The following is a 113,823-nucleotide window of genomic DNA, read 5'->3' as shown; positions in this document are numbered from 1 at the left end:
TGGCACCATCAATGTTGACGCCGACATACAGCGCCAGACGCCGACTGCGCGACATGGTGATGGAAAAGTGCGTGTAATCGAGACGATCCCCCGTGTTCTTCAAAGGATAGACATCAGGCGCAAGCTCCTCGTCGGCAGTCGGCCAGGGCACGATGAAATCACCGAGGAAGTTCTCGGCATAGCCGGTGCGTTTTTTCAAGTCGCTTGCTGGTGTGGTGCGTCCTGCGGCCAGCGCCTGTGGTTCGAGTAAGGGTGTAGTCGACATCAGTGGTTTGAGGTCGGCAAGGCGGGGCCGGTAGGCGAGATCGATGGCGAACTTCTTGTCAGGCACAGTACTTGCTCCTGTGGGGATTGAATGTCTTTAGTTCACCATAGACGCGTTACAGAGCGGCGTCAGGCCGGGCGTTCGACATGATCGACTGACGATTCGGCAAAATCGGTTAAATAGGCTTAAGTATCTGGCAACGTGCGTCGATAAGCTGTAGATAAGAGCAATCCGCAGCTCGCGTTATTTCATTGACCGGAGGGCTACAGGATGTCGATAAAACTACGTCTGTTCTTGCTGATAGGCACCAGTGTGCTGACCGTCATGATCATCAGCCTGGTCAACTACCTGGGTAATACGCGCATGGAGGCGGCGATGCTCGACAGTGAAGTCAGCATGGCTGCGCTGGGCAATCACCTGCAAGCCGACATGATGCACGACGCGCTGCGCGCCGATGTGCTGTCAGCGATGCTGTTTGGTCTGGGCAGGAGCAACAGTTCGCGTGATGAAGTGCAGGCATCCCTCAAAGAGCATGCCGCACTGTTTCGCAAGGTCGTGAGCGATAACCTGCAACTGCCGCTCACCGAAGCCATCAAGGCAGAGCTGAGCAGGATCAAGCCGAGCCTCGACGCCTATATCAGCGCAGGCGAGCGGATTGTCGGGCTGGCCATCGACAGTCCGGACCGCGCGCAGCAAGAGCTGGGCACATTTTCCAGTGCCTTCACGCAACTGGAGGGGCAGATGTCGAGCTTGAGTGACCTGATCGAGGAAAACTCCAAAGCCAGCGGCGAACGCACCCGTCAGACCACGCGAAGTGCCAATGTCACCTTGGCGGTCGTGCTTTCGATCAGTATTTTGCTGCTGCTGATCCAGGGGCATTGGGTGACGCGCAGCATCATTATCCCGCTCGCGTCCGCCAGCCGTATTGCCGACAGTATTGCCCATGGCAACCTGCGCGAACCCATCGCCGAGTCAGGTGGCCGTGACGAAGCCAGCATGCTGATTCGCAGCCTGGCGATCATGCAGCGTGACCTGCGCAGCATGATCGAGGTGGTGCGCAGCAATGCCAATGACGTCAGTGGCATGAGCCGTCAGCTCAGCAGTGGTTGCCATGAGGTGGCCGACAGCAGCCGGCAGCAGAGTTCGGCAGCCGGCACCATGTCGGCGGCGACCAGCGAGATGACCGCAAGCATTGAAGAAATCACCCGGCATGCCGGGCAGGCCCTGGAAATGGCCAGTCAGGCCGAATCCCTGGCCAAGAACGGCGGCCGGGTGATTCATCAGGTGGTCAGTGACATGGACAGCATTGCCCGCTCGGCGCAGCAGTCGGCTCAGGTGATCCGCACGCTGGACAAGGATTCGGAAGGAATCTTCAATATTATTCAGGTCATCAAGGGCATTGCCGACCAGACCAACCTGCTGGCGCTCAACGCGGCCATCGAGGCTGCCCGTGCTGGCGAGCAGGGCCGTGGTTTTGCCGTGGTGGCCGACGAAGTGCGCAGCCTGGCCGGACGCACCAGTGCTTCCACTCAGGAAATCACCACCATGGTTGCGCGCATTCAGCAGAGCACCCGCGAAGCGGTTACCAGCATGGAAGCCGGTGTGGCTCAGGTTGACAAGGGCATGGCGGTGACCGCCGAAGTGGAACGTGCGATCAGCGATATCCTGGATGCCACGCTGAGCACCACGCAACTGGTCAACGACATCACCCGCACCATTGGCGAGCAAAGCCTGGCCAGTAATGAAATCGCCCATCAGGTTGAAATGATTGCCAGCATGTCCGAGGGCAATAGCCGGGTTATCGGCCAGACCGCCAGTACTACTGATGAACTGTCGGTAATGGCCGGGCAGCTTTCACAATCGGTCGATCGCTTTCAGCTGTGATATCAAATCGCCTCACTCTGCAGTACTCTGCGGCGCGAAAAGCGCCGTGAGCTGCGTGGCCGAAATTTTTCCGCCTCTGCTGAAGGCGAACGCATTAAAGCTTTGGTAGCGAGAGACGTTAACCATCGCACCAGAACCACCCTTGTACCCAGGAGCAGCAAAATGCAGACGTTAAAGGCTTTGTACGAGTCAGTTGAAAAGCAGTTTTTCAACACGCTGACCAAGAAGCTATCAAGCCTTTTCCTGCTGGTCCTGGTCAGCGCCTTGCTGTATTGGGTAGCGTTGAACATTCGTTCCGACATCATGCTGCAATTGCGCGGCACGCAAACGGACCCCGCCGCGCTGGGCGTGATTCAGAGTCAGCTGGATCTGCTGAGCAATGCGATTCTGCTGAGCACGCTGTTCACGCTGGTCATGGTCAGCTTCATGGTCTGGTATTTCCGCCACCTGATCGTGCGTCCGGTGATGTCCATGACTCGCGCGCTCGAAGAAGTCGCCAGTGGCGAAGGTGATCTGTCGAGGGATCTGCCGCTGCTCACCCATGACGAGATCCGCGGGCTGGCCAGTACCTGCAATCTCTTTCTGGCCAAACAGCGCGAGATCATCAGCAGCATTCAGGGGCTGACTGTGCAGATCGCCGTCGAGTCGGCGCGTTCGCTGAAGAACATCAGTGATTCCAGCGACAGCGCGACCGATCAGGCCCGCTTCGCCAGAGAAGTGATGGACCAGAGCAATAGGGCAGTGGGCAGCATTGAGGATGTCTCGCAGCAGACTCAGGGCATTTCCAGCACCACCGCGCAGAACCTGAGCATGGCGCGCGACTCTTACGCCGAATTGCTGGAAGTGACTGGAAACATCAGCCAGATATCCAGCAGCCTGAATGAGTTCGGCGGGCTGGTCTCCGGCTTGAATGAACGTTCATCAAGCATCAAGTCGATTGTCGGGCTGATTCAGCAGATTTCTTCGCAAACCAACCTGCTGGCGCTCAATGCGGCCATCGAAGCGGCGCGGGCGGGGGAGAGTGGTCGAGGTTTTGCGGTGGTGGCTGACGAGGTGCGCACGCTGGCGCAAAACGTCAGTAAAGCCACTGACGACATCTCGCGCAACATCGACGCCATGCTTCAGGAAGTCAGCTCCACACACGAACAGACCATCCAGATCAGCCACAGCGCCCGCGAAACCCAGCTGGTGGTAGAGCGTGCGTCCGGCCATTTCGAAAGCATGATCGGCGATTTCGAGTCGACCAACGACAAGCTCGCCGACATCGCTGCGCACATTCAGCAGTTCGCCTCTACAAACACAGGGATCAATGAGCGGGTAACGCGGATCTATTCCGATAGCCAGGCCATCGACCAGCGCATGCAGCACTCCGCGACGGCCACCCGGGATCTGTCCAGTGTGGCCGAGCAGGTGCAGGCGCTGTTGGGGCGATTTGTGCTTGGGCATGGCGAACTGGATGCGGCGATCACTCGCGCTAGCCAGTGCCGTGACATTCTGCAAGCACGCCTGGTCGAGCTGCATAAACAGGGCGTCAATCTGTTCGATCAGAGTTACAAGCTGATTCCGGGCACAGACCCCAAACAATACACCACCGGTTACACCGAGCGTTTTGCGCAAGTCTGCCAGGAAGAATGCGACAAGCTGACCAAGGGCACACGCGGCGGCAAGGTCACCTTCATCGTCGACAGCAAGGGCTATTGCCCGGTCAATAACAGCTGGGTATCGCAAAAACCTACCGGCAATCGTGAAGTCGATCTGCCGGTGTGCCGCAACAAACGTATGTTCTCCGACCCGATTGGTCTGCGCGCCGCAGGCAACAAACAGCGTTTTCTGTTGCAGACTTATTTGCGCGATACCGGCGAGATCATGACCGAAATCGATGTGCCGTTCTTTTTCGAGGGGCGCCACTGGGGCAACTTGCGGATGGGCTTCGACGCAGCGCTGCTGTTGGGTAAATAAGCGAGGGCGCGACGTGCGCGCCCGGTGTTCGATGCTGACCCACAGTGACATCGCTCAATGTGTTTCATGCACTGACGGCAGGCGTGTTCAGGCTGGCCTGACCCGAAAGGACTGAACGTTTGCGCCAATAAAAGCTCCATTTTCAAGCGGCGCTGATTTCCAGAACGCCACCGGAGGTGTGACTTTGAACATTCAAGACCTGACCAAGCATGTAAAGGATCAAACGGTTCGTGAACTCGATCTGATCTCCATGGAAGGCGGTTCCTACGTGCTGCACGCAAAGCTCGACGGCAAGTCTGTGCCGGTGGAAGATTCGAGCGGGAAAACCCTTCACGTTGCCTCGGTGGAAGAAGCGCGCAAGGTGCTGTCTTCGGTGTCTGACGTAAAGTTGTTCATGACCCAGGCCGTGGCGCATGACGAAATGGTCGGTCTGGACGATGTCCGGGCACAGTCTTCGCGGCACGAGATACCCTTGCGCTCCAGCCTGTGATTGCCGATCAGGCGTTGTTGCGCCTGACCGCAACGCACTTGATTTCGAGCAACAATCCGGGGTGCGCCAGTTCGGCCACGCCGATGCATGTCCAGGCACATTGGCCTCGCGGGAAAATGCGGTTTTTCACGTCACGAAACACCGCCATGTGCTCGCTCATGGCGACGTGATAAGTGGTCATGTCGACGATATCGTCGAAGGTGCAGCCGCCCTCGGCCAGCACAGTGCGCAGATTTTCCCAGCAGGCGATGAATTGCGCCTCGGGGTTGAGGATGACCTCCATATCCCGCGTACGCCCCACCTGGCCCGCGCAGTACAGGGTATCCCCAACCCTGACCGCAGGCGCATAGCCTGCACGGTCCATGATCGACTGCATGGTGGGCGGAATGATGAGCTCTCGGTCTGACATGTTGTAACACCTGTTCGTAACGCTTGAATGTGCAATGGCTGATCTGGCTATCGCCGTTGCGGCCTACGCCTTGGCGGCCGGTCTGGCAGCACGCCGCGGCTTTTTCGCCGCAGTGTCCGCTGTGGCGGTGGAGGTCTTGGCGACGCGCTTTGTGGTCTTGCGTTTTTTCTTCCAGGGCGGCGCAACGCCTGCCGGGCTGGCCGGCCCGCTGATGCTCATACGCATGCCGACGCAACGGCTGACCTGTTTGCTCATCCACGCCGCCTGTTTGGCAACGAACTCTTCGAGGCTCATTTCGCCGCTCTGGACCATGTCCAGCGCCTGCTCCCAGATGGCGGTGGTGCCCGGGTCAGCGATGGCACGCGGCACCGCGTCGATCAGGCTGAAGGCTGCCGGTGCTGCGCACAGCGATTTACCCTGCTTGGTCAGGTAGCCACGGTCCAGCAGGCCTTGAATGATCCCGGCGCGGGTGGCTTCGGTGCCGATGCCGGTGGTGTCCTTGAGCTTCTGTTTGAGCAGCGGGTCTTCCACCAGTTTGGCGACGTTCTTCATCGCCTTGATCAGGTCTCCCTCGGTGAACGGTTTCGGCGGCTGGGTCCAGAGGTCCTTGAGGATGACCTCGGCGATTGCACACTCGCAGCCCTGAAACAATGCCGGCAACGGCTGCGGTGCAGGCGCTTCACGACCCTTGGCCGGGGCCAGCGCTTCGGGCATCGCACGCTTCCAGCCAGGCTCGACAATCTGCTTGCCCACCGCACGCAGCGCGTGGCCCGCACAGTCGAAGTCAGCCTGGGTGCGGTCGTATTCATGGTTGGGCAGAAACTGAGCCAGGTAACGCGCCCTGATCAAGGTATACACCGCTCGCGGTTTACCGGTCAGACGCTCTACGCCGCGCACCGCCGCGGTGGGAATGATGCCGTGGTGGGCCGTCACTTTGCTGTCATTCCAGGCGCGTGACCGACGTTGTGGGTCGAGGTGCGGGGAAAGGCCTGCCAGTGCAGGGTCGGCCTTGCACAGTGCCGCGATGATGCCTGCGGCTTCACCGTGCTGACTGTTCGGCAGGTACCCGCAATCGCTGCGCGGGTAGGTAATGACTTTGTGGGTTTCATACAGGGACTGGGCGATGTCGAGGGTTTCCTGCGCGCCGAGCCCGAGCTTCTTCGAACAGATTTCCTGCAGGGTGCCCAGGTCGAACGGCAAGGGCGCGGCTTCGCGAATGCGCTCGGTGCGCAGCTTGACCAGTCGTGCGCTGGCAGCGGCGCGCATGTCGTGCGCAGCCTGTTGCGCCAGCGCCTGGTTCAGGCAGCGGTCCTGATCGTCGCAGGCATCCGAGGGTGCGCGCCACTGGGCAATGAAGGCCTGATTGTCATGCAGCAGCCTGACGTCAATCGCCCAGTAGGGCGCCGGGACGAAGTTGGCGATGCTGCGATCACGGTCCACGACCAGTCGCAGGGTCGGGGTTTGTACACGGCCCACTGGCAACACGCCCTGATAACCGGATTGTCGACCCAGCAGGGTGAACAGACGGCTCATGTTCATGCCGATCAGCCAGTCGGCGCGTGATCGTCCCAGTGCCGAGTGATACAGGCTGAACGTATCGGCACCGGGCTTGAGCGCCGCCAGCGCCTTGCGGATCGAGGCGTCATCCAGTGCCGACAGCCACAGACGCTGAATCGGCCCGCGATAGCGACAGTGCTCGATCAGTTCGCGGGCGATCATTTCGCCCTCACGGTCGGCGTCGGTGGCGATCACCAGTTCCCGGGCTTCACCCAGCAGCCGTTTGACTGCCTTGAACTGGCTGGCGGTTCTGGGCTTGACCAGCATCTTCCATTTTTCCGGCACGATGGGCAGGTCTTCCAGCACCCAGCGTTTGTAACGTGCATCGTAGGCGTCGGGCGGGGCGGTTTCCAGCAGGTGGCCGATGCACCAGGTCACCGTCGCATTGGCACCCACCCAGCAGCCGTCGCCACGCCGGTTTGCGCCGAGCGCAGCCGCAATGTCTTTGGCCTGGGAAGGTTTTTCGCAGAGAAACAGCCGCATGACTACCGTCGTCGATTACCGGTGCAAGGGCTGCAAGGATGAACGTTGAATGCGTAGCGGGCAAGTTTTATCTGTATGGATATACAGATAAATGCACTGTGCGGCCTCAGCAATGGACCGCTCGACGCCATGCCCGCATGCGCGGTTCAGCCTGTAGAGTTGCCGGTGGCTCAGCTCAACAATTCGGAAAACGCCTTGTCGGCTTCCAGCACCGCTGGCAACCCGGCAAACAGCGCGTCCAGATCGATGCCTTCCATCAGCGGCCCGCCTGACGCCTGTTGCGCCTGAGGTGTCGCGCCGCCGTGGGCCTCCAGCGCGTCCGAAATGGTGATGGCCTGGGCGACGATCCTCGGTAAAGACGCGTCCTTCGGTGCGTTCAGCGGAGTCGCCTGATAGGCGATTGCGTCGCGAATGACCTGGGGCAGATGCCAGCGACGGGCCAGTTCTGCGCCGACTTCCGGGTAGCTGAAACCCAGTTGCAGGGTTTCGCTGGCTGCACGCCCTGGCGTCCCGGCTTTGGCGGCGTTGTTCAGGCGCTCGGCGACATCGGGCGCGCCGGTCTGGATCAGCAACTCACCGATGTTATGCATGACCCCGCAGGTAAAGGCGATTTCAGGGTCGGCACCGGTCTGTTTCGCCAGCATCCGGCAGATCCCTGCCACCTGAAAGCTTTTCAGCCAGAACCCCTTGAGATCAAAACTCGGCCCGGCCTTGAATGCACCGGTCACTGCCGAGGCCATTACCAGCGTGCGCAGTGTATTGAAACCCAGGCGCATGGCCGCGTCTTCGATGCTCGAGGATTCCCTCGAACCACGAAAGCGCGCCGAGTTGGCCAAGCGCAATACCTTGGCCGCAATCACCGGGTCTTTTTCTATATTGCGGGCAATGCTTTCCAGGTTGGAAGCGGGATTGTCAAATTGCAGCATCAAGTCCTGAGCCACTTTGGGAATACTCGGGAGGCTATGCAAACCGTCAAAAAGTTGCTCGATACTTGGCATGGCGAGGCCATCCTGTGCAGGGCGGGGGATGATTTCAACCATAGCCAGTTTTTCCTGTTCTGCACGCTTGAGTGTCGATTGTGGGAAGGACGTCTCGACCTGCGACGAAAAAAATAATCAAGGACTCGCGGATTGCGCCGATATGGCGATACAAGCGTCTCTGTAAGGTTTCGATACTCGGATCTGCCTGGTGATTGACGCCGCGGCAGGTGTATCGGCTCCGGTTGCTGAACGGCCTGTGGGTTGTAACGTGAAATAGACGGCACCGTTGTGAAGTTTGATTGGCGATCCAGAGATCGTCCTTATTGGTTTTTTGCCGTGGAAGTATCCGCTATGAAGAGTCTGGGGTTCAGCAAGAAAATCCTTCTTGCCGCTGCATTGATTGTGGTTGTTGCGTTCAGCGTGTTCATTGTCGTCAATGACTATCGCCAGCGTCAGTCACTCAAATCCAGCGTCAAGTCCGAGTTGCAACAACTGGGTACGCTCACCACGCAGAATATTCAGACCTGGCTGGAAAGCCGCATGCAATTGCTGCAGTCGATGTCGCAGCAAATCGCCGCGGATGGCAAGGAACTGCCACAGTTGCAGCGCGCCATTGGCCTGCCTGCCTACACCGACAGTTTTCAGCTGAGCTACTTTGGCAGCACCGACGGCGTGATGTTCTCGGTGCCGTCCGCCAATCGCCCCGCTGACTACGACCCGCGTGCGCGTGGCTGGTACAAGGCGGCACAGAATGCGCCCGGCACCATTGTGACCGAACCCTACATCGCGGCATCTTCCGGCAAGCTGGTCATGACCATGGCCACACCGGTCAAGTTCCAGAATCAGTTCGTGGGCGTGGCCGGTGCCGATATCGCTCTGGACAACGTCACCAAGATCATCAACTCGCTGAACTTCGATGGCCATGGCTATGCATTTCTGGTCAGTGCCGACGGCAAAATCCTGGTGCACCCGGACAGCAAACTGGTGCTCAAGAACATCAGTGAAGCCTACCCGACCAATACGCCGAAAATTACCACCGGTGTGACCGAAATCGACTCCGGTAAAAAGCCGGAAATCATTTCTTTCACGCCTGTTCAAGGTGTTTCGACGGCCAACTGGTACGTGGCACTGGTACTCGAGCAGGATTCCGCCTACGCCATGTTGGCCGAGTTCCGTGCCTCGGCCATCACGGCCATGGTGGTAGTGGTGGTGGTGATCATCCTGCTGCTGGGTCTGTTGATTCGCGTGTTGATGCAGCCCTTGCATCAGATGGGCCGTGCGATGCGTGATATCGCTGACGGCGAGGGCGATCTGACCAAGCGTCTGGCCATCACTTCGCAGGATGAGTTCGGTGAACTGGCCGAGTCGTTCAACCGTTTCGTCGAGCGTATTCACACCTCGATCCGTGAAGTGGCCTCGACTGCCGCGCAATTGGGCGAGGTTGCCACTCGGGTGGTCAAGGTCTCCAACGCGTCCATGAGCAACTCGGACCAGCAGTCCAACCGTACCGAAAGCGTGGCGGCGGCGATCAACGAATTGGGCGCCGCAGCCCAGGAAATCGCCCAGAATGCGGCGCGCACCTCGCAGCAGTCGAGCGATGCGAGCGGCTTGGCCACCGACGGTCAGAATGTCGTGCAGCAGACCATCAAGGCGATGAACGAGCTGTCCGGGAAGATCAGCGAGTCGTGCGTGAACATCGAAAGCCTGAATGGCAAGACCGCCAACATCGGGCAGATTCTCGAAGTAATCACCAGCATTTCCCAGCAGACCAACCTGCTGGCGCTCAACGCAGCCATCGAAGCGGCGCGTGCCGGTGAAGCAGGGCGCGGGTTCGCGGTAGTGGCCGACGAAGTACGCAACCTGGCGCACCGCACTCAGGATTCTGCCCAGCAAGTGCAGACCATGATTGAAGAACTGCAGGTAGGCGCGCGCGACGCAGTGACCAACATGACCGAAAGCCAGCGTCAGAGCGAGGACAGCGTCGGCATCGCCAACCTGGCCGGCGAGCGTCTGAGCAGCGTGACCCGCCGTATCGAAGAGATCAACGGTATGAACCAGTCGGTCGCGGCGGCAACCGAGGAGCAGACCTCGGTGGTCGAGTCGATCAATGTCGACATCACCCATATCAACACCCTCAACCAGTTGGGCGTCGACAACCTGCGCCAGACCCTGGATGCCTGCAACTCGCTGGAAGAGCAGGCTGCGCGTCTGCAGCAACTGGTGGGCAGCTTCCGGATCTGATCCGGCTGCATCTGCGCCGCTCTGCCGTAACGGGAGCGGCTGCCTGGTCGCCGTTCGTTCTCACGCTCCTGCGTGGCAATGCAGCGGATGACGGTCACCGCTGTCCGTTGCCACACGATTGGCGACAAACTGTTATCACTTGGTCACTCGCGGTTCATGAGGCTGCAACAACACAGGTTCAGTTTGGTTGACAACCAAATGCGACCTGTCCCGGGTCGTGCACAGACCGAGAAGCCTCATGAACGAAGCCATTCATGTACAAGGCCTGAACAAGACCTTTTCCCACAAAAGCGCGCTCATTGACCTTGCGTTGTCTATACAACCCGGTGAGATGGTCGCGCTGATTGGCGCTTCCGGTTCGGGCAAGTCAACGCTGCTTCGGCATCTCGCCGGCCTGGCGTGCTGCGATCGCAGCAATGGTGGTCAGGTTCAGGTGCTTGGGCGCGAGGTTCAGTCCTCCGGCCGCCTCAACAGCCAGGTGCGACGTCTGCGCGCCGACATCGGTTATATCTTCCAGCAATTCAATCTGGTCAATCGCCTCAGCGTGCTGGACAACGTCCTGCTCGGTTGTCTGGGGCGCATGCCGCGCTGGCGCGGCAGTCTGGCGCTGTTCAATAGCGAGGAAAAACAGCGTGCAATGGCCGCGCTGGAAAGGGTCGGGCTGGCGGACCTTGCCGCGCAACGGGCTTCGACCCTGTCCGGCGGTCAGCAGCAGCGGGTGGCGATAGCCCGGGCCTTGACCCAGCGCGCCGAAGTGATCCTCGCCGACGAACCGATTGCCTCGCTGGACCCGGAATCGGCCCGCCGCGTCATGGAAATCCTCGCCGACATCAACCGCCGCGACGGCAAGACGGTCGTGGTGACCCTGCACCAGGTCGATTATGCCGTGCGCTATTGCCCGCGTGCGGTGGCTCTCAAGTCGGGGCGCATCCATTTTGATGGTATGGCGCAGGACCTCAGCAAACAGTTTCTCAACGACCTCTACGGTGCAGACGCGGACGCGAGTCTGATGATCACCGAGCGAAGCCGGCGCGTGCGGCAAAAAGCCAGCCTGACGCTGGCCAAGGTCTGACGTCCTTTCAACATCCCCCACCTGACATTTTCCGGAGAGCCTGCATGTTCAAGCGTATCGGTCGTCTTCTCGCCTCTGCCGCCTTGCTGACTGCCTGCGCGTTGGGCACGGTCCAGGCCGCAGAAGAAAAAGCCATCAATTTCGGCATCATGTCCACCGAGTCTTCTCAAAACCTGAAAAGTATCTGGCAGCCGTTTCTCGATGACATGAGCCGCAAGACCGGTCTGAAGGTCAATGCCACCTTCGCCTCGGACTACGCCGGCCTGATTCAGGGCATGCGCTTCAACAAGGTGGACGTGGCCTGGCTGGGCAACAAGGCGGCGATGGAAGCGGTGGACCGCTCCAACGGCGAGATCTTTGCCCAGACCTCCGCCGCCAACGGTGACGCGGGCTATTGGAGCCTGCTGATCGTGCGCAAGGACAGCCCGATCAATAACGTCGAAGACATGCTCAAGAACGCCAAGAGCCTGACCTTCGGCAACGGTGACCCGAACTCCACTTCGGGCTATCTGGTGCCAGGTTATTACGTGTTTGCGAAAAACCATGTCGATGCGTCCACCGCCTTCAAGCGCACCTTGAACTCCAGTCATGAAGTCAACGCCCTCAGTGTTGCCAAGGGGCAGCTGGACGTTGCGACCTTCAATACCGAAAGCTGGGATCGCCTGGCCGTGACTCAGCCCGACAAGGTCGAGCAACTCAAGGTGATCTGGAAATCGCCGCTGATCCCGGCCGACCCGATTGTCTGGAGCAAGGCGCTGTCGGACCAGGACAAGGCAAAGATTCGTGAATTCTTCACCAGTTACGGCAATACCGATGAAGAGAAAACCGTGCTGAAGAACATGCAGATGGGCAAGTTTCTCAAGTCCAGCGACGACCAGTTGTTGCCCATTCGCCAACTCGAACTGTTCAAGCAGCGCACCGAAGTGGTGGCCAGCACCACGCTGGACGAGCAGGAGAAAGCCGCCCGCCTCAAGGATATCGATGCCAGCCTGAGCAAATTGCAGGAGCGCATCACCGAGCTGAACCAGAAAACCGCAGGCAGCTCCGCAGGTTGAGCCAGCCGTTCACGATCAGGAGTTCGTCATGACCACTCATGTTGCCTACACCCAGGTTGCGGGCAAACCCAACTGGTCCCGTTATCTGGGCTGGGGCCTGTTGCTCGCCGCACTGGCCTGGGCCTGGCACGGCGCAGAAATGAACCCGATGGCACTGGTTCGCGACTCGTCGAACATGGCCACATTCGCCGCCGATTTCTTCCCGCCGGACTTCCGTGAGTGGCGCAGTTACCTCAAGGAAATGCTGGTGACTATCCAGATTGCTCTGTGGGGCACGGCGCTGGCGATTGTCTGCTCGATACCGCTGGGCATTCTGTGCGCCGAGAACATCACGCCGTGGTGGATTCACCTGCCGCTGCGGCGCTGCATGGACGCTTTTCGTTCGATCAACGAGATGGTCTTCGCGATGCTGTTCGTGGTCGCCGTCGGGCTGGGGCCGTTCGCCGGGGTGCTGGCGCTGTGGATCAGCACCACCGGGGTCCTCGCCAAACTGTTCGCCGAGGCTGTCGAAGCCATAGAGCCCGGACCGGTCGAAGGGGTGCGCGCCACCGGTGCCAGCGCCTTGCAGGAAGTCATCTACGGGGTCATCCCGCAGGTCATGCCGCTGTGGATCTCCTATGCTCTATACCGGTTCGAATCCAATGTGCGCTCGGCGACTGTGGTCGGGATGGTCGGCGCAGGGGGCATCGGGGTTATCCTCTGGGAAAACATTCGCGCCTTTGCGTTCGTCCAGACCAGCGCCGTGCTGCTGGTGATCATCGTTGTGGTAAGCGTGATCGACATTGTGTCGCAGCGTCTGCGCAAGCAATTCATCTGACAGAAGAGGGGTGTTCAATGAACACTTTTTTTAACCATGCAGTTGTCTAGACAAGTTAGCCCGATCTACCACGAGCTCGCCAACATCTTGCGTGAAGAGCTGACCACCTATCAGCCCGGCGATTTCCTGCCCGCCGAATTCCAGCTGGCCGAGCGCTTCAGCGTCAACCGCCACACCATTCGCCGCGCGGTCGATGAACTGGTACGTGAGGGCAGCGTGTTGCGACGTCAGGGCAAAGGCACTCAAGTGCTGGAGCGTCCGCTGATTTATCCGATGCAGGCTGACAGCGCCTACAGCAAATCCTGGTCGGCGCAGGGCCTGGGCGTGGAAGCGATCCTGCTGCGTCGTCAGGAATGTCAGGCCAGCCGTGAAGATGCCCAGCATCTGGGAGTGGACGAGCACGCGCCGCTGATCGAACTGCAGACACTGCGCAAACTGGACGGCCAGGCGGTCAGCCTGATCTTCCACCGCTACAGCGCCCGTTACAGCGATTTGCTGGCCGATTACCGCGGCGGCTCGGTGCGCCAGTACCTTGCTGAGCGCGAGTTGCCGTTGAGCCGTGCGCAGAGCCTGATCGGCGCACGCCTGCCGTCCCGCGAAGAGGCCGCGTGGTTGCTGATGCCCCGACACATGCCGGCGCTGACCGTACTGACGGTTTCCTGTGACCCGGCGGGGCAGCCGGTGGAGCTTTCCCGCTCGGTCAGCCGCGCCGATCGCTTCCAGTATCAAGTGGCGACTCCTTTCAAGACGACCTGACACCGAGGTGTTCCATGCAAGCAACTCCCGAAACAACGGCGCGTCAGCACTGGATGGGCGTACTGGCCCGCGCTCATGCCGATCAGCCGAGCCGCGAGCAGTTGAACCGCCACGAAGCGGCGCTACGCGACACCGATTACCAGATGATCCGCGCCCCGGAAATCGGCATGACCCTGGTGCGCGGCCGTATGGGCGGCACTGGTTCAGCTTTCAACCTCGGCGAAATGAGCGTGACGCGCTGTGTGGTGCGTCTGGCCGATGGGCGCACCGGCTACAGCTATCTGGCTGGACGCGATAAGCGCCACGCTGAACTGGCGGCTTTGGCCGACGCGCATTTGCAGGGCGCGCAGCAGGCCTGGTGGCTGTCCGAACTGATCGAGCCGCTGGCGCGTGCGCAAGCCGAGCGTCGGGCGCGCAAGGACGCCGAGGCCGCTGCCACCAAAGTCGAATTCTTTACCCTGGTCCGAGGAGAAGACTGATGAATGCCGTCCTTTTGCAACCTGCCTTCACCGATCCGGTACTGGATGCCCAGCGCAGTTTTCGTGTCGCCCTCAAGGCGTTGTCCGGGCCGGGCGTGATCCAGACCTTGCCCAGCGCGCACCAGCCGCCGGCCTTGCAGGGGCTGGACAGTGCAACCCACGCCTTGTGCCTGGCGTTGCTGGACCTGGACACGCCAGTGTGGCTGGCGCCGGCATTCGATACCCCGGCGATTCGCGCGAACATTGCCTTTCATTGCGGCAGCCCGATTGTCACTGAGCGGCACGCAGCGCGCTTCGCGTTGCTCGATGCATCGACTGCCCTGCAACTGCACGATTTCGATACCGGCAATGACCGCTACCCGGATCAGTCCTGCACCTTGCTGATCCAGCTGCCTGACCTGGAAGGCGGGCGGATGCTTGCCTGGAGCGGTCCGGGCATCGAGCGACACCAATCGGTGGCCCTGCCGCTGGATGAAGGTTTCTGGGCCGCACGTGAAGCACGTAATGTCTTCCCTTGCGGTCTGGATGTGTTCTTTGTCTCGGGCAATCGACTGCTCGGCTTGCCACGCAGCACTCGCGTGCAGGAGTGTGCCTGATGTACGTCGCAGTCAAGGGTGGCGAACAGGCCATCGATAACGCTCACCGCCTGCTGGCCAGCAGGCGTCGTGGCGACACCGGCATTGCCGAACTCGACGTCGAGCAGATTCGTCAGCAACTGCCGCTGGCGGTAGCACGGGTCATGAGCGAAGGCTCGCTGTACGACCCGCAGCTGGCTGCGCTGGCGATCAAGCAGTCGGCGGGCGACCTGATCGAAGCGATCTTCCTGCTGCGCGCCTATCGCACCACGCTGACGCGCTTTTGCGCCAGCATGCCCATCGACACCTCGAACATGCAGCTCAACCGTCGCCTGTCGGCCACGTTCAAGGACCTCCCCGGCGGCCAATTGCTCGGGCCGACCTTCGACTATACCCACCGCCTGCTGGATTTCACCTTGCTGGCCGAAGGCGAGCACCCGGGCCCGGAAGTCACCCCGCACGCCACGCTGGAGCCCTGTCCGCGAGTGCTCGGATTGCTGGCCAAGGAAGGGCTGATGAAGCCCGAAGTCGACGACGGTGAGCGGGTGGCGGACATCACCCGCGAGCCGCTGGAGTATCCGTCCAGTCGTGCCCAGCGCCTGCAGGCACTGGCGCGTGGTGATGAGGGGTTTCTGCTGGCGCTGGGTTATTCGACCCAGCGCGGTTATGGCCGCAATCACCCGTTCGCCGGGGAAATCCGTATCGGTGAGGTGGAAGTCTGGATCGAACCTGAAGAACTGGGTTTCCCGATCGTGATTGGCGACATCGAAGTCACCGAATGCGAGATGGTCAATCAGTTCGTCGGCTCGGCCAGCGAACCCGCGCAGTTTACCCGGGGTTACGGCCTGGCGTTCGGTAACGCGGAGCGCAAGGCGATGGGTATGGCACTTGTGGACCGGTCGCTACGCGCCGAGGAATTCAACGAAGAAGTGCGCTCACCGGCACAGCAGGAAGAGTTCGTCCTGGCGCACTGCGACAACGTTGAAGCGGCGGGTTTCGTCTCGCACCTCAAGCTGCCGCATTACGTCGACTTCCAGTCCGAGCTGGAGCTGATCCGCAAGCTGCGCAAGTCTGCACCGAAACCGGGGAGCGACCAATGACTCATGCACCGATCAACACCACACAAAGGCCTGCACGGGATGAGGCCTACAACTTCGCTTATCTGGACGAGCAGACCAAACGCATGATTCGTCGCGCCTTGCTCAAGGCGGTGGCGATCCCCGGTTACCAGGTGCCGTTTGGCGGGCGCGAAATGCCGCTGCCGTATGGCTGGGGCACCGGCGGGATGCAACTGACCGCGGCAATCCTGGGCGCCGATGATGTGCTCAAGGTCATCGACCAGGGCGCTGACGACACCACCAACGCGGTTTCGATCAGGCGTTTCTTTGCCCGCACGGCCGGCATCGCCACCACCGAGCGCACGCCCGAGGCGACGGTCATCCAGACCCGTCACCGGATCCCGGAAACACCGCTGCACGCCGATCAGATCATGGTCTATCAGGTGCCGATTCCCGAGCCGCTGCGTTTCATCGAGCCCTCGGAAACCGAGACCCGGACCATGCACGCGCTGGATGATTACGGCGTCATGCACGTCAAACTCTACGAGGACATCGCCACCTTCGGCCATATCGCCACCAGTTACGCCTACCCGGTGATGGTCGATGAGCGCTATGTGATGGACCCGTCGCCGATTCCCAAATTCGATAACCCCAAGCTGCACATGAGCCCGGCATTGATGCTCTTCGGTGCGGGGCGCGAAAAGCGTCTGTACGCCGTGCCACCGTATACGCAGGTGGTGAGCCTGGACTTTGAAGATCACCCGTTCGAGGTGCAGCGCTGGGAGCAGTGCTGTGCGATCTGCGGCAGCCATGATTCCTTTCTCGACGAGCTGATTCTCGACGATGCCGGGACGCAGAGCTTTGTCTGTTCCGACACCGATTACTGCGCCCAGCGCGTCAAACAGCAGGAGAACGACCGATGATCAGTGCACGTTCATTGGACGCGGCGGGCGAGCGCCTTCCCGAGGCTGTGCAGCCGCTGCTCAAAGTACGCGGCCTGACCCGTCTGTACGGTGTGCAGAAGGGCTGTCAGGACGTCAGTTTCGATCTGTACCCCGGCGAGGTGTTGGGCATCGTCGGCGAGTCCGGCTCGGGGAAATCCACGCTGCTCTCGCTGTTGAGCGGACGTTGCCCGCCGGATCGCGGCAGCATCGACTATCGCAGCAAGGAGGGCGACTGGTTCGACCTGTACAGCGCCAGTGAGGCGCAGCGGCGCACCTTGCTGCGCACCGAGTGGGGCTTTGTCGAACAGAATCCGCGTGATGGCCTGCGCATGGGCGTGTCGGCTGGTGCCAATATCGGCGAGCGTCTGATGGCGCAGGGGGTACGCAATTATCAGCAGTTGCGCGGTGCCGCGCTGGACTGGCTGACCCAGGTGGAGATCGATCCGCAGCGCATCGACGATCTGCCGCGGACCTTTTCCGGCGGCATGCAACAGCGCCTGCAAATCGCCCGCAATCTGGTCTCCAGCCCGAGACTGGTGTTCATGGACGAACCCACCGGCGGGCTCGACGTGTCGGTGCAGGCCCGCTTGCTCGATCTGTTGCGCGGGCTGGTGCGCGAACTGGATCTGGCCGTGGTCATCGTCACCCATGATCTGGCAGTCGCGCGGCTGCTGGCTGACCGGCTGATGGTCATGCGTCGCTCGGAAGTGGTCGAAAGCGGCCTGACCGACCAGATTCTCGATGACCCGCAGCACCCGTATTCGCAACTGCTGGTGTCCTCGGTATTGCAGCCATGAGCCGCACTGTCCGAACAGCCTGTACAGAAGAGGTGAGCCCGATGACAACCTTGATCGAGGTCCGTGACCTGTCGAAAACCTTCACCCTGCATCAGCACAACGGCGTGGTCCTCAATGTGCTGCGCGGCTTGAATTTCTCGGTGCGCGCTGGCGAATGCCTGGTGCTCAGCGGGCACTCCGGCGCGGGCAAAAGCACGCTGCTGCGCACCCTGTACGGCAATTACCTGCCTGCCGCCGGCAGCATTCGCGTGCAGCATGAAGGCGAGTGGACCGAACTGGTCGGCGCAACCCCGCGCCAGGTGCTTGAGGTACGACGCAAAACGCTTGGCTACGTCAGCCAGTTCTTGCGCGTGATTCCGCGTGTGTCCAGCCTGGACGTGGTCATGGAGCCTGCCCTGGCGCGCGGCTGGTCCCGTGAGCAGGCGCAGGAGCGCGCGCAACTGCTGCTGGGGCGGCTGAATATTCCGCAGCGCCTGTGGCCGTTGGCGCCCAGTACGTTTTCCGGTGGCGAACAGCAGCGTATCAACATCGCGCGCGCATTCATGGTGCCATGGCCGGTGCTGTTGCTCGACGAACCGACTGCGTCGCTGGACGACGCCAACCGCCGGGTGGTGCTGGAACTGGTCGACGAGGCCAAACAGGCCGGTGCCGCCCTGATCGGTATTTTCCATGATCGCGACGCCCGCGAGGCAGTCGCCAATCGTCAACTCGACATGACCCCGGTGGACCTTACCGCCAAGGAGTTGCTGCAATGCTGAACGAACAGGTTTTCAGTAACGCCCGCGTGGTGACGGCCGAGCAGGTATTCACCGGCACTGTGGTGGTCCGTGACGGCCTGATTGCCGAGGTCGAGAGTGGATGCAGCCAGTTGAGTCAGGCCCAGGACATGCAGGGCGATTACCTGCTGCCGGGGCTGGTGGAATTGCACACCGACAACCTCGAAAAGCACCTGTCGCCGCGTCCGGGTGTCGACTGGCCGTCGATGTCGGCGGTGATCAGCCACGATGCGCAAATCGTCGCGGCAGGCATCACCACGGTGTTCGACGCGCTGTCGATCGGCGACATCAACCCCAAAGGCAAGCGCATGCAGCAATTGCCCGCCATGCTGCAGGCGATTGCAGACGCCAATGCGGCAGGCCTGACCCGCGCCGAGCACGTGCTGCACTTGCGCTGTGAGGTCAGTCACCCGGATACCTTGAGCGTGTTTCGCGATCTGGTGGACCAGCCACTGGTGCAACTGGTCTCGGTGATGGACCACGCGCCCGGCCAGCGCCAGTTTGCCCTGGAGTCCAAGTACCGCGAGTACTACATGGGCAAGTACCACATGAATAACGAGGAAATGGACCGCTTCATCGTTGAACAGGTGGCCAACTCCAACGAGTACGCCGACCGCTACCGGCGTGCGATCGTCGAACTGTGCCTGGCGCGCGGCCTGTCGATTGCCAGTCACGACGATGCAACCATGGCGCATGTCGAGGAGTCGGCGGGTTTCGGCATGAACATCGCTGAGTTCCCGACCACGCTCGAAGCGGCCCGTGGCTGTCGGCAACTGGGCATGAGCGTGTTGATGGGCGCACCGAACATCGTGCGCGGCGGCTCGCACTCCGGTAACGTGGCGGCAGCATCGCTGGCCCGTGACGGGTTGCTGGATATTCTGTCCAGCGATTACTACCCGGCCAGCCTGTTGCAGTCTGCATTCATGCTCGCCGCTCAGGACAACGCATGTGATCTGCCGCAGGCGGTCAACATGGTCAGCCGCACGCCGGCCGTGGCTGCCGGGTTGGCGGATCGTGGTGAAATACGTGTGGGGCTGCGCGCTGATCTGATCCAGGCGCGTGATCATGCTGGCCTGCCGGTTATCGACAAGGTCTGGCGACAAGGCAAGAGGGTGTTTTGATGGTTGGCAGGTTGATCTATCTCATCGGGCCGTCCGGATCAGGCAAGGACAGCCTGCTGGACGCTGCCCGGGATACCCTGGCGCAACGTGATTGCCGGATCGTTCGGCGGGTGATCACCCGTTCCGCCGAAGCGGTGGGCGAGGCGGCTCAGGCGGTGACCGTCGAGCAGTTCGAGCAGATGCGCGAGCGAGGCGCGTTTGCCTTGAGCTGGCAGGCCAATGGTCTGCACTACGGCATTCCCGTCGAGATCGATCAGTGGCTGCTGGAAGGCCATGACGTCCTGATCAACGGCTCCCGGGCGCATCTGCAAAAGGCGCAGGCGCGCTATCCCACGCTGCTGGCGGTGTTGCTGACGGTCAATCAGGAGGTATTGCGCAAGCGCCTGCTGGCACGTAACCGGGAAAGCCTCGCAGAAATCGAGGAGCGCCTTGCGCGCAACTCGCGCTTTGCCGGAGATTTGCTGGCGAGCAATCCGCAGGTCTTCCCGCTGGATAATTCCGCTGATCTGCAACACACCGTTGCCACGCTGCTCGGCTTGCTCGACAAGCGTCACGCATGCGCCTGACCCTGCTGGGCACCGGTGATGCCCGACAGGTGCCGGTCTACGGTTGTCAGTGCGTGGCGTGTGCTGCCGCGCGTGCCGACCATGATCTGCGCCGCTTGCCGTGCAGCGCGCTGATCGAATGCGCCGACCAGCGCTGGTTGATCGACAGCGGCCTGACCGACCTCACCGAGCGTTTTCCGCCGCGTAGCCTGAGCGGGATTCTGCAGACGCACTACCACGCCGACCATGCGCAGGGGCTGTTGCACCTGCGCTGGGGCCAGGGGCTGGTGATTCCGGTCCACGGCCCGGCGGATCCGGAAGGCTTGGCCGATCTCTACAAACACCCCGGCATTCTGGATTTCAGCCAGCCATTCGCCGCATTCGAACGCCGTGCACTGGGCGCGCTGCAGGTCACCGCGCTGCCACTGGCGCACTCAAAGCCTACGTTCGGCTACCTGTTCGAAGGTGATGGGCAACGTTTTGCCTACCTGACCGACACCGTCGGCTTGCCCGACGACACCCGCGAGTATCTGCAAAGTGCGCCGCTGGACCTGCTGGTGCTCGACTGCTCCATGCCTCCACAGCCTCAGCCGCCGCGTAATCACAATGACCTGACGTTGGCGCTAGAAACCATCGATTGGCTACGACCGGGCAGGGCGGTGCTGACGCATGTCGGCCATACGCTGGATGCGTGGTTGATGGGGCGAGCGGGGCAACTGCCTGATCAAGTGTTCGTCGGTCAGGACGGGATGACCCTGTAGAACGCTGGCGCGAAAATTCTGTTCGCTGATCGCCCGCAATCCTGGGCGCCAGACGCATCACGGCTTTGACTCGCTCTGTCAGTAACCTGAATCTGCCTGATGTCGCTCGGCCATGATCCTTTTCCATACCGGGCAGGCTGCGACAATTTGTCTTAATGAACCGTTTAGTACATTCTGCGCGCCTGTGAAAATCCGACAGGTTTGAAAAATGACAAATGCGCAAAATACAGGGGCAGCCGGCAGGTTCCTGCTGCCTGGACTGGGTGGGGTGATCGCCTTGATCGGACTCGGGCTGGCAGGTGGCGGTGGCTATCTGGTAGCGCTTGGCGGGAGCTGGTTCTTCCTGCTGATGGGCCTGGCGATGCTGGTCAGTGGTGTACTGATCGCCGCCCGCAAGCCCAAAGGTGCCTTGCTGTATGGCATTGCCCTGATACTGACCGCCATCTGGGCTGTCTGGGATGCAGGCCTGCATTACTGGCCGCTGGTTTCCCGAGTATTGACCTTCGCCGTCATCGGCCTGGTGGTGGCACTGATCTATCCGACACTGGTTCGCGCCTCGGGTGCTCAGGCAGGGCGCGGTGCCTATGGCCTGGCCGGTCTGTTGGCCATTGGTGTTGTGGCGACCATCGGTTATATGTTCGTCCCGAGCCATGTGGTCAGCGCCGCCAGCGTGCCTGATGTGGTTCCGGTGGCTCCGGGCTCCGAGCAGAAGGATTGGGCGCACTGGGGCAACACTCCGGCAGGCAACCGTTTTGCCGCTCTGGATCAGATCAACAAAGGCAACGTCGACAAGCTGCAGGTCGCCTGGACCTTTCATACCGGTGACATCCCGCAAAGTACCGGGGCCGGCGCAGAGGACCAGAACACCCCGCTGCAGATCGGCGACACGGTTTACACCTGCACCGCTTACGGCAAGGTCTTCGCACTCGATGCAGATACCGGCACACAGCGCTGGAAGTTCGATCCTCAGGGCAGTGCGCCCAACTGGCAGCGTTGCCGAGGCCTTGGGTACTTCGCTGCACCTGTCGCCGAAGCAGCGACAGCCAATGCGCCGGCACCATCAGTCTCAGGCGCATGCGTCGCGCGCGTGTTCCTGCCGACCGGCGACGCGCGTCTGATCGCACTCGACGCCAAGACCGGCGAGACCTGCAAGGACTTCGGCAATCAAGGCGTGGTCGACCTGAAAACCGATATGGGCGAGGTCAAGGAGGGCTACTACCAGCAAACCTCGACGCCACTGGTAGCGGGTAATGTGGTGGTTGTCGGTGGTCGTGTTGCCGACAACTTCTCTACCGGTGAGCCTCCGGGCGTAGTACGCGCCTACGACGTGCACACGGGTGAGTTGGTCTGGGCGTGGGATCCGGGTAACCCGAATACCACCAAACGTCCGCCCGCAGGCGAAACCTATACCCGTGGCACGCCGAACGTCTGGTCGGCCATGTCCTACGATGACAAGCTTGGCCTGATCTACTTGCCGACCGGTAACGCAACACCCGACTTCTTCGGCGGGACGCGTACCGAGCAGGATGACAAGTGGTCCTCGTCAGTCGTGGCGGTCGATGTCAAGACCGGCCAGGTGCGCTGGAACTTCCAGATGACTCACCACGATCTGTGGGACTTCGACATCCCGGCGCAGCCGTTGCTGTATGACATTCCAGACGGCAAGGGCGGTACCCAGCCGGCATTGGCACAAGTTACCAAGCAGGGCGAAATCTTCCTGCTCAACCGCGAAACCGGCGTGCCGATCTCGCGGGTCGAGGAACGCCCTGTGCCGCAAGGTAACGTGCCGGGCGAGCGCTATTCGCCGACCCAGCCGTTCTCGGTGGACATGCCTTCGATCGGCAACCAGACCCTGAAAGAGTCGGACATGTGGGGCGCCACGGCATTCGATCAGTTGATGTGCCGGATCGCCTTCAAAGGCATGCGTCACGAGGGTGTCTACACGCCACCTGGGCTAGACCCGGCGTTGCAGTTCCCGGGTTCGCTGGGTGGCATGAACTGGGGCAGTGTCTCGGTTGACCCGACCAACAGCTACATGTTCGTCAATGACATGCGCCTGGGCCTGGCCAACTACATGATCCCGCGCGACAAGATCGCCGCCGGTGCCAGCGGTATCGAAATGGGTGTTGTGCCACAGACCGGTACTCCTTTCGGGGCCATGCGTCAGCGTTTCCTGTCTGCCGTCGGCATTCCCTGCCAGGCACCGCCGTTCGGCACCATGTCGGCGATTGACCTGAAAACCAAGAAACTGATGTGGCAGGTTCCGGTCGGCACCGTGAAGGACACAGGCCCGATGGGCATTCGCATGGGCCTGCCGATTCCGATCGGTATGCCGACGCTGGGTGCCTCGTTGTCCACCCAGTCGGGCTTGCTGTTCTTCGCCGGTACGCAGGATTTCTACCTGCGCGCTTTCGACAGCGGCAACGGCAATGAAATCTGGAAGGCACGTCTGCCAGTCGGCAGCCAATCCGGCCCGATGACCTATGTATCGCCCAAGACCGGCAGGCAGTACATTCTGCTCACTGCCGGCGGTGCCCGCCAATCGCCGGATCGTGGCGATTACGTGATTGCCTACGCGTTGCCCAAGTAACGCATATCACCTCTGAGGGGCAGATGCTGCCCCTCAGCCTTTTTTACATCGCCCCAATCTCCGGCTTGCCCGTTCTCGACCCGCCATAAATCGGCGGATGCGTGACGATGTGGGTCAGGTCGACCGCCGAGGCCAGCAGTTTTTGCAGGTCGGGACGCGGACGTGACAGGCGTAGATCATTCAGCGTTGCCTGCTCGATCGCGTCAGCGCAGGCCAGCAGTTTCGCATCGCCACGAAATCCGCCGATCACCTGCAGACCGAACGGCATACCGTTGTGGTCGGTGCCGCAGGGCAGGGACAGCGCCGGGTTGGTGGTCAGGGTGATGGTGTAACACAGCGCCAGCCAGCGGTAGTAATTGTCCAGGGGCACGCCGTTGACTTCGCGCAGGTACAGCTCGCTCCAGGGGAAGGGCGAGACTGGCGTGGTGGGCGCGAGGATCAGGTCGTAGTGTTCGAATTGTTTCTGAAAGCCGCGAAAGATCCGGCTTTGCTCGCCATGCGCCTTGACGCAGTCCTGCAGCGACATCGCGGCACCCATGTCGAAATTGGCGCGGGTGTTGGGCCCCAGTGCATCAGGATCGCGGTCGTGAGCGTCCTGCAGCCCGGCGACGAAGGCTTCGGCACGCAGGACGTCGAAGGTGCGATGGGCGCTGGTCAGATTCAGGTCGATGGCTTCGCAGGACTTGAACAGCGATTTCAGGGCGCTGATCTTTTCCCGAAAGACGGCACGGATCCTGTCATCCACAGCACACGCGCCGAAGTCTTCGCTGTAGCCGACACGCAGCTGGCTGAGGTCGATCGGGCGCGGTGCAAACTCGTCAGCGGCGATGGCATAACTCAATGGGTCGGACTGCCCCAGCCCGGCGCTGGCGCGCAGTTGCAGCAGGGTATCGGCAACATTGCGGCCCATGGGGCCTACCACTGAAATCGGTGTCCAGCCGAGCTTTTTGCGTTCGCTCGGCACCAGCCCTGGTGAAGGACGCAGGCCGACGATACCGCACAGCGCCGCGGGAATACGCAGCGAACCGCCGGTGTCCGAGCCGCTGCACAACGGCACCATGTCGACGGCCAGTGCGGCGGCGGATCCACCCGAGGAACCGCCGGCATTCAGTTCAGGATTGAACGGGTTACCGGTCGCGCCCCACACCACATTGCGGGTATTGGCGCCTGCGCCCAGCTCCGGAACATTGGTCTTGCCGACCATGATTGCCCCGGCTGCACGCAGGCGCGCGACGAACAGGTTGTCCTGCGCGGGAATGTTGTCGCGAAACAGTTGCGAGCCGTAGGTGGTGAGTACCCCGGCGGTTTCTTCCAGGTCCTTGATGCCGATTGGCAGGCCATGCAGCAGCCCCAGCGGTTCGCCTTGCATGACGGCATGTTCGGCCAGCAGTGCCTCGTCGCGGGCGCGCTCGAAACAGGTCGCGGCGAACGCGTTGATCTTCGGGTTCAGGCTTTCAATCCGCTCGATACAGGCGTCCAGCAACTCCACCGGAGAGAGCTGTTTGTTGCCGATCAGCGCACGCAGTTCGGTGGCGGATTTACCGAGCAGCTCGGACGATTTTTGCATGGAGTGTTCCTCACTGGACTTATGTATAACGCTGGGTGCGGAGCATGGCTACGATACTGGCCCGAATGTTCATCGTTCCGCATGCTCCGTGGGGGAATGCATTTCGTGACGCTCTGCGTCACACATCCCCCAGCGCCAGAATCGTCGCGACCAGCGTCTGGCCTCTGGGCACCAAGGTGTTCAGTTCCAGGTACTCGCGGTCGGTGTGGACCTTGCCGCCCACCGGGCCAAGGCCGCACAGGGTCGGGATCCCCAGGCTGGCGGTAAAACCCGAGTCGGCGCAGCCTCCGGTGAATTCGCCTTCCACGCTGAAACCCAGTTCCTGCGCGAGGCCCTTATAAATACTCAGCAACTCGTTACTGTGCCGGGCTTCCATCGGCAGGAAGGTGGTGGCTTCCAGCAGTCTGGCTGAAGTGCCGGGCAGTTCCTCTTCGGCGACGATCGCCTGCACGGCGGCAAGTATTTCCGCCCATTGGCGAAGCTCGACAAAACGCACATCGAGCTTCGCCGTGGCGCTGGGCGCTACCGTATTGCTGGAGGTACCGCCGGAGATCAGCCCGACATTGGTGGTGATGCCCGCTGGGTAATCAGTCAACGCATGCAACTTGATTACCTTGTGCGCCAGCGCCTGGATGGCACTGGCGCCGTCGGCATGATTGACTCCCGAATGCGCTGCGCGGCCGCTGACTTCGATGATCAGCGTGGCACCGCCTTTGCGCGCGCTGACCACATTGCCGCTGGCGCGTCCCGGTTCGGGGTTGAGCACCGCGCGCGCCTGGCGGGCGTAGTGTTCGATGTGACTGCGAGCGCTGGCGGAGCCGATTTCCTCGTCGCCGGTGTACAGAATCTGCACCGGGAACGGCAGCGGACCTGCGCGCTTCAATGCCTTCAGCGCAAAGCAGTTGAGCACCAGTCCGCCTTTCATGTCGGCCACGCCAGGGCCGTAGGCTAGTTCACTGTCTTTTGTGTAGCCGCGTGTTGTAGTGGTGCCCTTGGGGAATACGGTGTCGCGATGACCCAGCAGCAACACTGGTTTGCCGGGTCCGCCGGGCAATTCAGCCAGCAACACATCGCCGAAACCCTCGACCGGGATACGCTCGACGCTGATTCCGTCAGCCTGCAATTGTGCGCAGAGCAGCTCACCGACTGCGTCGACGCCGACCTTGTCGTAGCTGTTGGAATCGGTATCGACCAGGCGCTGCAGCAGCGCTTCCATCGCCTCATATTGCTCGGCCAGCCACGCGGTGGCGTGCAGTTGTGCCTCATTCATTCACTCAGCTCCTGTGCCCGCTGCTCCCGGGTCAGTCGTGCGCCGTCCGTGCCCAGGTCCCAGAACAGTCCGGCCATGATTTGCAGGCTCTCCTTGACCACCGGAGCCAGCAAGTGCTCATCAGGTGCATGCTGCGAGCACGCCGGATATGAGTGTGGCACCCAGACCGTCGGCAGGCCCAGCACTTCAGCGAACACGTCGTTGGGCAGCGAACCGCCCAGATTGGGCAGTAGCGCGGGTTTCTTGCCGGTGGTGGCGGCCAGCGAATCCAGCGCCCAGCCAACCCACGGGCTGTCCGGCGACAGGCGCGTGGCGTGCATCACGTCCATACGCGTCTGCCTGACCTCGACACGATCGAAGCCGTGGGCATCGAGGTGCGCGCGCACCGCGGGGATGAACGCGTTGTAATCGCTGTCGACAACAAAGCGAATGTGACACAACGCGTGAGCCTTGCCGGGAATGGCGTGTACCGGGGCGTCCGGGTTGCCGGTCTTGAAAGCGAGCACGTCGAGGGTGTTCCAGCCGAAGACTTTTTCGCTGAGCGACAGCGCCGGGTTGCCCCAGTCGGCGTCGATGTCCGGATCGCCGGGGCCGCCGCCGACCTCGATATCCGCTAACGCGGCCTTCACAGCGTCGGGAATGGCTTTGGGCATCAGCCCCGCGACTTTCACCCGGCCATGTTCATCGACCATGCTGGCGATGGCATTGGCCAGAATGATGCCCGGGTTGGCCAGCAGGCCGCCCCAGTTTCCGGAATGGTGCGCACCTTCGCGCAGGTTTACCGTCAGCTCGAAGTTGAACACCCCGCGCGAGCCGAGAAACAGGGTAGGGCGTGCCGCTGCGAGGCGCGGGCCATCGGAGGCGATGAAGATGTCGGCGGCGAGCTCTTCGGCGTGCGCCTGGCAGAACGCGCTCAGGCCGGGGGAGCCATCTTCCTCGCCCATTTCCAGAAGCAGTTTGACGTTGAAACCCAGCTTGCCGTCGCGAGCCTTGAGGGTCTGCTCCAGTGCCGTCAGGTTGATCAGGTGCTGGCCCTTGTTGTCGGCGGTGCCGCGCCCGTACCAGCGCTCGCCACGCTCAATCACCTGCCACGGCGACAGGCCGGTCTGCCACTGCGCGTCATAGCCGCGAACCACGTCGCCGTGGCCGTAACTGAGCAGCGTCGGCAGTTCAGCGGCTTCGATGCGCGTGGCGATCATCAGCGGGCCGCGTCCGGCGACCGGGTTGTCATGCACGGTAACGCTGAAACCCAGGCGCTCGACATGCGGGGTGATGAACTCATGAAGATAACGATACAGCTCGGGCAGGCTCTCGGCCTCCTGGCTTTGGGTCGGGTAGGCAACGCTTTTGCCGAGCAGGGCGAAAAACGCGCCGTTGTCGAACTGTTCAGTGACGTTTTCGATGGCGTGCGAACGGCTACTCATGAGGGCATCTGCTCCAGAGGTTTCGAGGTGTCGTGCAGGTGGCAGCGAACGGTTCCGCCTTCCATGCGGCCAATGGCCGGGGCTTTTTCCTTGCACGCCGGCATGCACGCCGGGCAGCGCGGATGAAAGGCGCAGCCGGACGGCGGCGACATGGGATTGGGAAAGGTGCCGTGCAAACCCAGATCGGGAATGCCCAGATGCGGGTCCGGGGTCAGCACCGAGTCCAGCAATGCCTGGGTGTAGGGATGGCCGGGCCGGGCGAACAATGATTCGCGGCTGCGCTCTTCGACGATCCGCCCCAGGTACATGACCGCCACGCGGTCGGCCAGATGTTCGATGACGGCCAGGTTGTGGCTGATCAGCAGGTAAGTCAGGCCGAATTCCTGTTTGAGCTCCTGCAACAGATTGAGAATCTGCGCCTGCACTGAAACGTCCAGCGCCGAAGTCGGCTCGTCGCAGATCAGCACATCCGGACGCATCACCAGCGCCCGGGCAATTGCCACACGCTGGCGCTGGCCACCGGAAAGCTGGCTCGGGTAACTGTCGATCACGCGTTTGGGCAAGCCGACCACGTCCATCATCGCTTCGGCGCGCTGGCGACGTTCGGCCGCGGTGCCGATGCCATGCACGATCAGCGGCAGCGTGACGATCTCGCGCAGGGTCTTGCGTGGGTTGAGTGACGAGTAGGGGTCCTGAAAGATCGGCTGAATGCGCCGCGCCATCTCCTTGCGGTCGGTGCCGGCGAGGTGCTTGCCGTTGACCAGTACGTCGCCGCTGCTGGGCGCAAGCAGCCCCAGCAGCATCTTCGCCAGGGTACTTTTACCGCAGCCCGATTCGCCGACCAGCCCGAGTGTTTCGCCACGCATCAGGCGCAACGACACACCATCGACGGCTTTGAGCGTGGCATCGGGTTTGAAAAAACCACGACTGATGCTGAATTCGCGGCGTATATCGCACAGTTCCAGCGCGATGTCTTTCTTCACGCTGGCAGTCGGAACCTGTTTCACGGCGGTATTCATGACGGTACGCCCTCACGGTGAAACAAAGGTTCGGCGCCCGCTGCGGCAAACAGACAGCGAGTCATGTGGTTGTGGCTATTGATCGGCGGGACGTCGTCGGCACAGGCCGGGATCGCCTGCGGGCAGCGATTGCGAAATGCGCAGCCGTGTTGCTCGCCCACCAGGCTGGGCACCAGCCCTGGAATCGACCCCAGCGGCTGGCCCGGCCGAGTGCGTCCGGGGATCGGTATGCTCGCCAGCAAGCCGCGGGTATAGGGGTGTTGCGGGTTCTCGAACAACTCGATGGCCGGGGCGGTCTCGACGATCTGTCCGGCATACATCACCGCGACCCGGTCGGCGATACGTGCCACCAGCCCCAGGTCGTGGGTGATGAAGATCACGGCCAGACCCAGCTCTTTCTGAATATCGCGGATCAGGCGCAGGATCTGCGCCTGAATGGTCACGTCCAGCGCAGTGGTCGGTTCGTCGGCGATGATCACGTCCGGTTCGCACATCAGGGCCATGGCGATGATCACCCGCTGGCGCAGGCCGCCCGACAGTTGATGCGGATACTGGCGCAAGCGCTCGCCCGCGTTGCTGATCCCGACTTTCTCGAGCATTTGCGCGGCGCGCTGCAGGGCCTCCTTGCGCGACACCTTGCGGTGTCGGGTGAGCACTTCGCTGAGCTGATCGCCAATGCTGTAGGCCGGGTTCAGCGAGGTCATGGGCTCCTGAAAGATCATCGCCAGGCGGTTGCCGCGCAGGTCGCACATCTGCCGCTCGCTCTGGGTCAGCATGTCGATGCCGTCCAGGCTCAGTGTCGTTGCGGTACGCCGGGCCTTGCGCGGCAGCAGGTCCATGAGCGCCAGCGAAGTCAGGGATTTGCCGCAGCCGGACTCGCCGACGATGCACAGCATTTCGCCGCGCTCGACCTGAAAGTCCAGGCCGCGCACTGCGTGCAGCGTGTCCTGCCCGAGAGGAATCTCGACACGCAGGTTTTCAACATGCAAAAGCGCCATGTGCGTATCTCCTCTGTCAGTTGCGCCCGTCGGGCAGGATCAGGTCGCGCAGGCCGTCACCGACCAGATTGATGCCCAGCACCAGCACCATCAGGGCGACGCCGGGAATGGCGATGACCCAAGGGGAAAAGAACATGTACGGTTTGCCCTCGGCGATCATCAGCCCCCATGAAGGAATGGGCGGCTGCACGCCGACTCCGAGAAACGACAGGGCCGACTCGAGGAGGATCGCGTGAGCCATTTCCAGCGTAGCGACGACGATCAGCGCACCGACCAGATTGGGCAGGATTTCGCTGGCCAGAATGCGCAGCGTCGAGCAACCCAGAGCCTGGGCCGAGGCGACGTATTCAGCGTCGCGAATCTGCTGCACGGCAGCGCGCACCACCACGGCAAAGCGGTCCCAGAGCAGGCAGCCAAGCAGTACGATCACCACTTTCAGCGAGCCACCGATCAGCGACGCGGAGGCCAGCGCGATCATCACCACCGGCATCGCCAGGCGGGTGGTAATCAGGTAGCTGATCAGTGCATCGGTCTTGCCGCCGAAGTAGCCGGCCAGCAGGCCCATGATGGTGCCGATGATTCCGGAGATCAGCGCGGCCGATAAGCCGATAAACAGCGAGATGCGTGCGCCGTAGAGCAGGCGTGACAGGTAATCGCGGCCCAGTTTGTCGGTGCCCAGCACGTAGTCCCAGGTGCCGTTGGCCATCCACACCGGGGGTTTCATGCGCAGCATCACGTCCTGTGCATAAGGGTCGTAGGGGGCCAGCCAGGGCGCGAACAGAGCGCCGAGCATGATGATCAGCAGCAGTACCGCGCCGATGGCGAAGCCGCGATGCGCGAAGCTGCTGCGCAACGTGCGCCAGACGCTGCGCGCCGGAGGCTGGTAATCGTTGATCAGCAGCGGCGATGAGGTAGTTGTGCTCATGGGGCCTCCTATTTCACGCGGATGCGCGGGTCGAGCAGTGCGTTGAGCACGTCGGCCAGCAGGGTGAGGACGATGTAGATCACTGCGATCAACAGCACGACCGCCTGCACCACCGGGAAATCGTCACGGGCAATCGCATCCCAGGCCAGCTGGCCAATGCCCTGCAGCGAGAAAACCGTTTCGATGACCACCGAACCGCCGAGCATGAAGCCGAATTCCACGGCGGCGAGGGCCACCACCGGAATCAGCGCGTTGCGCAACGCATGCTTGAACAGCACGGTGGCAGGGCGCAGGCCCTTGGCCCGCGCGGTGCGGATGTAATCGGAATTGAGCACGTCGAGCATGCCCGCACGGGTCAGGCGCATGATCGCCGGCGTGGCGTAATAACCGAGGGCGATGGCCGGCATCACGAAGTGCGCCCAGGTCGAATTCCCGGACACCGGCAGCCATTTCAGGGTGACCGAAAACACCACGATCAGCATCAGCGCGAACCAGAAACTCGGCATGGCCTGACCCAGTACTGCGATGCTCAGTGCCAGGCGATCAATCCACGTGTCGCGTTTCACCGCGGCCAGCACACCCAGCGGAATGGCGATCAGCAGCGCAATACTCAGGGCCATCGCTCCCAGTCCGAGGGTGATCGACAGTCGCGAGGCGATCAGGTTGTAGACCGACTCCTGAAAGAAGAACGAGTCGCCCAAATCGAGGCGCACCACGTCGGCCAGCCATTCGAAATACTGCGTCACCAAGGGCTTGTTGAGGCCGTACTGCACGCGGATCTGTTCGATCTGCTCGCTGCTGGCTTCCGGCCCGCCGATGGCAGTGGCCAGATCGCCGGACAGGTGCAGCAGGGAAAAGCTGATCACCGACACGGTAATCGCTACGCACAGGGCAATGCCCAGGCGGCGCAAGAGAAATCCGAACATGGCAAGTGACCTTGTGTTCAGGGAATGACGGGGTGGCTGACCCAACTGCAAGGCGCGTCATGCGCCTCACAGCCCGGTTCGCCGACTGGCCTGGGCAAGCGCTTATTTCCAGCTCGACAGCACGAAGCGCGGCAGCTCGTCCGGGTAAGGCTTGAAGTTCAGGTCCGAGACGTAGGCGTAGTTCATCGAGTAGTTGAACAGCGGCGCCCAGTAGGCCTGCTCGCTGATGCGCTGCAACGCCTTGCGGTAGTTGTCCTTGCGCACCTGCGGGTCCAGCGCGTTGTCGGCGGTCTGCAGCCAGCCCTGGACTTGCGGGTCCTTGATGTTGTCGTCGGGGTTGCCCTTGAACCAGGTGCCGGCCGAAGCCGAGGTGTCGAGGATCGAGAACGAGCCCCACGCCTGGAACGACATCGGTACCTTGCCGCCGCGCTGCTGATCACGCAGGGCGGCGTACTTCAGGTAGCGCAGCTTGGCGTTGATGCCCACGGCGCGCAGGTTGCCGATGATGGCTTCCACGTAGTCGCGGTCGCGATAAGCGAAGATTTCGGTTTCAAAGCCGTTCGGGTAGCCGGCTTCGGCGAGCAGCGCCTTGGCCTTTGCCGGGTCGTAGTTGTAGACCGTGGCGGCGGTGGTGTCACAACCGAACTGGCCAGGGTAGCAGGCGACTTGCAACGGCTTGCTTTCGCCGCCGACCAGTTGCGAAGCCAGGCCGTCCCGATTGATCGCGTAGTTGATCGCCTGACGTACTTTCAGGTGCTTCATCGGCGAATCGGCGCTGGAGGTGCCGCGCGCGTCGAGAATCAGAAAACCAATGCGCATGGTCGCACCGCTGGTGACCACCAGATTGGGCATGGCCTTGAGGTTTTCCGCCTGATCCGGTGCAACCCGCCAGGTCCAGTCGACGCCACCGGTCATCAGCTCGGCCAGACGCGTTTCGGCATCGGCGATCACCCGGAAGTTGATGTGCCCGATCTTTGGCTGACCCTGCGGGCTGTCCTTGAAGTAGTCCGGGTTCTTGTCCATCTTCACGCCTTCGCCGGTGGCGATGGCCGTCACCTTGTAAGGCCCGGTGCCGACCGGTTTACGGCTGAAGCCTGCCAGCCCGACTTCTTCGAAGTATTTTTTCGGGAACATCGGTACGGCGTTGGAGAGGTATTCCAGCGCAGGCGGGAAGGGCTTTTTCAGGTGCAGACGAACGCTGTAATCACCCAGTTTTTCCGCGCTCTTGATCCAGTCGACGTTTTGTACCGTGACCACCTTGGACTCGGGAGACACCACATAATTGAGGGTGAACACCACGTCATCTGCGGTAAACGGGTCGCCGTTGTGAAACTTCACGCCCTGGCGCAGCTGGAAGTCGATGGTCGTATCGTCGACCTGTTTCCAGCTGGTGGCGAGCATCGGTTGGTACTCGCCATTGTCCGGGTTGCGATAGACCAGGTTGTCCCAGATCAGGCGACCGAGGATCACGCCTTCGCGCAAGTCGTTGTGATAGGGGCTGATGTTTTCCGGTTCGCTGTCGGAGGCGTAGACCAGTGTGTCGTCAGCCTTGCCGGCCAGGACGGAGAAACTGCTGAACAGGCTCAATAGCGCGATGCTGCGAGCGAAACCCTTGATTCCCATGCCGTCGTCTCCAAAAGGCAAAGTGGATGTATCAAAGGGCAGTGGGTCGCAAATGCGAGAAGGAGGAAGCAACGAGGTCGCAGTGTTCTTTTGATTGGGTTGTTTTGATGAATTGCGCCTCGACACGACTCTAGGCAAAGCGTATCAATGCCACAAGCACAATATTTCGAACCTTTCATTGCTGAAAAGGCAACGCAGGAGCATTGATGCAACTCTACGGCGTACAGTCCACGGCCTTGCGCTACTTCCTCGAAGTGGCGCGGTGCGGATCGATCAGCGAAGCCTCGATCCGCCTCAATGTCGCGTCTTCGGCGGTCAGTCGGCAGATCAGCAAACTCGAGCGAGAGCTGGATGCGGTGCTCTTCGAGCGTCAGGCGCGCGGCATGATGCTCAGCGAGGCGGGCGTTCGCCTGGCGGCCTATGCGCGCAAATCACAGCTTGAGGCCGAGCAGGTGGTGCTGGAAATCACCGAGCTGCAAGGCTTGCAGCGTGGGCATGTACGCATCGCCTGCTCCGAGGGCTTTGCCCTGGATTTTCTGCCGCAGTGCATTGCGCGGTTTCGGCGGCAGTACCAGGGCATCCATTTCTCGATGGAGGTCTGTGCCCCGGCGCAGGCCACCGAACGGGTGCGCTCGGGCGATGCAGACCTGTGCCTGACCTTCAGCCTGACGCCGCAGAACGAGATCAAGGTCGAGCACATCCACAGCGGCGCGATTTGCGCAGTGGTCAGTCATAACCATCCGCTGGCCGCCCGCAAGGAGGTTACGCTGGCTGAGCTGCAGCCTTACGCCATCGCCCTGACCAATACCGACACGACCTTGCGCCAGTTGTTCGATATCTGCTGCGGCGTGCAGGGCCTGCTGTTCGATCCGGTGCTGACCAGCAATTACATCGGCGCCTTGCTGCGGTTTGTTCGGGAGGAGGGCGGGATCAGCCTCTCCAGCGAGATGACACTCGACAAACGCGCCCATGAAAAACAGCTCAAATCGCTGCCGATCAGTGACGATGGTATGAAGGCACGGCGTATCGAGTTGCAAAGCATGGCCGGGCGCAACCTTCCCGCGGCAGTCGCCGCCTTCCGGGATTTTCTGATCGAGGAGCTGGCAAAGACCTGAGCCGCTGGCGGTATTGCGGGAGCGCTGTGTGGAGTGAGTAACCTTTGGTTGATGAAGTTCGCAAGCATGATGTTATAGTGTAACGAATTTATGGCCGTGCACTGCACGGCTGTGAACCGCCAACATCAGGCTTCGCCCGCGTGGTGAAGTTCGCCAACGAGACGAACGACGCACATGAACAAACCTCTCCCGGATGTTGCCCTGACGGAAATTTCCCCGGCGCTGGTGTCACTCGACTGGGTCGGCATGCAAGGTGTGGAAGTGCCGATCAGACTGGCTGAAGCGAGCATTCGTCATCCTGTCCACGCGCATGTCGATCTGCAGGTCGATCTGACCGACCCGAGCGTCAAGGGCATCCACATGTCGCGACTGTATCGGCTGCTCGACGGCTATGCCGAACGGCAGATCGTCAGCCCCGATACGCTGTCTGCCTTGCTGGAAGCCATGGTCGAGAGCCACCTCGACTGTCACTCCAGCCACGCCCGACTCAAGCTGAGCTTCAATCTGCTGTGTCGTCGCCCGGCGTTGATTACCGAAGGGCTCAGCGGCTGGAAATCCTACCCCGTGACCCTCGATGCCACTTGGCATGCCGGTCGGTTGTGTCTCGACAGTTCGGTGGATGTCACCTACTCGTCCACCTGTCCGTGCTCGGCTGCATTGTCTCGCCAATTGCTGGAAGAGGCATTCGCGGCGCGCTTCGGCAGGCAGTCGTTTGTCGATCCGATGCAGGTCGCCGCCTGGTTGCGCGAGAACGCATCGTTCGCCACGCCGCACAGCCAGCGCAGCGTTGCGACGGTGCAGGTGCGGGTGGCGGAGCAGGCGACCGAACTGGGCCTGATGACGCTTATCGACCTTGTCGAACAGGCGTTGGGCACCCCGGTACAAACCGCGGTCAAGCGGGCCGACGAACAGGCTTTCGCGCGGCTCAACGGCCAGAACCTGATGTACGTCGAAGACGCTGCGCGCAAGGTCCAGCAAGCACTCGAAGGCCGCTATGCAGCTTCCAGCGTCAGTGTTCGTCACTTCGAAAGCCTGCACCCGCACGATGCCGCTGCCCAGACTTCCAACTACCTGTCCTGAGGTTTCATTCCGTGATCCGTAAAAATCCTTCCGGCCATCTGCCGGTCATTGCCGAGTCCGCCTACATCGATAAAACCGCGATCATCTGCGGCAAGGTGATCATCAAGGACAACGTGTTTGTCGGGCCCTACGCTGTGATCCGCGCCGACGAGGTCGATGCCACCGGAGACATGGAACCGATCGTCATCGGTGCCAATTCCAACATTCAGGATGGCGTGGTGATCCACTCGAAATCAGGTGCTGCTGTCACCATCGGCGAGTTCACCTCGATCGCCCACCGCTCCATCGTGCACGGACCTTGCATGGTCGGAGATCGCGTGTTCATCGGTTTCAATAGCGTGTTGTTCAATTGCCAGGTCGGCAACGGCAGCGTGGTCAGGCACAACTCGGTGGTCGACGGTCGCGATTTGCCGGAGCACTTCTACGTGCCGTCCACCACCCGGATCGGGCCGGGCACTGACCTTTCGCAATTTCCACCGGTGAGCATTTCGGCTTCGGAATTTTCCGAAGATGTGGCGCACACCAATATTGATCTGGTGCGCGGCTACAAGGCGCTTCAGAACGAGTTTTGAAGCGCTGCGCGCCAGCGGCAAGCGGCAAGTTATAAGCTGCAAGCTAGAGGCTAAAAGCTTGAAGCTTTCCACTTGCAGCTTTCCACTTGCAGCTTGCAGCTTGCAGCTTGCAGCTACAAGCCATTAGCCCCCCATCACGGACCTTGGACTTTTCATGACAACAGCTGTTCACTCAACCCGGGCACCCGCATCACGGCTGCGCTCGATCGATGCTCTGCGCGGGCTGATCATTCTCTTCATGTTGCTGGACCATGTCCGCGAAACGTTCTTCATGCACCACCAGGTCATCGACCCGATGGACGTCGCCACCACCGCGCCCGAGCTGTTTTTCAGCCGGACGCTGGCGCATTTGTGTGCGCCACTGTTCGTCCTGCTGACCGGGCTTTCGGCGTTCCTCTATGGCGAGAAACACCAGGGCAAAAGCGACGTTGCGGCGTTCCTGCTCAAGCGCGGTCTGTTTCTGATTGCGCTGGAGTTCACCCTGGTGAGCTTTGCCTGGACCTTCCAGTTCCCGCCGACCATCATCTACCTGCAAGTGATCTGGGCCATCGGCCTGAGCATGGTCGCGCTGTCGTTGATGGTGTTTCTGCCGCGCTGGGCGCTGGTGGTCATCGGTGTGGTGATCATTGCCGGGCATAACCTGCTGGACACCGTGCATTTCGGTGTCGAGTCGGCCATGCACGTGCCGTGGGCGATCCTGCACGACCGTGGCTGGATCGAGGCTTCCGATAGCCTGCGCTTGCGCACCTCGTATCCGTTGTTGCCGTGGATCGGCATCATCGCACTGGGCTACGCCGCAGGCCCCTGGTTCTCAAGCAGCTACGACGCGGCGAAACGCCGTGCGAACCTGTGGAAGTGTGGGGCAGGGGCGCTGCTGGGCTTCGTGGTCCTGCGCCTGATCAACGGCTACGGCGAAAAGCCGTGGAGCGTCGGCGATACCGGCGTACAGACGGTCATGAGCTTCTTCAACATCACCAAATACCCGCCGTCGCTGCTGTTCATCTGTCTGACGCTGGGGATTGGTCTGCTGATCCTCATCGCCTTCGAACGCGGTCAGGAAAAAAGCGCGTTGCGGCCGCTGGTGGTGCTCGGTTCGGCGCCGATGTTTTTCTACCTGCTGCACCTTTACGTGCTGAAAATTCTGTACCTGATTGCCTTGGCGATCTGGGGCACCAATCAGGGCACGTACTTCGGTTTCGACCACATTTGGGGCGTCTGGCTGACCTCGGTGGTACTGGCCGTGCTGCTGTTCCCGGCGGTGCGCTGGTTCGCCGCGCTCAAGGCCCGTCGTCGGGATATCAGCTGGCTGAAATACTTCTAGTCCCGGCAACAGCGGTGCGCCTGCTGGCGTACCGCGTCTCGCCTGGCGTCAATCTCCGTGCGCCCCGTAATTCATGATCGACAGCAGTTTGATCGGCACCTGCACCAGTTGCTCGGGGCCATGGGGGATGTCGCCATCGAAGGTCAGGCTGTCACCGGCCTGCATCGGATACAGCTGGTTGCCGTGGCGGTAGATCAGCTCGCCTTCCAGCAGGTGCAGAAACTCCGTGCCGGGGTGTGAGAAGGTCGGAAACTCTTCGCTGGCATCGTCCATCGTCACCATGTACGCCTCGAAACTCTTCTTCGGCCCACGGGTATGGTTGAGCAGGTGATAGGTGTGGCCTTTCTCGGTGCCGCGCCTCACCACTTCGAGTCCTTCATCGGCCTTCACCAGCAGGGCGCTGCTGCCTTGCTGGTCGTACTGGCTGAAAAGTTTGGACATGGGCATGCCCAGCACGTCGCACAGGCGGCTGAGGTTGTCGAGGCTGGTCGAGACCTGCGCGTTCTCGATCTTGCTCAGCATGCCCTGGCTGATACCGGCGATGCGCGCCACGTCGGCGAGCTTCAGTTCCTGAGCCTGGCGCTGACGCTTGATCTGAATGCCCAGGTACTGCTCGAGCTTCAATTTCGGATGAGGGTCGGTCGGCATGTTCATCGGCTTTGCACGGTTTCCGTTCAATAATTTTTATTTCGCACTGGGAATGTGCGTTTCGCCTGGCCGCGGTGTGGCCGGGTTGCAGATTATTCCCACAGGGAAAACGAGTTTCCCATATAAACAGCCGAATTACCCCTCCCGAGTCACTTCGTTTAACTGGCATACCAAACTGGCAAGCGCCTTGCATTCCTAAAGGGAAAGTAACTTTCCTGTTCGGAATATATCCCGAAAGGCAGTGAACAGCGGCCCTTCCCTGAAACGTTTTGCTTTTGCCAGGAGACACGCCCCATGTTGCCACCCGAAACACAGCGTCTGATCGAACAGCACGGCATCAAGTACGTACTGGCTCAGTTCGTCGACATTCATGGTTCGGCCAAGACCAAATCGGTTCCTGTGACAGGTCTGGAAATGGTTGCAGAGGACGGCGCCGGGTTTGCCGGTTTCGCGATTTGCGGCATGGGTATGGAGCCTCACGGGCCGGATTTCATGGCCAGGGGTGATCTGTCGTCGCTGACCCCGGTGCCGTGGCAGCCGGGCTATGGACGTGTGGTGTGCATCGGCCATGTGGATGGCAAACCCTGGCCCTATGACAGCCGCTACGTGTTGCAGCAGCAGGTCGAACGCCTCAGCCAGCGCGGTTGGACCCTCAATACCGGCCTGGAGCCCGAGTTCAGTCTGTTCAAGCGCGACGTCACCGGCAGTCTGCAGATGGTCGATGCCAGCGATAACCTCGACAAGCCCTGCTACGACTACAAGGGGCTGTCGCGCTCTCGCGCGTTTCTCGAGCGCCTGACCGAGGCACTGCAGCCGGTGGGTTTCGATATTTATCAGATCGATCATGAAGACGCCAACGGCCAGTTCGAGATCAATTACACCTACAGCGAGGCCATGGAATCGGCTGACCGTTTCACCTTCTTCCGCATGGCCGCCGGAGAGATCGCCAATGACATGGGCATGATCTGCTCGTTCATGCCCAAGCCTGATCCCAAACGTGCCGGCAATGGCATGCACTTTCACCTGTCGATCGCCAGTGCCAGCAACAAGAACCTGTTCCACGATGCCAGCGATCCGAGCGGCATGGGGTTGTCGAAACTGGCCTATCACTTCGCCGCGGGCCTGCTGGCTCACGGGCCTGCGCTGTGTGCCTTTGCCGCACCCACGGTCAACTCCTACAAACGCCTGGTGGTCGGCAATTCACTCTCGGGCGCCACCTGGGCCCCGGCGTTTATTGCCTTCGGTGCCAACAACCGCTCGGCGATGGTGCGCGTGCCTTATGGCCGTCTGGAGTTTCGTCTGCCCGACGCCGGGTGCAATCCGTATCTGGTCAGCGCCGCAATCATTGCCGCAGGCCTGGACGGTATCGACCGGCAACTGGAGATCGATCACGTCTGCAACGAGAACCTCTACACATTGAGCCTCGAAGAGATTGCCGCACGGGGCATCAAGACCCTGCCGCAGTCGCTCAACGAAGCCTGCGACGCGCTGCAGGCCGACCCATTGTTTGGCGAAGTGCTGGGCAGCGAGATTGTCGATGAATTCATCCGCCTCAAGCGCATGGAGTGGGTGGAATACAGCCGCCACGTGAGCGACTGGGAAGTGAAACGCTATATCGAGTTTTTCTAGCGGCAAGTTTCAGAGAGCAGCTGCAAGTTTCAAGCGGCAAGCTGCAAGAAGAAGCGGATTGCGGCGTGTTTGATTTCTCTGTCTACGCGGTTGGTTTTTAGCTTGCAGCTTGCAGCTAAAAGCTTGCCGCTCCCGAACAAGGTGAGGCTTATGTGCGGAATCGTTGGTTTGTATCTGAAAAACCCGGCGCTGGAGTCGCAACTCGGCAAGTTGTTCGAGCCGATGCTCGAAGCCATGACCGACCGCGGACCGGACAGTGCCGGGTTCGCCATCTATGGCGATGAAGTGGCGCAGGGCTGGGTCAAGCTGACCTTGCAGGCCACCACCGAACAGTATGATTTCACTGCGTTGATCGCGGCGCTGCAAGACAGGTTGAGCGCGCCGCTGGACTGGTTTCAGAACGCCAGCGCTGTGGTCTTGAAGATTCAGGCAGAAGAAGCCCCGGTGCGTACCGCGCTGGCGGAGCTGGCACCGAGCGTGCGCATCATGAGTGCCGGGCAGAGCATCGAGATCCTCAAGGGCATGGGCCTGCCGCGGGAGATTTCCGAACGCTTCGGTCTGGCGTCCATGAAAGGCAGTCACATCATCGGCCACACGCGCATGGCCACCGAAAGCGCCGTGACCATGGAAGGCAGTCACCCGTTCTCCACGGGCTCCGACCTGTGCCTGGTGCACAACGGCTCGCTGTCCAATCACTTTCGTCTGCGCCAGAACCTGCGCCGCGAAGGCATTCACTTCGAGACCGACAACGACACCGAAGTGGCGGCGGGGTATCTGGCCTGGCGTCTGCAACAGGGCGACAGCCTGAAACAGGCGCTCGACAAGTCGCTCGAAGACCTCGATGGCTTCTTTACTTTCGCCATCGGCACACGCAACGGCTTCGCAGTGATTCGCGACCCGATCGCCTGCAAACCGGCAATCCTTGCCGAAACCGATGACTACGTCGCCATGGCCTCGGAATACCAGGCGCTGTCCAGCCTGCCGGGGATCGAGAACGCCAGGGTCTGGGAACCGGTCCCGGCCACCATGTACATCTGGGAACGCGAGCCAGCCGAGGGAGCACGCCCATGAAAACCGTCGATCTTTCCAGCGCCACCGTGCGTGATCTCAATCAGGCCCTGCACGATCAGGTCAAGCAATTGCAGGACCGCGAATGGTTGGTCACGCATCCCGATGGCGCACACAACCTGGCGGTCGGCGTCAACGAAGCCATCTCCATCGATATTAAGGGCCACGCGGGTTACTACTGCGCGGGGATGAACCAGAAAGCGTCGATCACCGTGCACGGCAACGTCGGTGTCGGCTGCGCGGAAAACATGATGTCCGGCGCTGTGCGGGTCAAGGGCAGCGCCTCGCAGGCGGCCGGCGCAACGGCACATGGCGGCTTGCTGGTAATCGAAGGCGATGCCGGGGCGCGTTGCGGGATTTCCATGAAAGGCATCGACATCGTGGTCGGCGGCAGCATCGGCCACATGAGCTGCTTCATGGGCCAGGCCGGTCGGCTGGTGGTCTGCGGCGACGCTGGTGATGCGCTGGGGGACTCGCTGTATGAAACGCGGATCTACGTCAAAGGCAAGGTCGAGTCACTGGGCTCTGACTGCATCGCCAAGGAGATGCGTGAAGAGCATCTGCAGGAGTTGCAGGAGTTGCTCAATCGCGCGGGCTTCAACGAGAAGGCAGCGGATTTCAAACGCTACGGCTCGGCCCGTCAGCTTTACAACTTCAAAGTCGATAACGCCTCCGCGTACTGATCCAGGAGCATTACCATGAGCGACCCTATCAGCCACAAACCTGCTCCAGTCCTGCGCGAGTCGGCCACCTTCGATCGCCTGACCATTCAGGAAATCCAGCGTGCTGCGGAAACCGGCATCTACGACATTCGTGGTGGCGGCACCAAGCGCAAGCTGCCGCACTTCGACGACCTGTTGCTGCTCGGCGCCAGCGTGTCGCGCTACCCGCTGGAAGGCTACCGCGAGAAGTGCGGCACCGACGTGGTGCTCGGCAATCGTTTTGCCAAGAAGCCGTTGTACCTGAAAATCCCGGTAACCATTGCCGGCATGAGCTTCGGCGCGCTGTCGGCCAACGCCAAGGAAGCACTGGGCCGTGGCGCGACCATCGCGGGGACCAGCACCACCACCGGCGACGGCGGCATGACCCCGGAAGAGCGTGGCCAGTCGCAGCATCTGGTCTATCAGTACCTGCCATCGCGTTATGGCATGAACCCGGACGACCTGCGCAAGGCCGATGCCATCGAGATCGTGCTGGGGCAGGGCGCCAAGCCGGGCGGCGGTGGCATGTTGCTGGGCATGAAAGTCACCGAGCGGGTGGCTGGCATGCGTACCTTGCCGGTCGGTGTCGATCAGCGCTCGGCCTGCCGTCACCCGGACTGGACCGGCCCGGACGATCTGGCGATCAAGATTGCCGAGATTCGCGAGATCACCGACTGGGAAAAGCCGATCTACGTGAAGATCGGTGCCAGCCGTCCCTACTACGACGTGAAACTGGCCGTAAAAGCCGGCGCCGACGTGATCGTCCTCGACGGCATGCAGGGCGGTACGGCGGCGACTCAGGAAGTGTTCATCGAACACGTCGGCATCCCGATTCTGCCTGCCATCCCACAGGCCGTGCAGGCGCTGCAGGAAATGGGCATGCATCGCAAGGTGCAGTTGATCGTCTCTGGCGGCATCCGCAACGGTGCCGACGTGGCCAAGGCCATGGCGTTGGGTGCCGACGCAGTGGCGATCGGCACGGCGGCACTGATAGCACTGGGTGACAACCATCCGCGGCTCGACGAAGAACTGAAAAAGATCGGCTCGGCAGCGGGTTACTACGACGACTGGCAAAACGGCCGCGACCCGGCGGGCATCACCACCCAGGACCCGGAACTGTCCAAACGTCTCGACCCGGTCGAAGGCGGCCGGCGCCTGGCCAACTACCTGCGCGTACTCGTCCTCGAAGCCCAGACCATGGCCCGCGCATGCGGTAAATCACACCTGCACAACCTCGACCCGGAAGACCTGGTGGCACTGACCGTCGAATCAGCGGCGATGGCCCGCGTGCCCCTGGCCGGGACGTCTTGGATTCCGGGGTTTGGTTCTGGTTACTGACGCCATAACGTGCTTTCGAAGGCGAAGGAACCCGACGAAGTCGGGCCGGAAACGGAGCGGCGGGCTTTGCCTACTTTGGCCCCATCAAAGTAGGTCGCCGAGGGGCGAAAAGGTGGCTCAGGTCGAGTCTGAATCTCACCGAGTCGCAGAACTGTGCGACGCGGAGCGTCACGAAACGCATTACCACGCGGAGCGTGGGAACGAGAACCTTAGTGGTTTAAGCCCCGCTTTCGGGCTCATCGGACTTATATATAACGCCATTCGCGCAACGAGAACTTGACCCCCAAGAGGCCGAAGAGCCTCGCCTGTCTCAATGACCTTCCTTGCTGCCAGACACTTTCCATTCATTTGCGGGAGCTTTGAACATGGTCAATCTTCTACACGGCAAATCCCTTACCGCTTTACTCGCGCTCGGCGCCTTTGCTCCGATTGCGCAGGCAACTGACGCCCCCGTCCTGAACACCGGCAGCACGGCCTGGATGGTCACCGCAGCCGTGCTGGTGCTGTTCATGTGCCTTCCGGGGCTGGCGCTGTTCTACGGCGGCCTGGTACGAGCCAAGAACATGCTATCGCTGTTTACCCAGTGTTTCGGCATTGCCGGAGTCGTGGGCGTGCTGTGGGTCATCTATGGCTACAGCATGGTGGTGGACACCAGCAACATGGTCGAAGGGCAAGTGAGTTTCAACAGCTTCGTGGGCGGTCTGAGTCGTGCGTTTCTGGCTGGCATGACCCCCGACAGTCTGGTCGGCGATATCCCTGAAGGGGTATTCGTGACGTTTCAGATGACCTTCGCCATCATCACCCCGGCGCTGATTGCCGGGGCCTTCGCCGAACGCATGAAGTTCTCTGCGGCGCTGCTGTTCATGGCGCTGTGGTTCACCCTGGTGTATGCGCCGGTCGCGCATATGGTCTGGGGTGGCGCCGGCGCCTTGATGCACAACTGGGGCGTGCTGGACTTCGCCGGCGGCACCGCAGTGCACATCAATGCCGGTGTTGCTGCACTGGCGGCATGTCTGGTACTGGGCAAACGCAAGGGTTATCAGAACACCCCGATGCCGGCGCACAACCTGAGCCTGACCATGGCCGGCGCAGCCATGCTCTGGGTCGGCTGGTTCGGATTCAATATCGGTTCCGGTGGCGGCCTGAACGGCACGTCCGGCATCGTCATGCTCAACACGCAAGTGGGGGCGTGCGCGGGGATACTTGGCTGGATGTTCACCGAGTGGTTCAAGGTTGGCAAGCCCAGCGCGCTGGGTCTGGCAAGCGGCGCATTGGCGGGTCTGGTCGGTATCACCCCGGCGTGTGCCTATGTCGGAGTCGGCGGAGCACTGGCCATCGGCGTGCTGTGCGGCGTGTTCTGCTACCTGAGCGTAACCGTACTGAAAAAACGCCTGGGCTATGACGACAGCCTCGACGTCTTCGGCCTGCACGGCATCGGCGGCATGATCGGTGCAGTACTGACCGGCGTGTTCTGCGTGCCCTCACTGGGCGGTCTGGTGCCCGATGTCAGCATGGGCGCCCAAGTGATTGCCCAGATCAAAGGCGTACTGTTCACCACGGTCTACTGCTTCGCGGTCAGCTGGATCATCCTCAAGGCCGTGCAGGCCCTGATCGGCCTGCGGGCTCACGAGTCAGTCGAAGAAATGGGCCTGGATCTGGCCGAGCATAACGAGCGGGCTTACAACCATTGAGAGGGCTGTCGGGCCCATAGTAAAAGCGCCTTTTAATCGCGATGGCACAGACGACGCAGAGTGCGACGTTAGTGACAGGGAGAAGCAACCCGACGAAGTCGGGCCGGAAACGGAGCCAGGGGCTTCGGTCACTTTGGCCCCGTCAAAGTGACTCGCCGAGGGGCGAAAAGGTGACCGGAGTCGACCACCAATCCACCTGAAAAAGAAAAACCGCTGTGTGACACGGAGCGTCACGAAAGGCATTACCACGCGGAGCGTGGGAACGAGAGTCGCAATGTGATTTTTGATTCTGGCCGAAGGCCGTAGCGAACTTGTTCGCGAAGAAGGCTTCTCAATCGACGTATTTTTGCCGATTACACTCGCGCTTTCGCGAACAAGTTCGCTTACGCCCTTCGGGCAGAAGCCTGGAAGCCTTTTACTTGGAGCATCCAGGACTTGCGCATAACGATGAGTGCAGAGCGTGTGGAGGATCAATATTATGGTCTGAGCAGCATTTTCCTGGGCCTCTCAGGCAATCTCAACACTCAACGAAACACTGGCACCACATGCTTGATGAACAGCTCAAGCGACTTTTTCTTCTCGGCGTGGGGCAGGCTGTTATCGCACCAGAAGCTGAACTCGTCGACACCCAACTCCTGATAGTGACGAATGCGCGGAATGATCTCCTCAGGGGTACCGATCATGGTGTTTTTGCGGATGTTCTCCAGCTCGAACTCCGGACGTTCCTTGAATTTCTCTTCCGGGCTGGGAGCCAGAAAACCGTTGACCGGCGTCTGTTTGTTGCCAAACCACGCGTCAAAAGTACGGTAGAACTTCGCGATGGCGGTGGCACCCACTTTCCAGCCTTCAGGATCATCTGCGGCATGCACATGCGTATGGCGCAGCACCATCAACTGCGGGCGGGGCACGTCAGGGTTGTTGGCCAGCGCGGCGTCGAACTTGTTCTTCAGGTCGACAACTTCTTCGTCACCCTTCATCAACGGGGTAACCATCACGTTACAGCCGTTCTGCACGGCGAAATTGTGCGAGTCGGGGTCGCGCGCAGCGATCCACATCGGCGGTGTGTTGATCGGCTTGGGCACGGAAGTCGAGGTCGGGAATTTCCAGATGTCGCCATCGTGAGCGTAGTCACCCTGCCAAAGTGCACGCACCACCGGTACCATTTCACGCAACGCCTTGCCGCCCTCGGAGGCTGGCATGCCACCGGCCATGCGGTCGAACTCCACCTGATAGGCGCCGCGTGCCAGGCCGACTTCCATGCGCCCGTTGCTGATCACGTCCAGCAGCGCGCATTCACCCGCGACCCGCAATGGATGCCAGAACGGCGCAATGATGGTGCCCGCGCCCAGATGAATGCGTGTGGTTTTGGCCGCCAGATAGGCCAGCAGCGGCATCGGGCTTGGCGAGATGGTGTATTCCATCGCGTGGTGTTCGCCTATCCAGACTGTGCTGAAGCCACCTTGCTCGGCCATCAGCGTCAGCTCGGTCAGGTCCTCGAAAAGCTGACGATGGCTGACACTGTCATCCCAGCGTTCCATGTGCACGAACAACGAAAACTTCATGACACTTACCTCGCTTAAATCTGGCGCCTGCACCGGCGTGATGAGTTATTGTTGTCTGATGGTATACCGTAATACTTTCGGTGCAAGTGTTTTTTGCGGCGCTGCTCCGCGCTGCAAAACGCAACGGCATAAACGAAAAAAGCGCCTCATGGAGGCGCTTTCGGGTGTTGCGGATTCAGCCGGGACAGGCTCGATCAGCTCGGGATCAACTGCAGGCTTCGGATTCGATATAGTCAGCTGTGGAGTCGCGAATCACCGGACCCATGCCACTCACGGCCTTTGCCTGCTCCATGATTTCCAGTGTGGAACCGGTGCCGACCAGGTTCACCGTATGGTTGGCGCAGTTATAGACCCGCTTGGAGTAGATCACCCCAAGCATGCCTTCACGCCGGGTGATCACCACGCGTTCCTTTGCGCTTCCGCTTTTTTCTACCAGTGCGTGATGACCGGACGGATCATGGGGGATGGATAGGGTTTTGCCTTCGGCATGCGCCGACAGGGCAGGGATCATTAAAGCCAGAAAACAGGCATGCAATTTCATCGGTGCTCCTGCGGATGAATGCGGGTTCGTTGGATCCAAAATTTACTACTGCAACGCGATTCTGGATAGCTGGGCGAGCTGCCTCTCGTCGGCTTGTTTTTAACGAATCACATCCTGCGCCAGGCCAAAAATCCCTTGAAACTGTTGCTCCGGCAACAGTGGTTCCACACCCTGGCGTGGCACGGACAGTTGACGCTGCACATCAGCCGTCGCAACGCCTTGATCTGTCTGTATTTTATCGAATGGCACGGTTGCTGCTCTATGGATCTGCAGGCCCTTGTGTTTAATGCGCTCGGGAAGCTTGCAGCCAGAGGAGTACCGACATGAGCCAATCGTCCATAAAATTTGCGTACTGGGTTCCGAACGTCAGCGGTGGGCTGGTCGTCAGCAAGATCGAACAGCGCACCAGCTGGACCATCGACTACAACCGCAAATTGGCGCAGATCGCCGAGCAGTCCGGCTTCGACTACGCGCTGACGCAAATCCGCTTTACCGCCGGCTATGGCGCCGAGTTCCAGCATGAATCCGTAGCTTTCAGCCACGCGCTGTTGGCTGCGACCGAAAAGCTCAAGGTCATCGCCGCGATATTGCCCGGTCCATGGACCCCGTCGGTAGCCGCTAAGCAACTGGCGACCATTGACCAGCTCACTGCCGGGCGCGTGGCAGTGAATATCGTCAGCGGCTGGTTCAAGGGCGAGTTTCAGGCCATCGGTGAGCCCTGGCTGGAGCATGACGAACGTTATCGGCGCTCCGAGGAGTTCATTCGCGCGCTCAAGGGAATCTGGACCACCGACAACTTCACCTTCAAGGGTGATTTCTATCGCTTTCACGATTACACCCTCAAGCCCAAGCCGATCCAGCGTCCTCACCCGGAGATCTTTCAGGGTGGCAGCTCGCGGGCCGCGCGTGACATGGCGGCGCGGGTGTCTGACTGGTATTTCACCAACGGCAATACCGTGGAAGGCATCAAGGCCCAGGTCGATGACATTCGTGCCAAGGCAGCCGCTAACGGGCATTCGGTGAAGATCGGCGTCAATGCCTTCATCATTGCCAGAGATACCGAAGAGGAGGCACGCGCCGTGCTGGCCGAAATCGTCGACAAGGCTGACCCGGAAGCCGTCAACGCCTTTGGTGACGCCGCGAAACAGGCCGGCCAGTCGAGTCCGGAAGGCGAGGGCAACTGGGCCAAATCCACCTTTCAGGATCTGGTGCAGTACAACGATGGTTTCAAGACCAACCTGATCGGCACACCCCGGCAGATTGCCGAGCGCATCGTCGAACTCAAGTCCGTTGGCGTAGACCTGGTCCTTTCCGCGTTCCTGCATTTCCAGGAAGAAGTCGCCTATTTCGGTCAGCACGTGTTGCCTCTGGTACGCGAGCTGGAAGCCGCTGCACAACGCAAGCCTGTCGCCGAGACGGCTTGACCCCAGGTCACTGCCGACAACCCGCCTTGCCCCTGTAAGCCGGTCGCGCTTACAGCCCGCCATAAAATCAGGCGCCACTGTGATCCAGTGTGCGCCTGCGTCCGTATGTTCAACCCCGATCAACCCATATACCGCTGTACGTGGCATTATGATGCCACTCACTGGCATGCTTTTATCGATGCCAGGCCTTCCAGGTATGGCCGAGCACTTGCCGACAATGGCAGTTGATAGCGAAAGGATTGTCGATGGCCCCTGAGCAATCAGGTCCGGTTTTCAGAAAAACCAGATGCACTGGTTCTCACCTGTTGTGGAGGCAAGTTTTGAAACGCGACCTTCGGCTTGCGTCATGGCTGATCTTCGTAGTGTGCGCCTGCGTGGTGATGTTGATGGCCTGGCAAGCATGGACCGCACGCCGCAACACCCTGGAAAACATCCAGACCAGCACGATCAATCTGGCTGGAGCGCTGAGTACCTACACGGATGGCATTTTCAAGCAAAGCGAGCTGATGCTGATCGGCCTGACGGAGCGTGTCGAAAAGGACGGCGCCGGGCCTGAACAGATCGAGCGTCTGAGGTGGGTGATTGCGCGTGAAATGGGCGCGTTGCCGCAGATCGATACCGTGTCGCTGTACAACGCTGACGGGATTTGCATCTTCTCGAGCAATCCCAAAGTCATAGGAATCAACAGCGGGCAGCGCCAGTTCTTTCAGCACCACCTGCAGGTGCCTGACAAAGCCCCTTACATCGGCCCGACGATTCGCAGCCGCGCCTCCGGCGAATGGGTCATATCGGTCAGCAGACGCATCAATAATCCCGATGCGAGTTTTGCCGGGCTGATGGTTGTGACCATCGGCGTCGATCATCTGTTGAAGTTCTATTCGGATATCAAGGTTGGTCGAACCGGCATTATCAGTCTGACGTCGACAGCCGGACAATTGCGGGTGCGCTATCCCCATCTGGAACAGGAAATCGGCCGCGACCTGTCATCGACGCCCATCTTCACCTCGGAACGCGGCCAAGTGTCCGGCACCGCTCAGTTCGTTTCCAGGATTGACGGTGTCCCGCGTTTTTATGCGTTCAAACGCAGTGATGTCTACCCGATCGTCACCGTGGTTGCGCTGGGTCAGAAAGAAGCCATGCTCGACTGGCTGGGCCAGACCAAGCAGTCCATTCTGGTCATGCTGGTGCTGCTCGGCCTGGTGATCGGGCTCGGCGTTCGTCTGATCGGGCATATTCACAGCCGCATACGTGCAGAAGACCAGTTGCTCGATTCCCAGGCAGCCTTGATCCGGTTGAACCAGCATCTGGAGTTGATCGCCTCTGAAGACAAACTCACCGGGCTGGCCAATCGCAGACGTTTCGATCAGTTTCTGGAAGTCGAATTCAAGCGCGCCAGACGCGAGCGCAGCCTGCTGTCGTTGATTCTGATCGATGCCGATCATTTCAAGCGCTACAACGATCATTACGGTCATCTGGCCGGTGACGAATGCCTGATTGCGCTGGCCCGAGTGGTGGAGCAGTTCATTCGTCGTCCCAGTGACGTCGCCGCCCGTTATGGCGGTGAAGAGATCGCGGTGGTGTTGCCTGGTACTGACGAGTCGAACGCTCGCCAGGTGGCCGAAAATATCCTGCGGGCGATCCGTGACGAGCAGATCGAACATCCTGCCAGCCCGTTTGGCATCGTGACGATCAGCCTCGGTGTCGCGACATTCGTCGGCACGGATCGGCAACTCGATGAGCGTAGCCTGATCGAGCTTGCCGACCGCGCGTTGTACGCCGCCAAGTCGCAAGGTCGCAATCGGGTGAATGTGGCTTCGGAAATCACGACCGGCACATTACCGGCCTGGACCCGCGTCAAGGCGTCTGCGGACGAGCAACCCGACACGGAGCCAAGGTCGGGCCAGCGGGATTGACACCCGCCGGCCGCCTTTTGCCTATCGCTTCTCAGGCAGTTGCTGATCGTCGGCAATGGGTTGCGCATGCGGTTTGCGGCGCAGCACGGACAGCAACCAGACGAAGAATATCGGCACCAGAACCACGCCCAGCAGCGTCGCGCTGAGCATACCGCCGATGACACCGGTACCGATGGCGCGCTGGCTCGCGGCGCCTGCGCCGGTGGCCAGGGTCAGCGGCACCACGCCAAGGATGAAGGCCAGCGAGGTCATGACAATCGGTCGAAAGCGCAGCCGCGCAGCCTGAAGTGCCGCGTCGCGCAGTGAATGGCCTTGATCCCACAGCTCCTTGGCGAACTCGACGATGAGAATCGCGTTTTTCGCCGCCAGCCCGATGATGGTGATCAGGCCGACTTTGAAATACACATCGTTGGGCATACCCACGGCTGTCACTGCCAGCACGGAACCCAACGCACCGACGGGTACGATCAGCATCACCACCAGCGGGATCGCCCAGCTCTCATACAGCGCGACCAGCAGCAGGAACACCACCAGCAGCGCCAGGCCGAACAGTCCGGCCGCCTGGCCGCTGGCGACTCTTTCCTGATAGGAGAGGCCGGTCCATTCGTAACCGATGCCTTGCGGCAGCCCGGAAACGATCCGTTCGATTTCAGCCATGGCCTCGCCGGTACTGACCCCCGGCGCTGCGTCGCCGGAAATCCTGAACGCGGGGTAGCCGTTGTAGCGGGCGATCTGCACCGGGCCTTGTTCCCAGTGTGTCGAAACGAAGGCACCTAACGGCACCAGCGTGCCGCTGCTGTTGGGCACGTAGAGTTTGAGCACGCTTTCCGGGGTCATTCGCGAACTCTGCTCGGCCTGCACGACCACGCGCTGTTGACGTCCGGCATTGGCGAAGTCGCTGATCACCGAGGAGCCGAAGGCGGTGGACAGGGCGTTGCTGATCGACTCGAAACTCACCCCAAGCGCCCGTGCTTTTTCGCGGTCGATGTTCAGGCGCAATTGCGGCGCTTCGGCCAGACCTTCCATCATCGCGTAGAGAATCTTCGGGTTGCCGTTGGCCTCGCCGAGCAGCTTGTCGCGCGCCGCCAGCAAGGTTTCACGGCCCAGGCTCGCACGGTCTTGCAGACGCAGCGAGAAGCCGCCCGAGGTGCCCAGGCCGTCGATGGGCGGTGGCGTCACTGCCATCACCGTGCCGTCGCCGAGCCCGGCAAAATGCTGGTTGAACGCCGCCGCTTCTTCAGCCGCCGACTGGCCCTTGCCGCGTTCCGACCAGTCCTTCAGGGTCGGGAACGCAAGACCCGCGTTTTCACCCATGCCCGAGAAGCTGAACCCCAGCAGCATGGTCACCGCACCCGTGGCTTCGCGGGACAGCATGTAGTTCTCGAGCAATTGTGCGGTGAGGTCGGTACGCGAACGGGTGGCACCGGGAGGCAGTTGCACGTCGATGATCAGATAGCCCTGGTCTTCCACGGGCACAAAGGACTCCGGCAGGCGCAGGTAGAAAAAGCCCAGCAGACCGACGATACCCAGGTACAGCAGCATGTAGCGGCCGGCGCGCTTGATCATGCTCGAGCTGACCCGCTCGTAACGGTCGGTGAACGTGCCGAACAGGCGATTGAAACCACCGAAGAAACCGCGCTTTTCATGGTGCCCGGCCGGGATCGGCTTGAGCAGCGTGGCACACAGCGCCGGGGTGAACGTCAGGGCCAAAAAGCCCGAAAACAGAATCGACACGGCCAGCGACAGCGAGAACTGCTGGTAGATGACCCCGACCGAGCCGCCCATGAAGGCCAGTGGCAGAAACACGGCGGCCAGGACCAGCGTGATGCCAAAAATCGCCCCGGAAACCTGCTGCATCGCCTTGACCGTGGCGGCGGAGGGAGAGAGGCCTTCTTCAGCCATGATCCGCTCGACGTTTTCCACCACCACAATGGCGTCGTCGACCAGAATACCGATGGCCAGCACCATGCCGAACATGGTCATCATGTTCACCGAGAAGCCCATCAGGTACATGATCGCCAGTGTCCCTGCCAGGCACACCGGGACCACGATGGTCGGGATCAGCGTGTAACGGATGTTCTGCAGAAACAGGAACATCACCAGAAACACCAGCACCATGGCTTCGATGAGGGTGTAGATGACCTTGTCGATGGCCACGTCGACGAAGCGCGAGGTGTCGTACGGTATCGAAAACCCGACGCCTTCCGGGAAATTGACCGACAGCTCGGTGAGCCGCTGCTCGACGGCTCTGGCCGTCTGGATCGCGTTGGCACCCGGCGACAGCTGAACGGCACCGGCGACGGCCCGTTGCCCGTTCAGGCGTGATTCGAAGCTGTAATCCTGGCTGCCGACCGCTACACGCGCCACATCGGACAAATGCACCGCAGAGCCGTCTTCATTGGCACGCAGAACGATGCGCCCGAACTCTTCCGGGTTGTCCAAAGTGCCCTTGACCGCCAGGGTGGCGGTCAACTCCTGCAGTGACGAGGCCGGGCTGCTGCCGAAGCTGCCTGCCGGCACCTGCACGTTCTGCGCCCGGATGGCGGCATTCACGTCGTCGATGGACAAGCCGAAACCCACCAGCTTCTGCGGATCGATCCATACCCGCATCGCGGCTTCGGCAGCGAAGAATTGCAGCCTGCCGACACCGTTCACCCGGCTGATTTCGTTATTGACGTTGCGTGCCGCGTAGTCGGCCAGCGCGACGGTATCCTTGTTGGCCGCGCCGTCCTTGTAGTTCAGGGTGTAGATCAACAGAAAACCGGAGCTGGCCTGTTCGACCTGCAGGCCCTGGCTGAGAACCGTTTGCGGCAAGCGAGCTTCGGCTTTCTTGATACGGTTCTGCACCTCGACCTGAGCCAGGTCCGGGTTGGTGCCCGGCACGAACGTCACGTTGATTTCCGCGCTGCCGGTCGAGTTGCTGGTCGACTCGTAATACAGCATCCCTTTGGCACCGTTGAGCTCGTCCTCGATAACGCTGGTCACCGAATCGACCAGCACCTTCGCGGATGCGCCGGGGTAGGTGGCGGTGATGGTGATCTGCGGTGGCGCCACGTCCGGGTACTGCGCCACAGGCAGGGACGGCAGAGCCATCAGCCCGGCGAGCAGGATGAACAGGGCAAGTACCCAGGCGAAGTTGGGGCGCTTGATAAAGAAGAGAGACATGGACAGTGATCCTCGGTCGCGCTGAAGGCGGCTTTATTGCGCCTTGGCCTGCGGTTGGGCGGATGGCGATTTGCGGGCGACCTTGTCACCGGCGCTGAGCCCGGTCATGTTGCCGACAATGACCTGTTCGCCTGCCTTCAGGCCTTCGGTGATCTGCCAGCGCGAATCCTGCATCGCCCCGGTTTTGACCGGACGCGCTTCGACCGTGCCGTCCTGGGCAATCACCAGCACGCGGGCTGCACCGTCGCCGGAGCGCTGAACGGCGCGCTGCGGGACAAGAATGGCGTTGCTGTCGACGCGCTGCGGTGTGCGCACCCGTACGTACATGCCGGGCAGCAGCACGCCCTTGGGATTGGCAAAGCGGGCACGCAACGACACCTGGCCGGTAGTCCGGTCTACTGCGACATCGGTAAACAGCAGGGTGCCGGTGCTCGTGTAATCGGTGCCGTCGACACTCAGTGACAACGCGTCTTCGCCGCCCTTGGGCAAGCGGCCTTCCTGTATCGCGGCGCGCATCTGCAAGGCCTCGGCAGCCGGCTGGGTAAAGTCGGCGTAGACCGGGTCGAGTTGTTGAATGGTTGCCAGCAGCGTGGTTTCGCCCTGACCGACCAGCGCGCCCTCGGTGACCATGGCGCGGCCGATGCGGCCTGAAATCGGCGCTTTGACGGTGGCATAGCCCAGGTTCAGCCTGGCTGTTTCGACATCAGCCTGAGCCGATTTTTTAGCGGCGATTGCGTTTTGCAGTGCAGAGCGGGCGGTATCGAAAGTCTGGCGGCTGACCGCTTCTATTTCGACCAGCGACTCGTAACGTTTGACCGTGGCCTGAGTCTCGAACAGCGTGGCTTGCGTGCGGGCCAGATCTCCCTGCGCCTTGGACAGCGCGGCCTTGAAAGGCGCCGGATCGATCTGGAACAGCACTGCGCCGGCTTTCACATCGGCGCCTTCCTCGAAGTTGCGGCTCAGCACGATGCCGGCCACCCGCGCGCGAACCTGCGCCACACGCACCGGTTCGATGCGGCCGGGCAATTCGTCAACGAGCGTGAACGATTCGGCGTTGACGGTAATGGCTTCCACCTCTTTGGGCGCTTTCGGTGCAGCATGATCCTGCTGCTGTTTCTGCTCGCACCCGGCCAGACCCAACGCTGCCAGCAGGGCTACTGCAGGCATGACACGCCAATCGCTGAAACTACTCATCATTCACCCGGCCGCAGCCATCAGATGCTAAAGCCGCGAATGATCTACTTTGTACGAAAGTGAGTCAATATTGACTCACTTGAGACTTTAGTGACTAATTGTGTATAGGCTTTGAGAACGCATCAAGGTTTCTGCACAATGCGCCGCCCGCCACTTATACGAGTTGAAGACGTACCCAATGGAATTACCTGCTGACGACAAATTTCTAAAGGCCCTGGCCGTTGCGCTGGTCGACCACTCCAACGGTACGCTCAAGGATATTGCTCAGGCCGCTGGTGTCAGCAAGGCGACGCTCAACCGCTTCTGCGGTACCCGCGCCAACCTCGTGGAATTGCTGCTTAATCACGCCTCTGACCTGATGAACCAGATGGTCGCCGATGCGGATCTGCAGAGTGCTCCGCCGCTGGAAGCGCTTCAACGGCTGGTCGACAACCACCTGATGCACCGCGAAATGCTGGTCTTTCTGGTATTTCAGTGGCGCCCGGATTCGCTCGATGAAAGCAGCGGGGGGCGCCGCTGGTTGCCTTACTCCGATGCCCTGGATGCATTTTTCCTGCGTGGTCAGCGTGAAGGCCTGTTCCGGATCGACGTCGGTGCCGCCGTCCTTACCGAAATGTTCGCAGCGCTGCTCTCCGGGATGGTCGACGCCGAACGCCGCGGCCGTGTGGCGCGCGTCGGCATGGGCGCGTTGGTGACCCAGTTCTTCCTGCACGGGGCGGCGGCACGATAAGCAGGCCTGCGCTGTTTTGTCGCACGACGTATGGCAGCCCATGAGCGCGACGTTTGCGCGTCTGCTCATGCCTTGATACAGGATTGGCGGTATTCCCCATTGCCCTTGAGTGGTAAATTCGCCGCCTTTGAATTTGTCTGAACCCACGCGCCTTATCCTCAGGGGACGCAAGACATGACGCAACATCTGACACGCCGCGAGGTGGTCACTGGCCTCTCATTGCTGAGCCTTGGCCTGTTGACCGGCTGCGGCAGCTCCAATGCGTTGCCGTTCAAGCACGGCAAGGACATGAGCAACGAGATTGTCGGCCGCAACTTCCGGCTCAAGGACTCGCAGGGCAACGTCAAGACCCTGTCCAGCTTTCGCGGGCTGATGCCGATGATCTTCTTCGGTTTCACCCAGTGCCCGGCCATCTGCCCCACGGCGCTGGCGCGGGCTGCGCAAATCAGGAAGCTGATGGGCGAGGAGGGCAAGACGCTGCAGGTGGTGTTCATTACCCTGGACCCGGAGCGCGACACGCCCGAAGTGATCGACGCCTATGTGAAGGCCTTCGATCCGACCTTCGTCGCACTGTCCGGCACGCTTGAAGAAACGGCGGCAACGGCGAAGGAGTTCGGCGTATTCTTCGAGAAGGTCCCACTGGGTGACACCTACACGATCTCGCACACCGCGACCAGTTACGTCTACGACACCCGCGGTGTATTGCGCCTGGGGTTGTCGCACAGGCTGTCCGCCCAACAATGCACCGAAGATCTGCTCACTTTGATGGAAGTATGCTGATGACCGTTCTGATTCGTAACGTCGCAAAACCGCTGTTGCTGACCCTTTCGCTGTTGGTCCTGAGCGCTCAGGTCCTGGCCGAAACACACGTCGATGACGCCTGGGTGCGTGCCACCGTGCCGGGCCAGTCAGCCACTGGCGCGTTCATGCGCATCACTGCGGACACCGACAGCAAGCTGGTCGACGTCGCTTCACCCGTTGCGAAAACCGTGCAGATCCATGAGATGAGCATGAAAGGCGATGTGATGAGCATGCAGCGCGTCAACTCGGTCGACCTGCCGGCCGGCAAACCGGTGATGCTCGATTCCGACGGCTACCACGTGATGTTCATGGGCCTGGCTGCCCAGGTCAAAGAAGGCGATCAGGTGCCTCTGACCCTGACCGTAGAAGACGCCAAGGGCGCGAAGCAATCGATCCAGGTCACCGCCGTCGCCAAGTCACTGACCAGCGACGAGCACAGCAGCCACGGCGATCACAGCGGCCATTGAGGCTTGCAGCATCGGACGCGGGGCACTCATCGTTATAAACCGGTCTTGGGGGAGCGAGCTTGCTCGCGAAGAGGCCGGCACAGCCCCCCAGCAAACAGGGTGCTCGATGCATCGGCAAGAGAGTGATCTACATGACGCCTATCGTTCCTCACGCTCCAGCGTGGGAATGCCTTTCGTGACGCTCCGCGTCAAAACTCTGTGCCTCACTGCACGTTCAAAAGCGAACGCGGAACGTCCGCCTCCTATATGCATTTAAGATCTAACCGACGAACCAAATATTCTTTTCAGGAACAAGCCTCTTTCGGCGATGATTGCCTCGCCACATCAACTTTGGAAAGGTGACTGATACCAACAGAACCTGGATTTTTATCATGAAAATGCAGGAGTGTATCAATGGGCAATGTCCAGACCGCAGCCAGTGCACATGACGTGCCTTGGCGCCAGACGCCGAGTGGCGACCTGGTCGATCTTGGGCGTCCTTTCCGTGCGCCACTGGCGTTATCGCGGTTGCAAAGCACCCCCAAGCCGATTCTCGGACGGCGCGAAGCAATTTTGCTCGGTGCGCTGGCGCTGGTGTTCCATGGCGCGATCATTTACTGGCTGAGCCAGAACCCGACGCCGGCGTTGCCGGTTGTGCCACCTGAAATCCCGCCGATGACCATCGAGTTTTCCCAGCCTGCGCCACCGGTTGTGGAAACACCGCCGCCACCGCCCGAGCCTGTCGTGCAACCGGTGGTCGAGCCGCCACCTCCTGTCGAGGACGAACTGGCCGTCAAGCCGCCACCGCCCAAACCGATTCCCAAACCCAAGCCAAAGCCGCCCAAGCCGGTGGTCAAGCCGGTCGTGAAACCCGTGGCCAAACCGGTTGAACAGCCATCCACACCTCCCTTGCCGGCAGCTCCTGTCGCCGCGCCTGCGCCACCCGCGCCGCCCGCGCCGCCCACACCAAAGCCAGTGACTCCGGCATCGGCCAGCGCGGGCTACCTGCGCAACCCGGCCCCGGAATACCCATCGCTGGCCATGCGTCGCGGCTGGCAAGGCACTGTGCTGTTGCGCGTGCATGTATTGGCCAGCGGCAAGCCCGGCGAGATTCAGATACAGAAGAGCAGTGGCCGCGACCAGCTCGACGACGCCGCACTGGCGGCGGTGAAACGCTGGAGTTTCGTTCCGGCCAGGCAGGGCGATGTAGCCCAGGATGGCTGGGTCAGCGTGCCCATTGATTTCAAGATCAAATGAGGCTTCAAGATCAAAACGTTTCACGATCAAACCCGGCTATTCGATTGACCTGGCGAGCTACCTGAACCAAAGGCGCATCGCGACACACTCCATGCCTTGTTCAGACTTTGTTCAGAGAGAGCTGCGCCATGAATCTACTTGCTTCGCCTTTTGAATCCATCGAACACGCGGTCATCTGGCTGCTGGTGCTTTTTTCCGTCGCGACCTGGGGCCTGGCTCTGCTCAAGGGCGTGCAGTTTTCGCGCCTGAAGTCTCAGGATCGCAAGTTCCACAAGCGGTTCTGGGCGGCATCGAGCCTGGATTCAGCCGCGCAACTGGCCCAGGAGCAACCGGGCGCTGCCGCTCGGGTCGCCCTCGCCGGTTACGCCGCCATTCAGGTGCCGGATGGCGCGCAGGCCAATGACCTCAGTCAGTCCATCAACCATCAGGACCGCCTTGAGCGCGCACTGCGTCAGCAGATCGTTCGCGAGCGCCGTTCACTGGAAACCGGTCTGGCCATCCTCGCCAGCATCGGCAGCACTTCGCCTTTCATCGGTCTGTTCGGCACGGTCTGGGGCATCATGTCAGCCCTCAAGGGCATCAGTGCGGCCGGCTCCGCGAGCCTGGAAACGGTGGCCGGGCCGATCGGCGCGGCGCTGGTGGCAACCGGTGTCGGCATTGCCGTCGCAGTGCCCGCAGTGCTGGTTTACAACTACTTTCTGCGACGCCTGAAGCTGACCGCTGCCGATCTGGATGACTTTGCCCATGACTTCTACAGCCTGGCGCAGAAGAGCGCCTTCCGTGTGCTGCTGCATCCGGTATTGAAGTCCGGCACTGCGGGCGCCCACGCCGGGCAGAACGTGAAGGAGGCCTCCTGAGATGGCTTTTTCCACGCAAGACACCGATGAAGTGCTGAGCGAGATCAACGTCACGCCGCTGGTAGACGTGATGCTGGTGCTGCTGGTGGTGTTCATCGTCACCGCGCCGCTATTGACGAACTCGATTCCGATCAACCTGCCCAAGACCGAGTCGGTCGCGCCGGTGGAGCAGAAAGACCCACTGGTGGTGAGCATCGACGGGCAGGGCAAGCTGTTCATCAACAAGGACGAAATCCAGCCGGGCTTGCTGGAAAGCAGCCTGGAGGCGGCCAGGGACAAGACCCCTGACGTGCGCGTGCAATTGCAGGCGGACAATGGCGTCAACTACGGAGAAGTCGCGCGCGCCATGGCTTCCATCGAACGTGCCGGGATTACCAAATTGTCCGTGATCACTGCCAAGTAGCAGATTTATACCACCTACAGCTTCAACGGTTTTGGGCCGCATCCTCAGGCAGGTGCGGCCTTTTTTTGTCTGCATCGCAGGCATTTTTCAGTACGGACACAAATGCAGATGCTTATTCGTTATTGGTATTTAAATATTTAAATCAATGTCATTAAGCTATATCGCATCGGGCTACCGGAACATCAATCAGACACCGTAATGATCGCCACCGTCCGCCGCACGGATCGCTCGTTGTAACCAGAACAAAGTTTCTGGATCAGGGATTTTCAAGGGGTAGTGGTATGGGGAATTTCAAACACAGTGTATTGGCCTCGGCGATTTTTTCAGCCAATTTGCTGAGCGTCACGGGCATCAGTGCAAGTGCATTCGGCGCAGAAGCGACAGATGAACAAGCTAATCAGAGCGCGTCCACTCTGGGTACAGTGATCGTCACCGGCACCCGTGCGCAGGAGCGTACCGCCAGCGCCTCGTTGTCGCCTGTCGATGTGATCTCCGGTGACAGCCTGCGCAGATCCGGCTCCAGCGAGTTGGGCGCCGTGCTGGCTCGTCTGATTCCTTCGATCAATTTCCCCCGGCCGAGCCTGGTGGACGGTGCGGAGCTGACGCGTCCGGCGCGGTTGCGCGGCCTGTCGCCGGATCAAGTGCTGGTGCTGGTCAATGGCAAGCGCCGCCACACATCTGCTTTCGTCAACCTGGGCGGGGCGGTCGGACGCGGTTCGGCACCTGCCGACCTGAATGCCATTCCGCTGTCGGCCATCGACCATATCGAAGTCCTGCGCGACGGTGCGTCAGCACGTTATGGGTCCGATGCCATCGCCGGGGTGATCAACATCATTCTCAAGAGCGCCGACCATGGCGGGTCGATTTCCAGCCAGTACGGCCAATACAAGAAGGGCGACGGAATTCAGCGCCAAGTATCGGGCAATACCGGTTTTGCCTTGGGCGACAATGGCACGTTCAACCTCTCAGGTGAGGGTGCCAACAATGACTACACCAACCGTGCCGGTGACGACTTGCGAGCGTCCAGTGTCGGGTCCACCACTTACGGTCAGCAGGTGTTTCGCCAGGGCGAGCCACAGACGCACGAGGGCAAGCTGCAGTACAACGCCGAATACAGCTTCAGCGATGCGGCGGAGTTCTACAGCTTTGGCGGCTACAGCAAACGGCGTGGCGAAACCGCCGCGTTCTATCGGCCGAGCAATGCTTCAAATAACATTGCGGCGATTTATCCCAACGGCTATCTGCCGCTGATCAACGGCACGCTCGAAGACACCTCGCTGGTCGCTGGCCTGCGCGGAGAACTGGCGTATGACTGGCACTACGACGTGTCCGCCAACTATGGCAAAAACTCTTATGAGCTGCGCACCAAAACCATCAACACCTCATTGGGACTGAACACGCCGCGCTCGTTTTACAACGGCACGCTGACCAATGATCAGAAGCAACTGAGCCTCGACCTGTCCAGAGAGTTCAATGCAGCGTGGCTGCCTTATCCTGTATCGGTTGCGTTTGGCGCGGAATACCTGCGGCAGGGCTATCAGATCGAGGCAGGGCAGCCAGAGTCGTATTTCCAGACAGGCAGTTCCGGGCTGGGCGGTTTCCGCGCGGCGGATGCAGGCAGTTACTCGCGACACAACTTCGCACAGTACCTGGACCTGGAAACCAATCTGACCGAAAAGCTCGGTGTGTCGGCTGCCGTCCGCCACGAGGACTACAGCGATTTCGGTTCCAATGTCAGCGGCTCGCTTTCGGCGCGCTACGATTTCACTCCGCAGGTGGCCTTGCGAGGCAGCGTATCGACAGGTTTCCGCGCGCCTTCACTGGCGCAACAGAACTTTACCTTCACGTCGTCGCAGCTGATTGGCAACACCATCCAGGAAGCGGGCACGTTTCCGGCCGGCAGTAACGTTGCACAACTGTTGGGTGCCGAAGACCTCAAACCGGAAAAGTCCCGCAACTACAGCCTTGGCCTGGTACTCCAGCCGCTGGACAGCCTGACCGTGACTGCCGACGTCTATCGCATCGACATTCAGGACCGTATCTCGCTGTCCTCCAATCTGGTGCTCAATAACACCGCCATCAATTACCTGCGCAGCAATGGCGTAGGTGATATCAACTACACCAGTGCCCGTTATTTCACCAACGCCACGGACACCAGCACCGATGGCGTCGATCTGGTCGCCAATTACCGCTACCAGTTCGACAACGGCGTGCGCTGGAACAGCACGGTGGGTTACAACTACAACCACACCAAAGTCACCGACGTTAAGGCCAACCCGGCGATTCTCGATCAGTTGGGGGTGAACCTGGTGCGGGTAGACCGCAGGGAACGCATCGGTTTGCTGGGCGACACCACGCCGCAACACAAACTGACACTGGGCAATGACCTGACGTTCGGCAATTGGGCTCTGCACTCCAACCTAGTCCGCTACGGCGAGTTCACCAGCTATCAGGCCGACAAGGTCAACGACCAGACCTTCAGCGCCGCCTGGCTGCTGGACCTGGCGGTCGACTACAAACTCAAGAGCTGGGTCTTCACTCTGGGCGGCGACAACGTCACCGACAAATACCCGGAAAAGCTCAACGACTTCTCCTCCAGCGGCGGCAACCTGGCCTACAGCACATTCTCGCCCTACGGGTACAGCGGCGCTTATTACTACGGCAAGGTGACGTATAACTGGTAGCGCGATTTGCCGCTGACTGTCGTGCCACTGCGTTGCGTTTGCATATAGCTCGTGACGCTGCAACATGACGCTATGCCTTGCTCCTGGGCACTGCATATAAACGAAAGCGCTTTTTTGGCGCGATGGCACTTACGACGCAAATTGTGACGTAAGTGACGGCCGAGGGGCTAAAAGGTGACCTGAGTCGAACCCCAATCTACCTGACATCAAAAAACCGCTGTGTGACGCGGAGCGTCGGCCGCTGTGAAGCGACTGATACGGAGCAGGAATCTTGCGATATTGGACATGCGATGATCTATAGGGGTTTGCCAATTCTGGAGCATATCGCTATATAAAAAGTTATTTAAATAGCCTTTAGAAATAATCATAGACCTTCGTGGACATGTGCAAAGCCGGTAGCAGGACAGATTTTAATATTCTAATTTTTTATAATTAGCTTAGAAGTAAATGTGATTTTTAATTGAATCCCCATGCGCCTAGTCTTGCTGATCAGTCAGCAGTCATCCAGGAGCAATACCATGAGCAACGTCAGCGCTTTGCCAGTCCAGTCAGGTACGACGCCGTCGGGTAGCAGCAGCGTGCGCGACAGAGTGTCGCCGGAAGAATGGGAAGTCCGGGTCAAGCTGGCGGCGGCCTATCGGCTGGCGGCGCTCAAGCGTTGGACCGATCATATCTATACGCATTTCTCGGCACGCGTGCCGGGCCCGGACGAGCACTTTCTGATCAACGCGTTCGGGCTGTTGTTCGATGAAATCACCGCGTCCAATCTGGTCAAGGTCGATATTGACGGCACGATCGTCGATGACCCCACCGGGCTCGGTATCAACTACGCCGGTTACGTGATCCACAGCGCCATTCATGCTGCGCGCCACGACCTGCAGGTGGTGCTGCACACCCACACCCGTGACGGTATCGCCGTGTCGGCGCAAAAGGACGGCCTGCTACCCATCTCCCAGCACTCGATTGCCTTCTCCGGCCGGGTGGCTTATCACGGCTATGAAGGCATTGCGCTGGACTTGAGTGAACGCGAACGGCTGGTCGCCGACCTGGGTGACAAGAGCGTGATGATCCTGCGCAACCACGGGTTGCTGACCGGCGGGGTGAGTGTCGAGCATGCGTTTCAGCAGCTTCATGCCCTCGAGTACGCCTGCAATATTCAGATTGCAGCACAGTCGGCGGGTAACGCCGAACTGGTGTTCCCGCCGCGCGAGGTGATTGCCAAGGTGGAGCAGCAGGCAAAGGCCATCAAGGACGGCCATGCGCCGGGTGTCGCACGGCACTGGAATGCCCTGATTCGCGAGCTGGAGCGTAACGACACCGACTACAAGACCTGAGCCTGCAACGCAGTGATGCGAGGCGCTTGAGGTTGGTGTAGTGTGCGCAGCCAAAACAAGGGGCGCACACATGCAAGACCTGCTGAACGAAATCCTCGATGAAGTAAGACCCTTGCTTGGTCAGGGCAAGGTGGCCGATTACATTCCGGCACTGGGCGGGGTCCGGCCTGATCAACTGGGCATTGCGGTGTACGGCAACGATGGCCAGGTGTTCAGCGCCGGGGACGCCGAAACAGCGTTTTCGATACAGAGCATTTCCAAGGTGTTCAGCCTGGTACAAGCCATCGGTCACTCGGGCGAGGAGATCTGGCAGCGCCTCGGGCACGAGCCTTCTGGCCAGCCATTCAACTCGCTGGTGCAGCTGGAGTTCGAGCAGGGCAGGCCGCGCAATCCGTTCATCAATGCCGGTGCGCTGGTGATCTGCGACATCAACCAGGCGCGGTTCGCAGCACCGTCGCTGTCGATGCGCGACTTCGTTCGACGCCTGTGCGGCAATCGGGCGATCACCTCCGACTCCAAAGTCGCTGATTCCGAATACCAGCACCGTTCGCGCAATGCCGCGGCGGCCTATCTGATGAAATCCTTCGACAATTTCCACGGCGATGTGGAAGACGTGCTGCGCAGCTACTTTCATCATTGTGCGCTGAGCATGAACTGCATCGATCTGGCCAAGGCATTCGGGTTTCTGGCTCATCAGGGCTTTTGCGCTCACAGCGGCGAGCAGATCGTCACTGCGCGGCAGGCCACCCAGGTCAACTCGATCATGGCCACCAGCGGCCTGTACGACGAGGCCGGCAACTTCGCCTACCGCGTAGGCCTGCCGGGCAAGAGCGGGGTAGGCGGTGGTATCGTTGCGATCGTGCCCGAGCGTGCTTCGGTCTGTGTATGGTCCCCGGAGTTGAACGCAGCGGGCAATTCCCTTGTCGGTATGGCTGCGCTGGAAAAACTCAGCGCGAGGGTCGACTGGTCGGTCTTTTGAGGTAAAAAGCCTTCTGAAGTGAACCGCGCCTCGAAGCGCGAACCAGACAGGAGTCATGGATTGAATAGAAGGCTATGCAAATCGCTCATGCTGAGCGTCGGACTGCTGGTGTTGGCAGGCTGTGGCACGCAGCGCGTCCAGGAACCCGAACTGACGCCTGAACAGGCGCGCGCGCAGATCGTGCGCCTGATGCCGGCGACTGCTACCGATCGCCAGGCATGGGCCACGGATATTCATGCCGCGTTTGCCGCGCAGAAGATTCCGCTGACCACTGAAAACCTGTGTTCGGTGATGGCCGTTACCGAGCAGGAGTCGACCTTTCAAGTCGACCCTGCGGTGCCGGACATGGGCCGGATTGCCCGCGCCGAAATCAACCGCCGCGCCGCGCGGCTGCACATTCCCAATGCGCTGATCGCCACCGCGTTACGTGTTCGCTCGCCGGACGGCAAGACTTACGGCAAACGCCTCGATTCTGCGCGCACCGAGAAAGACCTCAGCGCGATCTTCGATGATTTCATCGGCATGGTGCCGCTCGGCCAAACGTTGTTCGGCAACTTCAACCCGGTCAAGACCGGCGGACCGATGCAGGTCAGCATCGCCTTTGCCGAAAAGCACGCCGAGGATTACCCCTACACGGTCGACGGTTCGATCCGTCGTGAAGTCTTCACCCGCCGTGGCGGCATGTACTTCGGTATCGCCCACCTGTTGGGCTACCCGGTCAACTACACCCAGTCTGTCTACCGCTTTGCCGACTTCAATGCCGGCTGGTACGCAAGCCGCAATGCTGCGTTCCAGAATGCCGTGAGCCGGGCTACGGGCATCGAGCTGGCGCTGGATGGCGATCTGATCCGCTTTGACTCCACCTCGCCGGGCTCCACCGAGCTGGCAGTACGCACGCTGGGCGATCGGCTGGGCATGAACAAGTCGCAGATATGGAACCAGCTCAAGCAGGGCGACACGCTGGAGTTCGAGGAGACCGATCTGTACAGCAAGGTCTTCGCCCTGGCGGACAGGGCGGCGGGCAAGCCTTTGCCCAGAGCCATCCTGCCCGGCATCACCCTGAAAAGCCCGAAAATCACCCGTAACCTCACCACCGCCTGGTTTGCCGAGCGCGTCGACGATCGACGCGAACGCTGCGTGCAGCGTGCGCCCAAGTGAAGTTGAGTCCTAAAAAGCCGCTCAGAAAGGCGGGCCGACGCGGAGCGTTGCACGACAGTTACCATTATCGTTCCGCACGCTCCAGCGTGTGAATGCCGTTCTGGACGCTCTGCGTCCGCTCCTGAGAGGGCTGCGCGGCGAGAAATCTGGTGGTTTCAGCCCTTTACTCAAGCTCTTCAGGACTTTTTTAAGCGTATGCCGGTTTTCAAGCGTTTCATTTCGTTCATGCACCAGGCCTTGCGCGCGATGCATCTGGTCTGGACCACCTCCCGAGCGCTGTCCATCGGGCTGATCGTCGCCACGCTGATCGCCGGCCTGCTGCCCGCGCTGGCCGCCTGGCTCGGCCAGCGCATTGTCGATGCGGTGGTCGCTGCCATGCAGTTGCACGCCAGTGCAGGCGAGGCACCGTTGTGGCCGGTGTTGCGCTATGTGTTGTTCGAAGCCGGTGTGCTGGCTCTGCTCGCGGCAGCACAGCGCGGGCTTTCGGTGCAGCAGGCGTTGCTGCGGGTGCTGCTGGGGCAGAAGGTCAATACCCTGATTCTGGAGAAGGCCCAGACGCTGTCGCTGTCGCAGTTCGAAGACTCCGAGTTCTACGACAAGCTTGTGCGCGTCCGGCGTGAAGCCTCGACACGGCCGCTGGCACTGGTGACCAAATCGTTGGGGTTGCTGCAAAACCTCATTTCGCTGATCAGCTTTGCCGTATTGCTGGTGCATTTTTCGCCCTGGGCGTTGCTGATTCTGGTGCTCGGCGCGTTGCCGGTGTTTTTTGCCGAAGCGCATTTTTCCGGCGACGCGTTCCGCCTGTTTACCCGGCGCGCTCCGGAAACCCGTCGGCAGAATTACATCGAAACACTGCTCTCCCACGAGGGCTATATCAAGGAGGTCAAGCTGTTCGGCTTCGCGCCGCTGCTGCTCAAGCGCTACCGCGACACCTTCGAGCGTCTGTATGCCGAAGACCGGCGCCTGACGGTGCGCCGTGATGGCTGGGGCTTTTTGCTCGGTCTGCTGGGCACGGCTGCGTTTTACCTGGCCTACGCCTGGGTGGTGGTCGATGCGGTGCATGGGCGGATCACCCTGGGGCAGATGACCATGTATCTGGTGCTGTTCAAACAGGGTCAGGCCGCGGTGAGCAGCAGTCTCAGCGCCATCAGTGGTTTGTACGAGGACGGGCTGTATCTGGCTGACCTGTATGTCTACCTCGGTCAGCCGGTTACGCCGTCGGCCGGCAGCCTGACGGTGGGCGCGCAACCCGGTGATGGCATGCGCTTCGAGAACGTCAGTTTCACCTACCCGGGCACCAGCCGTCCGGCACTGGAAAACATCGACCTGCACCTGGCGCCGGGGCGCAGCGTGGCCGTGGTGGGCGAGAACGGCTCGGGGAAAACTACGCTGATCAAGCTGCTGACGCGTCTTTACCAACCCGATCAAGGCCGCATTCTGCTGGACGGCAGCGACCTGCAGGAGTGGGACGAAGATGCTTTGCGCTCGCGCATCGGCGTGATTTTTCAGGACTTCATTCGCTATCAGTTTCAGGTCGGCGAGAACCTCGGCGTTGGCGACACTCAGGCCTTCCATGATGAAGGCCGTTGGCGCGAAGCGGCGGCGCAGGGCATGGCCGCGCAGTTCATCGAACAGCTCGACAAAGGCTACGCCACACAATTGGGTCGCTGGTTTGCGGGAGGTCAGGAACTGTCCGGCGGGCAGTGGCAGAAAATCGCGTTGTCACGCGCTTACATGCGCCGCGACGCCGATATCCTGATTCTCGACGAGCCGACTGCCGCGCTGGATGCCGGGGCAGAAGCGGCGGTATTCGAACATTTTCGCGAGTACGCCAAAGGGCGCATGACGCTGCTGATTTCGCATCGGTTTTCCAGCGTGCGCAACGCCGAACACATCGTCGTGCTGGAGCACGGGCGGGTGCTGGAACGCGGTGATCATGACAGCCTGATCGCCGCAGCAGGGCGCTACGCCGCGCTGTTCGATCTGCAGGCGCAGGGTTATCGCTAGGTAAAAGCGCATAAAAAGTGTTGCAGTGAATGACCAGTCGGCGTTTTATGGGAGCCCTGTTTCAAGCTGTATCTTTTTGAATCAAACGGAGACATCGATGCAATTTCGTAAATTGGGCAAAACCGATCTGTCGGTCAGCGCGATCTGTCTGGGCACCATGACCTGGGGCGAGCAGAACACCCAGGATGAAGCATTCGAACAGATTCGTATGGCCAAGGACGCCAAGGTCAACTTCCTCGACACGGCAGAAATGTACCCGGTGCCGCCGCGTGGCGAGACCTACACCAAGACCGAAAGCATCATCGGCGAGTACTTCAAGAAGTACGGCGACCGCAACGACTGGGTACTGGCCAGCAAGGTCGCCGGTCCAGGTCGCATGGATCACATCCGCGATGGCAATCCGCGCCTTGACCGCAAGAACATCACTGCGGCGCTGGACGCCAGCCTCAAGCGCCTGAACACCGATTACCTGGATCTGTATCAGTTGCACTGGCCGGATCGCAAGACCAACTTCTTCGGCGTACTCGGTTACACCCACGACCCGGATGATCAGGCTGTCGAAATCGAAGAAACCCTGTCGGTACTGGGCGATCTGGTCAAGGCGGGCAAGATTCGCCACTTCGGTCTGTCCAATGAAACGCCATGGGGCACTCAGCGTTTTCTGCACCTGGCCGAAACCCTCGATCTGCCGCGTGCCGTCTCCATCCAGAACCCCTACAACCTGCTTAACCGCACCTTTGAAGTCGGTCTGGCGGAAATCGCCATTCGCGAACAGATCGGCCTGCTGGCGTACTCGCCACTGGCGTTCGGTGTGCTGGCGGGCAAGTACCTGGACGGCGCACGTCCGGCCGATGGCCGTCTGACCCTGTTCGAGCGTTTCCAGCGCTACAACAATCCGCAGGCCGTCACCGCCACAGCCAAGTACGTCGCGCTGGCTCGCGAGCATGGTCTGGATCCTTCGCAGATGGCGCTGGCCTACGTGACCAGCCGTCCGTTCGTGACCAGTAACATCATTGGTGCCACGAAACTGGATCAACTGAAGATCAATCTGGAGAGCATCGACGTCACGCTGTCCGATGAAGTCATCGCCGGTATCGAAGCCATTCACACCTCGCAGCCCAACCCTGCGCCATAACCTGCACTGAACTTAATTTCAGCCTCGCCAGTCAGCACTAGTACGCTTACTCCGAGGCTGAAATTGATGCACATCTCACTCAAGCAACAAGTCGCAATCGTTACCGGCGCCAGTTCCGGTCTGGGCGCAGGTGCTGCACGCGCGCTGGCAGAGGCCGGTGCCGCCGTGGTGATCAACTACAACTCCAAGCCTGAACCTGCCGAGAAGCTGGCCGAAGAAATTCGTGCGGCCGGGGGCAAGGCTTTGGCCGTGGGGGCCGACGTCTCGAAAGAAGAAGACGTCGAGCGGCTGTTTGCACAGACCATCGAACATTTCGGCGCGCTGGATATTCTGGTCGCCAATTCCGGCTTGCAAAAGGACGCGTCGATCGTCGACATGTCCCTCGAAGACTGGAATACCGTCATCAACGTCAACCTGACCGGGCAGTTTCTCTGCGCCCGCGCGGCACTGCGTCAGTTCATCAAGCAGGGCATGCGCCCTGAAGTGTCACGGGCCATGGGCAAGATCATTCACATGAGCTCGGTGCATCAGCTGATTCCATGGGCCGGGCACGTCAATTACGCAGCGTCCAAGGGCGGCGTCGACCTGTTGATGCGCAGCATCGCCCAGGAAGTCGGCGAGCTGAAGATTCGCGTCAACAGCGTTGCTCCCGGTGCCATCCGCACGCCGATCAATGCCGATGCACGCAAGGGCGACGCCGAGAAGGAAATGCTCAAACTGATTCCTTATGGCCGTATCGGCGAGCCGGAAGATGTTGCCAATGCTGTGCTCTGGCTGGCGTCCGATGCCTCGGATTATGTGCACGGCACCACCCTGTTCATCGATGGGGGCATGACCCTCTATCCGGAGTTCCGTGGCAATGGCTGACTTTCCCGCAGAGGCGCAAAACCGCATCGAGGATCACGGCATCATCGGCGACATGCGCAGTGCTGCCTTGATCGCCGACACCGGCAGTATCGATTTCTGTTGCTGGCCGAACTTCGACAGCCCGTCGATTTTCACTGCGCTGCTGGACACCCCCGACGCCGGGATCTTTCAGTTGGCGCCCGATCTGCCCGACGCCAGGCGGCTGCAGATCTACCTGCCGGATACCAACGTCCTGCAAACCCGCTGGATTTCCGAGGACGCGGTGGTGGAAGTCACCGACCTGATGCCGATCGGCGAGGATCAGGATGATCTGCCGCGCATCGTGCGCCGCGTTCAGGTGCGCTTTGGCGAGGCCACGCTGCGCATGCGCTGCCGGGTGCGCATGGATTACAGCCGTGCCGACACCACCGCGCGGGTCGATGGTCAGGACATCTGCTTCGAAGCCGCCGGGCAATCGGGCATGCGTTTGTCGGCAACGACGCCGTTGCGTATCGAGCAGCACGACGCCGTGGCCGAATTTCATATGCACAAGGGCCAGACCATCGAGTTCATCCTTGGCGGAATCGACGACCCGAATGTCGCTGCTGGCCGGTGCTCGCGCTATTTCGATGACACCTTGAAGTTCTGGCGGCGCTGGTCCGGGCAGTCGCACTACACCGGGCGCTGGCGTGAAATGGTCACTCGCTCGGCGCTGGCGCTCAAGCTGCTGACCTCGCGCAAGCATGGTGGCATCGTTGCCGCCGCGACGTTCGGTCTGCCGGAAACCGAGGGCGGTGAGCGCAACTGGGATTACCGCTATACCTGGATACGTGACGCGTCGTTCACCGTGTATGCGTTCATGCGTCTGGGGTACACCGATGAAGCCAATGCCTTCATGAGCTGGGTGCGCGGGCGACTGGATGACTGCTGCGAGCAGACCGAGAAGCTCGGCATTCTCTATGCGCTGGATGGCCACGCTGAGCTGCCGGAAGATAATCTCGATCACTTGTCCGGCTACGGCGGTGCGCAGCCGGTACGCATTGGCAACGAAGCGTACAAGCAGGTTCAGCTGGACATCTACGGCGAACTGATGGACGCCGTGTACCTGGCCAACAAATACGGCGATGCGATCTCCCATGACGGCTGGCAGCACGTGGTGCGCCAGGTCGACTATGTGTGCGAGCACTGGAACGACCGGGACGTGGGCATCTGGGAAATGCGCGGCGGCGATCAGCATTTCCTGCACTCGCGGCTGATGTGCTGGGTGGCGCTGGACCGGGCACTGCGCCTGGCCTTCAAGCGTTCGCTGTCGGGGCCGTTCGAGCGTTGGACCAAGGTGCGCGAGGAGATCCACGACGATATCTGGAAGAACTTCTGGAACGACGATCTGGGGCACTTCGTGCAGCACAAGGGCAGCCGCAACCTGGATGCCTCGATGTTGCTGATGCCACTGGTGCGCTTCGTCGGCGCCAACGATCCCAAGTGGCTGGCGACGCTGGATGCCATCGAGGGCGCGTTGGTGCGTGACGGGATGGTGTTCCGTTACCGCAACGACGACGATCATGATGACGGCCTGGCAGGTGAGGAGGGCGCCTTCGTGGCCTGCTCGTTCTGGTACGTCGAATGTCTGGCCCGCGCCGGTCGGGTCGAACAGGCGCACCTGGAGTTCGAGCAACTGCTGCGTTACGCCAATCCGCTGGGCTTGTACGCCGAAGAGTTCGACGCGCATGCTCATCACCTCGGCAATACACCGCAGGCCCTGAGCCATCTGGCGCTGATCAGTGCGGCCAGTTTTATGGACCGCAAACTGGGCGGCGGGCAGGCGCTCTGGCAGCCTTGATACGCTAAAGAGACGGGGCATGAATGAACGTTCAACGCGTCATTCATGCCTCCTTTCACTTGGCCCGCAATGAAAACCCCACGGGCTGTTCTTCAAGTCGGTGGTCTTGCGCCACAGTCGCGCAATAACTCAACCGCGGTAGATAAACGCCGTTGCTGCGCATGGCTGCCCGAATCGCCACGTCGTCATCACAGGTCGCCAGCGTGCGTCCGGCAAGCAGCCCGATCGCTTGCGCCGAGCGCATTGCGCCCATGGGTGTCCAGTCGGCAATGATCAACGCACCTTTGGGCACTACCGGCTCGTAGGCGCGTACGAAATGCTCAGCGGACCGGTCGCGCAGGTAGGGCACCATGAAGTAGCGAATATCGTCACGATAGGGCAGATGCTCCTTGTGCGCCGGAAGGGTGATGACCCCGTTGGCGTACAGTGAATACGTCAGCAGGATGACTACCGGTGCCGACAATGCCGAGAGATTGAGCAATGTGCCGCGTGCCGCTGTGCGGGGCAGGATACGCCGCAACTGAATCATGCCGAGGATCGTCAGTATCGCTGCACCGGTTAGAAAAAAGGTAAAGCGGTCGGTCACATTGTAGGAAATGGCGAACACCAGATTCAGCAGCGCGGCGCTCCATAACAAGCGCAGCCGGCTTCCCCTGGGAAACAGCAGCAGCCCCGCCAGTTGCGGCCCGATCAGCGACAGCAGCAACAGCGCTACCGCGCTCTTCTCCTCGAGGAGTTTATCGAAACGCAACAGACTGCCTTCCCACTCCGGCCCTGCAACGGTCGCGCTGGCCCCGGTCATGTAACGATGCGCAATATCCAGCAGGCCCATCCCGGCTTTCAGGTCATTGATTACCGCAACAGCGGCCGCCGCGAAACCAAGCATGAAGCCGGGCAGGGTGATCAATACTCGCGCCTTGTGCTGAAACAGCAGGTGCAGGTAAAGCGGCAGCAGAACCACGAACGTCAGTTGATGAACCGAGGCCGCCAGCCCGGTGATGACGCCAATCGCGAAGAGTTTTTTCAGCGGCGTCAAAACGGGACTGTCATTGAAATACAGCGCATAGGCCAGTAGCACGATCAGCGTGTGCAACAGGTAGACCTCAGCCTTGGTCGACACCCAGAACACGCCATGGGTCAGTGTTGTCGCCGCAGCAGCGAGCAGCGCCTGGCGTGCACCCGCGCCAACGCTCTGCGCCAATCGGTAGACCACCCAAGCCAGCGGCAGAAGAAGCACCGAATTCAGCAGGCTGAGCGAGCGTGCACCGAACAGGTTGAAAAAAATCGTATTGAACAGCTGATAAAACGGATGCTCCAGTGGCCCGAGCGACTGGCTGAAATACTGACCCTCATGGGCGTTGGCCAGGAACATGCCATTGTCCATCCATTGCACCGGACCACTGGAGGCCATAAAGCTCGCCGTGATGGCGGCACCTAGCAAAAACAGGGGGATACACATCGATGTGCGCGAATCGAGTGGCATTGAACCGCTCCTCCGTGAGATGAACAAAAATGTCGAGCGTCTGTGTTACGGCCTCAGGGCTGAGGAGTCGGTGCCGGTACCGCGCCGGTAAAGCGCGAGAGCATCACGGCGCCGATGGCCACCGCAAACCACAGGGTCGCCAGACGTATCAGCAATGTCGCAGCAATCGCATCGGCCCCCGGCATGCCCTTGAACATCAGCAGCCCGACCATCACCGCTTCGGCGCTGCCCAGGCCGCCCGGCATGAAGCTCAAGGCCCCCGCGAGCATCGCCAGTGCATAGGTAAATACGGCAAAGGTCAGCGGGATCTGCGCGCCCATCCAGCCAAGCATCCAGTAAAACGCCAGTGCCTCGGCGCTCCAGGCCAGCAGACTGAGCAGGCTGGCGGTCAGCAGCACGTTGCCATGCAGGCACTGGCGAGCGGCAAGCAGCACGTTGAACAACTGCTGCCACAGGCTGCTGACTCGCGTGTTTTTTGTAGGCAGTGAAACCTGTAAACGCTCCAGCAAGTGACGGCGAGACAGCACCAGCGAACCCGTTAGAACCAGTGCCAGACCGAGCAGGATCATCGGCTGCGCCTGCGGATACCACGACAGTCCGAACAGCGTGAGCAGTACGATGGCCAGCAGATCGGAAAGACGCTCGCTGACAAACGCGGCAAAGCTTTGCGGGTACGGCACGCCCAGCGGCCTGAGCAATACGCCACGCAGCGCCTCACCGGCCTTGCCGGGAGTCGTCGTCAGGGCGAAGCCAGCCAGATAGATCCGCAGGCTTTTTCGCCAGGCCAACGGATGCCCCAACACGGAAAGGTAGAGTTGCCAGCGGACGAAGCGCAGCGCGTAGTTGATTGCAGACATCAACAAGGCCACGCCGATGCCGAGCAGCCCGACCTTGCCCGTCGCTGCGCTGACCGCCTGCCAGCCGCCCCACAGCGAGAAACCCAGATACCCCATGGCCGAGAAGACGATCGACAGAAGCACTGCCCGATAGCGCCATCCGGACAGCAACAGCGAGCCGGTCACAGGTTGAGCCTTTTGAACAACGGCTGCGGGATCGAGCGAATCACCCACATGATCCATGCCCAGAAGCCCGGCGCGTAAAGGCTTGTTGATTGGCGTGCGATGCCATTGACGATGCGTTCGGCAACGTCTTCCGGTTGTGCCACCAGCCAGGCCGGCAGTGGCAGACCCCGGGTCATGGGCGTGTCGACAAAGCCTGGCTTTATGGTCACTACGTGTACGCCCAGCTTGAACATCCGCGCCTGTAACCCGTCGCAGAACGTCGAGACGGCAGCTTTGGCCGAGCCGTACAGATAATTGGAAGGGCGTCCGCGATCCCCCGCGACCGAGGAAATCACCGCCAGTGTGCCGCAACGCTGGACCTCGAAATGCTTGGCCAACACGGTCAGCAAGGCAATCATCGATGCACCATTGGTGATGAATTCCTGCACAGCCAGCCCTGCGTTTTGCTCGCAGGCCTTCTGATCGGGCAAGGTGCCGTGAGCCAGAAGCACGATATCTATCTGCCCAAGTGCAGCCAGGCAATCGGCCAGCATCGCCGGGTGCGCCGAAAAGTGAGTGATATCCAGTTGATAGGTGTCTACGTGTCCGGCACCGCGGGCCCTGAGGTCGGCGGCATTACCGGCGAGCTTGTCCGTATTGCGCGCGACCAGGAAAAAATCGCAGCCTTGCGCAGCCCAGCGCCGGGCGCAGGCATGGGCAATGGTTGATGTAGCGCCAATGATCAGAATTTTTTTCATGACATCACTCGTTTCCAGAAGCGGGACATCAAAGAGGGGTCGCGCAGGGCTTCCAGGCGTTCCCACGTCGGATAGGCCTGACGGAAGTCGCTGCCGCTCATGTGTGCATCCTTGGCCGGGTACAGTCGTCCACCCGCGTCACGGACAATGGCGTCCAGACGCGGGAACAGTGACTCGGCCAGATCGCGCGTTTGCGCAAAGTCCAGTGCCAGCGAGGTGCCCTGCATCGGAAAAGACAGCAGCCCGGGCGAGGCGATGTCACCGCAACGTTTGAGCACCGCGAGGAATGACCCCTGTCCCGAGGCTGCGATGGCATCGAGCAGCAGTTGCATGGCTTGGGGTGCACAATGCTCGGGAATCACGCACTGGTATTGCTGAAACCCCTTGCGACCATAAAGACGGTTCCAGTGCAGCACTCGATCCAGCGGGTAGAAAAACGCCTCGCAGGGGCTGCGGCGGGGCGTCGGCAGGTCTGAGTGCGCGTGCCAGTACAGCGAATTGAACGCACGCAAGGACAGGGTGTTGATCAGCGACACTGGAGGCGTGAACGGCACGCTCAGGCGATTGCGCGCCTCAACCGACAGTGACCCGTAACGGGCGTGGTCGCCGACCATGTAGACCCCGCGACCGCTATGCGCACCACGGGCCAGGCAGTCGATCCAGGCGACGCTGTATTCATGCTGCGCATCCAGCTCGTGCGACAGCGTAAAGAACTCCGCCAGATTGGCGAAGCGCACTGCCGTACTGTCGATCTGGGCGCTGCGGATCGGCATCAGCTGCAGCTCGACCCAACTGATAACGCCAGTCAGACCGAGGCCGCCAATGCTGGCGGCGAAAAACCGGGAATTGTCCACGGCTGAGCAGACCATGGGCGGCTGGTCATGACGGATCAGCTCGAAGCGCATGACATGACAGCCAAAGGTGCCACGCCGATGATGGTTCTTGCCGTGCACATCATTGGCCAGCGCGCCGCCTATCGTCACGTACTGTGTGCCAGGCGTGACCGGTAGAAACCAGCCGTGCGGGATCGCTGCCGCGAGCAGTTGCGACAGTGTCATGCCCGCTTCCAGTTGCACCACACCGCGCTGCCAGTCGGCAGCAATGAAGCGATCCAGCCCGCGCATGTCCAGTACGTGATCGCTGCTGGCCAGACAGCTGTCGCCGTAGCTGCGGCCGTTGCCGAAGGGCAGGCTGGTGTGATGGCGTGCCACGGTTTGCGAAATGTGCGCGGGCAAGCGTTTTATCGAATCACATTCGTGACCCTGCTGGGCAACCTGCGGGTAGCGGCCCCAGGAGTAAAGAGGCCCGCTCATGCTGCGACCCAGAACACCAGCAGGAACAGCAAGCCGATCCCCTGGCTGATCCGGTCGCGAATCGCGAAAACCACCGGGTCCTCGTTCATTTCACCGCGATGGGTGAGCATCCAGATCCGGGTGATCCAGAACAACAGCAATGGGCAGGCCAGCCAGATAACGTGCGGGTGCTGATACAAGGCCACCGTCGCACCTTCATGGATGTAAAGCGCCAGCACCATCACTGCCAGATTGCCTGACGAAGCCCCCAATGAGGCGATCATGTCCAGATCGCCCGGGTAGTAACCACGGCCAGCCGTCTTGCCTGTTACAGCGCGCAGTCGTGCCTCGCGCAGTTCGGCATAGCGCTTGACCAGCGCCAGGCTGAGAAACAGAAACATCGAAAACGCCAGAATCCAGAACGTCAGTGGCAATTGAAACGCTGCCGCACCGGCCAGGATGCGCGTGGTATAGAGCATCGCCAGCACGATGACGTCGACGGCCATGTGGCGCTTGAGGTAAAGCGAATAAACCAGCGTCAGCAGGTAATAGGCTGCCAGCACCGCTGAAAACTGCCACGGTAATCCGGTTGCCGCAGCGGAGAAGGCTGCGGCGAGCAACAGCGGTATGACCAGCAGGCCGGATTTTATCGACAGCGCACCGCTGGCGAACGGGCGCTCGCGCTTGCTTCTGTGGTGGCGGTCGTCTGCCAGGTCAAGGAGGTCGTTGAGCAGGTATACGCTGGATGCGCACAGCCCGAAACACAGAAAGGCCAGCAAACCGTCGAGCAGCAACTGCGTGCTCTGGACCTGATGGGCAGCCAGCAGGGGCACAAAAATCAGCGCGTTCTTCAGCCATTGGTGCAGGCGCAGCGCCTTGCGCCAGGCGCTGGTCCCGGACGCTGCCGATTGGATAACCTGCTCGACGTTGCCTTGTGCCCGCGCCTTGCGCTCCACACCGGCAAGCGGGCTGGCGACGATGGCCTTGCGTGAGACACCCCAGATGCACAGATCGTCCCGGGAGTTGCCGATGTAATCGAAGCCCCGCTCACCATAATGGCTAACCAGCAAGTCGCGTTTGCGATGCGCGGAAAGGTTGGTTATACCGTCCGAGGCCCACACCTGATCGAACAGTTGCAGGTGTGCCGCGATCCGGTTGGCGAGGGATTCGTGGGAGGCGGTAGCCAGAATCACGCTTCTACCGGTCTGCCGCTCGGTCTGAATGTAATCAATGACGTCAGCGTTGAACGGCAGTAAAGCCACGTCAATGTCGGTACCCAGCGCCAGGCCTTGCTTGAGAGACGCCTTGCCCTGCAGCAGCCAGGCGAAAAGACTGAACAGCTTTAACGGATGACCACGGATAAACGCCACTGCGGTTTCAAACAGCATGTCAGTTCGCAGCAATGTTCCGTCGAGGTCGACAACCAGCGGTGTATGAACCTCAAGAATTCTTCCTTGAATACCGGGCATGAATAGTTGCTCCTGTGAACGTGAGCGCACTATGGAACGAAAACGGACATTCGCCACTTCAATAAAGTTAAACGCTATCGATAATTCAGCCGTGCCGATGGCGTCAGAAAAATCAGCTGTTTGACACTATTCGCCACACGACGGCTATTGATCCGTTATTCGATCAAAGACCGGAATCTGGCGGTGGCAACGGTGATGGCTGGCGAGTGCCGCGCCACCCATCGCGATCTGGCCGGGGCAGTGCGCTTCCGGCGATTCTTTGCCGATCGGTATGAGCGACTCCGCGTGACCCGTTGCAGATCCCGGCCCCGCGCGGACTGCGCTTGAGGTGTTCATTGGTCGCAGACATCAAAAAAATAATGAATTTCTTTGCCACGAATACAGTCACCTATACTTCAAGCCACTGCTGAAAAAGGATCAGACTTTCAATGGCACTTCCAAAGCATTACCGCATTGATTATCTGCTAAATGGTTCGTTCAAGAGTTTTTATATACGAACCGAGAATATGGATAACGCTGAAGCATGGCACTGTGCAAGTGTCGATGCAGGCCTCGCACGCATACCTAAATATAGATTGGAGAAGGTTGCTCGCGTATCCAAACCTTATGCCGAGCACTTCGGTGTCACCAATGTTGAGTGGGCTCAGGCCTGAGCCCACTCAACCCTGCACCCGGTCAGCGGTGAGCGATCTGCTCCAGCGCAAGATTGCGTGTGCGCGGCCCGAACCGGCCGATGGTGACGATCACGATCAACATGCTGCCGACGATGAAGGCCAGTACGCCCGGCGTGCCGAAGTGGTCGAGAAATATCCCGATCAGGAGGCTGCTGAACACCGTTGACAGTCGGCTGAACGAGTAACAGAAGCCCACTGCGCGAGCGCGGATGTTGGTCGGGAACAGCTCACCCTGATACGAGTGGTAGCTGAAGCTCAGCCATGCGTTGCAGAACGTGATCATGATCCCGCAGAAAATCAGTCCTGCCGCGCTGCTTTGAAAGGCGAACAGGCTGCCAAAAATCATGGCGCCCAATGCAGAGCCGACGATTTGCCATTTGTTCTCGAAGCGGTTGGCAAACTTCACGAACAGCAACGGCCCCAGCGGATAAGCCAGCGTGATCACGAACGCATACCCCAGGCTGTGGGTGACGCTCAGGCCCTGACCTGAGAGCAGGGCAGGCAACCAGTTGCCGAAGCCAAAGAAGCCGATCGCCTGGAATACATGAAACACGATCAGCATCAACGCGCGGCGACGGTAGGGCGGTTGCCACATGTCGGCAAATCGGCCTTTGCCTGACAGGGCCACGTTGTCCGGTTGAGGCTCATCCAGTGGTTTGCCGTGGTCCTTGATGCAGCGCGCCTCAATTCCGTCCAGGACTCGCTCGGCTTCATCGAAGCGTCCCTGCTGCGCCAGCCAGCGCGGCGATTCCGGCAGCGCCGAGCGCAGCCACCAGACGAACAGGGCAAAGACTGCACTGCTGATCACGACCCAGCGCCAGCCGGAAAAACCGAAAGGGTCCTGGGGCACCAGCCACCACGACATCAGCGCGACGCTGGGGACTGACAAAAACTGAATGAAGAAAGCAAAGGCGAACGCCGAACTGCGTATGCGCTTGGGCACCAGTTCTGACAGGTAGGTGTCGATGGTGACCAATTCGACGCCCAGGCCAATACCCACGACGAAGCGCATGCCAATCACGCCCAGTGCAGAGGTCTGCAGGCCCATGATCACGGTGGCAACGGTGTACCAGATCAGCGCGAAGGTGAAGATCGCGCGGCGTCCGTAGCGATCGGCAATCGGGCTGACGAGGCTGGCACCGAAGAGCAGGCCCAGAAAAGTCGCCGAGGCAAAGGCCGCCTGATCGGAGAAGCCGAACAGACCCTGACTGCCCGTGGCGAAGATTCCGTCACGGATCAGGCCGGGACTGATGTAGGCGGTCTGGAACAGGTCGTAAAGCTCGAAAAAACCGGCGATGGACAGCAGAGCGACCAGCCGCCAGATGGTCGCGACCGCAGGCAGTCGATCAATACGCGCCGAGATATACGCTGCCCGCAACGGCTCGTTCGCGGCTGCCTCGGCATGAGGTAATGAGGTCATGGATGGCCATCCTGAGTTCTTGTTGAGGCCTGGATACTACTCCTTACAAGTTGTAATCAATGGTCTTTTAATGCGGTTATTGAGGTTTAAAAGATGAAAAATTGTTCACAGGATTAGTTTTTCGATTTTTTATATCGGATCCATTAGAGCGCTAGTGTCACTTGGTCATGAGGTGAATGCATTGATGACTTGGCAAGGAATGGCGGCGCAAAAAAACCGCAGGCATGAAGCCATCAACGATGTATCAACATGTGTCGCAAAACCTTAGGATTAGACCTTCACTTTCTGCATGCCGGGTTCCCGTGACGTACAAACTGCCCACTACTGCCACTGCTCCTTTCTGCCCCTCGGCGACCACGGACAGTGTGGCCATTCCGCCGAACGCGTCCTTGATGCGCAAGATGATGCTGTTCGTCGGGCCGGGCCTGCTGGTTTCCATCGGCTACATGGACCCTGGCAACTGGGCGACGGCCATCGAGGCCGGGTCGCGCTTCGGCTATTCACTGCTGTTCGTGGTGGTACTGGCCAGCCTCTCGGGCATGGTCTTGCAGAACCTTTGTTCGCGGCTGGGTATCGCGACCGGCCGTGACCTGGCGCAGTTGTCCGCCGCCCGCTACAGCCGCAAGGTCGCCAAGGGCCAGTGGCTGCTGGCAGAGCTGTCGATCATTGCCACCGATCTGGCGGAAGTGCTGGGGGCTGCGTTGGCGTTTCATCTGTTGCTCGGCGTTTCCATCACCACCGGTGTGGCGCTGACCGCTTTCGATACGCTGATTGTGCTGGCTTTGCAGGGCGCCAATTTTCGTCGTCTGGAAGCCATCGTGCTGGGGCTGATTGCAACCATCGCCAGTTGCTTCGCCGTCGAGTTGTTTCTGATCAAGCCGTTCTGGCCGGACGTCGTCGCGGGCCTCAAGCCGAGTTGGGATGTGTTGAGCAGCCAGGAGCCGCTGTATATCGCCATCGGCATTCTCGGCGCCACGGTCATGCCGCATAACCTTTATCTGCACTCATCGGTGGTGCAGACGCGGGTCAACGGTTCCGACCAGGCCAGCAAGGCCAGCGCCATCCGCTATGCGCGGCTCGATACCATCGGTTCGCTAAGCCTGGCGCTGTTGATCAATGCGGCGATTCTGATCCTCGCTGCTGCGGCTTTTCACAAGACCGGGCATACCGAGGTGGTCGAGATTCAGGACGCCTACCACCTGCTTGATCCGCTGGTGGGTGGTGCGCTCGCCAGCGTGCTGTTCGGTATTGCCTTGCTGGCGGCGGGGCAGAGCTCGACCTTCACCGGCACCATCGCTGGCCAAGTGGTGCTTGAAGGTTTTCTGCAGGCGAAGATTCCGTGTTGGCAGCGGCGCTTGATCACTCGGGCGCTGGCACTGATTCCGGCGCTGATCGGCGTGGTCTGGCTGGGTGACAGCTCGGTGGGGCAGATGCTGGTGCTCAGTCAGGTCGTGCTGAGCCTGCAACTGCCTTTCGCGCTCTGGCCGTTGATTCGTTTTACCAGCGACCCACAATTGATGGGGCCGTTCGTCAACAGCCGGCTGGTGAAAACGGCTGCCTGGGGGCTGTTCGGACTGATCTCGGCGGCCAACCTGACGTTGCTGTGGTTCTGGATCAGCTGAACTTGATCGGCGACAGCGACTCTCACACCTGACACCAATGTCAGCCGTCAGGTAGCTGGACATGAGCACACTGAACGACAAGGGCAGCGTCTTCGAAACCGATTTGCCCGCGCGACTGGACCGCCTGCCCTGGGGGCGATTCCATACCTTGCTGGTCGTGGCGCTGGGGATCACCTGGCTGCTGGACGGCCTGGAAGTGACCCTTGCAGGTTCGGTCGCCGGGGCCTTGAAAGCCAGTCCGGCGCTCAATCTCACCAATAGCGACATTGGCCTCGCGGGCGCCGCGTACATTGCCGGTGCCGTGTTGGGCGCATTGTTCTTTGGCTGGCTGGCGGACCGTCTCGGGCGTCGCAAGCTGTTCTTCATCACCTTGCTGCTGTATGTCGGTGCAACGGCCGCCACGGCGTTCTCTTTCAGTGTCTGGAGCTTCATGCTGTTCCGCTTTCTGACCGGCATGGGCATCGGCGGCGAGTACACGGCCATCAATTCGACCATTCAGGAATTCACCCCGGCCCGCTACCGGGGGTGGGTTGACCTGACCATCAATGGCACATTCTGGCTGGGCGCTGCGCTTGGTGCGATTGGCTCGATTGTCTTGCTCGATCCGCTGTGGATCGGCGCCGAACTGGGCTGGCGCCTGTGTTTCGGAATCGGTGCGGTATTGGGCCTGCTGGTTCTGCTGATGCGACTGTGGCTGCCAGAGAGCCCGCGCTGGCTGTTGATACACGGCCAGGCTGAACAGGCGAAGCAGATCGTCGAGCAGATAGAAGCAGGCTTGCAGCGCCAGGGTCACGTCTTGCCCGCCGTGTCGGGACCCCCACTGCGGCTGCATGCTCGTGACCACACGCCGCTGGGCGAGGTCGCCAGAACGTTGCTGGTGACGTTCCGTCAACGTTCTCTGGTAGGCCTGACGCTGCTCACCGCCCAAGCGTTTTTCTACAATGCGATTTTTTTCACCTACGCACTGGTACTGACCGACTTCTATGGCGTGCCGGCCGAGCGCGTCGGTTGGTATGTGCTGCCACTGGCGCTGGGTAACTTCTGCGGTCCGCTGCTGCTGGGCAGACTGTTTGACGTGGTCGGCCGACGGGTGATGATCAGCCTCACTTATGGCGTGTCGGGCGTACTGCTGGCAATCAGCGGCTACCTGTTCCAGCAAGGCTTGCTGGACGTTACCCAGCAGGCCATCGCCTGGATGGTGATTTTCTTCTTTGCATCGGCAGCGGCCAGCTCGGCCTACCTGACCGTCGCCGAAACCTTTCCACTGGAAATCCGTGCCTTGGCGATTGCGGTGTTCTACGCATTCGGCACCGGGCTGGGCGGGATGATTGGCCCGACGCTGTTTGGCGAGCTGATCGAAACCGGCGAGCGCAGCAACGTGCTGATAGGCTATCTGATCGGAGCAGGGCTGATGCTGCTGGCGGCGGTTGTGCAGTCGATATGGGGCGCGGCTGCCGAACGCAAGTCCTTGGAAGATGTGGCCAGACCGTTGTCGCAGGCCGGGGACCGATAGGGGGCGTTATCGGAATATGCCGCGAAGGCTGTCCACGGACGCCTGCAGGCCGATGATCCGCTCACTGACCTCTTGCGCTTCGTGTGCCCGGGAAGTTCGCTCGAGGTACAGGAGGTGTCCTGCGAGGTTGGCCGAAACAAGTTCCAGGTCGTCGGCAGTACGCCTGATGTAAGCCTGCATGTCTTGCAACTGTTCGATCTGCACGGATGGTGCCCTTATAGGTCGCATCCGAGCGCACTAAATGAATGGGTGGCAATCATCAATCCACCCAACCGGGTTGTCGGCGGCAAGGCCGGTTTTCTTTAATGTCGCAGCTAAATAAACAGGCCAATCAGTTTTTCGCATCGTGCCGAACGATCTATTCGTCTTCCTGATCATCGTGTTCCGAGTAGGAGTCCAGCAACTCGGCCAGTGCCAGGGTGCGGTCCAGCCCACTGCGGGTGGTCATGATTTCGGCTACCGCCTGCGTGGCAGCAACTCTGGCAGCTTCGCGTTCGGCATCGGTGTTATTGGGCGTGGCGGCCTGCGCAGCCTCAATAATCGATTGCTCAAAGGTATTCATGGTGCTCGCTCGTGAAATTCAAGTGCCTGTGATACCGAGAATGGCGGATTGTTTCAAGGCCGATCAATCACCTTCGTAGGGAAATTCCTCCAGGCTCTGCATCAGCGCGACACCCTGTGGGCCCTGAAGATTCTCCAGCACCCAGCAACTGTTGGCATTTTTGGCCAGCAGCAGGCGTGTCGTCTGGCTGGCGACCGGCTGTTGAGGGGCATCCTTGTAACCCAGGTTATAGGTCATTTCGACCACCGCCTGCTTGTCCGAGTTGGACACCAGCTTCCAGTCGATCGGTTTTTGCACATCACCGTCCTGCGCATCGGTCCACGGGTTGGCACTGACGGCGCATTGATCGCCGTTCTGGCACGCCCAGTCCTTCTTGAGCAGGCTCAGCAGAGGTTTGGACAAATAATCAGCGCTACCTTTGCCGTTCAGATAAAAATCCTGATGCTTTTCGTAAATCCAGCGCGCCGTATCGACCGGGGTTACAGCCGGGCAGGCCGCATGGGCAGTGGTGGAAAGCAGGCAGGCGAAGGCAATGGCGACGGTTCTGGACATGGAGCGGGCTCGCATAAAAGGTGGCAGTGAGAGTGACAGGCACATGACAGTGCATTTGTAAGCCAAGTGGACAAAAAAGCAATGGTTTTGGTCATGCATCAGAGGGGCGGGCAGGCTGAACCAGATTGAGGGTAATTTCATTCAATACGCGGTTCGCTGCCGTCACTACCTTGATCCGGTCATTTCCGATCGTATTCAAGGGGTTTTTCCATGAGTCTGCTGATTTCCATGGCCGCGTTTGCACTGGCTTCTTCCATCACTCCCGGGCCGGTCAACATCGTGGCGCTGAGTGCCGGTGCACGCTATGGCGTCAGACCAGCCATGCGCCATGTGTTGGGCGCCACGCTGGGCTTTACCCTTTTGTTGCTGCTCATCGGTTTTGGCCTGCATGAAACCTTGCAGCAATGGCCCTTTCTGACCCGAATCATTCAGTGGTCCGGCGTGATATTTCTGCTGTACATGGCGTTTCGACTAGCCATCGACAGTGGACAACTGAACATGAGCGAGCAGGGCGCTGGTCCTTCACTGGTGCACGGAGCAATCATGCAGTGGCTCAACCCCAAAGCCTGGCTGGCTTCGATAGCCGGCATGGGAGTTTTTGTCGCCAACGGCGAGGCTGCCTTGATCTGGCAATTCGCAGGAATCTACTGCGTGGTGTGCTATCTGTCGCTGGGCTGCTGGGTCTTTGCCGGAAGCTTTCTTGGGCATTGCTTGCGCAGCGCGGCAAGTGTGCGCGTCTTCAACCGCATCATGGCGCTACTACTGGCTGGCTGCGCGGTATATCTGCTGATCTGACCCGTGTCATCACAGCCGATACTGCCCTGGCGTTGCTGCCAGATGCTTTTTGAACTCACGTTGAAAGTGCGCCTGATCGGCAAAGCCTGCCTCCTGAGCAACATCGGCGATCATCTTGCCGCTTTTCAGCTGTCTGCGGGCATGCTGGATCCGCCGATTGAGCAGGTAGGCATGCGGAGTCAGATGATAGCGCTGTTCGAACGAGCGAATCAGGTAGGACGCCGAGAGATTGGCTGCGGCACAAATGTCGGAAAGCCTGATGGGCCGGGTGAAATTGTCGTTGATGTATTCGGCGGCTCGGGCAACGCGAGCTGATGGTGGGCGGGGCCGTGCCGGTGCCGTGCCGAGTGACTCCAGCATCAGGGTAAAGAAGGCCACGGCTGAGCAGTGTTTTTGCAGCGTATCGATTCTCGTATCAGTCAGCGTCTGGAACAGCGCAGTCAATGCAGCGAACAGGATCGGATCATCGCTGTGCGTATGGGGCAATGGTTGAAAACCGTGCCCGGCATTCAACCCCGTTTCGCCCTGAATGTCGCCCAGCCAGCCGCTGTCCACATAGAGCATCAGATACGACCAGGCCTGGTCATTGATCGGGTTGCAGGCATGCACGTCGCCCGGATTCATCAACACTACAGTGCCTGACGTGACGCACTGTGAGGTCTTTTCATGCACATAGGTGCTCTGTCCGGCAGTGATCGCGCCGACGGAAAAGATTTCATGCGAGTGAGGCGCGTAACAGACCCGTCGGCCATCCTCTACAGAACGGGCTTCGATGAACGAAAGGTGCTCATCGCGCCAGAAAAATGGGGTTGCGGTCGATTTGCTGGGTTCGTTGCGGTTCATGCTGATATCCCGTCGGCAGAGCGACGAGAGTACCGGATGCTGAGCGATATTGGCCATCGCTCATGCGATGTTGGCCTGTCGAGACGAGCTCTGCGCTGACATGCCCTGAATGGCGCCCTGCGGCGCTCGGACATGTTCACGCAGAGCACTGGCGAAGCAGGCTGCGCCTTACTTCTTGACCGGCACGATGTCCATGATCTGGCCGTTGACCTTCTGGAAACGCACGTATTTGTCGTTAATCTTCACCCATTCGCTTTCCTTGGCGGGTGTTTCCAGGCCTTTGCTTTTCCAGTCCTTCACTTCCAGATCGCTGCGGCGATATTTTTCCGGAACACGGGAGCCTACTTCCAGCTCATGGACGTTGTCCTTGGATTCGCTGACTTTCGGGTCCGCCGTTTCTGCCGCTTGAACGGGCAGGGTGACGGCGGAAAAGCAGCCGAGCAAGGTCATGCAGGCGATCAACGATTTGCTGTTCATGTGAAGACTCCCAGTCTTTGGTATCAGGCGATGGCTTAATGCCTCGTAATAACTCGGACCCTCACTGTTGCAAATCATTCGATCGGGTTTGCTGTGCTCAGCCTTTCAGTGTCTCGGCGATGGTTGCAGAGAGCGGAGTGGTTGGGCGGCCGATCAGCGCGCTCAACTGGCGACTGTCATCGAACAGGGCGCCCTTGGCAGCCGCGGCATCGGAGTCGGCCAGCAGCTGGGCGACGAAGTCCGGCAGGCCTGCCTGGATAAGCGCGGCTTCGAATTCGGATTGTGGCAGGTTGACGTAAGGCAGGGACTTGCCGCTCTGCGTTGACAGCTGCGCTGCAAATTCCGACAGCGTGTAGGACTCGTCGCCTGCCAGTTCATACACGTTACCGGCCTGCGCTGTTTCCGAAGTCAGCAGCACAGCGGCCGCCTCGGCGTAATCCAGACGCGAAGCAGAGCTGATACGACCCTCATCGGCACAGCCCATGACCGCGCCATGCGCCAGTGCGCCCGGAATGCCCGCCGTGTAGTTCTCGGTGTACCAGCCATTACGCAGCAAGGCGAACGGCAGGCCACTGGCGCGCAGGTAGTCTTCGGTTTCGCGGTGCTCTTTGGCCAGGCTCAGCGCCGAGGTGTCGGCATGCAGAACACTGGTGTAGGCCAGCAGCTGAACGCCGGCACGTTTGGCTGCATCGATTACCGCCTTGTGTTGCGGCAAACGCTGGCCCACTTCGCTGGAAGAAATCAGCAGCACCTTGTCGGCGCCGGCAAATGCGCTGTCCAGTGTCGCGGGCTGCGAATACTCGGCCTGACGAACCTGAATGCCCTGCCTGGACAGATCGGCGGCCTTCTCCGGACTGCGCACGGCGGCAATGATTTGCGAAGCAGGTACGCGGCCGTGGGCAAGCAACTGTTCAATGACGAGGCGGCCAAGCTGGCCGGTGGCACCGGTGACAACGATCATGGAATGATTCCTTGAATCAGGTTGAAAGGAAGCGCCAGCATAGTCATGATGCTTACCTTTAGTAAGTACGTACAAAAAGGTAAGTGTCATGAGCGAATCCGCTTCGCAATCAACTGCCCCGCGATCAGATGCTGTGCAGCAAGGCCTCCAGCCGGAAGCGGCCGAGACGCTGTTGGCGCTGGTTCGTCAGGGCCAGGTGCTGGCGTCTGACTGTCCTTCGCGGGTGGTGCTCAATCACGTCTGCAGCCGTTGGGGTGTGCTGGTGCTGGTGGTGTTGCGGGGTGGCATGCATCGCTTCAGCGAAATACGCCGCAAGATTGGCGGGGTGAGCGAGAAAATGCTCGCGCAAACGCTCCAGCATCTGGAGCATGATGGTTTCGTCAGCCGCAAGTCGTTGCCGGTAGTGCCACCGCATGTTCAGTACCGCTTGACCCCGATGGGCGAAGAGGTCGCCTTGCAGGTTGAAACCCTCGTCACCTGGATCGAGAGCAATCTGCCGCGCATCATGCACGCCCGCGAAGCGTCAAATACGCTGCAGGCCACGCTCGAATGAGTTTTTTCTGACAGATTTTTCATCCTGCGATTGTCGGCTCGATCGCCTGTAATCAGCCGCTTCTTGGTATGGTGCGCGCCGAAATCTTTATATACACGTTCAGTTGCGCCGTTTGCCCTTCACCGAGAAGCTGTAGAAATGCCCAATCCAATTCCCCTGAAAGACCACGAAAAAGAGACGCGGCTGGTCAATCAGCGCCTGATTGCCTGCGCAGTGCTGGTCGGCCTGCTGGCTGCCTGTCTGGTCGCGCGCATGTATTTCCTGCAAGTGACAGAGTTCGACTATCACTCGACCATTTCCGAAAACAACCGTGTTCACGTGCTGCCGATCCCGCCCGAGCGCGGTTTGATCTTTGACCGCAATGGCGAAGTGCTTGCCGACAATCGTCCCAGTTTCAACCTGACCCTGACCCGTGAGCGCGCGGGCGACTGGCACAAGGTGATCGATGAGCTGATGACCCTGCTGGAGTTGCCCGACGAAGACCGGATTCTGTTCGACAAGGAGCTGAAGCAGGTTCGTCACCCGTTCGAGCCGGCAACATTGCTCTACGAGCTCACCGAAGAGCAGATCGCAACGCTGGCGGTCAATCAGTACCTGCTGCCGGGCGTGGACGTGGCGGCGCAGTTCGTCCGTCACTACCCGTTGGGCGCCCATTTCGCGCATTCGATCGGCTACGTCGGGCGTATCAACGAAAAGGAAGCAGCCCATCTCGACAACGAGTACCGCGGCACGCAGTCCATCGGCAAGACCGGTGTCGAGCGCTTCTACGAGTCCGAGCTGCACGGCCACGTAGGCTATGAAGAGGTCGAAACCAACGCCCAGGGCCGCGTGCTGCGCGTGCTGAAACACACTGACCCGGTGCCGGGCAAGAACATCACCCTCACGCTGGACGCGCATTTGCAGGCCGCAGCGGAAAATGCGCTGGGTGATCGGCGCGGTTCGGTGGTCGCACTGGACCCGGAAACCGGCGACGTACTGGCGATGGTCAGCAAGCCAAGCTTCGACCCCAATCTGTTCGTCACCGGCATCAGCTTCAAACAATATGCCGCGCTGCGCGATTCCATCGACCGCCCCCTGTTCAATCGCGTGCTGCGTGGCCTTTATGCACCGGGCTCGACGGTCAAGCCGGAAGTGGCGATTGCCGGTCTCGACAGCGGCGTGATGACCGCCTCGACAAAGGTCTTCGACCCCGGCTACTTCCAACTGCCGGACTTCGACCACAAATACCGTAACTGGAACCACAGTGGCGATGGCTGGGTGGACATGGACACGGCGATCATGCGTTCCAATGACACCTATTTCTACACCGTGGCGCACAAGCTCGGCATCGACCGCCTGCACGACTACATGACCATGTTCGGCATCGGCCAGAAGGTGTCGCTGGACATGTTCGAGGAGTCTGCAGGCTTGATGCCGTCCCGCGAATGGAAGCGGGCCACGCGTCGACAGGCGTGGTTCCCCGGCGAAACGGTGATTCTCGGCATCGGCCAGGGCTACATGCAGGTCACGCCGTTGCAGCTGGCTCAGGCCACCTCACTGATTGCCAGCAAGGGTGTCTGGCATCGACCGCACCTGGCGATGGAAGTCGGTGACAAGGCACCCGTCGACGAGCATCCGATGCCAAATATCGTGTTGCGCGATCCCAACGAATGGAATCAGGTCAATACCGGCATGCAGATGGTCATGCACGACCCTCGCGGCATTGCGCGGGATGCGGCCAAGGGCGCTCAATACCGCATCGCCGGCAAAAGTGGTACGGCGCAGGTGGTGGCGATCAAACAGGGTGAGCGCTACAACCGTCTGAAAACACTCGAGCGTAACCGCGACAACGCGTTGTTCGTCGGCTTCGCGCCGGCCGACCATCCCAAGATCGTCGTGTCGGTGACCATCGAGAACGGCGAGGCGGGTGGCCGGGTAGCGGGCCCTGTGGTGCGGGAGATTCTCGATGCCTGGCTGCTGGACAGCGAGGGCAAGCTCAAGCCGGAGTACGCGACACCCGCCAAGGCACCGGGCAACCCGCACGCCTGATCAGCGTTTTAAAACGCTTGCCGAACGACCGAGCCCTGAACAGGGCTCAGGTTTTCTGAACTGTCGAGAATGCATCGGGTCGACCACAACAGGCGTGGCAGAGCGCTGCGCGCGTTTTACCGAACTCATCATCATTGCCTCGACAAGGAACCCCGCATGTCCAAGACCATTGCCGACCACCTCGCGCAAACCCTCGCAGCGGCAGGTGTTTCGCACATCTGGGGGGTGTCCGGTGACAGCCTCAACGGCCTGACCGACAGCCTGGAACGCACCGATTCGATTCGCTGGATGCACACCCGTCATGAAGAAGTCGCAGCCTTTGCTGCCGGTGCCCAGGCAGCGTCCAGCGGCAAGCTGGCGGTCTGCGCCGGCAGCTGCGGACCGGGTAACCTGCACCTGATCAACGGCTTGTATGACTGCCACCGCAACCGAGTGCCGGTACTGGCCATTGCTGCGCATATTCCGTCCTCGGAAATCGGTCTGGATTATTTTCAGGAAACCCATCCGCAGGAGCTGTTCAAGGAGTGCAGCCACTTCGTCGAGCTGGTCAGCAACCCCGAGCAGTTCCCGCGTGTGCTGGAACGTGCCATGCGTGCCGCGATCAGCCAGAAAGGTGTGGCGGTGATTGTTTTGCCGGGCGACGTGGCGCTCAGCGATGCGCCGGATGTCGCGGCAAAATGGATCGAGGCTACAGCGCCCAAGGTCGTGCCTGCCGAAAACGACCTGCAGTCGATGGCCGACATGCTCAACGCTTCCAAAGCCGTCACGCTCCTGTGCGGTGCGGGTTGCGAGGGTGCCCACGAGCAGCTTCTGGCATTGGCGGATACGCTGGGCGCGCCGATCGTTCACGCATTGCGCGGCAAGCAGCACGTCGAATACGACAACCCGTTCGACGTCGGCATGACCGGCCTGATCGGGTTCAGCTCCGGCTACCACGCCATGCTGTCCTGCGACACGCTGGTGATTCTGGGCAGCAGCTTTCCGTACCGGAATTTCTACCCCGAAAAAGCCGACATCATCCAGATCGACCTCGATCCGACCCAGCTTGGTCGCCGTACGCCGGTGGCGCTGGGTCTGGTTGGCGGCGTGCGGGAAACCCTTGAGGCGCTTCAGCCAAAGTTGAAGCCGCACACCGATCGCCGTTTCCTCGACAAGGCCCTGAAGCACTACGCCAAGGCCCGGGAAGAACTGGACGAGCTGGCCACCCCGACGCCAGATGGCACGCCGATTCATCCGCAGTACCTCACTCGACTGGTCGACGAGCAGGCGGATGCCGATGCGATCTTTACCGTCGACGTCGGTACGCCGACGCTGTGGGCTGCGCGCTATCTGCACATGAACGGCAAGCGCCGTCTGCTCGGCTCGTTCAACCACGGCTCGATGGCCAACGCCTTGCCACAGGCTTTAGGCGCCAAGGCTGAACATCCGGATCGTCAGGTCATCGCCCTGTGTGGCGATGGCGGTCTGTCGATGTTGCTGGGCGACCTGCTGAGCATTCGTCAGTTGAACCTGCCTATCAAGATGGTGGTGTTCAACAACAGCTCGTTGGGCTTTGTCGACATGGAAATGAAAGCCAGTGGTTATGTGCCGCACGGCACTGACCTGCATGAAACCAACTTCGCCGGTATTGCCCTGGGTGCAGGCATCCTGGGCCTGCGTGTCGAGAACGCCGAAGAGCTGCCTGCCGCCTTGCGCAAGGCGTTCGATCATCCCGGTCCGGTGCTGATCGACGTTGTCACCGCCAAGCAGGAGCTGGGCATTCCACCGAAAATCAAGCTGGCCCAGGCCAAGGGCTTCAGCCTGTACATGATGCGCGCGATCATGAGCGGGCGCGGCAGTGAAGTGGTGGAACTGGCGAAAACCAACCTGCGTTAATCAGTTATAAAAACGTATGAGTTGAATAAAAAAAAGTTGCAACTTCTATCCGCTGAGATTGTCACCGCTGTTACAGGTGACAATTTCGGTGCCTCTATATTTCTTTTCCCGCGATGACTGTGCAAGTCGGTCATTTCTTTGTGGATCCAAACTTCTCGCACGCTGTGCTTTATTGAATTCGCTATTTGAATTAACAAATTCAAATAGTGGGTAAAGCTTCCCGGCAGGCAGCCGAGACAGTGATACGGGAGCAAGACCAGCTACGGCAGGCTGATTACCGAACAGTCCCTGGCGACAAAAAAACGTCGACGCTACAGAACGTTACGCCCTGGATATTCTTTATAGAAAAGTCTGCATGTCATGAGGTCTGCAATGCTTAGAAATGCTCCTTTGAGTATGAAACTGCTGCTTATTTTAATATTCCCCCTATTGGGCTTCCTGGCCTTCGCAGGTCTGTTCGTTGCTGACAAAAGCGAAAATCTCGGTGATATGAGGCGCGCGGTGACAGCCACCGCGGTTGCACAGAAACTGAGTAACGTGGTCACCACCATTCAGCGTGAGCGCGGCGCCAGCGGCGTGTTTCTGGGCAGCGGCGGCAAGTCCATGCAGGACAAGCTGAAGGCCTTCCGTCAGGAAACCGACAAGGCGATAAGCGAGATGCGCACCCAGTCGACCGACGGTATTCCCAGCCCCGACAAAGTCTACCGCGCACTGGATGACCTGACCTCGCTGCGCCTCAAGATCGATACGCTGGGGATCAACAACACCGAGTCTTCTGCGCGGTTCACCGACGTTATCAAAACACTCGTGGGGTTCTCCTATTCGCTGGAAGCGAGTATCGAAGATCCGGAAATACTGCGTGGCCTGAGTTCGCTCAACCAGTTCGTCGATATGAAGGAACGTGCCGGTCGCGAGCGCGTATTGCTCGTTCAGGCATTCAACCAGAACCGCTTTGATGCGCCACTGTTATCGCGCTTCAGCCGTAACCTGGGAGAGTTCTCCGGCTACCTCGAAGCCTTTCAACGCTGGTCCCCTGAAGTATTCAAGACCAAACTCAATGATGTCATGCAGCAGCCGGGCTCGCTGGAAGTGGCCCGCTTGCAACGTCTGGGCTTCGATACCCCGATGGGTGATCCGCTCAACGTCAAGCCGGAAGACTGGTTCAACCTTGCCACCGTACGTATCGACATGATGGCCAATGTAGAAGCAGAGCTTGGCCAGAACGTCGTCGGCCTGGCTACGGATGCGCGCAGCTCTGCTCAAAGCAGCCTGTACGTGGCGGTTGCCACTGTCGTCCTGATGCTGATCGTGGTGCTGTGGCTGGCGTCGGTGATCATCCGCAACATCAAGGTTGCGGTGGTCGATGTGAACCGCACGCTGATGGCACTTTCCACTCGTGATCTGACCGCCCGGACCCGTTATGTCGGCAAGGACGAGTTCGGTGAGATCTCGCGCAATCTGGACAACATGGCGCAACAGATCAGTGATGTCATCCGCGACATCGGCAGCGCCACGGCACAGGTTGCCACCGCCGCCGAGCAGTCTTCCGCAGTGGCGTTGCAGACCAATCAGAACGTGGCGCAACAACGCCAGGGCACTGATCAGGTCGCCACTGCCATCAGCGAGATGAGTGCCACGGTGAAGGATGTAGCACGCAGCACCACTGACGCGGCCGAGATGTCGCAGCGCGTCAACAACAGCACCCTGCAGGGCAAGACCGAAATCGACAACACCATCGGCCTGATTCAGGGGCTCTCGGTGCAGGCTGAAGAGACTTCACGGATCATTGACGAGCTCAAGGGCGAGAGCAACTCGATCTCCTCGGTACTCGATGTCATTCGTGGCGTCGCCGACCAGACCAACCTGCTGGCGCTCAACGCAGCCATCGAGGCTGCACGTGCAGGCGAGCAGGGGCGTGGTTTCGCGGTGGTTGCCGACGAAGTGCGCAATCTGGCCAAGAAGACTCAGGACTCTACTGTCAGCATCCAGAAAATGATCGCCAACCTGCAGTCCGGCTCGGAACGCGCTGCCGCGTCGATGCAGGAAACCCTGGGCAAGGCGCAGGAGGGTGCCAGCAACGTCGTACGCGCTGGTGAACTGCTGGAAGAGATCGCCGAAGGCATCGCGACCATCAGCGACCGCAACATCCAGGTCGCTTCGGCCGCTGAAGAGCAAAGCCTGGTGGCCGAAGAGATCCACCGCAACGTCGACGACATCAACTCGCTGGTCATCCAGGTCAGTGCCGGTGCCGAGCAGACTGCTGTCACGAGTCGCGAACTCGCGCGTCTGGCTGAGCAGCAGCAGGGGCTGGTGGGTCGCTTCAAGGTGAGCTGACAACAAGCTGTTTGTGTGTTGTTAAAAGGCCTGGAAGCGAATGCTTTCAGGCCTTTTTGTTGGTCTGCGGATACTGTCGTGCCCATATCCCTGACCACCCTTGATAGCTTATCCCCCATGACCATTCAGTCACCTTTTCACCTAACCCCCCGCCCCGCATACGATTATGTAGTGACTAAAAATAATCACTACATAATCGTTGACGCACTCCATTTGCCCTTGCATTATGCAGCTGTCTCCCCGATCGGGAGCGCTGCAAAAGGTGTGATGAACAGGCTCGGCAAGCCGTCGAGATGTTCCCGGATGTAGGCTGCCCACAAGGCAGATTGATGGAGCTGAACTGGCATTTGTCGTCGATAAGGGCGAGAAGCTGGCGAAATGTCCTCATGATGCTTGTAACGGATCGATTGCCGATCCTGGGCCGGGTCTTTGGGTTTCGTGACTTCTTCTCTCTGCGCTGATGCCGCTGTGTAGCGGCTCTTCATCAAGGCTACCTGCATGTCCTTGAGGGCTGGAACGGTATTCAACGCACATTCAATCGTGTTGGTTGCTGAAGTTCTGGCGCATGAACTTGATGTATCAATTATTGAACAGTCTATGAGCGAAGGGGCATCAACATGAATATCAACACACAACCGACTATTGATGAACTGGCTCGTCTGTTTGCTGCATGCAAAGACACGCTGGATAACCATATCGCCTGGGTTGCCGAGTCGGGTGAAGTTCGCGTCGACGCCATGTCGCCGTTCACGCAAGAGCACGAGTTTCGTGATGCGCACCCGCAACTGCGCGCATCCCTGAAGATGTTCCGTCGTGGCCAGGGTTATGTCGGCAAGAAAGCCGCTGCCGATCGTGCCTACCTGGAGAACACACTGCAGGCGTTGAAAGGTGAGTGGCAGAAGACTCGTCGGCCGACGCACTCGCAGGTGGCCTGATCAGGTCATCGCATGTCTTGAAGCCTGTTCCCGATCCGCGATCGGGAACAGGCTTTTTTGTTTTTCGGCATCGGGAGGGCTAAGGCCTTATCGGTTGTACAAAGTGATTTTGCTGGTATAGATTCCGGGAGTGAGTCAGTGCATCTGACTCGTCTCATTCCCAGCCTGCCATTGAAGTCGTGGCAGTGCCTAGACAGAGGTTGCCGATGCGTGCGCCACGATGGTTATGGTTGGTGATGTTACTCAGCGCCGGCGCTTCGGCGGACTGGCGTGAGGCATTGCCCAATGCTCAGGTCGTCGGCGGTGGCGATTTGAGCCTGTTCGGCTTTCGTGTCTATACGGCCAGGTTGCTAAGCCCCACCAAGCCCTTCGTCGCGGATGCACCGCTGGCTCTCGAGCTGACCTACCATCGCGACATTGACCGGGAAGATCTGGTCGATGCCAGTATCGATGAGATCAAGCGTATTTCCGGTTCGAAGGTGACCGAACAGCAACTGACTGAATGGCGCCAGCAGATGAATCAGTCATTTGTCGACGTCCAGCCGGGCATGAAGATTACCGGCGTCTACCTGCCGGGCCGCGAAGCGCGGTTTTATGTGGGCGACAAGCTCCAGCATGTGGTGCCTGACAGCCAGTTCGCCAAGGCTTTCTTTTCCATCTGGCTGGACCCGAAAACCCGTAACCCCGAACTTCGCGAGCAGTTGCTCGGCAGTACCGGCTCATGACCCATCAAGGAGGGCGCATGCTGAGAAAGTGGATGTTGATGCTGTGTGTGGGGCTTGTACTGAGCGGCTGCGGTGGCGTGCCGGTAACCCGTTACAGTCAGGAAGCGCCGAAGCTCGATCTGCGCCAGTACTTCACTGGGCGTGTCGAGGCCTGGGGAATGTTTCAAAAACGCTCCGGTGAAGTCACCAAGCGCTTCACTGTGGTGATCGACGGGCACAGTGAAGGCGAAGTGCTGGTCATGCACGAGGCATTCAGCTACAGCGATGGCACCAAACAGGTCCGGGAGTGGCGCTTGCGTCCAGATGGTCCGGGGCGCTGGAAGGGCACGGCAGGTGATGTAGTTGGCGAGGCCTATGGCGAAGTGTCAGGCAACAGCTTCCACTGGAACTATGTGCTCAGGTTGCCGGTGGATGGCACCGAGTATGACGTGAGCCTGGATGACTGGATGTACCTGATCGACGAGAAGACCATGGCCAATCGTTCGTCGATGACCAAGCTGGGTGTCGAAGTCGGGCAGATCACCTTGTTCTTTCGCAAGGCCGGTAAATAAATAACGCCTCGTATGAGGCGTCATCCTTCAGGGCGGCTGTCAGCCGCCCGTCATATTCATGAAGCGCACCACCTGCACGCCATCGTCGTGGGTGAAGTTGTGGCTCCACGGCTTGAGCTGCATGGCGTCGATGATGGCTTTTTCGAGCTTTTCCGGCTGGCCAGGATTGGCGCGCAATACCGCCTTCAAATCCACGGAATGCTCGTTGCCCAGGCACAGCAGCAGGCGACCTTCGACGGTCATGCGCACGCGATTGCAGGTGCCGCAGAAGTTATGGCTGTGCGGGGAGATGAAGCCGATGCGAATGCCCGGTGCCTCGGCCAGACGCCAGTAGCGCGATGGCCCCTGAGTCGAGTCAGTGGAAGGCACCAGCGTGTAACGTTCGGCAATGCGTTCGCGCACCTGATCGCTGGAGTAGAAGGATTCGGCGCGGCTGTGTTCGCTGATGATGCCCAGCGGCATTTCTTCGATGAATGAGACGTCCAGGTTGCGATCGATGGCGAACGCCAGCAGGTCGTTGATCTCATCATCGTTGCGACCGTGCATCACCACGCAGTTGAGCTTGGTGTGCACAAACCCGGCGGCGTTGGCGGCATCAATGCCGGCAATCACCTTGTGCAGATCGCCTGTGCGGGTCAGCTCGCGGAAACGCTGTGGATCGAGGCTGTCCAGGCTGATGTTCAGGCGTGTGACGCCGGCCTTGAACAGCGGGGCAGCCAGTTTGTCCAGCTGCGAACCGTTGGTGGTCATACACAATTCACGCAGGCCGGGCAGGGCTGCAATCTTCTCGCAAAGCCCCACTACGCCTGCACGTACCAGCGGCTCACCACCAGTCAGACGAATCTTGCGCGTGCCCAGTGCCACGAAGCGCTCGGCCACCTGGAGGATCTCCTCCAGCGACAGAATCTGTTGCCGAGGCAGAAACGTCATCTCTTCGGCCATGCAGTACACGCAGCGAAAATCACAGCGGTCGGTGACCGACATGCGCAGATAATCGACTTTACGTGCAAAGCGGTCCATCAGGACGGGTTCTGACATTTCACCTTCTAAATAATCGAGTGGGCTGTATTACCGGATTTGGAGGCCAGTGCGTGACAAGGGTTCAGCCAATTTGCGGTGTCCTGATTTCAGGACCGATTGCAGACTGGCAAAGTGCCTTGCACGGGTTACATAGTAGCTGCACGCATTGCTGCTTGCACTGGCTGCATGGGCGCCACGCTAACCGAGTCGAAATGCCGCAGTCCAATTGCTTGTTCCAATACCCTCATCGACACGCTCTATGGCGCTTTGCCTTGATGGCTGCTCAGTCAGGACTGGCGGCAGTACTGCGCTCGTAACGCTCCAGCAAAGGCTGGATACTGATGCCGTGTACCAGGATGCTTAACGCAACAACCGACAGGGTCATGCCGATCACCGCATGGCCGACGTCATGTGCAAGACCATGTGACAAGGCGAAGCACAGGTAATAAAGACTGCCAATGCCGCGAATGCCGAACCAGCCAACCAGTGCTTTTTGCCTGACGTTGAGCAGACGACGACTCACCAGCAACCAGACGCTGGCAGGGCGAATCACGCAAAACAGCGCGATCCCCAGGCCGATGGCGCGCCAGTCCCAGTACATCGCCAGCGCCGCGCCCAGCAGGGTGATCAGCAGAACTTCCATGGCGCGCTCCACCAGGCTACCGAACGCCAGCATATCGCCCATCATCACGCCGGCAGCCAGTTGCGAATCGCTCATGTCGTCGACCTGCGCGACCGTGCCCTGTTCGAGGGATGACGTCATATGCCCGAGGACCGGTTGCGCGACATGCTCGGACGGTAGCTCTGAACGCGTGACACGTACCTCGGCCTGACGCAGCCCGAACCCGGCGGCAAATACCGAAAGAAAGCCAAAGGCACCCACGCTTTGCGCGAATACATAAGCCAGGGCGATCAGTGCCAGCGCCAGAAAGTCATTGGGCGAGGTGGTGCTGTCGGCGTTCTTGATGCGCAGAAAGATCATCAGATGACCGACCCCGCGGCCCATGCCGTAACCAATCAACAAACCGGCCGGCACCGCCCAGACCAGGTCCTTGATCAGCCATCCCTGAACCCAGTCGCTCATCGCGCCCCCGGAACTCAGGTACAGCAAGGCAAAGATCACGAATGGAAACGCGGTTCCGTCGTTGAGGCCCGCTTCGCCGGACAAGCCGAAGCGCAGGCGGTCCTGATCCTGGGCGTTGTTGACCTGGACCATACCGGCCAGCACCGGGTCGGTTGGCGACAGCATCGCGCCGAGCAACAACGACACGCCCCAGTCCAGGCCAATGATGTAGTGCCCCGCGACGGTCACGCCAGCGATGGTCGCCAGCATTACCGGGCCGGCCAGCCAATAGGCTGAGTGCCAGGCTTTGCCGCGCAAGGGCAGGCGCAACTTGATGCCCGTACCGAACAGCGAAAACAGCACCGCCACTTCGGTCAGGCGTTCCAGCCACTCGTAGGACTTCTCGAAATCCAGATCGACGATATCCAGGCCCATCGGGCCGATGCCGAAGCCGAACGCCAGGCACACGGCCGATGTGGTCACTGGCATCCAGCGCAGGTAAGAGGAAGTGAGCGCCAATAGCATCAACAGCACGCCAAGCACGCCCATGCACACAATAAAACTCATAGGGAAAGAACCACCGTCAAAATGCGCCCGAAGAAGAGGGCGTAACGGTGGGACTCCCTTGCACGGTAATAAGTTGAAATAATTTGCCGGATGGCAATCAGCATGCGTCTTTTAAGCACGGCGATGCCTTTCGGCGCCGCCGCTGATCTCTAGCGCTCGATGCTGCGGCTCCAGCGTGCGTTCCACTCGGGACGGATCTGATTGACCTGATCCCAGTCGATGGTCACTGCTGTTTCCAGGTACTTCTCCATGGCCTCGACCTGACTGCGTGTCTTGTCAGTGGTCGGGGTTTTCGGGTTCGACGGAATCTGGTCACCGAACTCCAACGCAGGCGCCTGTGCTTCCGGCGTCAGCAGATAAGCGGCCAGCTTCTGCGCCAGCTCCGGCTGGTTGTTGTTGGCTATCGCACATTCAGCCACGTTCAACACCACGCCGCCTTCCTTGGGCGATGCGTATTCCACCGGTACGCCCTTGATCTTCAGCGCGGTGACCTGGGTGGGCGTCAGCGGGAACAGGGCGGCTTCGTCGGTCTGGACCATTTCCGAGATCTTCGCCGAGCTGGCGATGTACTCCAGCACGTTCGGGCCGATGGTTTTCGGCCAGGCCTTGAAGCCGGGCTCTACGTCTTTCTCGCTGCCGCCCTGGATACGGTTGAACATCAGAAAGCCATGCAGGCCGAAGGTCGAGGAAGCCAGTGACTGGAACACCACCTTGTCCTTGAAACGTTTGTCGGCCAGGTCCATCCACGAGGTGGGCGCGCTCCAGCCCTGTTCCTTGAACATCCGCGTGTTGTAGGCGAGGCCGGTCACACCCAGGCTGACGGCTGCTGCCTGTTCCTTGATTTTGGCCTTGGCAGGCAGGTCGGCCAGGCTGGCGCTGGGTTGCAGCGTGTCGCACAGGCCCATGGAAATAGCGCGGTACATGATGCCATCGTCGAGAAACATGACGTGCATCTGCGGGTTGTCCTTACTCGCCTGAACCTTGGCGAGGATATCGGCCGACGTGCCAGGCACGATCACCACCTTGACGTTGTTGGCCTTCTCGAAAGCCGGCAGCACCTGATCGGCATACAGGCGCTCCATGGTCCCGCCGTTCATGCCCAGGTACAGCGTGGTTTCGGCCATGGCAGGCGTGGACAGAAGTGCGGCAGCCAGCGGCACGCAGGACAGCCCGGTGAGGGCGAGACGTTTGGTGCTTTTCATAGGGACGACCTTCCTCTGTGCAATGGGATGACGTTCGTAACAGGTTCGATGGCAGGGGGTTGCAGAGCAATTTGCTGAAAGCGGTTGATGGAAAAGGCATCGAGCGAGATCCGTGAGGCGCCGTCGCAGACCCATTCGGCCAGTGCTTCACCCGCTGCCGGACCGATCTGAAAGCCCGCCCCGGCAAAGCCGAAGCCGTGCAGCAGGCCCGGACGAGTCAGGCTCGGGCCCAGCACCGGCTCGCGATCCGGCAAATAGCCTTCGGTGCCGCTCCAGGTGCGAATGGCCTGGGCGCCGGCGAGTGGCGGGTAGAGTTCGACGGCGTTGCGCAGGATATCCAGCACCGCCGCCTGTCCCGGTCTGGCGCGTGCCGGGTCGAGGGCAAAGCCTTGTCCGCCGCCCAGCACGCAATTACCACGTGCCACTTGCCGGGCATAAATGCCGCCGCCTTCGACACCGGTGCTGACGTCCATGAACATCGGCAACGGTTCTGTCACCAGCATTGCCGGGTGCCCTGAATACATCGGCACCGGTTCGTTGAATTGTACTGCCAGCGCTGCGGCCCACGCCCCAGCGCAGTTGAGCAGCCAGGTGGCGCGCAGTGTCAGGCCGCTGGCGGTGGTGACGACGAACACGTTGCCGTCGTGGCTGACGTCGCTGACCGGCGCCTGCTCGAACACCTGTGCGCCAGCCCGACGCGCAGCGCGGGCGAAGGCCGGCGACACCAGACGTGGATTGGCGTGCCCGTCGTCAGCGCACAGCGATGCACCGACGGCGACATCGCCGGCCCAGGGATAACGCGCGCGCAGCTGATCGCGATCAAGCAGTTGCAAATCCAGGCCGAATCCCTGGCTGGCTTCGGCATAGGCGCGCAAGGCATTCATGTCCTGTTCGCTGCGCGCCAGTTTGAGATGGCCCGAGCGCTGGTACTCGCCGTCGATGCCGATCAGCTCACGCAGGTTGCCCCACATCTGATGCGCCCGTTGCGACAAGGGTAACTGCGACAGCGGACGGCCCTGACGCCGCACGCCGCCATAATTGACGCCGCTGGAGTGCGATCCGCAAAAATCGCGTTCCAGCAAGGCGACCCGCTTGCCCTTCAGGGCGAGGGTCAAGGCTGCCGAGGCGCCGACAATGCCGCCGCCGATGACAATCGCATCGGTTTCAATCAGTGTGCTCATGGTTGCGTCTCCACCGATTGCTTCTCCATGGGCTGCATCCCCAGACCGAAGGGCAGCGGCTTGATCGGTGCCTGGCCGCGCAGGCGGCCGACGTGCTCGACGGGCCGGCCACTCTCGCGGGCGATGATCTCGGCCGCGGCCAGGCCACACATCCGACCCTGACAGCGACCCATACCGACCCGGCACATGGCCTTGACCCGGTTGATCTCCCAATGACCATCCTGCACGGCACTGCGAATCTCACCTGCAGAGACTTCTTCGCAGCGGCACACCAGCGTGTCATCCGCCACAGTGGCGGCCCAGTCCTCAGGGAACGGAAACGCGGTTTCCAGCCCGTGGCGGAAGCGTTCGATGCGTAGCAAGGCAGTTTTAAGTGTGTCGATACGGGCGGTGTCTGCGACCACACCGATGTCTTGCAGCAGCCCGAGCGCGGCCAGTTCTCCGGCCATTTCCGCAGCGTCTGCGCCCATGATTCCAGCGCCGTCGCCCGCCAGATAGATACCTGACACGCTGCTGCGTCCACACTCATCGCGGGTCGGCAGCCACGCCCGGTTGAGCGCGCTCCAAGCGAATTCACAGCCCAGCAGGTCGGCCAGTTGTGTCTCGCTGCGCAGCGCATGGGCAAAGGCGACCGCGTCACAGGCCAGGTGGCCCGATTTGCCGTTACGTTGCCATTGAATGCCGTCTACGCGTTTTTCCCCGTCGATGCGTGTCAACTGCGCACCTTGATGCACCGGAATACCATGTGCGCTCAGCCACGCGCGGTAATACATGCCCTTGGCCAGCGTTGTCGGTTGACCCAGCAGCGCCGGCAGTGCCTTGCATTGCGCTGAAAACGGCGCGCTGTCGAGCACCGCCAGCACTTTTGCGCCAGCCTTGGCGTACTGATAGGCGACCAGATACAGCAACGGGCCGCTGCCACAAAACACCACGCGCTGGCCGATCGCGCAGCCCTGGTATTTGAGCGCGACCTGCGCTGCGCCGAGGCTGTACACGCCGGGCAGGGTCCAGCCGGGCACCGGCAGAATGCGATCCGTGGCACCGGTGGCGACGATCAGGTGGCTGAAATCGACGGTGGCGGCGGTACCGTTTTGCAGGGTATCGAGTTGATGATCTTCGGCATTCCAGACCAGCGTCTGCGGCCGGTAGTCGATATGCGCTGCCAGCGTGTCGAGCGCGTCGTGCACCGCGACCGCCTTGGCGCTTTCAAAACCGTAGAGCGCCTTGGCCGAGCGCTGGAAGTTGTCCGGCTGGCGACGGTAGACCTGGCCGCCGCCGCGCAGCCCTTCATCGATCAGGCAGGCCTTGACGCCGTGGGCCAGTAGCGTCTGGGCGGCACGAATGCCGGCCGGTCCTGCGCCAACAATGGCAATGGCCTGATCGCTCATACGCAGCGCCCCGGTTCACGAATCACCTCATGACCAGCCTCGAGCAGTGTCGAACAGGCACGTACGCGCTGGCCGTCACCCAGCCTGACCCAGCAGTCCTGGCAGGCGCCCATCATGCAGAAACCGGCGCGAGGCTCGGCACTGAAGTCACTGCCGCGCAAGTGCTCGCTGGCGGTCAATACCGCGGTCAGCAAGGTGTCGCCCAACAGACCGCTGGCCGGTTGGCCGTCAAGGGTAAAAGGCAGAACCGGGCGGTCATGTTCGGTCAGTCGTTTCAGCAATGCCATAACGTGAAAGCTCCGGGTTAGTGTTTGCCGACCAGCACGCGATCCAGCCCGTAGACCCGGTCGAGCAGGATCATGGTGGCGGCGGTGAGGGCGATGACCAGTGCCGATACGGCGGCCATCATCGGGTCGATGGATTCGGTGGCGTAGACATACATGCGCACCGGCAGGGTCTGGGTCGCGGGCGAGGTGACGAAGATCGACAGCGTGACTTCATCGAAACTGTTGATGAACGCCAGTAACCAGCCGCCTGCCACGCCGGGCAGGATCATTGGCAGGGTGATCTGTCGAAACAGCGTGAAACGGTCGGCCCCCAGAGACTCGGCGGCGTGCTCGGCGCTGCGGTCGATGCCGATTGTCGCCGCCAGTACCAGGCGCAGTACGTAAGGCGTGATGACCAGCACATGGGCGAAGATCAGCCAGGTGAAGCTGCCGTTCACGCCCATCAGCGCAAACAGGCGCAGCATCGCCACCCCCAGTACCAGGTGCGGAATGATGATTGGCGACAGAAACAGCGCGTTGAAAAAATTGCGGCCCGGGAATGTATGGCGGGTGATCGCCAGAGCGGCGGGTACCGCGATCAGGGTGGCCAGCGTCGCCGATACGAACGCCAGTATCAGGCTGTTGTAGAAGGAATCGATAAAGTCGGCGCGCTCGAAAACGGCCTTGAACCAGCGCAGCGAGAAGTGGGTGGTGGGCAGGCTAAGGGTGTTTTCCGGGGTGAACGCCACCAGGCACACCACCACCAGCGGGGCCATCATGAAGATCACTACCAGCGCATGAAACGAGAGGGCCAACGGACCGTTCTTGGACATGGATCATTCCCCCAGAGTTTTTTTGTAACGGCCTTCGATCATGCGGTTCCAGGACAGCATGACCAGCAGGTTGACCAGCAGCAGCGCCACGGCAAGGGTCGCGCCCATCGGCCAGTTCAGCTCCGAGAGGTACTGGTCGTAGATCACCGTGGCGACCATCTTCAGGCGTCGTCCGCCGAGCAGGCCGGGGATGGCGAACGAACTGGCGGCCAGACCGAACACGATCAGCGAGCCGGACAGCACGCCGGGCATGACCTGCGGCAGCACGATCAGACGCATGACTTTCGCCTGGCTGGCGCCCAGCGACAGCGCGGCCTGTTCGGCTGTGGGGTCGAGCTTCTGCAGCGAGGTCCAGACCGGAATGATCATGAACGGCAACATGACGTGGACCAGCGCAATGACCACGGCAAACGGGGTGTACAGCAGTTTCACCGGGCGTCCGCCCATGAACTGGATGACCTGATTGATCAGACCGTCCGCGCCCAGCAGCAGGCTCCAGCCGAACGCCCGGACCACCACCGAGATCAGCAGCGGCGTGAGAATCAGGATCAGGAAGATCGAGCGCCACGGCGTGCCCATGCGGCTGAGAATGTAGGCTTCGGGGACGCCGATCAGCACGCACAGCAGGGTGACCAGCGCACTGATCCAGAAGGTGCGCAGGAAGATTTCATAGAAATACGAGTCGGTGACCACAGCCATATAGTTGGCCAGCGTGTAGCTGTCGCTTTTCACCCCGACCTGATAGTCGAACACGTTGAACGACAGCACCAGAGTCAGACCCAGCGGTAACACCAGCAAGCCGATGTACAACGCCAGCGCCGGTGCTGATAGCCAGTAACCGCGACCGCCCTGACGCATTTCGCTCAGCAGGCTCATGCGCGCACCTCGTCGGCATCCAGCACGCGCAGCAACTCGGTGGGCCAGTCCATGTCGACTGCCGCGCCTTGTTCCAGCGGCGCCTGGCCGTCGTTGCGACGTACTACCGTCACTTCGCCAATGCCGGTCTGGATGCGATACAGCCACTGGCTGCCAAGAAAATAACGGGTGACGATGCGCCCGGACAGTCGTCCGCAGCCAGGCGCTACCAGATCGATCTTCTCGGGACGCAGGCTGAGGGTCAGGCTGCCATCGCCGGGCACCTGACGAATCTGCGGAATGCCGCTGCTGTCCAGATCACCCTGCAACATGTTGGCCTTGCCGACAAAGCCCGAAATGAAGCGTGTACGCGGGTGTTCGTAAAGCTTGTAAGGCTCGTCGATCTGGGTGATACGACCGGCCTGCATCACCACGACCCGATCGCTGATCGACAGGGCTTCTGCCTGATCATGGGTGACCATCAGTGTGGTAATGCCGACTTCGTTCTGAATGCGGCGGATCTCGAACTGCATCTCTTCGCGCAGGTTGGCGTCCAGGTTGGACAGCGGCTCGTCGAGCAGCAGCACTGGCGGCTCGATTACCAGTGCGCGGGCTAATGCGACCCGTTGGCGCTGACCACCGGACAACTCGCGCGGGTAGCGCTCGGCATGCTGACCGAGGCGCACCAGTTCCAGTACCCGTTTGACACGCGGGTGCAACTCGGCGGCAGGCACCTTGCGCATACGCAGGCCGAACGCGACGTTGTCGGCCACGGTCATGTGCGGAAACAGCGCATAGCTTTGAAACACTACGCCGAGGCCTCGGCTGCTGGGTTTGGCGTGGGTGATGTCGCGCCCGTCGAGCACAATGCGTCCGTCACTGACGTCGACGAAGCCGGCGATCATTTGCAGGGTGGTGGTTTTGCCGCAGCCGGAAGGGCCGAGCAGTGAAACGAATTCGCCCTTGTCGACGGCCAGGTTGGTGGCAACCACCGCGTCAATGGAGCCGTAGCGTTTGGAGAGACCTTCGAGCTGCAGAAATGCCATGCCTGCTTCCACCTTTTTGCATGCGCGCCGAAGCACGCGTTTGTCATGGGCAGATGCGAAATGAAGTCATGCAGTTCTGTGGACGTTGGTGCTCGCTCTGCGTCGGCTACCGATGATTGTTCAAATCGCCCCTGTGGACTGAGAGTAGGGCGAAGGCTAGGATGGGCTCAACAGAGAATTTCACTGAATAACATTTTTCTTTGAATTAATTCTTTTAGTGGAAATATAAAGAGATATTGCCATGGATAATTCCACTGATCGGAATAGCGAGAAGTCTGAAGTTGGCTTGGGAGCCGTTTCCCGTCTGTTTGCGGTACTGCGCTGCCTGGGCGATTGTGATGAAGGCGGCGAGCGGGTCACGCAACTCGCCCAGCGGGTCGGGTTGTCGCAACCCACCACACACCGCTTGCTGCGCAGCCTGATGGATGAGGGCATGGTCGAGCAGGATCTGCTCAGCAAACGTTACCGGTTGAGCATCGAGTTCTTCGCCCTGGCCGCCAAGGCGGGTAATACCGGCAACCTGCGTGACGTGGTGCGCCCCAGCCTTTTGCGCCTGTCCGCCTCATTGGGTGACTCGCTGTTTCTGCTGGCACGCAGCGGTTTCGACGCGATCTGTCTGGACCGCAGCGAAGGTCCGTACCCGATCCGCACGTTCACCGGCGACATCGGCGGCCGTGTAGCCTTGGGCGTGGGGCAGGGCAGTCTGGCGATTCTTGCGTTTCTGCCCGAGGACGAGCGGGAAACGGTCATTGCCTACAACCTGCCACGGCTCAAGGATTTTCACCTGTACGACGAGGTGTTTCTGCGTTCGGAGGTGGAAAACGTACGGCGCCAGGGCTACGCCGGACGCAACACCGGCGCGCTTCCGGGCATGGCCGGGCTGGCAGTGCCGATCCTGGACCGCAGCGGTCGTGCAGTGGCTGCGCTCAGCGTGGCGACCATCTCCGACCGGCTGGGGCCCGATCGCCTGATGACCGTGGTCGAATTGCTCAAGCGCGAAGCCACAGCCATCAGCGCCAGAATCAACCCGTTCGACCCGTCGCTGCGGCGGCCCAGCCAGGTGTTTGGGCAGGTTGAATAGGCAGCATGTCTGTTCAGCTTAGACGCGGCCGTCAGTCCTGGCTCGTTACGCCCAGCCGCTGCGGCTCAGGCCTTCTGCCTTGAATACCAGCGCCTTCAAGCCGCCCTCAACGCGAGTGTCGGGGAACTCCGGCGGGTTTTCCAGACGCTGTTCGAAGCGCAGGCAAGGTGCTTCGACTGCGGTGTGCTGAATCAGAAAGTCCGGTCCCAGTGCGGGATCGTTCATGCATGCCAGCACCGAGCCGTTCTCGTCCAGCAACTCCGGCAGGCGGCGCAGGACACGCTGGTAGTCCTTGTCGAGCATGAAACTGCCTTTCTGGAAGGACGGCGGGTCGATGATGATCAGGTCATAAGGGCCGCAGCGGGTGACCTTGGCCCAGGACTTGAACAGGTCATGGCCCAGAAAGGTCACGCGGCTGAGGTCCTGATCGTTGAGGCGATGATTCTCGCGACCGCGATTCAATGCAGCGCGGGCCATGTCCAGATTCACGACGTGGTCGGCACCCCCGGCCAGGGCGGCGACCGAGAAGCCGCAGGTATAGGCGAACAGATTGAGGATGCGCTTGCCCTTGGCCTGAGCCTGCACCCATTCACGGCCATAGCGCATGTCCAGAAACAGGCCGCTGTTCTGCTTTTTGCCGAAATCGACTTTGTAGCGCAGGCCGTTTTCGGTGATCACCCATTCATCCACGACATCGCCGGTCAGCCATTGCGTGGTGCTCTGTGGCAGATAGCGGTGTTGCAGCAGCAGGGTGTGAGCCTGGCTCTGCTGCCACTGGGGCGTGTCGGTCAACGCGTGCAACAGGTGCGTCAATGCTGCCAGCTCGGACTCGAGAGGCTCCTTGAACACCGAGACCAGCACCACGCCCTGCATCCAGTCGACAGTGATGTGCTCCAGCCCTGGCCACACACGACCACGGCCGTGAAACAGGCGGCGGGTTTCATTCGGGACGTTGTTCAACGCGTCGATCAGGTGCTGTTGCAGAATCGCGAGTGCTTCAGGGGTCATGGCGCAGATCGGTCAGGAAAAGCGGCGTATGGTAAACGTATTTCAGCAGATGGGCATCGCAGGGTTCAGCGTGGCATGTATTGACGTTGCCAGCGGTGCGGGATTTTCAGCGAAACCAGTCCCAGCAACGCCGACAGGCTGCCGCTGATCAACAGGGCGTTGAGCCCCAGGCGGTGCTCGAGTAGCGCGCCTATCACGGCGCCGATGAACATGCCGACCCAGGGGACCAGTTGCACGCGCCAGCCGTCCCGGCGTTCCCCCAGCATCCAGCGCCCCAGGCCACGACCGAAACGCGACAGCGCACCGGTCACGTAAGTCAGGCCGACCGGCAGCCCGTTGACCTGCTCGACGGCGGCGTTGAGCATGCCCATTGCCAGAATCGCCCAGATCAGTGCGAGCATGTTGCTTTCCAGTGGCCATGCGGCGGCCGCACACAGCAGCGTGGCGATGCCCAGCAGCAAGGGCAGGGCACGTCGCCCGCCAAGGCGCGCAACCACCACGCCCAGCGCATTGCCGGCAATGAAAGCAAGGATTGCGAGGGTCAGACGCACCGTCACGCTCAGGTCGCCATCACTGATTGCGACTGCAAGCCGGGTGGTGTTGCCGCTCATGAACGAAACGAAATCGCCGGTCGCCATGAAGCCAATGGCATCGGTCATGCCGGCCAGAACCGACAGGCTCGCAACCAGCCCCATACCGACCCGGCCACGCCATTTCTGCAGGCTCAGATGCCTTGGGCTGACGCTGGAAGTGGCGGGCTGTGGCAGCATCGAAGGTCCTCTGGACCGAAGAAAGCGCGTCTGAACTTGGGTGCAGCGATTTACAGCGGCTTGGCGCGCACGATCCGCTTGGCCTTGACCTCATCAGCATAGGCTTTGAGCTGGTCGGCATCGCTGTAAAGACGGTTGACCATCTGCAGCACTGCGGTGACATCCACATCGTTCATCTGCGAGGCGAGTTTGAGAATTTCTTCCGCCGTGTTTTCCAGGTTGGTTGCTGTCCCTTTCAGGTGTCGCTTCAGCTCCTGAGTCGACTTATTGAGCGCCATACGTGTTCCTGTGCCAAGACCTTGAATTCCATACCCGGAGCATGGCTTTTTCTGCGATAACAAGCAATCAGGCGTGTGCCTGTGAGTCAGGGTATCGGCCGATTCAGGCTGATCTGCAAGGCAAGCTGCTCAATCGTCGCGGGTCAGCACTTCCAGCAGTTCGATTTCGAACGTCAGATCGGCTCCGGGCTTGATGTGCGCGCCCATGCTTCTGTCGCCGTAGGCCATGTGGGCGGGGACGAACAATTGACGCTTGCCGCCGACTTTCATGCCCATCAGGCCCTGGTCCCAGCCCTTGATGACGCGACCAGTGCCGATCACGCACTGAAACGGCTTGCCACGCTCGTGGGAGGAATCAAACACAGTCCCGTCTTCAAGGGTTCCGGTGTAATGCGTGGTGATCAGTGCACCCTTTACCGCTGCCTTGCCCTCGCCGAGGTGCAGATCGGTAATCTGTAATTCTTTGCTCATTGCGATGCTTCCGGTTGCAGCGCGCTCTGTCATTGGCGCGAGCGGGCTTTCTCGCAGAAAAGCCGCCTCATGACAAGCCGCCTCATGACAAACCGGTGAAACGAAAACGGGGGAAGCTTTCGCTTCCCCCGTTTAGTCGAACCCCAGTAACTGTCAGAGATTCTGCGAGCTGACCACCATGGCCTGCGCGATGTTCTCTTTCTGCTCCTGAGTGAAGCCGTCCCAGATATTGGTCTTGGCGTAGTAACCCAGGCCCGCCAGGCAATAAAGGCTGAGGGTCAGAACGATGACGATCGAGACAAAGGTCCAGCGGCCTTCGTCATCGTCTTCCCGTGTGAAACTGCGCGAATAGTTGTCCTCTGCGCTGCGGAAGAACAGCGCGGACGACAGACGCTTGAGCCACTGGAACAAATGAACAACAACGATGCGCAGCATGGGTAAATCACCTCAAAGGTTGAGAAAACGGGTTACCGGGATGCCGTCGAGGGCATCGGATGCAAAAGCTGAAAACGAAAAAAGCCCGTCTATGACGGGCTTTCTTTTTATGATTCTGTTCAGGCGAGCAGTGAAGGGCGACGTTGAAACGGATCGCGGGAAGCACTGCGCGTGCCTGACGTTATGGAAACATTTTAAAACAAATGAAGGGTCGCATCTACCCGCGCCATTCGGTTGTCAGACAACTGGTAGTGCCTGGAGGTGTGACAAAACGTCGCCCTGTGCTCATTTGCTGCTCAGCAAGCAGCATGCTCCGTGGTCAAGTCTTGTAATACTTTCTCAACGTACGAAACATCTAAGTGTATTGTACGATCAGCGCCCGTATTGATTTTCAGGACTGTATGAATACCCTCCAGGAGCCTCCGAGTTGTCCTCCTCCCATCGCTTATGGCTGGCCGGTGATTTCACTGTTACCGAGCAGACCGCTTCATTCGAACGTCTCTCTACTTAACCTCTTGCACTGCATGGATTACGGCAGACCTTCGCGTCCTGACGCTGCAACGCCATGCCTGACGTTCAGCCATGGTGTCTGGTCTACAGTGACCCATACCAATCCCTGCCATTTTTATCGTGAGGCTGCATAAACCATGGAATGGATCGCTGATCCCACGGCATGGCTTGGCCTGCTGACCCTTATCGTGCTGGAACTGGTGCTGGGCATCGACAACCTGGTGTTCATCGCCATCCTGGCCGACAAACTGCCCCCTGAACAACGTGACAAGGCGCGCGTCATCGGCCTGTCGCTGGCGTTGATCATGCGCCTTGGCCTGCTGGCGAGCATCTCGTGGATGGTGACGCTGACCGAGCCGTTGTTCGAAATATTCGGCAAGACGTTCTCCGGTCGCGACCTGATCATGCTGTTTGGTGGTGTGTTCCTGCTGTTCAAGGCCACCATGGAACTGCACGAGCGCCTGGAAGGGCATGTCGCCCAGCGCGCCGGTAATGCGGGCTATGCGTTGTTCTGGCCTATCGTTGCGCAGATCGTCGTACTGGACGCCGTGTTCTCGCTGGATGCGGTGATTACCGCCGTCGGCATGGTCGAGCACCTGTCGGTGATGATGATCGCGGTGATCTTCTCCATTGGCCTGATGATGATTGCCAGCAAGCCGCTGACCAAATTCGTCAACAGCCGCCCGACGGTGATCATGCTGTGTCTGGGCTTCCTGATGATGATCGGTTTCAGCCTGACCGCCGAAGGCTTGGGTTTCCATATTCCCAAGGGCTATCTGTATGCGGCCATCGGCTTCTCGATCCTCATCGAGGTGTTCAACCAGATCGCCCGCAAGCGCAGCAAGAAGTCGGCTCATGGCCACCTGCCGCGCCGCGAGCGGGCAGCCCACGCTGTGATGCGCCTGCTGGGCGGTCGCAAGCTGGAGTCTGGTGACGTCGATGAGGAAATCACCGACATGCTGGATGGTGAAAGCAGCGAGCCGGTGTTCGACCGTCGTGAGCGCGTGATGATCAGCGGCGTACTGCAGCTGGCAGAGCGGCCGATTCGCACGGTGATGACGCCGAGGGCGGAAGTCGACTGTATCGACCTGAACGATAGCGCCGAGAAGATCCGTCTGAAACTGATGCACTCGTCCTACTCGCGTCTGCCGCTGATTGGCGAGCGCGGTATCGATGAGCCGCTGGGCTTCGTGCACAAGAAAGAGCTGTTCAAGGAGCTGTTGTCCGGCAACGAGCCCGACTTGAAACTGATGTCGCGCAAGGCAATCAACCTGCTGGAAAGCTTCACCATCCTCAATGCCCTGGAGCAGATGCGCAAGGAATCGACGCACATCGCCTTTGTGGTCAACGAGTTTGGTGACTTCATCGGCGTGTTGAGCATGACCGACATTCTCGAGTCCATCGCTGGCCAGCTGCCTGACGCCAGTGAAGTGGAAGGCCCGGACATCGTCGAGCAGGGCGAGGACTTCGTGGTATCGGGTGCCTTGAACCTGAGCCTGATTCGCGAGCGCACCGGCTTTCAGGCCAAGGCGACCGAGGATTATCAGACCCTCGCCGGACTGGTCATGAGCCTGCTGGATCGCCTGCCGTCTACCGGCGACAGCCTCAGCTGGCAGGGCTGGAACCTGCACGTCGTCGGCGTGGAAGAGCGCCGAGTGACTCGGGTGTTGCTGCAGAAGCAGCCCGACATGGGGGCTGGCAAATAAGCACCGAGCTGTAATGCAAAACGGAGCCTGCTCATGCTGAGCAGGCCCCGTCTTCATGTGTGCGTCACGCTTATTTTCGACGCGGACGCGACACCACGGATTCGATATTCTTGCGGCCGATCAGCTTGGGCTGCGCAGGCTCTTTGGCCACCGGCTCATCAGCCAGCCACTTGAACATCACCAGACAATCCACCAGGCCCAATCGGGCATGGCGATAGGCCTTGGGCAACCGCCCGACCGTCTCGAAACCCAGCTTGCTCCACAACCCGACCGCCACCTCATTGCTGGCGACCACCGAATTGAACTGCATCGCCAGGAACCCGCTGTCGCGCGCCAGTTGCTGCGAATGCTCGCACATCAACCGCGCCACACCACGACCCCGCGCCGCGTTCGTCACCATATAGCCACAGTTGCACACATGATTGCCCGGGCCTGCCGCATTGGCCTTCAGGTAATAGCTGCCCAACAGCTGGCCATCTTCCTCGGCAATCAGCGTATGCAGCGGCGCCTTCATCCACAGATCGCGAGCCTGCTCCTGGGTGAGGGCAGGGTCGTAGGCGTAGGTTTCCTGAGCGATGACGACAGCTTGAAAGGTGGGCCAGAAGCGCTCGAAATCTTCCGGTGTCATGGGGCGGATCTGGATCATGGTGAGGCCTTGGTGGGTGGGGCTTGAAGTCCGGCGTTTACGTTAGGCTCTGTACGAAAAGTGGCTGCGCTCGGTGATGCTTCGTTAAAAACAGGCTCGGAATGCTCATTTACAACAAGTAGACTCCGCTTCCTCGCCTGTTTTTGCCTCGCCTGACCTTCGCTCGCCGACTTTTCGTACAGAGCCTAGCTTGGGTGTGCTACCACTTCCAGGCTTTTTCGGTGAACTCGGCCGTGGAGGGGAGCACGGTGTGGAGAAAGCTCAGGTACTTGTTGAACAGTACTTCGTGCTGGAAGCGGGCCTCGAAGCCGAGTGTGACGTCCGTGCGGTGCGTGATGATCATCAAGCGTTTGCGGTCGACAGTGACGAAGTTGTACTCGCCCCATGGCAGGCTTTGTTCGTGGTGGATGGGGTTTTCCCAGTTGAGTAGCTTGATGGCTGCGATAAAGGCCATGGCCACGGGGCCGATCAGGAAGAGCAGTGATCCGGTGAGTATGGCTACGAATACGAACAGCATGATCACGGAGATGGCGATGCCTTTGAAAAAGGAAGAGGCGAAGTCGGGGTAGTGGAGGTAGTACTCAAGGTGGGCTCTGTCGGTTTTGATGGTGTAGTTGTAGATGGTTTTTTGGCGGATGAGGAGGCATAGGTAATAAGCAAGAATTCCGGCAAGCGCGAGTATCGCGCCCACTAATGAGTAGAGGCTGTCTGAAAACATTATCCAGCCTCCCCACATGTAAAGTGTGCTGCCTATCATGTAGATCGCAATGAATATGGACTGCGTTATCATCATTTCTCTAGGCGATCTCGCAAATGTTTTGATCTTCCAGTTCAGAACGTCTTTACTTTTTGGCAGGTACAAGGCTTTTTCTTGCTGATTCATACAGGTGTACCCTCTGCTACTTCCAGAGTCAGTGTGCCAATCCTGCTTGATGCCTTCACTTCAAGCTCCACAGCAGCCAAACCATCAATAGCAGTATCGCCTCTTGTGCCAAGCTCCATCTGAAACAGATAGCTTCTATCGTCCTCGCCAGGATTGATCAGATTGGCCGGGTACCAGATTTGCAGCTCAAGATATGTTGCGTCCTTGTCGAGCGGCACCCAGGTTTCCCAGATGAGGTCTTCATTTTCAGGTGGCATGAGAGGATAGGTGAAATCTTCACTCGCCTTGCCAGCTGGATTGTTGGTAAGCGTCCCGAACTGTTCAGCCTTCCTGAATTGCCCACGGTCCACAAAAGCTTGATGCAGTGGGTCGTCTATTTTTTCTACAGGTAACACGCCCCATGGTCGCTTGCTGCTGACGATGTTGAAGTGCACGGACTCCCCGCGTACCAGCTTTGGCAAGCGTACTTGTACTCCAGCGCCATTTTGTACCGCTACGCTGTAGTAATCGCCTTTGCCAAGATAACGACTCTCATAATGCACGGTGCTTTTAACATGAATCTGTGGAGACAATTGAATTTCCATCAATGCGCGTACTTCTTCACTCTCGCCTTTCGCAGTCTCGGGGTAGCGATAGTCTAGGGTTCTCGACCAACAGCACTTACGTAGCCACCAGCCCACACGGTCTTGCTTTAAATAACTCAAAGCCAGCGTAGTAAAAAGATATATAGATCCTATTACGAGCAGCGCCACACTGAACCATGGACTCATCGCAACAATTGTGAAGGTGCTTGCAGGGGACAACCCTGCCATCAATTGAAAAGTTGAGCCTACTCCCATTGCGAATATAGAAATGCCCTTTACAATAATTGCTTTTTTTCCTCTGATGTTTTCGCTGCGTAAAAATCATTTGTGACATCAAATAGTTCAAGCGTAACCGCCGCCAGCCCAAACCCACCCATAGCCACCATCGAAACCCTGAACCCACGTATCGCATCACTCCACGCCGTATTTCCCTTCGCCCTCCAATAACCCGCAGAGCGATCCAGAATCCCGACGTTCTTGCCGTCAATCAGCGCCGGCTTCGCATCCCTGATAACCGCCCACGGTGCTTCAACAAACACCGCCATCAACAAGTTAAAGCTATACCCCAACCCATACGTCACCTTGCCGATGTCCTTGGCACTGACGTCTCCGTCCCGAGTAAGGTCGCGATAGGTGAAAGCGGTGTTGATGAAGTTGAGCATGATCACGCCCCAGGTGATCGAGCCGGCAATCCCTCCCAGTCCATCGAGCCAGCGCCTGGCGCTGCTCAGCCAGTCTTTGGCGATGGCTTTGCCGGACTGGAAGTGCAGGCGAATTTCGTCCTGCAACTGCTTGGCGTATC

103 protein-coding genes and 3 pseudogenes (1 of these 106 only partly in view) are annotated in these 113,823 nt (G+C 60.3%); 58 read left to right on the top strand and 48 right to left on the bottom strand.

Going from position 1 to position 113,823, the window contains the following annotated elements:
- On the bottom strand, positions 1-331 hold the start of the coding sequence (locus tag LIX91_RS08500; RefSeq protein WP_004412588.1) for a DNA/RNA non-specific endonuclease. The gene continues 614 nt to the left of window position 1, outside the view; only the first 331 of its 945 coding nucleotides appear in the window; the start codon lies at positions 329-331; its stop codon lies beyond the left edge, outside the window.
- A gap of 204 nt (positions 332-535) precedes the next feature.
- On the opposite strand from LIX91_RS08500, the pseudogene LIX91_RS25745 reads away from it, so the two are divergent.
- The 4 genes and pseudogenes from LIX91_RS25745 to LIX91_RS08485 form a co-directional block, all read left to right on the top strand.
- A pseudogene (locus LIX91_RS25745) lies at positions 536-1,291 on the top strand (MCP four helix bundle domain-containing protein); the annotation flags it as partial.
- Positions 1,286-2,149 (top strand): methyl-accepting chemotaxis protein, encoded by an 864-nt coding sequence (locus tag LIX91_RS25740; protein ID WP_370737594.1) that lies wholly within the window; start codon positions 1,286-1,288, stop codon positions 2,147-2,149. The pseudogene LIX91_RS25745 and the gene LIX91_RS25740, both read left to right, overlap by 6 nt.
- A gap of 162 nt (positions 2,150-2,311) precedes the next feature.
- On the top strand, positions 2,312-4,108 hold the full coding sequence (locus tag LIX91_RS08490; protein WP_226488336.1) for a methyl-accepting chemotaxis protein: 1,797 nt from the start codon (positions 2,312-2,314) through the stop codon (positions 4,106-4,108).
- Between the two features lie 178 nt (positions 4,109-4,286).
- Positions 4,287-4,598 carry a DUF6482 family protein gene (locus tag LIX91_RS08485; RefSeq protein WP_024647907.1) on the top strand — a complete coding sequence of 104 codons (312 nt, stop codon included), beginning with the start codon at positions 4,287-4,289 and terminating at the stop codon, positions 4,596-4,598.
- Positions 4,599-4,605: 7 nt separating this feature from the next.
- Here LIX91_RS08485 and LIX91_RS08480 read toward each other — a convergent pair whose 3' ends face one another.
- The 3 genes from LIX91_RS08480 to LIX91_RS08470 all read right to left on the bottom strand — a co-directional run bounded on the left by LIX91_RS08480 (position 4,606) and on the right by LIX91_RS08470 (position 8,045).
- Positions 4,606-5,007 carry a RidA family protein gene (locus LIX91_RS08480; RefSeq protein WP_003319308.1) on the bottom strand — a complete coding sequence of 134 codons (402 nt, stop codon included), beginning with the start codon at positions 5,005-5,007 and terminating at the stop codon, positions 4,606-4,608.
- 63 nt (positions 5,008-5,070) lie between these two features.
- Positions 5,071-7,047 (bottom strand): DNA topoisomerase III, encoded by a 1,977-nt coding sequence (locus tag LIX91_RS08475; RefSeq protein WP_100071994.1) that lies wholly within the window; start codon positions 7,045-7,047, stop codon positions 5,071-5,073.
- Between the two features lie 170 nt (positions 7,048-7,217).
- Entirely contained in the window at positions 7,218-8,045 is an 828-nt protein-coding gene (locus LIX91_RS08470) for an HDOD domain-containing protein (protein WP_032702845.1), read from the bottom strand.
- A 333-nt stretch (positions 8,046-8,378) separates the two neighbouring features.
- Between LIX91_RS08470 and LIX91_RS25735 the strand changes: the two are divergent.
- From LIX91_RS25735 to LIX91_RS08395, 16 genes and pseudogenes are all read left to right on the top strand, one after another.
- Positions 8,379-9,410 (top strand): annotated as a pseudogene (locus LIX91_RS25735) (cache domain-containing protein); the annotation flags it as partial.
- 93 nt (positions 9,411-9,503) lie between these two features.
- On the top strand, positions 9,504-10,268 hold the full coding sequence (locus LIX91_RS25730; RefSeq protein WP_373366181.1) for a methyl-accepting chemotaxis protein: 765 nt from the start codon (positions 9,504-9,506) through the stop codon (positions 10,266-10,268).
- 238 nt (positions 10,269-10,506) lie between these two features.
- On the top strand, positions 10,507-11,340 hold the full coding sequence (gene phnC, locus LIX91_RS08460; protein ID WP_226488335.1) for a phosphonate ABC transporter ATP-binding protein: 834 nt from the start codon (positions 10,507-10,509) through the stop codon (positions 11,338-11,340).
- A gap of 44 nt (positions 11,341-11,384) precedes the next feature.
- Complete coding sequence (phnD, locus tag LIX91_RS08455) at positions 11,385-12,395, top strand: phosphonate ABC transporter substrate-binding protein (protein WP_003396071.1); 1,011 nt, start codon at positions 11,385-11,387, stop codon at positions 12,393-12,395.
- Between the two features lie 28 nt (positions 12,396-12,423).
- Positions 12,424-13,212, top strand: a complete 789-nt coding sequence (gene phnE / locus LIX91_RS08450) for a phosphonate ABC transporter, permease protein PhnE (protein WP_201417751.1) — start codon at positions 12,424-12,426, stop codon at positions 13,210-13,212.
- 36 nt (positions 13,213-13,248) lie between these two features.
- Entirely contained in the window at positions 13,249-13,968 is a 720-nt protein-coding gene (gene phnF / locus LIX91_RS08445; protein ID WP_226488334.1) for a phosphonate metabolism transcriptional regulator PhnF, read from the top strand.
- Between the two features lie 14 nt (positions 13,969-13,982).
- Positions 13,983-14,447, top strand: coding sequence for a phosphonate C-P lyase system protein PhnG (phnG, locus tag LIX91_RS08440; RefSeq protein ID WP_004418042.1), 465 nt, complete (start codon positions 13,983-13,985; stop codon positions 14,445-14,447).
- Complete coding sequence (gene phnH, locus LIX91_RS08435) at positions 14,447-15,043, top strand: phosphonate C-P lyase system protein PhnH (protein ID WP_226488333.1); 597 nt, start codon at positions 14,447-14,449, stop codon at positions 15,041-15,043. The genes phnG and phnH overlap by 1 nt, the downstream gene beginning before the upstream one ends.
- Entirely contained in the window at positions 15,043-16,122 is a 1,080-nt protein-coding gene (locus LIX91_RS08430) for a carbon-phosphorus lyase complex subunit PhnI (RefSeq protein ID WP_226488332.1), read from the top strand. Before phnH ends, LIX91_RS08430 begins: the two co-directional genes overlap by 1 nt.
- Complete coding sequence (locus tag LIX91_RS08425) at positions 16,119-17,003, top strand: alpha-D-ribose 1-methylphosphonate 5-phosphate C-P-lyase PhnJ (RefSeq protein ID WP_004412612.1); 885 nt, start codon at positions 16,119-16,121, stop codon at positions 17,001-17,003. The genes LIX91_RS08430 and LIX91_RS08425 overlap by 4 nt, the downstream gene beginning before the upstream one ends.
- Positions 17,000-17,821, top strand: coding sequence for a phosphonate C-P lyase system protein PhnK (gene phnK, locus LIX91_RS08420; protein WP_004412614.1), 822 nt, complete (start codon positions 17,000-17,002; stop codon positions 17,819-17,821). Before LIX91_RS08425 ends, phnK begins: the two co-directional genes overlap by 4 nt.
- Before the next feature lie 41 nt (positions 17,822-17,862).
- The gene (gene phnL / locus LIX91_RS08415; protein WP_024693647.1) at positions 17,863-18,579 is read left to right on the top strand and encodes a phosphonate C-P lyase system protein PhnL; all 717 of its coding nucleotides are present in this window, start codon (positions 17,863-17,865) and stop codon (positions 18,577-18,579) included.
- Entirely contained in the window at positions 18,573-19,718 is a 1,146-nt protein-coding gene (locus LIX91_RS08410; protein WP_004410800.1) for an alpha-D-ribose 1-methylphosphonate 5-triphosphate diphosphatase, read from the top strand. Before phnL ends, LIX91_RS08410 begins: the two co-directional genes overlap by 7 nt.
- Positions 19,718-20,284, top strand: coding sequence for a phosphonate metabolism protein/1,5-bisphosphokinase (PRPP-forming) PhnN (gene phnN, locus LIX91_RS08405; RefSeq protein ID WP_003403600.1), 567 nt, complete (start codon positions 19,718-19,720; stop codon positions 20,282-20,284). The genes LIX91_RS08410 and phnN overlap by 1 nt, the downstream gene beginning before the upstream one ends.
- The gene (gene phnP, locus LIX91_RS08400) at positions 20,275-21,024 is read left to right on the top strand and encodes a phosphonate metabolism protein PhnP (protein WP_004412620.1); all 750 of its coding nucleotides are present in this window, start codon (positions 20,275-20,277) and stop codon (positions 21,022-21,024) included. Before phnN ends, phnP begins: the two co-directional genes overlap by 10 nt.
- Positions 21,025-21,232: 208 nt before the next feature.
- A complete protein-coding gene (locus tag LIX91_RS08395) occupies positions 21,233-23,614 on the top strand; it encodes a glucose/quinate/shikimate family membrane-bound PQQ-dependent dehydrogenase (protein ID WP_226488331.1) in 2,382 nt (793 codons plus the stop codon).
- Between the two features lie 43 nt (positions 23,615-23,657).
- Here the strand turns inward: LIX91_RS08395 and LIX91_RS08390 are convergent, their stop codons facing one another.
- From LIX91_RS08390 to LIX91_RS08355, 8 genes are all read right to left on the bottom strand, one after another.
- Entirely contained in the window at positions 23,658-25,181 is a 1,524-nt protein-coding gene (locus LIX91_RS08390; protein ID WP_226488330.1) for an amidase, read from the bottom strand.
- 118 nt (positions 25,182-25,299) lie between these two features.
- The gene (locus tag LIX91_RS08385; protein WP_226488329.1) at positions 25,300-26,451 is read right to left on the bottom strand and encodes a M20 family metallopeptidase; all 1,152 of its coding nucleotides are present in this window, start codon (positions 26,449-26,451) and stop codon (positions 25,300-25,302) included.
- Positions 26,448-27,875, bottom strand: a complete 1,428-nt coding sequence (locus LIX91_RS08380) for a M20 family metallopeptidase (RefSeq protein ID WP_004412629.1) — start codon at positions 27,873-27,875, stop codon at positions 26,448-26,450. The genes LIX91_RS08385 and LIX91_RS08380 overlap by 4 nt, the downstream gene beginning before the upstream one ends.
- Positions 27,872-28,894: an ABC transporter ATP-binding protein gene (locus tag LIX91_RS08375; protein ID WP_226488328.1), complete on the bottom strand. Its 1,023-nt coding sequence runs from the start codon at positions 28,892-28,894 to the stop codon at positions 27,872-27,874. Before LIX91_RS08375 ends, LIX91_RS08380 begins: the two co-directional genes overlap by 4 nt.
- Positions 28,891-29,892, bottom strand: a complete 1,002-nt coding sequence (locus LIX91_RS08370; protein ID WP_226488327.1) for an ABC transporter ATP-binding protein — start codon at positions 29,890-29,892, stop codon at positions 28,891-28,893. Before LIX91_RS08370 ends, LIX91_RS08375 begins: the two co-directional genes overlap by 4 nt.
- Before the next feature lie 16 nt (positions 29,893-29,908).
- Positions 29,909-30,817 carry an ABC transporter permease gene (locus LIX91_RS08365; RefSeq protein ID WP_004412635.1) on the bottom strand — a complete coding sequence of 303 codons (909 nt, stop codon included), beginning with the start codon at positions 30,815-30,817 and terminating at the stop codon, positions 29,909-29,911.
- A gap of 8 nt (positions 30,818-30,825) precedes the next feature.
- The gene (locus LIX91_RS08360) at positions 30,826-31,743 is read right to left on the bottom strand and encodes an ABC transporter permease (protein WP_003348343.1); all 918 of its coding nucleotides are present in this window, start codon (positions 31,741-31,743) and stop codon (positions 30,826-30,828) included.
- A 102-nt stretch (positions 31,744-31,845) separates the two neighbouring features.
- On the bottom strand, positions 31,846-33,366 hold the full coding sequence (locus LIX91_RS08355) for an ABC transporter substrate-binding protein (RefSeq protein WP_004412638.1): 1,521 nt from the start codon (positions 33,364-33,366) through the stop codon (positions 31,846-31,848).
- 206 nt (positions 33,367-33,572) lie between these two features.
- Between LIX91_RS08355 and LIX91_RS08350 the strand changes: the two genes are divergently transcribed.
- The 4 genes from LIX91_RS08350 to LIX91_RS08335 all read left to right on the top strand — a co-directional run bounded on the left by LIX91_RS08350 (position 33,573) and on the right by LIX91_RS08335 (position 37,454).
- Entirely contained in the window at positions 33,573-34,481 is a 909-nt protein-coding gene (locus LIX91_RS08350) for a LysR substrate-binding domain-containing protein (protein ID WP_003408081.1), read from the top strand.
- A 174-nt stretch (positions 34,482-34,655) separates the two neighbouring features.
- Positions 34,656-35,561 carry a GTP cyclohydrolase FolE2 gene (gene folE2 / locus LIX91_RS08345; protein WP_004410826.1) on the top strand — a complete coding sequence of 302 codons (906 nt, stop codon included), beginning with the start codon at positions 34,656-34,658 and terminating at the stop codon, positions 35,559-35,561.
- An 11-nt stretch (positions 35,562-35,572) separates the two neighbouring features.
- Entirely contained in the window at positions 35,573-36,133 is a 561-nt protein-coding gene (locus tag LIX91_RS08340; RefSeq protein ID WP_003367212.1) for a carbonate dehydratase, read from the top strand.
- A 154-nt stretch (positions 36,134-36,287) separates the two neighbouring features.
- On the top strand, positions 36,288-37,454 hold the full coding sequence (locus LIX91_RS08335) for a DUF1624 domain-containing protein (protein WP_226488326.1): 1,167 nt from the start codon (positions 36,288-36,290) through the stop codon (positions 37,452-37,454).
- Positions 37,455-37,502: 48 nt separating this feature from the next.
- On the opposite strand, the gene LIX91_RS08330 is transcribed toward LIX91_RS08335, so the two are convergent.
- Positions 37,503-38,108: a helix-turn-helix domain-containing protein gene (locus tag LIX91_RS08330; protein ID WP_003423969.1), complete on the bottom strand. Its 606-nt coding sequence runs from the start codon at positions 38,106-38,108 to the stop codon at positions 37,503-37,505.
- A gap of 288 nt (positions 38,109-38,396) precedes the next feature.
- Between LIX91_RS08330 and glnT the strand changes: the two genes are divergently transcribed.
- The 5 genes from glnT (at position 38,397) to LIX91_RS08305 (ending at position 44,529) form a co-directional block, all read left to right on the top strand.
- Positions 38,397-39,731 (top strand): type III glutamate--ammonia ligase, encoded by a 1,335-nt coding sequence (gene glnT / locus LIX91_RS08325; protein WP_004410830.1) that lies wholly within the window; start codon positions 38,397-38,399, stop codon positions 39,729-39,731.
- A gap of 150 nt (positions 39,732-39,881) precedes the next feature.
- Positions 39,882-40,802, top strand: a complete 921-nt coding sequence (locus tag LIX91_RS08320) for a class II glutamine amidotransferase (protein WP_004412645.1) — start codon at positions 39,882-39,884, stop codon at positions 40,800-40,802.
- Positions 40,799-41,482, top strand: a complete 684-nt coding sequence (locus LIX91_RS08315) for a protein glxC (RefSeq protein WP_046235856.1) — start codon at positions 40,799-40,801, stop codon at positions 41,480-41,482. Before LIX91_RS08320 ends, LIX91_RS08315 begins: the two co-directional genes overlap by 4 nt.
- Before the next feature lie 15 nt (positions 41,483-41,497).
- A complete protein-coding gene (locus LIX91_RS08310; protein ID WP_226488325.1) occupies positions 41,498-42,838 on the top strand; it encodes an FMN-binding glutamate synthase family protein in 1,341 nt (446 codons plus the stop codon).
- 365 nt (positions 42,839-43,203) lie between these two features.
- A complete protein-coding gene (locus LIX91_RS08305; protein ID WP_226488324.1) occupies positions 43,204-44,529 on the top strand; it encodes an ammonium transporter in 1,326 nt (441 codons plus the stop codon).
- A 524-nt stretch (positions 44,530-45,053) separates the two neighbouring features.
- On the opposite strand, the gene LIX91_RS08300 is transcribed toward LIX91_RS08305, so the two are convergent.
- From LIX91_RS08300 to LIX91_RS08290, 3 genes are all read right to left on the bottom strand, one after another.
- The gene (locus tag LIX91_RS08300; protein WP_004412651.1) at positions 45,054-46,091 is read right to left on the bottom strand and encodes an LLM class flavin-dependent oxidoreductase; all 1,038 of its coding nucleotides are present in this window, start codon (positions 46,089-46,091) and stop codon (positions 45,054-45,056) included.
- 205 nt (positions 46,092-46,296) lie between these two features.
- Positions 46,297-46,632, bottom strand: a complete 336-nt coding sequence (locus LIX91_RS08295) for a hypothetical protein (RefSeq protein WP_004410841.1) — start codon at positions 46,630-46,632, stop codon at positions 46,297-46,299.
- Positions 46,633-46,731: 99 nt separating this feature from the next.
- On the bottom strand, positions 46,732-46,881 hold the full coding sequence (locus LIX91_RS08290; RefSeq protein ID WP_180301193.1) for a hypothetical protein: 150 nt from the start codon (positions 46,879-46,881) through the stop codon (positions 46,732-46,734).
- A gap of 74 nt (positions 46,882-46,955) precedes the next feature.
- On the opposite strand from LIX91_RS08290, the gene sfnG reads away from it, so the two are divergent.
- A complete protein-coding gene (gene sfnG / locus LIX91_RS08285; RefSeq protein ID WP_046235759.1) occupies positions 46,956-48,056 on the top strand; it encodes a dimethylsulfone monooxygenase SfnG in 1,101 nt (366 codons plus the stop codon).
- Positions 48,057-48,376: 320 nt separating this feature from the next.
- On the top strand, positions 48,377-49,969 hold the full coding sequence (locus LIX91_RS08280; protein WP_004410843.1) for a sensor domain-containing diguanylate cyclase: 1,593 nt from the start codon (positions 48,377-48,379) through the stop codon (positions 49,967-49,969).
- A gap of 21 nt (positions 49,970-49,990) precedes the next feature.
- Here the strand turns inward: LIX91_RS08280 and LIX91_RS08275 are convergent, their stop codons facing one another.
- On the bottom strand, positions 49,991-53,134 hold the full coding sequence (locus LIX91_RS08275; protein WP_226488323.1) for an efflux RND transporter permease subunit: 3,144 nt from the start codon (positions 53,132-53,134) through the stop codon (positions 49,991-49,993).
- 33 nt (positions 53,135-53,167) lie between these two features.
- Positions 53,168-54,328: an efflux RND transporter periplasmic adaptor subunit gene (locus LIX91_RS08270; RefSeq protein WP_226488322.1), complete on the bottom strand. Its 1,161-nt coding sequence runs from the start codon at positions 54,326-54,328 to the stop codon at positions 53,168-53,170.
- 178 nt (positions 54,329-54,506) lie between these two features.
- Between LIX91_RS08270 and LIX91_RS08265 the strand changes: the two genes are divergently transcribed.
- The 14 genes from LIX91_RS08265 to LIX91_RS08200 all read left to right on the top strand — a co-directional run bounded on the left by LIX91_RS08265 (position 54,507) and on the right by LIX91_RS08200 (position 70,805).
- Positions 54,507-55,058: a TetR/AcrR family transcriptional regulator gene (locus LIX91_RS08265; protein WP_004410847.1), complete on the top strand. Its 552-nt coding sequence runs from the start codon at positions 54,507-54,509 to the stop codon at positions 55,056-55,058.
- 174 nt (positions 55,059-55,232) lie between these two features.
- Positions 55,233-55,838, top strand: coding sequence for an SCO family protein (locus LIX91_RS08260; protein ID WP_003367246.1), 606 nt, complete (start codon positions 55,233-55,235; stop codon positions 55,836-55,838).
- Positions 55,832-56,326 carry a copper chaperone PCu(A)C gene (locus tag LIX91_RS08255; protein WP_226488321.1) on the top strand — a complete coding sequence of 165 codons (495 nt, stop codon included), beginning with the start codon at positions 55,832-55,834 and terminating at the stop codon, positions 56,324-56,326. The genes LIX91_RS08260 and LIX91_RS08255 overlap by 7 nt, the downstream gene beginning before the upstream one ends.
- Before the next feature lie 393 nt (positions 56,327-56,719).
- Positions 56,720-57,562, top strand: coding sequence for an energy transducer TonB (locus LIX91_RS08250; protein WP_226488320.1), 843 nt, complete (start codon positions 56,720-56,722; stop codon positions 57,560-57,562).
- Between the two features lie 128 nt (positions 57,563-57,690).
- The gene (locus LIX91_RS08245; protein WP_024663870.1) at positions 57,691-58,419 is read left to right on the top strand and encodes a MotA/TolQ/ExbB proton channel family protein; all 729 of its coding nucleotides are present in this window, start codon (positions 57,691-57,693) and stop codon (positions 58,417-58,419) included.
- 1 nt (position 58,420) lies between these two features.
- Complete coding sequence (locus LIX91_RS08240) at positions 58,421-58,822, top strand: ExbD/TolR family protein (protein ID WP_226488319.1); 402 nt, start codon at positions 58,421-58,423, stop codon at positions 58,820-58,822.
- 281 nt (positions 58,823-59,103) lie between these two features.
- Positions 59,104-61,506, top strand: coding sequence for a TonB-dependent receptor plug domain-containing protein (locus tag LIX91_RS08235; RefSeq protein WP_226488318.1), 2,403 nt, complete (start codon positions 59,104-59,106; stop codon positions 61,504-61,506).
- Between the two features lie 518 nt (positions 61,507-62,024).
- Entirely contained in the window at positions 62,025-62,840 is an 816-nt protein-coding gene (locus tag LIX91_RS08230; RefSeq protein ID WP_226488317.1) for a class II aldolase/adducin family protein, read from the top strand.
- A gap of 70 nt (positions 62,841-62,910) precedes the next feature.
- Positions 62,911-63,819: a glutaminase B gene (glsB, locus tag LIX91_RS08225; protein ID WP_004412672.1), complete on the top strand. Its 909-nt coding sequence runs from the start codon at positions 62,911-62,913 to the stop codon at positions 63,817-63,819.
- A gap of 87 nt (positions 63,820-63,906) precedes the next feature.
- Positions 63,907-64,977, top strand: a complete 1,071-nt coding sequence (locus LIX91_RS08220) for a DUF1615 domain-containing protein (RefSeq protein ID WP_004412674.1) — start codon at positions 63,907-63,909, stop codon at positions 64,975-64,977.
- A gap of 195 nt (positions 64,978-65,172) precedes the next feature.
- Positions 65,173-66,984, top strand: a complete 1,812-nt coding sequence (locus LIX91_RS08215; protein ID WP_226488316.1) for an ABC transporter ATP-binding protein — start codon at positions 65,173-65,175, stop codon at positions 66,982-66,984.
- A 97-nt stretch (positions 66,985-67,081) separates the two neighbouring features.
- Entirely contained in the window at positions 67,082-68,119 is a 1,038-nt protein-coding gene (locus tag LIX91_RS08210) for an NADP(H)-dependent aldo-keto reductase (RefSeq protein ID WP_004412678.1), read from the top strand.
- Between the two features lie 66 nt (positions 68,120-68,185).
- Positions 68,186-68,986 carry an SDR family oxidoreductase gene (locus LIX91_RS08205; RefSeq protein ID WP_003409893.1) on the top strand — a complete coding sequence of 267 codons (801 nt, stop codon included), beginning with the start codon at positions 68,186-68,188 and terminating at the stop codon, positions 68,984-68,986.
- On the top strand, positions 68,979-70,805 hold the full coding sequence (locus tag LIX91_RS08200; RefSeq protein ID WP_226488315.1) for a glycoside hydrolase family 15 protein: 1,827 nt from the start codon (positions 68,979-68,981) through the stop codon (positions 70,803-70,805). The genes LIX91_RS08205 and LIX91_RS08200 overlap by 8 nt, the downstream gene beginning before the upstream one ends.
- A 55-nt stretch (positions 70,806-70,860) precedes the next feature.
- Here LIX91_RS08200 and LIX91_RS08195 read toward each other — a convergent pair whose 3' ends face one another.
- Genes LIX91_RS08195 through LIX91_RS08175 form a run of 5 tightly spaced genes read right to left on the bottom strand, consistent with a single transcriptional unit; the run spans position 70,861 to position 76,808 of the window.
- Positions 70,861-72,288: a DUF2723 domain-containing protein gene (locus LIX91_RS08195; protein ID WP_226488314.1), complete on the bottom strand. Its 1,428-nt coding sequence runs from the start codon at positions 72,286-72,288 to the stop codon at positions 70,861-70,863.
- A gap of 53 nt (positions 72,289-72,341) precedes the next feature.
- Positions 72,342-73,310 (bottom strand): YbhN family protein, encoded by a 969-nt coding sequence (locus LIX91_RS08190; protein ID WP_024961327.1) that lies wholly within the window; start codon positions 73,308-73,310, stop codon positions 72,342-72,344.
- Positions 73,307-74,047 carry an SDR family oxidoreductase gene (locus tag LIX91_RS08185; RefSeq protein WP_004412687.1) on the bottom strand — a complete coding sequence of 247 codons (741 nt, stop codon included), beginning with the start codon at positions 74,045-74,047 and terminating at the stop codon, positions 73,307-73,309. Before LIX91_RS08185 ends, LIX91_RS08190 begins: the two co-directional genes overlap by 4 nt.
- Positions 74,044-75,360: an FAD-binding oxidoreductase gene (locus LIX91_RS08180; RefSeq protein ID WP_004412689.1), complete on the bottom strand. Its 1,317-nt coding sequence runs from the start codon at positions 75,358-75,360 to the stop codon at positions 74,044-74,046. The genes LIX91_RS08185 and LIX91_RS08180 overlap by 4 nt, the downstream gene beginning before the upstream one ends.
- A complete protein-coding gene (locus tag LIX91_RS08175) occupies positions 75,357-76,808 on the bottom strand; it encodes a UbiA family prenyltransferase (RefSeq protein ID WP_226488313.1) in 1,452 nt (483 codons plus the stop codon). The genes LIX91_RS08180 and LIX91_RS08175 overlap by 4 nt, the downstream gene beginning before the upstream one ends.
- 428 nt (positions 76,809-77,236) lie before the next feature.
- Here LIX91_RS08175 and LIX91_RS08170 point away from each other — a divergent pair, with 428 nt between their 5' ends.
- The gene (locus tag LIX91_RS08170; RefSeq protein ID WP_003407519.1) at positions 77,237-77,461 is read left to right on the top strand and encodes a DUF6555 family protein; all 225 of its coding nucleotides are present in this window, start codon (positions 77,237-77,239) and stop codon (positions 77,459-77,461) included.
- 22 nt (positions 77,462-77,483) lie between these two features.
- Here LIX91_RS08170 and LIX91_RS08165 read toward each other — a convergent pair whose 3' ends face one another.
- On the bottom strand, positions 77,484-78,902 hold the full coding sequence (locus tag LIX91_RS08165) for an MFS transporter (protein WP_226488312.1): 1,419 nt from the start codon (positions 78,900-78,902) through the stop codon (positions 77,484-77,486).
- Positions 78,903-79,204: 302 nt separating this feature from the next.
- Here LIX91_RS08165 and LIX91_RS08160 point away from each other — a divergent pair, with 302 nt between their 5' ends.
- Positions 79,205-80,524: an Nramp family divalent metal transporter gene (locus tag LIX91_RS08160; RefSeq protein WP_032702838.1), complete on the top strand. Its 1,320-nt coding sequence runs from the start codon at positions 79,205-79,207 to the stop codon at positions 80,522-80,524.
- 61 nt (positions 80,525-80,585) lie between these two features.
- On the top strand, positions 80,586-82,037 hold the full coding sequence (locus tag LIX91_RS08155; RefSeq protein WP_226488311.1) for an MFS transporter: 1,452 nt from the start codon (positions 80,586-80,588) through the stop codon (positions 82,035-82,037).
- A 6-nt stretch (positions 82,038-82,043) separates the two neighbouring features.
- Here LIX91_RS08155 and LIX91_RS08150 read toward each other — a convergent pair whose 3' ends face one another.
- The 3 genes from LIX91_RS08150 to LIX91_RS08140 all read right to left on the bottom strand — a co-directional run bounded on the left by LIX91_RS08150 (position 82,044) and on the right by LIX91_RS08140 (position 83,151).
- A complete protein-coding gene (locus LIX91_RS08150; protein ID WP_003349205.1) occupies positions 82,044-82,241 on the bottom strand; it encodes a hypothetical protein in 198 nt (65 codons plus the stop codon).
- Between the two features lie 154 nt (positions 82,242-82,395).
- A complete protein-coding gene (locus LIX91_RS08145) occupies positions 82,396-82,599 on the bottom strand; it encodes a hypothetical protein (protein WP_003349206.1) in 204 nt (67 codons plus the stop codon).
- A gap of 63 nt (positions 82,600-82,662) precedes the next feature.
- Complete coding sequence (locus tag LIX91_RS08140) at positions 82,663-83,151, bottom strand: DUF3828 domain-containing protein (protein ID WP_032702847.1); 489 nt, start codon at positions 83,149-83,151, stop codon at positions 82,663-82,665.
- A 210-nt stretch (positions 83,152-83,361) separates the two neighbouring features.
- On the opposite strand from LIX91_RS08140, the gene LIX91_RS08135 reads away from it, so the two are divergent.
- Entirely contained in the window at positions 83,362-83,946 is a 585-nt protein-coding gene (locus LIX91_RS08135; protein WP_003367275.1) for a LysE family translocator, read from the top strand.
- A 9-nt stretch (positions 83,947-83,955) separates the two neighbouring features.
- Here LIX91_RS08135 and LIX91_RS08130 read toward each other — a convergent pair whose 3' ends face one another.
- From LIX91_RS08130 to LIX91_RS08120, 3 genes are all read right to left on the bottom strand, one after another.
- Positions 83,956-84,789, bottom strand: coding sequence for an AraC family transcriptional regulator (locus LIX91_RS08130; protein WP_226488310.1), 834 nt, complete (start codon positions 84,787-84,789; stop codon positions 83,956-83,958).
- Between the two features lie 168 nt (positions 84,790-84,957).
- A complete protein-coding gene (locus tag LIX91_RS08125; protein ID WP_003409930.1) occupies positions 84,958-85,266 on the bottom strand; it encodes an RcnB family protein in 309 nt (102 codons plus the stop codon).
- 97 nt (positions 85,267-85,363) lie between these two features.
- Entirely contained in the window at positions 85,364-86,227 is an 864-nt protein-coding gene (locus tag LIX91_RS08120; protein ID WP_100071981.1) for an SDR family oxidoreductase, read from the bottom strand.
- An 88-nt stretch (positions 86,228-86,315) separates the two neighbouring features.
- Between LIX91_RS08120 and LIX91_RS08115 the strand changes: the two genes are divergently transcribed.
- The 4 genes from LIX91_RS08115 (at position 86,316) to LIX91_RS08100 (ending at position 93,017) form a co-directional block, all read left to right on the top strand.
- Positions 86,316-86,780, top strand: coding sequence for a winged helix-turn-helix transcriptional regulator (locus LIX91_RS08115; protein WP_226488309.1), 465 nt, complete (start codon positions 86,316-86,318; stop codon positions 86,778-86,780).
- A 138-nt stretch (positions 86,781-86,918) separates the two neighbouring features.
- Positions 86,919-88,808 carry a penicillin-binding protein 2 gene (gene mrdA / locus LIX91_RS08110; protein ID WP_003409936.1) on the top strand — a complete coding sequence of 630 codons (1,890 nt, stop codon included), beginning with the start codon at positions 86,919-86,921 and terminating at the stop codon, positions 88,806-88,808.
- A 156-nt stretch (positions 88,809-88,964) separates the two neighbouring features.
- Positions 88,965-90,683 (top strand): ubiquinone-dependent pyruvate dehydrogenase, encoded by a 1,719-nt coding sequence (poxB, locus tag LIX91_RS08105; protein WP_103695463.1) that lies wholly within the window; start codon positions 88,965-88,967, stop codon positions 90,681-90,683.
- A gap of 372 nt (positions 90,684-91,055) precedes the next feature.
- A complete protein-coding gene (locus LIX91_RS08100; protein WP_103695464.1) occupies positions 91,056-93,017 on the top strand; it encodes a methyl-accepting chemotaxis protein in 1,962 nt (653 codons plus the stop codon).
- A 224-nt stretch (positions 93,018-93,241) separates the two neighbouring features.
- Here LIX91_RS08100 and LIX91_RS08095 read toward each other — a convergent pair whose 3' ends face one another.
- Entirely contained in the window at positions 93,242-93,502 is a 261-nt protein-coding gene (locus LIX91_RS08095; RefSeq protein ID WP_153221857.1) for a hypothetical protein, read from the bottom strand.
- A gap of 132 nt (positions 93,503-93,634) precedes the next feature.
- On the opposite strand from LIX91_RS08095, the gene LIX91_RS08090 reads away from it, so the two are divergent.
- From LIX91_RS08090 to LIX91_RS08080, 3 genes are all read left to right on the top strand, one after another.
- Positions 93,635-93,952 (top strand): hypothetical protein, encoded by a 318-nt coding sequence (locus LIX91_RS08090; RefSeq protein WP_226488308.1) that lies wholly within the window; start codon positions 93,635-93,637, stop codon positions 93,950-93,952.
- A gap of 206 nt (positions 93,953-94,158) precedes the next feature.
- Positions 94,159-94,677, top strand: coding sequence for a chalcone isomerase family protein (locus LIX91_RS08085; RefSeq protein ID WP_017278384.1), 519 nt, complete (start codon positions 94,159-94,161; stop codon positions 94,675-94,677).
- 17 nt (positions 94,678-94,694) lie between these two features.
- Positions 94,695-95,228, top strand: a complete 534-nt coding sequence (locus LIX91_RS08080; protein WP_003407549.1) for a DUF3833 domain-containing protein — start codon at positions 94,695-94,697, stop codon at positions 95,226-95,228.
- A 39-nt stretch (positions 95,229-95,267) separates the two neighbouring features.
- Here the strand turns inward: LIX91_RS08080 and moaA are convergent, their stop codons facing one another.
- From moaA to LIX91_RS08035, 9 genes are all read right to left on the bottom strand, one after another.
- Positions 95,268-96,266: a GTP 3',8-cyclase MoaA gene (gene moaA / locus LIX91_RS08075; protein ID WP_003317890.1), complete on the bottom strand. Its 999-nt coding sequence runs from the start codon at positions 96,264-96,266 to the stop codon at positions 95,268-95,270.
- Between the two features lie 265 nt (positions 96,267-96,531).
- Positions 96,532-97,878, bottom strand: a complete 1,347-nt coding sequence (locus tag LIX91_RS08070) for a cation:proton antiporter (RefSeq protein ID WP_004412720.1) — start codon at positions 97,876-97,878, stop codon at positions 96,532-96,534.
- 149 nt (positions 97,879-98,027) lie between these two features.
- On the bottom strand, positions 98,028-99,080 hold the full coding sequence (locus LIX91_RS08065) for an ABC transporter substrate-binding protein (protein ID WP_226488307.1): 1,053 nt from the start codon (positions 99,078-99,080) through the stop codon (positions 98,028-98,030).
- The gene (locus tag LIX91_RS08060) at positions 99,077-100,261 is read right to left on the bottom strand and encodes an NAD(P)/FAD-dependent oxidoreductase (RefSeq protein WP_226488306.1); all 1,185 of its coding nucleotides are present in this window, start codon (positions 100,259-100,261) and stop codon (positions 99,077-99,079) included. Before LIX91_RS08060 ends, LIX91_RS08065 begins: the two co-directional genes overlap by 4 nt.
- The gene (locus tag LIX91_RS08055; protein WP_226488305.1) at positions 100,258-101,649 is read right to left on the bottom strand and encodes an NAD(P)/FAD-dependent oxidoreductase; all 1,392 of its coding nucleotides are present in this window, start codon (positions 101,647-101,649) and stop codon (positions 100,258-100,260) included. The genes LIX91_RS08060 and LIX91_RS08055 overlap by 4 nt, the downstream gene beginning before the upstream one ends.
- A complete protein-coding gene (locus tag LIX91_RS08050; protein ID WP_032698427.1) occupies positions 101,646-101,936 on the bottom strand; it encodes a (2Fe-2S)-binding protein in 291 nt (96 codons plus the stop codon). The genes LIX91_RS08055 and LIX91_RS08050 overlap by 4 nt, the downstream gene beginning before the upstream one ends.
- Before the next feature lie 17 nt (positions 101,937-101,953).
- On the bottom strand, positions 101,954-102,748 hold the full coding sequence (locus tag LIX91_RS08045) for an ABC transporter permease (protein ID WP_226488304.1): 795 nt from the start codon (positions 102,746-102,748) through the stop codon (positions 101,954-101,956).
- A 3-nt stretch (positions 102,749-102,751) separates the two neighbouring features.
- Positions 102,752-103,624, bottom strand: coding sequence for an ABC transporter permease (locus LIX91_RS08040; protein ID WP_003317898.1), 873 nt, complete (start codon positions 103,622-103,624; stop codon positions 102,752-102,754).
- Positions 103,621-104,649, bottom strand: coding sequence for an ABC transporter ATP-binding protein (locus tag LIX91_RS08035; RefSeq protein WP_004412731.1), 1,029 nt, complete (start codon positions 104,647-104,649; stop codon positions 103,621-103,623). The genes LIX91_RS08040 and LIX91_RS08035 overlap by 4 nt, the downstream gene beginning before the upstream one ends.
- Positions 104,650-104,890: 241 nt before the next feature.
- On the opposite strand from LIX91_RS08035, the gene LIX91_RS08030 reads away from it, so the two are divergent.
- On the top strand, positions 104,891-105,730 hold the full coding sequence (locus LIX91_RS08030; RefSeq protein ID WP_226488303.1) for an IclR family transcriptional regulator: 840 nt from the start codon (positions 104,891-104,893) through the stop codon (positions 105,728-105,730).
- 45 nt (positions 105,731-105,775) lie between these two features.
- Here the strand turns inward: LIX91_RS08030 and LIX91_RS08025 are convergent, their stop codons facing one another.
- From LIX91_RS08025 to LIX91_RS08005, 5 genes are all read right to left on the bottom strand, one after another.
- Positions 105,776-106,738, bottom strand: coding sequence for a class I SAM-dependent methyltransferase (locus LIX91_RS08025; protein ID WP_226488302.1), 963 nt, complete (start codon positions 106,736-106,738; stop codon positions 105,776-105,778).
- Between the two features lie 65 nt (positions 106,739-106,803).
- Complete coding sequence (locus tag LIX91_RS08020) at positions 106,804-107,508, bottom strand: YoaK family protein (RefSeq protein ID WP_100071974.1); 705 nt, start codon at positions 107,506-107,508, stop codon at positions 106,804-106,806.
- A 50-nt stretch (positions 107,509-107,558) separates the two neighbouring features.
- Positions 107,559-107,786 carry a hypothetical protein gene (locus tag LIX91_RS08015; RefSeq protein WP_003317903.1) on the bottom strand — a complete coding sequence of 76 codons (228 nt, stop codon included), beginning with the start codon at positions 107,784-107,786 and terminating at the stop codon, positions 107,559-107,561.
- A gap of 129 nt (positions 107,787-107,915) precedes the next feature.
- Positions 107,916-108,257 (bottom strand): FKBP-type peptidyl-prolyl cis-trans isomerase, encoded by a 342-nt coding sequence (locus LIX91_RS08010; RefSeq protein ID WP_226488301.1) that lies wholly within the window; start codon positions 108,255-108,257, stop codon positions 107,916-107,918.
- A 153-nt stretch (positions 108,258-108,410) separates the two neighbouring features.
- On the bottom strand, positions 108,411-108,692 hold the full coding sequence (locus LIX91_RS08005; RefSeq protein ID WP_003424123.1) for a hypothetical protein: 282 nt from the start codon (positions 108,690-108,692) through the stop codon (positions 108,411-108,413).
- A gap of 647 nt (positions 108,693-109,339) precedes the next feature.
- Here LIX91_RS08005 and LIX91_RS08000 point away from each other — a divergent pair.
- A complete protein-coding gene (locus LIX91_RS08000; RefSeq protein WP_032653745.1) occupies positions 109,340-110,908 on the top strand; it encodes a TerC family protein in 1,569 nt (522 codons plus the stop codon).
- 70 nt (positions 110,909-110,978) lie between these two features.
- On the opposite strand, the gene LIX91_RS07995 is transcribed toward LIX91_RS08000, so the two are convergent.
- The 3 genes and pseudogenes from LIX91_RS07995 to LIX91_RS07985 form a co-directional block, all read right to left on the bottom strand.
- Complete coding sequence (locus tag LIX91_RS07995) at positions 110,979-111,554, bottom strand: GNAT family N-acetyltransferase (RefSeq protein ID WP_226488300.1); 576 nt, start codon at positions 111,552-111,554, stop codon at positions 110,979-110,981.
- A gap of 199 nt (positions 111,555-111,753) precedes the next feature.
- Positions 111,754-112,437: a permease gene (locus LIX91_RS07990; protein ID WP_226488299.1), complete on the bottom strand. Its 684-nt coding sequence runs from the start codon at positions 112,435-112,437 to the stop codon at positions 111,754-111,756.
- Positions 112,434-113,823: pseudogene (locus tag LIX91_RS07985) on the bottom strand (hypothetical protein); the annotation flags it as partial. The pseudogene LIX91_RS07985 and the gene LIX91_RS07990, both read right to left, overlap by 4 nt.

The sequence above is a fragment of the Pseudomonas sp. B20 genome (assembly GCF_020515755.1).
GTDB lineage: Bacteria > Pseudomonadota > Gammaproteobacteria > Pseudomonadales > Pseudomonadaceae > Aquipseudomonas > Aquipseudomonas syringae.
The sequence above is the reverse complement of the archived record's forward strand: the minus strand, read 5'-3'. Positions and strand labels throughout refer to the sequence as shown.

What these genes read in the sequence shown, in the direction of transcription:
- LIX91_RS25740 (WP_370737594.1), top strand. Translation starts at nt 1,286, where the DNA reads ATGCAGCGTGACCTGCGCAGCATGATCGAGGTGGTGCGCAGCAATGCC.
- LIX91_RS08490 (WP_226488336.1), top strand. Translation starts at nt 2,312, where the DNA reads ATGCAGACGTTAAAGGCTTTGTACGAGTCAGTTGAAAAGCAGTTTTTC.
- LIX91_RS08480 (WP_003319308.1), bottom strand. Translation starts at nt 5,007, where the DNA reads ATGTCAGACCGAGAGCTCATCATTCCGCCCACCATGCAGTCGATCATG.
- LIX91_RS08475 (WP_100071994.1), bottom strand. Translation starts at nt 7,047, where the DNA reads ATGCGGCTGTTTCTCTGCGAAAAACCTTCCCAGGCCAAAGACATTGCG.
- LIX91_RS08470 (WP_032702845.1), bottom strand. Translation starts at nt 8,045, where the DNA reads ATGCCAAGTATCGAGCAACTTTTTGACGGTTTGCATAGCCTCCCGAGT.
- LIX91_RS25730 (WP_373366181.1), top strand. Translation starts at nt 9,504, where the DNA reads ATGAGCAACTCGGACCAGCAGTCCAACCGTACCGAAAGCGTGGCGGCG.
- phnC (WP_226488335.1), top strand. Translation starts at nt 10,507, where the DNA reads ATGAACGAAGCCATTCATGTACAAGGCCTGAACAAGACCTTTTCCCAC.
- phnD (WP_003396071.1), top strand. Translation starts at nt 11,385, where the DNA reads ATGTTCAAGCGTATCGGTCGTCTTCTCGCCTCTGCCGCCTTGCTGACT.
- phnE (WP_201417751.1), top strand. Translation starts at nt 12,424, where the DNA reads ATGACCACTCATGTTGCCTACACCCAGGTTGCGGGCAAACCCAACTGG.
- phnF (WP_226488334.1), top strand. Translation starts at nt 13,249, where the DNA reads ATGCAGTTGTCTAGACAAGTTAGCCCGATCTACCACGAGCTCGCCAAC.
- phnG (WP_004418042.1), top strand. Translation starts at nt 13,983, where the DNA reads ATGCAAGCAACTCCCGAAACAACGGCGCGTCAGCACTGGATGGGCGTA.
- phnH (WP_226488333.1), top strand. Translation starts at nt 14,447, where the DNA reads ATGAATGCCGTCCTTTTGCAACCTGCCTTCACCGATCCGGTACTGGAT.
- LIX91_RS08430 (WP_226488332.1), top strand. Translation starts at nt 15,043, where the DNA reads ATGTACGTCGCAGTCAAGGGTGGCGAACAGGCCATCGATAACGCTCAC.
- LIX91_RS08425 (WP_004412612.1), top strand. Translation starts at nt 16,119, where the DNA reads ATGACTCATGCACCGATCAACACCACACAAAGGCCTGCACGGGATGAG.
- phnK (WP_004412614.1), top strand. Translation starts at nt 17,000, where the DNA reads ATGATCAGTGCACGTTCATTGGACGCGGCGGGCGAGCGCCTTCCCGAG.
- phnL (WP_024693647.1), top strand. Translation starts at nt 17,863, where the DNA reads ATGACAACCTTGATCGAGGTCCGTGACCTGTCGAAAACCTTCACCCTG.
- LIX91_RS08410 (WP_004410800.1), top strand. Translation starts at nt 18,573, where the DNA reads ATGCTGAACGAACAGGTTTTCAGTAACGCCCGCGTGGTGACGGCCGAG.
- phnN (WP_003403600.1), top strand. Translation starts at nt 19,718, where the DNA reads ATGGTTGGCAGGTTGATCTATCTCATCGGGCCGTCCGGATCAGGCAAG.
- phnP (WP_004412620.1), top strand. Translation starts at nt 20,275, where the DNA reads ATGCGCCTGACCCTGCTGGGCACCGGTGATGCCCGACAGGTGCCGGTC.
- LIX91_RS08395 (WP_226488331.1), top strand. Translation starts at nt 21,233, where the DNA reads ATGACAAATGCGCAAAATACAGGGGCAGCCGGCAGGTTCCTGCTGCCT.
- LIX91_RS08390 (WP_226488330.1), bottom strand. Translation starts at nt 25,181, where the DNA reads ATGCAAAAATCGTCCGAGCTGCTCGGTAAATCCGCCACCGAACTGCGT.
- LIX91_RS08385 (WP_226488329.1), bottom strand. Translation starts at nt 26,451, where the DNA reads ATGAATGAGGCACAACTGCACGCCACCGCGTGGCTGGCCGAGCAATAT.
- LIX91_RS08380 (WP_004412629.1), bottom strand. Translation starts at nt 27,875, where the DNA reads ATGAGTAGCCGTTCGCACGCCATCGAAAACGTCACTGAACAGTTCGAC.
- LIX91_RS08375 (WP_226488328.1), bottom strand. Translation starts at nt 28,894, where the DNA reads ATGAATACCGCCGTGAAACAGGTTCCGACTGCCAGCGTGAAGAAAGAC.
- LIX91_RS08370 (WP_226488327.1), bottom strand. Translation starts at nt 29,892, where the DNA reads ATGGCGCTTTTGCATGTTGAAAACCTGCGTGTCGAGATTCCTCTCGGG.
- LIX91_RS08365 (WP_004412635.1), bottom strand. Translation starts at nt 30,817, where the DNA reads ATGAGCACAACTACCTCATCGCCGCTGCTGATCAACGATTACCAGCCT.
- LIX91_RS08360 (WP_003348343.1), bottom strand. Translation starts at nt 31,743, where the DNA reads ATGTTCGGATTTCTCTTGCGCCGCCTGGGCATTGCCCTGTGCGTAGCG.
- LIX91_RS08355 (WP_004412638.1), bottom strand. Translation starts at nt 33,366, where the DNA reads ATGGGAATCAAGGGTTTCGCTCGCAGCATCGCGCTATTGAGCCTGTTC.
- LIX91_RS08350 (WP_003408081.1), top strand. Translation starts at nt 33,573, where the DNA reads ATGCAACTCTACGGCGTACAGTCCACGGCCTTGCGCTACTTCCTCGAA.
- folE2 (WP_004410826.1), top strand. Translation starts at nt 34,656, where the DNA reads ATGAACAAACCTCTCCCGGATGTTGCCCTGACGGAAATTTCCCCGGCG.
- LIX91_RS08335 (WP_226488326.1), top strand. Translation starts at nt 36,288, where the DNA reads ATGACAACAGCTGTTCACTCAACCCGGGCACCCGCATCACGGCTGCGC.
- LIX91_RS08330 (WP_003423969.1), bottom strand. Translation starts at nt 38,108, where the DNA reads ATGAACATGCCGACCGACCCTCATCCGAAATTGAAGCTCGAGCAGTAC.
- glnT (WP_004410830.1), top strand. Translation starts at nt 38,397, where the DNA reads ATGTTGCCACCCGAAACACAGCGTCTGATCGAACAGCACGGCATCAAG.
- LIX91_RS08320 (WP_004412645.1), top strand. Translation starts at nt 39,882, where the DNA reads ATGTGCGGAATCGTTGGTTTGTATCTGAAAAACCCGGCGCTGGAGTCG.
- LIX91_RS08315 (WP_046235856.1), top strand. Translation starts at nt 40,799, where the DNA reads ATGAAAACCGTCGATCTTTCCAGCGCCACCGTGCGTGATCTCAATCAG.
- LIX91_RS08310 (WP_226488325.1), top strand. Translation starts at nt 41,498, where the DNA reads ATGAGCGACCCTATCAGCCACAAACCTGCTCCAGTCCTGCGCGAGTCG.
- LIX91_RS08305 (WP_226488324.1), top strand. Translation starts at nt 43,204, where the DNA reads ATGGTCAATCTTCTACACGGCAAATCCCTTACCGCTTTACTCGCGCTC.
- LIX91_RS08300 (WP_004412651.1), bottom strand. Translation starts at nt 46,091, where the DNA reads ATGAAGTTTTCGTTGTTCGTGCACATGGAACGCTGGGATGACAGTGTC.
- LIX91_RS08295 (WP_004410841.1), bottom strand. Translation starts at nt 46,632, where the DNA reads ATGAAATTGCATGCCTGTTTTCTGGCTTTAATGATCCCTGCCCTGTCG.
- sfnG (WP_046235759.1), top strand. Translation starts at nt 46,956, where the DNA reads ATGAGCCAATCGTCCATAAAATTTGCGTACTGGGTTCCGAACGTCAGC.
- LIX91_RS08275 (WP_226488323.1), bottom strand. Translation starts at nt 53,134, where the DNA reads ATGTCTCTCTTCTTTATCAAGCGCCCCAACTTCGCCTGGGTACTTGCC.
- LIX91_RS08270 (WP_226488322.1), bottom strand. Translation starts at nt 54,328, where the DNA reads ATGAGTAGTTTCAGCGATTGGCGTGTCATGCCTGCAGTAGCCCTGCTG.
- LIX91_RS08265 (WP_004410847.1), top strand. Translation starts at nt 54,507, where the DNA reads ATGGAATTACCTGCTGACGACAAATTTCTAAAGGCCCTGGCCGTTGCG.
- LIX91_RS08260 (WP_003367246.1), top strand. Translation starts at nt 55,233, where the DNA reads ATGACGCAACATCTGACACGCCGCGAGGTGGTCACTGGCCTCTCATTG.
- LIX91_RS08255 (WP_226488321.1), top strand. Translation starts at nt 55,832, where the DNA reads ATGCTGATGACCGTTCTGATTCGTAACGTCGCAAAACCGCTGTTGCTG.
- LIX91_RS08250 (WP_226488320.1), top strand. Translation starts at nt 56,720, where the DNA reads ATGGGCAATGTCCAGACCGCAGCCAGTGCACATGACGTGCCTTGGCGC.
- LIX91_RS08245 (WP_024663870.1), top strand. Translation starts at nt 57,691, where the DNA reads ATGAATCTACTTGCTTCGCCTTTTGAATCCATCGAACACGCGGTCATC.
- LIX91_RS08240 (WP_226488319.1), top strand. Translation starts at nt 58,421, where the DNA reads ATGGCTTTTTCCACGCAAGACACCGATGAAGTGCTGAGCGAGATCAAC.
- LIX91_RS08235 (WP_226488318.1), top strand. Translation starts at nt 59,104, where the DNA reads ATGGGGAATTTCAAACACAGTGTATTGGCCTCGGCGATTTTTTCAGCC.
- LIX91_RS08230 (WP_226488317.1), top strand. Translation starts at nt 62,025, where the DNA reads ATGAGCAACGTCAGCGCTTTGCCAGTCCAGTCAGGTACGACGCCGTCG.
- glsB (WP_004412672.1), top strand. Translation starts at nt 62,911, where the DNA reads ATGCAAGACCTGCTGAACGAAATCCTCGATGAAGTAAGACCCTTGCTT.
- LIX91_RS08220 (WP_004412674.1), top strand. Translation starts at nt 63,907, where the DNA reads ATGCTGAGCGTCGGACTGCTGGTGTTGGCAGGCTGTGGCACGCAGCGC.
- LIX91_RS08215 (WP_226488316.1), top strand. Translation starts at nt 65,173, where the DNA reads ATGCCGGTTTTCAAGCGTTTCATTTCGTTCATGCACCAGGCCTTGCGC.
- LIX91_RS08210 (WP_004412678.1), top strand. Translation starts at nt 67,082, where the DNA reads ATGCAATTTCGTAAATTGGGCAAAACCGATCTGTCGGTCAGCGCGATC.
- LIX91_RS08205 (WP_003409893.1), top strand. Translation starts at nt 68,186, where the DNA reads ATGCACATCTCACTCAAGCAACAAGTCGCAATCGTTACCGGCGCCAGT.
- LIX91_RS08200 (WP_226488315.1), top strand. Translation starts at nt 68,979, where the DNA reads ATGGCTGACTTTCCCGCAGAGGCGCAAAACCGCATCGAGGATCACGGC.
- LIX91_RS08195 (WP_226488314.1), bottom strand. Translation starts at nt 72,288, where the DNA reads ATGCCACTCGATTCGCGCACATCGATGTGTATCCCCCTGTTTTTGCTA.
- LIX91_RS08185 (WP_004412687.1), bottom strand. Translation starts at nt 74,047, where the DNA reads ATGAAAAAAATTCTGATCATTGGCGCTACATCAACCATTGCCCATGCC.
- LIX91_RS08180 (WP_004412689.1), bottom strand. Translation starts at nt 75,360, where the DNA reads ATGAGCGGGCCTCTTTACTCCTGGGGCCGCTACCCGCAGGTTGCCCAG.
- LIX91_RS08175 (WP_226488313.1), bottom strand. Translation starts at nt 76,808, where the DNA reads ATGCCCGGTATTCAAGGAAGAATTCTTGAGGTTCATACACCGCTGGTT.
- LIX91_RS08170 (WP_003407519.1), top strand. Translation starts at nt 77,237, where the DNA reads ATGGCACTTCCAAAGCATTACCGCATTGATTATCTGCTAAATGGTTCG.
- LIX91_RS08165 (WP_226488312.1), bottom strand. Translation starts at nt 78,902, where the DNA reads ATGACCTCATTACCTCATGCCGAGGCAGCCGCGAACGAGCCGTTGCGG.
- LIX91_RS08155 (WP_226488311.1), top strand. Translation starts at nt 80,586, where the DNA reads ATGAGCACACTGAACGACAAGGGCAGCGTCTTCGAAACCGATTTGCCC.
- LIX91_RS08145 (WP_003349206.1), bottom strand. Translation starts at nt 82,599, where the DNA reads ATGAATACCTTTGAGCAATCGATTATTGAGGCTGCGCAGGCCGCCACG.
- LIX91_RS08140 (WP_032702847.1), bottom strand. Translation starts at nt 83,151, where the DNA reads ATGTCCAGAACCGTCGCCATTGCCTTCGCCTGCCTGCTTTCCACCACT.
- LIX91_RS08135 (WP_003367275.1), top strand. Translation starts at nt 83,362, where the DNA reads ATGAGTCTGCTGATTTCCATGGCCGCGTTTGCACTGGCTTCTTCCATC.
- LIX91_RS08130 (WP_226488310.1), bottom strand. Translation starts at nt 84,789, where the DNA reads ATGAACCGCAACGAACCCAGCAAATCGACCGCAACCCCATTTTTCTGG.
- LIX91_RS08125 (WP_003409930.1), bottom strand. Translation starts at nt 85,266, where the DNA reads ATGAACAGCAAATCGTTGATCGCCTGCATGACCTTGCTCGGCTGCTTT.
- LIX91_RS08120 (WP_100071981.1), bottom strand. Translation starts at nt 86,227, where the DNA reads ATGATCGTTGTCACCGGTGCCACCGGCCAGCTTGGCCGCCTCGTCATT.
- LIX91_RS08115 (WP_226488309.1), top strand. Translation starts at nt 86,316, where the DNA reads ATGAGCGAATCCGCTTCGCAATCAACTGCCCCGCGATCAGATGCTGTG.
- mrdA (WP_003409936.1), top strand. Translation starts at nt 86,919, where the DNA reads ATGCCCAATCCAATTCCCCTGAAAGACCACGAAAAAGAGACGCGGCTG.
- poxB (WP_103695463.1), top strand. Translation starts at nt 88,965, where the DNA reads ATGTCCAAGACCATTGCCGACCACCTCGCGCAAACCCTCGCAGCGGCA.
- LIX91_RS08100 (WP_103695464.1), top strand. Translation starts at nt 91,056, where the DNA reads ATGCTTAGAAATGCTCCTTTGAGTATGAAACTGCTGCTTATTTTAATA.
- LIX91_RS08095 (WP_153221857.1), bottom strand. Translation starts at nt 93,502, where the DNA reads ATGAAGAGCCGCTACACAGCGGCATCAGCGCAGAGAGAAGAAGTCACG.
- LIX91_RS08090 (WP_226488308.1), top strand. Translation starts at nt 93,635, where the DNA reads ATGAATATCAACACACAACCGACTATTGATGAACTGGCTCGTCTGTTT.
- LIX91_RS08085 (WP_017278384.1), top strand. Translation starts at nt 94,159, where the DNA reads ATGCGTGCGCCACGATGGTTATGGTTGGTGATGTTACTCAGCGCCGGC.
- LIX91_RS08080 (WP_003407549.1), top strand. Translation starts at nt 94,695, where the DNA reads ATGCTGAGAAAGTGGATGTTGATGCTGTGTGTGGGGCTTGTACTGAGC.
- moaA (WP_003317890.1), bottom strand. Translation starts at nt 96,266, where the DNA reads ATGTCAGAACCCGTCCTGATGGACCGCTTTGCACGTAAAGTCGATTAT.
- LIX91_RS08070 (WP_004412720.1), bottom strand. Translation starts at nt 97,878, where the DNA reads ATGAGTTTTATTGTGTGCATGGGCGTGCTTGGCGTGCTGTTGATGCTA.
- LIX91_RS08065 (WP_226488307.1), bottom strand. Translation starts at nt 99,080, where the DNA reads ATGAAAAGCACCAAACGTCTCGCCCTCACCGGGCTGTCCTGCGTGCCG.
- LIX91_RS08060 (WP_226488306.1), bottom strand. Translation starts at nt 100,261, where the DNA reads ATGAGCACACTGATTGAAACCGATGCGATTGTCATCGGCGGCGGCATT.
- LIX91_RS08055 (WP_226488305.1), bottom strand. Translation starts at nt 101,649, where the DNA reads ATGAGCGATCAGGCCATTGCCATTGTTGGCGCAGGACCGGCCGGCATT.
- LIX91_RS08050 (WP_032698427.1), bottom strand. Translation starts at nt 101,936, where the DNA reads ATGGCATTGCTGAAACGACTGACCGAACATGACCGCCCGGTTCTGCCT.
- LIX91_RS08045 (WP_226488304.1), bottom strand. Translation starts at nt 102,748, where the DNA reads ATGTCCAAGAACGGTCCGTTGGCCCTCTCGTTTCATGCGCTGGTAGTG.
- LIX91_RS08040 (WP_003317898.1), bottom strand. Translation starts at nt 103,624, where the DNA reads ATGAGCCTGCTGAGCGAAATGCGTCAGGGCGGTCGCGGTTACTGGCTA.
- LIX91_RS08035 (WP_004412731.1), bottom strand. Translation starts at nt 104,649, where the DNA reads ATGGCATTTCTGCAGCTCGAAGGTCTCTCCAAACGCTACGGCTCCATT.
- LIX91_RS08030 (WP_226488303.1), top strand. Translation starts at nt 104,891, where the DNA reads ATGGATAATTCCACTGATCGGAATAGCGAGAAGTCTGAAGTTGGCTTG.
- LIX91_RS08025 (WP_226488302.1), bottom strand. Translation starts at nt 106,738, where the DNA reads ATGACCCCTGAAGCACTCGCGATTCTGCAACAGCACCTGATCGACGCG.
- LIX91_RS08020 (WP_100071974.1), bottom strand. Translation starts at nt 107,508, where the DNA reads ATGCTGCCACAGCCCGCCACTTCCAGCGTCAGCCCAAGGCATCTGAGC.
- LIX91_RS08015 (WP_003317903.1), bottom strand. Translation starts at nt 107,786, where the DNA reads ATGGCGCTCAATAAGTCGACTCAGGAGCTGAAGCGACACCTGAAAGGG.
- LIX91_RS08010 (WP_226488301.1), bottom strand. Translation starts at nt 108,257, where the DNA reads ATGAGCAAAGAATTACAGATTACCGATCTGCACCTCGGCGAGGGCAAG.
- LIX91_RS08005 (WP_003424123.1), bottom strand. Translation starts at nt 108,692, where the DNA reads ATGCTGCGCATCGTTGTTGTTCATTTGTTCCAGTGGCTCAAGCGTCTG.
- LIX91_RS08000 (WP_032653745.1), top strand. Translation starts at nt 109,340, where the DNA reads ATGGAATGGATCGCTGATCCCACGGCATGGCTTGGCCTGCTGACCCTT.
- LIX91_RS07995 (WP_226488300.1), bottom strand. Translation starts at nt 111,554, where the DNA reads ATGATCCAGATCCGCCCCATGACACCGGAAGATTTCGAGCGCTTCTGG.
- LIX91_RS07990 (WP_226488299.1), bottom strand. Translation starts at nt 112,437, where the DNA reads ATGAATCAGCAAGAAAAAGCCTTGTACCTGCCAAAAAGTAAAGACGTT.